The following is a 115343-nucleotide window of genomic DNA, read 5'->3' as shown; positions in this document are numbered from 1 at the left end:
GCCGTAGCCCCGGACGACGCGCCGTCCGGCCGCGTCGAAACCCGGCCGGTTCAGCGGATGGGCCATCTTGCCGATGAGCCGGCTCGCCGCGTCGCGCGGCAGGCGCGTGTCGGCGTCGAGCGTGATGACGTAGCGAACGTCCGCAGGAACCTTAGGCGTGGTTCCGTTAAGCGACGTGAAGCTCGTGTCGGTCGCGCCGCGCAGCAGCCGGTTCAGCTCGTGCAGCTTGCCGCGCTTGCGCTCCCAGCCCATCCACACGCCGTCGACGGCGTTGAAGACGCGGCGGCGATGCAGCAGCAGGAAGCGGTCGCCGCTCGGGCCGGGGCCGTGCGTCGTGTTCAGCCGCGCGATCGCGGAAGCGGCCAGCGTGAGAAGCGGGTCGTCGCCGTCGAGGATCTCGCGGTCGGCGTCGAGGCCGTCGACCACGAGCGCGAACGAGATGTCGCCGCCGGCGCCTGCCAGATGATGCACCTCGAGCCGCGCGATCTGCTCGGCGAGATCGGCTTCGCCGGTCAACAGCGTCGGCATCGCGACGAGCGTCCTGAGCTCCGACGGCACGCCTGTCGACAGGTCGAGACCCGGAAGCGCGTTGGCGCCGAAGCTCCAGCCGATCACGCGGTTGACGAGCGCTGTGGCGACGTCGGTGGCCGGGATGAAGCCGAGCAGCGCGATCACCCACGGCCAGACCGATCCGCCGCCCGCCGCGGCCAGCGCCCAGACGACGCCGCCGAGGAGCGCGGCCGTGAGCGCGAGGATCGCGCCGACATAGCCGCCGATGCCGAGCCTGATGCTCCATTGATTGAACCAGAGCTTCGGCGATGGACGGAAGCCGATGGCGCGTTCGAGGGCGGGCCGGCCTTCCGCGATCAGATGATATCCCGGATCGCGGACCCGCTCCGCACCGGCCGCAGTCTCCGCCGCGTCAGATCGCGCCGCCGCAAGAGCCGCGTCGGCGACCTGGAGCTCGCTTGCCGACGAACCGCGGGCAAGCTGCTCGATCGCGCTGCGGTAGAGATTGCGGGTCGGGAAATCCATCGCCGCGAAATCGCTTGCGGCCATCAGCCTTTCGTCCACGAGGCTGACACTCTCGAACAGCTCCGCCCAGTCGATGTCCGAGATCAGCCGCATGCTCGTGATGACGTTGCGGATCGTGAGGTTCGAAGCGCCCTGGCGCATCTGCGCGTGCCGCACAGCCTCCTCGATCGACGAGCCTTGCAGCGTCAGGCGCTGCTCGAGCCACTCCAGCGCCGGATTGGTGCGCGGGTCCTGATCGCGCAGGCGCTTGGCGAGCTGCGCGGCGAACAGCTCGGAGACCGGCCCGGCGGCGCGCGTGGCGATGTCGGCGTCGAGCGCGGACCGCGCTCCGCCCGATGCGAGAAGCCGGTTGGCGAGCGCTTCGGCGTCGGCGCGAGCCGCGCGCGCGACGCTGATCTGGTCGGCGAGCCTACGCAGGTTCTCGATCAGGACGATGCGGATCGTGATCGCCACCGCCCAAAGCTCGCCGATCGTAAGCGGCTCGACCCTCTGATAGGCGGCGACGAACCGCTTGAGGACTTCCGGATCGAAGTGGCTGTCGGTGTGGGCGACATAGGCCCATGCGATGCCGAACACACGCGGGTAGCCCTTGAACGGACCGTCCGAAAGTTTCGGCAGCTGGCGGTAGTAGCCTGGCGGCAGGTCTTCCCGGATCTCGCGGATCTGGTCTTCGACGAGGTGGTAGTTGTCGAGCAGCCATTCGGCCGCTGGCGTCACGCCGCGTCCGCTCTCGAGCTCGGCTGCGCTCGCCTTGTAGGCGGCGAGCAGCGTGACGGCGTTCTCGCCGAGCCGCACGCGAAGCGACCGCACGAAAGGCGGCCGTTCGGCGACGGGCTGGGCGGCCGCGAGCGATTCGGCGTGCTGCTCGAGCCGCTCGATCCCGAAAAGTTCCTCGCGGACCGGGGAAACGTCGTCCCAAGGCTCCGCCGAAGCCCGGCGAGCGAGGATATTGCGCGCGATCTCAAGCATGTCCGCCCTTTCAGCCACGACCTGTCGGCAGGGCGATCCGTTCTATGCGCCGGCGACACGGCGGCGCCTCATCGCTCAATGCCCGGCCGCGTTGATCCGTCCCGCCAAACGCAAAAGCGCTTCGACCGCGGCGGAGACCGAAAGCGGACTCATTCGTCATCCAATGCGACGCGCGGGCTCCCCAATTTGGGGGGAGCGGATCGGAAGGCGCGTCAGGGTTTGGCCGTGGCCGCGCGGTCTTTGTCGAGAGCCGCCGTCAGATCCGCGTGGTCAACGAGATGGGACTGGACCTTGCCGCTTCGCACGCCGACCGCTGGCGTCTCGAGCAGCGTGGCGACACGGTGATAGGCGAGGATGGAGACGCCCATGATCTCGTCTTCGTCGACGAGAAGTCTGTAGGTCCCTGCGGGCTGAGGACCATCGAGAGCCTTCAACGTGAAGGGCTGGTGAAACGTCACGGTCGATTCTTGCGTCCGGCGCGTCATGGCGGTCGCCGTCAGATTTTTTTTGACTTTGGCCCGCTGGGCGGCGCGGCGCCGATCTTCAAAGCCGTGGTCGGAGCGGGCTGTGCTTCCCTAATCTTCTTCGGCTTCTTGGCTTCCTTATTTCCGCGTTTCTGTGCCTTGGCCATGCGCCGTACTCCGGTTGGGCCCCTCAGGACCGGGAGACAAAGGAAGACCCGCCGCTTCGAAAGGCGGCGGGATCGAAGGCGCTCTCGAGCGCCTCTCTGGAGGCTTCGGCTCCGCTACAAGCGAGATTCGCCGGTCCATCCGTGATCGATGTCGCTCCCGGCTCGCTTCGCTGTTCCGTCTCGAGCGATCGGAACGAGAGTGATGTGGGTGACCTGTCAGCGCCGCCATTGTCCGGCGCAATGACGCCGAAGCCCTTCTGGGCGTTGAACCATTCACCGCTCCCGAAAATCAGTGGTCCTGCCCACCACGAAGCAGGCCTCCGAGACGCGCCTTCAACACGCTTTCGCGCAAATAAAATCCGGCGGAGTGGAGTCGAGCGTCAGAAAAGAAATATTAATTCTGTCGAACGGCAATCTTGAAATGATGTGCATGTCGCCGATTGCAATGACGTGTGCGTTTTTTTTATTTTTCTGGTACAAATCTCGCAGCCGTGGGCCACCGCGGTTAACCCAGTCGCTTTAGGAGCTCTTTTTGGACGTGGTTGTAAAAGCGGTCCCCGGCGAGAAAGAGTGGCTGCTGATCGACCTTCTGGGACGTTCAATGGGGGTGATCCGAACGACCGACAGCGGACAGGTCCATGTCGAGCCCGACGGAAAGGCGACCGCGACCATGACCGGGATGCGCTGCGGTCCGTTCGCCTCGCTCGACGAAGCGCTCGCGATGATCGAGACGCACACCAGAGGCGTCTGCCGCCGCGAGTCCGACGGAGCTCAGTCCGCCGCGGACGGCGGGCCCGCCGCGACAGTCGAGACCTCGACGGACATGCCTGAGAACGCGTCAGCGGAGCCGAGATAGCTGCCGGAAAGCGGCATGATTTGCCTGATGTCTCGTGCGACCGCGACCGGGATGAGGTTGGCGCTTCCGACGCTTCGGTTGGTCGGATCGAAGGTGATCCAGCCTGCGCCCGGCACATAGACCTCCGCCCAGGCGTGGGTCGAGCCAAGCCCGTTCGAGCCGATAAGCCCCACGCCTGGATCATGGAGATAGCCCGAGACGACCCGCGCTCCAAAGCCCAAGCTGCGCGCGGTCTCGGCGAACAAGGTCGCGAAGTCGCGGCACGAGCCGCGCCGGCGATCGAGCGTCTCGAGCGGCGACTGGACGCCTTCGTCTTCGCGGATCTCGTATGCGACCTCGGCCGCCACGCCGGCGTTGACGTCCTTCAGCAGCGACAGCGTGTCGGTCGGCTGGCCGTACACGAAGCCGCGCGCCCAGGCGCGCAGCCGGCCCGCGGGATCGAGATACTGGTTGAGCGTCAGCGAACCGAGGTCCGTCCGCTCGTCGTCCGAATAGGGAAACGGATACTGGATCGCGGACGCCGCGACGTCGAAGACCGGCCATGCCGACGCGTCGAGTTCGATCTTGGCGACGCTCTCGATCGTCAGGAGATCGGTCGCGTCCACGAAGGTCGCGATCGCCACGGCGTTGCCGAACACGTCGTAGCTCCAGGACAGCGACGCCGCTGGCGCGATCGAGACGTCGATCGAAAGGAGCCGGAGTTCGCGGCTTTCGCGGGGGCGGATAACCATCCTGTGGGGGTTGAGCCACACCGGGCTGCGGTAACGATAGATCGTGCTGTGGCGGATCGTGATCTCGTCCAATGCGGTCTCCTGCGCTTGCGCCGCGGAACGCACGCCTGCGATCGATCGGCATGCGATGTCCGGCTCAGGCGTTTCCAGCTCGCGGGTCGTCGGCGAGAAGTTCGTTCTGGACGCTCACGAGCTTTCGCAGCGTCTCGATCATTCTGGCGGCGTCCTGCAGCAATCGCGCGGTCTCGTCCGGCGTCAGGTCGTCCGTCATGACGGCCGCTGCGCGAAGCACGTCGACGAGATCGGGCGTCGGCTTCAATCGTCGAACTCCGCCGGCGTCCGTCCCGCGCGAAACAGCACCACCGGATTTTCGTCCGCCTGCTCCGTATCGACGTCATAGCCTTGGCTAAGCGCGACGACGCCGGCGAAGCGGCTTTCCGCTCGTTCGGCGCGGCTCTTGGCCTCCGCGGCGGTGTTGAATTTCATTGGGGTTTCGGCCCGCAACTTGCCGCGCTTGTCAGCGCTCCAAGTCAGCACGATGTGGATTGTCTCGATCGCCATGCGCCGGAATAGCAGCGATCCGGGACGCCTGTCTCGTGATCGCTCAGTCGTGAAACGAATTTCCGGAAAGTTCGAACAACGGAACTCGTTGCTTGAAAAGCGCGACGGCGATGTCAGTTTTCGGCTGAGCAGGCAACGTCCGCTTCTGGCGCTATGCCGAAGCTGGCGCCCCCGGTCGGGCTTGAACGACGTCGGCTTTGGGCAGCGAGAGCTACGTCGCGAGCGCGTTACGCACCTGGAGGTCGTCAGATTGAAAGTGATGGCGGTCGAAGGCCGTGCGCTTCGATCAGTGCGAGCGCGCTGGCAAGCTCGTTGCGAAACGCTGTCGTCTCACGCTCTAACTGCTTCAAGCGCCGGTTCGATTTCTCTCCGCTCAAAAGCGTTTCGTAGACGAGCTCGTCACGGCGGGCTTCTGCGATCTGATGTTCGCGATCGATTCTCGCGCGGTACGCGGCGACGTGAGCTTTGGCCACCTCCGAAAGCCGCGCCCGTTCCACAGTCATGGCGCGCTCGTGCTCGGCTCCGAGTTCGGCGCGGTAAATGGCGAACGCATTCTTCGCTTCGGCAGCGCGCCGCGCCTCGGTGGCCGCGGCCTCTTCAGCCTGCCGTCGCTTGAGCGCTTCGGTTTCGCGGTCGATCTGGAGCTTCACCGAGCGCGCCCAACGGGCGCGACCTGGACCGTGCCGCTCGTGTCCGAAATCGGCGCCGACCATCGCCTGATAGCGATCAAGAAGATCGCGCATCGCGTCGCAGTATGACGAGCGTTCGACGGCCTTCGTTCCGGCGCCGCTGTTCTTCGTGCTCTCGCTCTGAGCCCTCCGGCCGGCATGCGCTGTCTCGTGCGAGAGCCGTCCGTCGATCAACTGCGGGACGATAAAAAAATGAATGTGCGGGAAGCCGGCTACTCAGCCAGATCAAAAAACCTTGAAAACTCAGGCAACGGTCGGCGACTGGCTGGGGCGGGAGGATTCGAACCTCCGCATGGGGGAATCAAAATCCCCTGCCTTACCGCTTGGCTACGCCCCAACGATCGCTTAAGCGCTCGACGCGAGCGGGATGGATAGCCGGAGGGGCGGGGGGCCGCAACTCCGGTGAGGGGCTTATCCGAAAGGAACGCGATGGCGGAGGAGCTGGTCTTCGACCGGGCGCGCGACGCGGTCGCGGGCGAGGCGCAGCGCGTCGCGCCGCTGGTGCGCCGCGTGCTGGCGCCGAACCCGTCGCCCTTCACCTTCACCGGCACCAACTCCTACGTCGTCGGCGAGGGCCGGGTCGCGATCGTCGATCCGGGCCCGGCGTCGGAGGCGCATGTGGCCGCGCTGCTGGCGGCGACCGCCGGGGAGACGGTCGAGGCCATCGTCGTCACCCACAGCCACCTCGACCACGTCGGCGCGCTCGCGGCGCTGAAGGCCGCGACCGGCGCGCAGGTCGTGGGCGCCGGGCCACACCGGCCGTTCCGCGCGCCGCTCGACGGCGAGGCCGCCCGGCTCGACGCCTCCTCCGACGCCGACTACCGCCCGGACCGGGAGCTCGCCGACGGCAAGGCCGTGTCGGGGCCGGGCTGGACGCTGACGGCGGTCGCGACGCCAGGCCACACCGCGAACCACCTGGCCTTCGCGCTGCCGGAGGCCGACCTGCTGTTTTCCGGCGACCACGTGATGGCGTGGTCGACTTCGATCGTGGCGCCGCCCGACGGCGCGATGGGACCCTACGTCGCCTCGCTCCGCAGGCTGATCGACCGGCCGGAGGAGCTCTACCTTCCCGGCCACGGGCCGGCGCTGCGGCAGGCGCGCGCCTTCGCCCGCCATCTGCTCGGCCACCGCCTGATGCGCGAGACCGCGATCCGGGCCCGGCTGGAGGAGGGGCCGCGCCGCATTCCCGATCTCGTCGCCGATCTCTATCGCGGGCTCGATCCCGGCCTCGTCGGCGCCGCCGGCCTGTCGGTGTTCGCCCATCTCGAGGATCTGGTCGGGCGCGGGCTCGCCGCCACCGAGGGGCCGCCCCGGCTTTCGGGGCTTTACCGCGCGGTCTAGGCGCGTTGTGTATTGCCCAGGCGTCGTTCCCGATGATCGAGATATCGCGGGCGTGGAAATTACTCTAGAGGCGACAGGTAGCACTCGTGGCTGTCACGGTTTAGCAGAAACGCCCTCAGGTTCATTCCGTCTGTAGCCGCGTAGCCATGCTCGGCTATGATTACTGAGCGGCGCGACATTAGCGCCGGAGGCGCGGGGGTTGTATCCGTAAGGCCGTCGTTTAGAGCCCATTTCGGCGCTGGCCGAGAACGTCCAACCATTCTGAGCTGCTGGAGCAAGGTGGTTAGATAGAGTATTTGGGCATCTTTGCTTATAAGCCTGGCGTTTATTTCGCGAGCAGCGAAATCGCTATCTCCCCAGAACGAGCGGTTGCTGCCCGTTGCTATGCCGATGAACTCGTTACGCCAATCATACAAGCGCATGCGGTCCAAATTGATGGCCAACACGATAGACTGTTGCCACATCGGTCGAGCTAGCGAGTCTTCTTTTATCAAGATCTTGTAGAATCTGAACAACGCTGAAAGCAAATTTTCCCTTACCTCAGGAGCGGTTTGGCCGTTGAATAATACGATGTTTGCCAAAAAATCAATCGCATGTACATAAAGTGCACCTAGCTCCTGTAATTTTGTTGTGTTGATATGGAAGGAGAAGTGTGTCGGCGAAAATGTAGCGCCGAGGCTATCTCCGTGCTTATCGATAAAATACTGGGCTGATTCGAGGTCACACCAGCTCGGGTTCAAAACGCTTTGGTGGGTGGCCAACGAAAAAAATAAGTTTTGACGTGACACAAAGCGCTCATACTCCATCTGCTCGGTTAAACGAGCAGCTTCTAAAGCCGGCATATTACGGACGAAGTCACTGCCTTTGAACGCGACAGGAATATCATCTTGCGTCATGGCCGCAGCAAGATGAACATGCCCGCGCCGATTGAGCGCTTGGCTTGCCAAATTTCGGCAACGCAAACTGACAACCGGGTCGTCAAGCCAGCGATCCGCTAAAAGGAAGTCAACTTCATCATCTGATATGTATTGCTTCCTTGCAAATTTTATTAAAATATTTCCTAGTATAATCTCGTCATTTCGACCCTGTATTTCGATGCCGGCGACAATTTGCGATAATCGATCAGAATGACCAAGAGAATGAAACATTTGAATTACTGTTTCAGGCCGAAAATCGGCCTTAAGTCCGGCCTTCAAATTTATCAAATTAATCGATTCGCCAACGACGTCGTAACTTCCGGAGAAATAAGTTAGAGCGGCGAGAGCTGCGCCAGATACTGTCCAGCGCTTTGGAAGGTCTATGTAATTCGAGATGGCTTTCTTCTCACGCTCCCAGGAAAAGGGGGCGACCTGATTTCGCAGGCAGTCGATCACATCGCGATATACTTCAGGTGTAAGGAGCCGCTTCAGATGTTCCTGCATGGAATGAGCCACTCGTGGGTAGACGGGCTCAATGTACGTCGTCCGTCAGTCCCACGGTATCCGGACGACTACGCTCGCCCTGCTACCGCTTAAGGCGCGGCGGCGGCCGCGAGGTCGGCGAGGAAGCTGCGGACGCGTTCGGCGGCGGCTCCGAAATCGGCCGCGCCGATCCGCGCGGCGGAGCGCATGTCGACGCGCGAGCCGTTCTCGCCGTCCGGACGGATGCGGATCGCGACGTCGTCGGAGAGCCCGAGGACTGGCGTGCGCGCCGTCGCCTCGAACGACGTCCGCGGCGGCCCGCCTCGGGGGTAGGAGGTCGGCCCCAGCAGCCGCCAGCCGCGCTGCTCGATCAGGCCGATCACGAGGCCCGCGGCCTCCTCAGGAGAAACGGCGAGGCGCAGCGGCGCGATCTCGGGATAGGCGGCCTTCTGCGCCTCGGCCTGCGCGTGCGCGATCGCGCCGGGCGGCGCCGCGTCGCCGGGTTTGCGGTCGAGGCGCGCGCGCGTAAAGGCGGGGGGATCGGCGAGGTCGGTCGAGACGTCCGGAAGCCGGGGTTTCTGGAACGCGCGGCCGGCCACATAGGCGGGTCCGGCGAGCAGCGCGGCGGCGATCGCGATGGCGAACAGCGCGCGCACGCCGCCGCGCGCGCCGGTGCGCCAGACGATGACCGCGCCGATCACGCCGACGAGCGCCGCAAACGCCGCGAGGCCGAGCCCGGCGAGCGCCGCGACGAAGCCCGCGAACGGCTCGACCGCGCCGGCGCGCAGCGCGACCGCCGCGAAGGCGGTGGCCGTCAGGGCGAACAGCGCCAGCGTCAGCGCCGCGCGCGCGACGCGCGAGCGCGGACGGACCGGCGGCTTCAGGTCGAGCATCAGGTTCATTCGTCGTCCGCCGGGGCAGCCTTGCCGCAGATCGTCTTCAGCGCGGCGAACGCGGCGTCGTCCAGCAGCGGCGTCGCGGGCTTACGCCCCGCCGCGGCGTCGATCGCCGCGCGCCGCTCGGCGGTCGCGGGATGCGACGCCAGATAATCGAGCGCGGAGCGGCGGCCGCGCGCGTCCGGCTCGCCCTTCGTCTCGTCCTTTGCGTCTTCCTCCGTCTCCTCCTCGGTGAGCCGCGTCAGCAGGGTCCCGAGGCCGCGCGGGTCGCCGCCGATCCGGCGCATGAGGTCGACGGCGTAAGCGTCCGCCGCGGTCTCCGCGTCTCGGGAGTAGGAGGCGTCGATCAGGGTGCGCGCCACGAACACCGCCGCGCCGCCTCCGGTCACGTCGCCGAGCACGAAGCCGAGCAGGAACGAGGTGCCGCCGGCCTGCAGCGTGCGGCGGGCGCCGTCGCGGTGCGCCACATGAGCGATCTCATGAGCCAGCACGCCGGCGATCTCGTCGGCGTTCTCGGCCTCGCGGATCAGTCCGTCGAACAGGTAGATGCGGCCGCCGGGCAGGGCGATGGCGTTGGGGATGCCGCTGCGCACCGCCGTGACCTCGATCGGCACGGGAAGGGCCGCCGCGTCCGAGAGGCGGCGGACCAGCGTGTCGAGCGCGGCGCGGCCCGGGGCCTCCTCCGCCCCCTCGCCGCAGCCGAAGGAGCCGCCGCGGGTCGGAAGGATCAGGCGGATCTGAGCGTCCGCGGCCGCGCCCATGCGCTGGTCCACGCTCCAGGGCAGCAGCGGCGTCACCCGTTCGGCGAGCGCGGGCACGCCGAACACCGCGAACAGCGCGAGCGAGAGCACCGCCGCGAAGCTCCAGAGTACGACCCGGCGCGCGCCGCCGCGCTCTTCCGCCTGGGTTTCGGCGATCCGGACGGAGCGGCGGCGCACCGCGTCGATCAGGCCGGCGTCGCGCAGCTCGAGGCGGGCGAGCGGCGGCCCGCCCTCGCGGGTGAGCCGCAGCAGATCGGGCGGGCTCGCGAGCGCGCGGATGTCGGCGTAGGGCCAGATCGCGAGCCGGCGGCCGTCCGGTCCGACGAGCGCGAGCATGTCGCCCAGCACGAGGTCGACCTCATGCCGCCGGCTGGTGAGACCGTCGAAATAGACGCCCCTCGCTTCCATGCTCACGCTGCGCGTGTCTCCATCACCGCTTCGCCCGATCATAGCCGGACCCAGCGCGCGGCCGCCATCGCCCGCGCGCGGGGCGCCGTCAGAAGCCGCCGAAATCGAGCGCGTCGGCGACGCCTTCGCCGAAGGCGTTGGCGGGGGGCTCGCCGGACTGCGCCGCGGTCAGGGCGCCGAGACCGGCGATCGCGACGCTCTCGAACGATTTCCGCCAGATCGGCCGCACGCCGAACAGCTGCCACAGCGCCGCGAAGATCAGCGCCGCGATGAAATAGGCCATCACGGCGAGGATGATGGCGGCGAGCGGCGGCTCGGCTCCGTCGCCGAGCAAGCCAGCGGCGTAGAACGCGTAGCCGACGACGGCCGCCACGAGGCCCGCGACGATGAAGAACAGCAGCGCGATGCCGGCATAGGCCAGATAGACCTTCAGGAAGGCGAACAGGCCGAGGTCGCAGCGCGCCGTCGCGGGGCCGACGCTGCAGCCGTTCGCCCACCATCGGAACTCGATCGCGAGATAGAGCGGCACGAGGACGGCGACGCCGAAAATCGTCAGGTTGATGATCCAGTGCGCCGCGGAGAAGCCGGGGCCCGTCGGGTCGGGGTCCAGCGTGCCGTAGACGACGATGATGGCGATGGGGCCGAAGATCAGCGCCACGGCGACGAGCCAGAGCAGGATGCCGCGCTTGAACAGCTGGCCGCCGGTCGCGCTGAAGGCGCCCTGCTGATCGCCGTACCAGGTGTGCGACAGCTTGTAGCGCTCCAGGCTCGCGCGCATGAAGGGCAAGGCGAGGCCGAGCGTGAGCAGTGTGAGCAGCGCCCAGGCGATCGAGCGCCAGGCGTAGGTCCAGCCCGAGCCGGTCTGCTGGAAGCGCACCCCGCGCCAGATCGTGCGCGTCAGCCGGTAGCGGCGGGCGCGGTAGAGCGCGTATTGCGCCAGCACCACGATGCCGAGGGTGGCGACGAACTGAACTACGAGCCCCGCGATCGGGCCCGCGAGCGTCGCGATCAGGAAGATCGCGCCATAGGCCGGAATCAGCACCGCGAGCGCGATCAGGAAGCCGATGAACAGCTCGACGCCGCGCCCGGTGTATTCGAGCAGGTCGCCGTCGACCTCGGTGTTGTTCCAGAGGAACCGCCGCACCTCGGTCTGATACCAGAAGCGGTAGAGCCCGAGCGTCACCACGGTGAGGAACAGGCCCTTCAGCACCAGCGGAAACATGGCGCGGGCCGTGCCGTGAAACCGCGGCCGCACGGCGCCGTCCGTCGTCGTTTGATCCAATTCGTCTCCCCCGTATCTGCGGCTGAGGCGCCCCCAGCCTCCGGACCGGTTAGATCACGCGACCGTCAGAGATGCGAGACGATCGTTCGACAACCTGTTGGAGCGGTTCAAGACAGGCGCATGGCCTTTACGCCGCCCGCAGGTTCTGCGCGCCCGCCCAGTGGTCGGCGCGGTCGAGGGCCGTCTCCAGCCGGTCGAACAGCAGGTCGAGCTCCGCCGCGGTGATGACCAGCGGCGGGCAGATCGCGACGGCGTCGCCGATCGCGCGCACGATCAGGCCCTCCTCCTGCGCGAAGGCGACGATCTTCGCGGCGACGCCCGCCTTCGGGTCGAAGCCGCGCCTGGTCGCCTTGTCGGCGACCGCCTCCACCGCGCCGACCAGGCCGACGCCGCGGGCCTCGCCGACGAGCGGGTGGCCGCCGAGCGCCTTCAGCCGGCGCTGGAACTGCGGGATCAGGCCGTTGACGTGGCCGAGCACGTTCTCCCGCTCGTAGATTTCGAGCGTCCGCAGCGCGACCGCGGCCGCGACGGGGTGGCCGGAATAGGTGAAGCCGTGGCCGAAGACGCCGATCTTCTCGCTCTGGCAGGACAGCGCGTCGTCGATCCAGTCCGGAATGATGACGCCCGCGATCGGGACGTAGGACGACGACAGCGCCTTGGCGATCGAGACGGTGTCGGGCTTCATCTTCATGGCGGTGGAGCCGAACCACTCGCCGAGCCGCCCGAAGCCCGTGATGACCTCGTCGGCGATCAGAATGACGTCGTGCTTCTCCAGCACCGCCTGGATCTTCGGGTAATAGGTCTCCGGCGGCACGATCACGCCGCCCGCGCCCATGACCGGCTCCGCGATGAAGGCCGCGACCGTCTCAGGCCCCTCGGCCTCGATCTGGGCGTCGAGCTCGGCGGCGAGCCGGGTCGCGAACTCCTCCTCGCTCTCGTCCGGCCGCCCGAAGCGGTAGTGGTGGGGGCAGGCGGCGTGGCGCACGCCCGCGATCGGCAGGTCGAAGTCGATGTGGTTGTTCGGCAGGCCGGTGAGGCTCGCGCTTGCGACGGTCACCCCGTGGTAGCCCTTGATCCGCGAGATGATCTTCTTCTTGGCCGGCCGGCCAAGCGCGTTGTTGACGTACCAGACCAGCTTGACCTGGGTGTCGTTGGCCTCGGAGCCCGAATTGCAGAAGAACACCTTGGCCGCCGGCATGGGGGAGAGCTCCTTGAGCTTCTCCGCCAGCGCGATCGCCGGATCGTGGCTCTTGCCGGTGAAGAGATGCGCGAACGGCAGCTTGCGCATCTGCTCGGCGGCGACCTCCACCAGCTCCTCGCGGCCATGGCCGAGGGCGTTGCACCACAGCCCCGCCATGCCCTCGAGATAGGGCTTGCCGTCGACGTCGTAGACGAACACGCCCTCGCCGCGCTCAAGGATCAGCGAGCCCTGTCTCGGCAGCGTCGCGAGGTTGGAGTAGGGGTGAAGCACGGTCGCGACGTCGCGGGCCTGAAGGTTCGTCAGCATCTCGAACGCCTTGTTCCATCGGTGCGTCTGTCGCCCGAGGCATAGGCGATCGGGCGGGTGCGGGGAAGCCGTCAGGGCTTTGGCGGAGGCGCAAAAAAATTGCTCGCGCGCCGTGAAATTAAGTGGAACCTTAGTCGAAGTCGGTCGTTAAATCGCTCGACAGTCCTCCGTCTCCCCGGTCTCGCCATGCGGCTCGTTTTCGTCGTCGCTACCCTTGCGTTCGCGGCCTACGCGTCGCTCGAGGACGTCACCTATCTGCGCAGCGGCGGCTACGCCGCGGAGCTCCCCGAACATCGCCGGATCGAAGTCGTGTCGTCTCAGAGCTGCGGCGACGTGGTCGCGCGGGCCGAGCGCACCCTCGGCGCGGACCACGGCATCACCTGTGAGCGGGTGCCGCTCGTCCGGCACTGGGCGAACCTCGCCCGCGACACCATCGAGAGCCGCAGGGTGACCGAGGTGGTGCTGACGCCGCTGCGGACCGAGGCCATGGCGCGGCCCACCGCTGACACGCTGCGCTGAACGCCGCGCCTTAGTCCTCGCTCCACCGGCACACCTTCGACGCCGCGCTCCGCCGCTTGCGCAGGTCCAGGTGGAGATGATCCTCGTGATAGCCGTCTGACCCCGGCCCCAGCACGGTCATGAACCTGGCGCAGGCCGAAGGTTTTATCGTCTGTGCAAGGGTTTGCGGCATCTGCTTGTGGTAGATTCCGAGCTCGCGCCCGTCCTTGAATCCGACGCCTGAGACATCGACCGCATTGGCCAGTCCGTGCTCGCTCATTTTGGCGTTGGCGCGGTTGTTGCGGCCGCGGCAGATGTAGGACGCCGCGGTCCGCACCTCGGTCAGCGTCGCGCCGTCGCGGGCGGCGGCGGGCGCCCAGTCGTCGCGGACGAGCGCGACCAAGGCGGACGCCGCGCCGCAGCGCAGGATCGCCGGCGGCTCGATCGCGACGGTGGAGCCGTCGCGCAGCCGGACGCCCGACAATTCGACCGGCAGCGGCGCTCCGCAGGAGCCGGCGCCGATCAGCGCCGGCAGCGGCTTCGCGACCGCGGCGGCGTTGCGCGCCAGCGTGCGGCATTCCGGATCGCGCTCGCGCGCCTGCGGGTCGGGCGCGACCACGGGCGGCGGCGTGTCGGCGTCGGGGGGTCCCGGCAGCGGCGGCGACCCGAGCGGCGCGCGGGGCAGGGCGGCGGCCACGACGGGAGCCGCCTCGGCCGAACCGCTCCGCGACGGCGGCAGCGGAACGCCGGGCGCGGGAGGCCCCGCAGGTTCTGCCTCGAGCCCGACCTCGTCGCGCGCCGAAGGCAGCGGCCGGAGCGGTTCGGCCGGCGCCGACGGCCGCAGCATCGCGAAATCGAGCGCTAGCGGCGGAGACGCCTCCGGCTCGGCCGCGGGGGCGGCCGGCGCGACGGCGTCGGCGCGCGCGGTCTCATCGGGCGGGGCGGCCTCCTCTGGCGGGGCGGGGGTGGGCGGGGCTTCCGGCTGAGGCTCCGCCCGCGTTTCGACCGTCCCGCGATCGGGCGCGGACGGCGGAATCGGGATCGGCGCCTGCCGGACGGGCGCAGGTTTCGCCTTGCGCGGGCGGCGATTGGGGCGGGCCGGCTCGGACCAGGGAAGGCGGAAGGGAAACGCGGAGCGGCTTTCGCGGGCGTCCGCGGGGACCGGGAGCCATCCTCCGGCCGGCGCCGCCAGCAGCGCGCAGACGGCCAAGAGACAGCGGCGCTTCAGCCTTGTCATCGCTGGATGAACTAGCGCGTCGCGGCGTCGCGGCAACCGCGCGGGCCGCCGCGCGTGTTTCGGCCCGACGAACGTCGTCGTTTGCGGGCGTCCCGGCGGTGGTGTAACCCTCGGCCCTTCCGTTTCGAAGGATCGACGCCGTCACCGTGACTGAAGCTTCGCCCACGCCGCTGCTGGACGCCGTCGCCGTTCCCGCGGATCTGCGGCGTCTCTCCGAAGACCAGCTGCCCCAGTTCGCCGACGAGCTCCGGCGCGAGACCATCGACGCCGTCTCCGTGACCGGGGGGCATCTCGGCGCCGGCCTCGGCGTGGTGGAGCTGACGGTCGCGCTGCATCATGTGTTCGACACGCCGCGCGACCGGCTCGTCTGGGACGTCGGCCACCAGGTCTATCCGCACAAGATCATCACCGGCCGCCGCGACCGCATCCGCACCCTGCGCAAGGGCGGCGGCCTGTCGGGCTTCACCAAGCGCGCCGAGAGCGAATACGACCCGTTCGGCGCCGGCCATTCGTCGACGTCGATCTCCGCCGGCCTCGGCATGGCGGTGGCGCGCGAGCTGACGGGCGAGGGCGGCCACGTCGTCTGCGTGATCGGCGACGGCGCCATGTCGGCCGGCATGGCCTACGAGGCGATGAACAACGCCGGCGCGCTGGGCTCGCGGCTGATCGTCATCCTGAACGACAACGACATGTCGATCGCGCCGCCGACCGGCGCGATGTCGGCCTATCTCGCGCGCCTCGTCTCGGGCCGCACCTATCTGTCGCTGCGCGAGATCGGCCGGGGGCTGGCGAAGCGCCTGCCGAAATTCGTCGAGCGCGGCGCGGCGCGGGCCGAGGAATACGCCCGCGGCCTCGCCATGGGCGGCACGCTGTTCGAGGAGCTCGGCTTCTACTACGTCGGCCCGATCGACGGCCACAATCTGGAGCACCTGCTGCCCGTCCTGAAGAACGTGCGCGACGCCGACCAGGGGCCGGTGCTGATCCACGTGGTGACGCAGAAGGGCAAGGGCTACGCGCCGGCGGAGGCCTCCGCCGACAAGTATCACGGCGTCTCGGCCTTCGACGTGGTGTCCGGCGCGCAGTCGAAGCCGAAGGCCAACGCGCCGAGCTACACCAAGGTGTTCGCCCAGAGCCTGATCGCGGAGGCGCGCGAGGACGAACGCGTCGTCGCGATCACCGCCGCGATGCCGGGCGGCACCGGGCTCGACCTGTTCGGCGAGGCGTTTCCGACGCGGACTTTCGACGTCGGCATCGCCGAGCAGCACGCCGTCACCTTCGCGGCGGGGCTGGCGGCGGAAGGGCTGAAGCCGTTCTGCGCGATCTACTCCACCTTCCTGCAGCGCGCCTACGACCAGGTCGTGCACGACGTGGCGATCCAGAAGCTGCCCGTGCGCTTCGCGCTCGACCGCGCCGGCCTCGTGGGCGCGGACGGGGCGACGCACGCCGGCGCCTACGACATCGCCTATCTCGGCTGCCTGCCGGAGATGACCCTGATGGCGCCGGCCGACGAGGCCGAGCTCGTCCACATGGTCGCGACCGCCGCCGCCTTCGACGATGGCCCGATCGCGTTCCGCTATCCCCGCGGCGAGGGCGTCGGGGTCGAGCTGCCGGCAAGGGGCGCGATCCTGCCGATCGGCCGCGGCCGGATCGTCCGGGAAGGATCGACGGTCGCGCTGCTCTCGCTCGGCACGCGGCTGAAGGCCGCGACCGAGGCCGCGGAGGAGCTCGGCTTGCGCGGCGTCTCGACTACGGTCGCGGACGCCCGCTTCGCGAAGCCGCTCGACCGCGACCTGATCGCGCGGCTCGCCCGCGAGCACGAGGTGCTGCTGACCGTCGAGGAGGGCTCGTCCTGCGGCTTCGGCGCGCTGGTGCTGCAGCTTCTGGCGGGCGAAGGCCTGCTTGACCGCGGGCTGAAGATCCGCACGCTGACGCTGCCGGACCGCTTCCAGGACCACGATCGGCCGGAGCGGCAGATCGCGGAGGCCGGCCTCGACGCCTCGGCGATCGCCGGAGCCGCGCTCGCCGCTCTCGGTCGCGACGCCCGGACGGCCCTGAGAGCCTGAGGTCCGGCCGGCTGGCGCGCCGGTCCCCGGCGCCGCATCCTGACGCCATCGACGTCAGGAGCGAACGGCATGAACGACATCGCCCATTCCGCGGCGCGCTGGCTGGGACGTCCGGCCGAGGCGCTGGACGAGGCGGAGACGCGCGTTCTGAAGAGCGCGGCCGCCCGACGCACCGTCTCGCGCCCGCCGAACGAGGCCTTCGACCAGAGCATGAGCTTCGGCGAACGGCTCGCCGACCGCGTCGCGAGCTTCGGCGGCTCGTGGACCTTCATCATGGCCTTCGGCGCGTTCCTGGTGGTCTGGGTCGTCGCCAATGTCGGCCTGCTGGCGCGGCCGTTCGACGCCTACCCCTTCATCTTCCTCAACCTGATGCTGTCGATGATCGCGGCGGTGCAGGCGCCGATCATCATGATGAGCCAGAACCGGCAGGCCGCGAAGGACCGGCAGGACGCCGCGCTCGACTACGAGGTCAATCTCAAGGCCGAGATCGAGATCATGGCGCTGCACGAAAAGCTCGACCGCCTGCGCGACGACCATCTCGCGAACATGCTCGCCCAGCAGCAGGAGCAGATCCGGCTGCTGACCGAGCTCGTGGCGTCGCGGGGCTCGCCCAGTCGAGACCAATCGGCCTGAGCGCGCGCGAGCGTGACGGATGCGCCGAACGAGCCCACAACGATGTCCAGACAGAAGTCCGATGCGACGCGGTCGTCGGCGGTCCATGAGCGACGCGCGTTTCGCGCGTCGTCCTCCGGCTCGACCGGAGGACCCATCTGCGGCGTCGAGCGCGACGTGGGCATGGATGGTCCGGTCAAGCCGGACCATGACGACGCGTTTTGGTGCGGACGAATAGAACGCTCTAGGCGGCGCCCAGGGTGATCTTCTCCACGGTCCGCGTGGGTCCGAACACCTCCTCGAAGGTCTCGCGCAGCGCCATGTCGACCTCGGGCATGGTCACGATCCGCCCGAGATCGGCGAGGCTCGTCACGCCGTGGTCGCTGACGCCGCAGGGCACGATGCCGGCGTAGTGCGACAGCTCCGGCTCGACGTTGAGGCTGACGCCGTGGAACGTCGCCCAGCGCCGCACCCTGATGCCGATGGCGGCGATCTTGTCCTCGGCGTCGCGGGCCCGCTCCGGCCGGCGCACCCAGACGCCGACGCGGTCCTCGCGGCGTTCGCCGGCGACGCCGAAGCGGTCGAGCGTCGCGATCAGCCAGTCCTCGAGGCCGGCCACGAAGCGCCTCAGATCCGGCCCGCGCCGCTTCAGGTCCAGCATCACATAGGCCACCCGCTGGCCGGGCCCGTGATAGGTGTACTGCCCGCCGCGCCCGGTGGCGTAAACCGGGAACAGGTCCGGCCGCACCAGATCGGCGGGCTGGGCGCTGGTGCCGGCGGTGTAGAGCGGCGGATGCTCCACCAGCCAGACCAGTTCGTCCGCGGCGCCGTCGGCGATCGCGGCGGCGCGCGCCTCCATCACCCGCACGGCGGCGGCGTAGTCGGTCAGGCCTTCGCCGACGAGCCATTCGACCGGCGCGCCGGCGGGGGCGGGCAGCCGCGCGAGCGCGCCGCGGGCGCCGGCCGGAGACGAGGGGCGAACGGGCTCAACCATGCCTTAACCATAACCGTGCTGCACTGGGCTCGCGGCCCCCGGACGGGAGCCGCGCATTCCGGAGATGTCGTTTCGTGCCGCGTATCGACAAGGTCAATCTCGAGCTCTCGATCGTGCTCGGCGCCGCGCGGATGCCGATCCATCAGTTGCTGCGCATGGGCCGCGGCGCGGTGATCGAGCTGGCCGCCACCGAGGACGACGCCGTCACCATCCTCGCCAACGACCATCCGATCGCCCGCGGCGCGGTGTTCGTCAACGGCGACCGCATCGGCGTCGAGATCACCTCGATGATCCAGCGCGAGGAAAAAGGCCGCACCGAGCGCCTGGTCGGCGGCGCCGAGGCCGACGCGGCCTGAACGGAGCGCCGGCCACGTCCGGCCGCCCGCGGGAATTAGACGCCTGCGCCTCGTGCCCCGGTTTCCTGCCCTGACGATTCTTCGTCCGCCATCCCTTCCTGACCCGCGGCCGCCCCAGGCCGACACCTCTGGACGCACGCCTGGCCCGTGGTTTCCCCGGGGCTTTCCACCGCGCTGCGCGTGGCGCCGTTCCGCCCTTGTGGAGCCGTCGTCGATTTGTTATCAGCACCGCCGTCGCGGTCGTGGCGGAACTGGTAGACGCGCAGCGTTGAGGTCGCTGTGGGGCAACCCGTGGAAGTTCGAGTCTTCTCGACCGCACCATAGACTTGGCTGCATACCTCATGCGGCGGAAGAAGCCCCGGAGCCCAGGCTCCGGGGCTTCTTCGTTTTCAGGCCCGGCGCACCGTCAGCTTCACGCTGCCGCGGTTGTTGTCGTAGGTCTGCCAGGCGTCGTTCGCGAAGCAGTAGAGATAGCCCGAGGCCTTCGGCGTGATCGTCGCCTTCGAGCCGATCCGGAAGGTTTCGTTGTGCGTGAGCCGGGCATGGTCCTCGCTCGTCAGCGGCTTTTTGGCGAGTGAGCCGTCCTTCTCGAACCATTCGCCGCTTGCGATCATGCCGACGAGCGCGAACCAGTCGATTCCTTCCTCGCGCTTGGTCCACCAGAAGTCGGCCTGCGCGTTGCCGGTCAGCCGCTTGTAGAGGCTTTCCGCTCCGCCCCAGGCGGACGAGAGCACATGGACGATCTCTGCCGGCTTGAACGTGCCGTCCCGCGCCCCGTCCGGGCCGCAGGCGATCGACTTGTCGAGCCATTCGCCGGTCGCCGCGAAGGAGTAGGCCGCTCCCTTCTCGAGATAGATCCCTGACGCGTTCCAGTGGTCGCGCGCGAACACGTCGACCGTTTTCTCCTCGCCGGACGCGAGCGCGCGCGTCGGCCAGTAGGCGAACTGGCTGAGCGGCGGATCGTCGTAGCGGTCGTAGGCGGAGGCGTGGATCGAGCCGTCGAGCTTGCCCGCCCGTGCGGCTTCGGGCGCGAAGCAGGGGGCCTCGCGCGGTCGGGTCTTCAGTTTCTTGAACACGCCGGTCAGAGAATCGTGCAGCACGTCGCGCGCGTTCGGGACAACCTGCGCGGCCGCGCCCTTGCGGAACACGAGGCCCCCAAGCGTCGCGGGCTCGGGCGCGCCGTCTTTCGCTTTCACGGGAGACGAGGCGTCCGCCGCCTCGTCCATCATCCACTTCAGCGCGCCGTTCGCGAGACCCGCCTGCACATAGCCCCCGCCCACGTCGGAATGGACGCCGGGGAACCAGACCTGCGCCACGTTCTGCTCCGGCGGCGTGTCGACCCACAGCGTCGGCGTGAAGCTCTGCCGGCGCTCGTCGAGCGCGACGGCGTGCCGGGCGTAGCCGACATTGTCGCTGAGCGCGGTGTCGTGGAACTCGTAGGCCGTCGGATCGTCGATCAGGTTGAGAAGGGCCATGTCGTCGGGAATGCCGAGGGCGCCGACCGTGTCCCAGACGCCGATGAAGTGGATCGGCGTCTTGCCCGTGACCTTCTGGCCCTTGGAGAAGCCGAGGACGGGTCGCGCGTCGGTCGCCTCCACGTCCTTCGCCCTTGCGCGGTAGGCGTCATAGGTCGCGTCGACCGCCGCCCAGATCTCGGCGTCGGTCATCCCGGCCGTGTCGATGAGGCCGCAGCGGGAGATCATCCCGCTGAGCGAACGCGCGGTGAAGGCGCCGCGGCTGAAGCCGAACAGCCAGATGCGGTCTTTCGGCCGATAGGCTCCGGCCAGCCAGCGATAGGCGCTCTTGACGTTCTGGCCGAGCCCCGCGCCGACGCCGCCGCCGAGCGCGCGGTCCCACCAGCCGCCGTCCGTGCCGACGCCGGGATGGTAGTAGCGCCGGATCGGCGTCTTGTCGGCCCCGATCTCCGCGAGCGCATTGTAGATCTTGACCACATTGGTCGGCGCCGGGAGGCCGCCGTCGAGGTCGTCGGGCGTGTTCCACGTCCCGTCGCAGCACACCACCACGTCCGCCATGTTCCGCCCCCGCGCTTCGGCCCTTTTTGGCCTTCAGGGCGAAGACTGCACTCGTCATGCGTGTGTCGCAAGCGGCGTTTCGCGGGCGCGCGGGGCGCGAGTTATCCGCCTCAGGTTGCCGCGCCGCACAAGACGCCATACACCCCGCCCACGAGTTCACCCCATGGCCAGCGAGGGCGCATGACCGCTGACGCCGAGACGCGCGCCGGAACGCCGGGACCGGACGTCGTGGACGCGATCCGCGACGAGGACGGCCGGCTGCGGTCGAGCTTCGTCGAGGCCGTCGTCGCGGCGATCGCGGCGAACGACGGTCCGCGCGTCTGCGAGCTCGCCGGCGACCTGCACGAGTCCGACGTCGGCGACCTGATCGAGACGCTGGAGCCGGACGACCGCCCCAAGCTGATCGAACTGCTGGGCAAGGAGTTCGACTTCACGGCGCTGACGGAGGTCGACGAGACCGTCCGCGTCCGTCTGCTGGAGGAGCTGCCGCCGGAGACGGTGGCGGAAGGCGTCCGCGACATCGATTCCGACGACGCGGTCTACATCCTCGAGGACCTCGACGAGGTCGACCGCGCCCGCATTCTCGACCAGCTTCCGGGGCCGGAGCGGGTCGCGCTCACGCGCAGCCTCGACTTTCCGGAAGAGTCCGCCGGCCGGCGCATGCAGAACGAGTTCGTGGCCACGCCGCCGTTCTGGACGGTCGGCCACGTGATCGACCACATCGCCGACACGCCCGGCCTGCCGGAGACGTTCTACGAGGTCTTCGTCGTCGATCCCGCGCACAAGCTGCTGGGCTCGGTGCCGCTCGACCGGCTGCTGCGGACCCGGCGCTCCGTCCTGATGCAGGACATCCTCGAGGAGGACCCGCGCACCGTCCGCGCCACCGACGACCAGGAGGCGGCGGCGCGGCTGTTCGAGCGCTACAACCTCGTTTCGGCCGCCGTGGTCGACGACGCCGACCGGCTCGTCGGCGTGCTGATGGTCGACGACATCCTCGACGTCATCGAGCAGGAGGCCGACGAGGACCTGCGCGCGCTCGGCGGCGTGACCGGCGACGAGGAGATCTCGGACACGGTGCTCTACACCGCCAGGAGCCGCATTCCGTGGCTGCTGGTGAACCTCTGCACCGCCTTCTTCTCGGCGAGCGTGATCGGCCTGTTCGAAGCCCCGATCGAGCAGATGGTGGCGCTCGCGGTGCTGATGCCGATCGTGGCCTCCATGGGCGGCAACGCCGGCACCCAGACCATGACGGTCGCGGTGCGCGCGCTCGCGACCCGCGACCTCGGCGGCCACAACGCCCGGCGCCTGATCGGGCGCGAGACGCTGGTCGGACTCGCCAACGGCGTCGCGCTCGCGGCGCTGGTAGGCCTCGCCGCGGGGGCGTGGTTCGTGAATCCGCAGCTCGGCGTGATCATCGGCGCGGCGATGGTGGTGAACTTCGTCTGCGCCGGCCTGTTCGGGATTCTGATCCCGATCGGGCTAGACAAGCTGAAGGCTGACCCGGCCGTCGCCTCGGGCGTGTTCGTGACGACGATCACGGACGTCGTGGGCTTCTTCTCCTTCCTTGGCCTCGCAAGCTGGTGGTTTGGCCTCAGCCTGCGCTGACGTCTCGCCCGCCGCCGACATGGTGAGCGAGTGATTAACGATTTCGCCACGTTCCTCCGCTTTGCTGGCGCGCATGAGTTCGCGTGACAGGAGGCCGTCGATGAAAGATCCCGCAGTGGCGCGCGTCGCCGGAGCCGTGGTGTTCTCGACGCTTCTCGTGGCGCTGGCGTTCGAGGGCGAGCGGGCCGCGCAGCCGGTCAAGGCCGCCGAGGAGGTCGTCGCGATGATTCGCGACGCCGCCGACCGCTGAACGTTCACGCAGCCGTGAAAATCCGCCGCGTCGACGCGGCCTAGACTGTCGCAGAAGCATTCGGGGGACCGGCGCATGGCGAAGGCGAGGGGGAAGAAGGCGCTGCGCGCCTTTCTAGGCGTCGCTTTCGCCGCGGCGGCGCTCGCGGGCTGCTCCACCGTCGGGCCGGACGTCGAGCGCACCGCGCTGACCACGGAGATTGACCCGTCCACCGGCATCGGCGCCGCGCTCGCGGGCCGCGTCACCACGCCGGACGACCATCCGATCCACGGCATCGACGTCGCGAAGTACCAGGGCGAGATCGACTGGACCGGCGTGCGCGCGTCCGGCGTCTCCTTCGCCTTTATCAAGGCGACCGAGGGCGGCGACCGGGTCGACCAGCGCTTCGAGCAAAACTGGGCCAACGCCCGCGCCGCCGGCGTCCCCCGCGGCGCCTACCACTTCTATTATTTCTGCCGCACCGGCGCCGAGCAGGCCGCCTGGTTCATCCGCAACGTGCCGAACGACCCCGGCGCGCTGCCGCCCGTGCTCGACATGGAGTGGAACCACCTGTCGCCGTCCTGCAAGCGCCGCCCGCCGCGCGAGGAGGTGCTGCGCGAGATGGGCGTGTTCCTGTCGATGGTGGAACGGCATTTCGGCAAGCGGCCGACGATCTACACCAGCGTCGACTTCCACCGCGATATCCTGGTCGGCGCGTTCCCGGGCCATCATTTCTGGCTGCGCAGCGTCGCCGGCCATCCGAGCCTGAAGTATCACGTCTCGCGGCGCTTCTCGTTCTGGCAGCACACCGCCACCGGCCGCATCGGCGGCGTGACCGGCAACGTCGACCGCAACGTGTTCATGGGCGACGCCGAAAGCTTCCGCCGTTACGCCGCCACTGGGCGGTGAGCTTCGACCGCGTCAGCGGTCGGAGGAGCGGGCGGGCAGCGGGTCGGCGGCTCCGTCGCGCCAAGGCAGACGGCGGGCGATCGCCCCCGTGATCGGGTTGACCAGCCCGATCGACGGCGCCTCGACATAGCGCCACGACAGCCAGCCGGCGACGAGCGCCAGCGGGAAGGCCAGCAGGAACACGCCGACGGCGCTCAGCGACGGCGCCGCGTGGACCAGGCACTGCTCGATCAGGAAGCCGGACACATAGAAGCCGTAGGACCACGTGCCGAGCCGCGCCAGCGCGCCGGCGAGCGGCGGGCGGGCGAAGCCGATCACGACGATCGCGTAGGCGATCAGCGCCATGCCGGCGAGCGCCGCGAGCTGGGTGAAGGCGAGCGGGGCCGCGACGGCCGCGACCAGCGCGAACAGCCGCTTCGAGACCGGAATTCGGTCGGCGAAAGTTGCGAGCGCGATCCCGATGCCGAAGGCGGAGGCGAAGCGCACGAGGTGGTGCGGCGTCCCGAGGTCGAGATGGGCGGCCTCGCCGTTCCAAAACCAGACGACGTTGACGGCGAGGGTGGCGACAAGGGCGGCGAGCGTCAGCATACGGCGCCCGATCAGCCCGAGCGCGCCCGCGACCGCGAGGCAGATCGCGAACACCAGCTCGTAGCGGACCGTCCAGAGCGGGATGTAGAGGGTGTTCGGCTCCGCGCCCCGGTCGAGCGTGGCGGGAAGCGTCGCGTTGATGTCGACCAGCGAGGTGACGGCGGCGATGAAGCGGAACGGCGCGCCGTCGGCGAAGTAAGCCTCGAGCGGCAGCCGCGTCACGAGCGGCCCGATGACGAGGGCCGCGATCGCGGTCGAGACGAAGATGCCCGGCAGATAGCGCATCAGCCGCGCCACGACGAAGCGCAGCGCGTCCGGGCGGGTCATGTAGCTCCGCGCGAGCAGCATGCCCGACAGGATGAAAAACGCATGCACGCCATGGAAATCGAGCGAGAAGCCGAACACATGCATGAAGTCGGCGGTCTTCAGCCCGGGCGTCGTCACCACCCAGGCGTGGGCCCAGAGCACCGCGGCGGCCGCGATGATGCGCACGGCCGCGAGGTCGTTCGAGCGCCGGTCGAGACAGTCGGCGAGGGTCGGGGTCACGCTCTCCTCCGATGAGGCGCCGGCGGACTGGGACCCGCGCGGCGGTACGCTAAACCGTCGGATGTGAAGAAAGAGTCGTCGCTGCTTCCGACGACGGCGCGTCGGCGCGACGCGTGGTCCCGCGCGCTCCGCTTGAAAGGCCTTGCATGTTCTTCGTCGCCTCCAAAGTCCTCGGCTTCCTGACCGCGCCCTCTAACGCGCTCGCGATGGTCGGGCTCGCGGGCGTCGCGCTCGCGGCGGCCGGCTGGCCGGGAGCGGGCGCGGCGGCCATGGCCGCGGCGATTCTCGGCCTCGCCGTCGCCGGATTCTCCCCGCTCGGCGCCTGGTTGCTGCTGCCGCTGGAGCAGCGGTTTCCGCGCGCCTCCGCCGATCCCGCGCCGGCCGGCCTCGTGGTGCTGGGCGGCTCTTTCGACACTGCGATCGCCGGCGCGCGGCAAGAGGTCGCGCTAGCCGCCGCGGCGGAGCGGCTCACCGCGGTGGCGGAGCTCGCAAGGCGCTGGCCCGAGGCGCGCATCCTGTTCAGCGGCGGCTCGAACGCGCTGGCGGGGGACGACGGCGTGACCGAGGCGGAACTGGCGCGCCGTCTGTTCGTCAGCTTCGGCGTCGCGGAGAGCCGCCTGATCTTCGACGCCCGTTCGCGCAACACCGTGGAGAACGCGCGCTTCAGCCGCGAGGCGGCCGGCAGGGCCGCGGCCGGGCGCTGGCTGCTGGTGACCTCCGCCTATCACATGCCGCGTGCGGTCGGCTGCTTCCGCGCGGCGGGCTTTCCCGTGGAGGCGTGGCCGGTGGACTACCGCACCCGCGGGCCGCAGGACGCCTGGGCGCCGTCGGCCTCGTTCAGCGCCGGGCTCCGCCGAATCGACATGGCCGCCCGCGAATGGGTCGGCCTTGTCGCCTACTGGCTGCTGGGATATGTGACCGCCCCGTTGCCCCGGCCCTGACGGGGCACACATAGTGCGGGAGGATCGTCGCCGCGACCGATCGATCTCCGGAGCAACGCGGCTCAAGGCGAACATGACCGACAGCTCATCCGAGCGCCCTGCGCCGTCCTCCGAGGCGAGCCTCTCCGGCGCGACCGGCACCCATGGCGCCAGCGCCGCCGAAGCGGCGGCCACCCATGGCGAGCGACATAGCTTCTGGACGCTCACCATCGGCAGCGTCGGCGTCGTCTACGGCGACATCGGCACCAGTCCCCTCTACGCGATGCGCGAATCGCTGCTCCATCTCGGCCACCAGCCGAGCACGGAGGAGGTGATCGGCATCGTCTCGCTGCTGACCTGGGCGCTGGTGGTGGTGGTGACGTTCAAATACGTCTTCATCCTGCTCCGGGCCGACAACCACGGCGAGGGCGGCACCCTGTCGCTGATGGCGCTGGCGCAGACCGCGATCGGGCGCAACAGCACGGTGCTTCTGGCGCTCGGCGCCGTCGGCGCGGCGCTGTTCTACGGCGACGCCATCCTGACGCCGGCGATCTCGGTGCTGTCGGCGGTCGAGGGCCTCAAGGTCGCGACGCCGGTGTTCGAGCCCTACGTGCTGCCGATCACCATCGCGATCATCGTCGCGCTCTACGTCGTCCAGTCGTCCGGCACCGGCAAGGTCGCCGCGCTGTTCGGCCCCGTCACCGTGGTCTGGTTCGTGGTGATCGCGGCGCTCGGCGTGCTGCACATCTTCGACGCGCCGGTGGTGCTCCACGCGCTGAACCCCTACCACGCCGCCCTGTTTCTCGTGGACCATGGCTGGCTCGCCTTCATCGTGCTGGGCGCGACCTTCCTCGCGGTGACGGGCGCCGAGGCGCTCTACGCCGACATGGGCCATTTCGGCCGCGGGCCGATCCGCACCGCCTGGCTCGGCCTCGTGCTGCCGTCGCTCGTTCTGAACTATCTCGGCCAGGGCGGTCTCGCGATCTCCAACCCCGCGGCGATCAAGGACCTGTTCTTCCTGACCGCGCCGGAGTGGTTCCGGCTGCCGCTCGTGCTGCTCGCCTGCCTCGCGACCGTGGTGGCGAGCCAGGCCGTGATCTCCGGCGCCTATTCGCTGACCCGCCAGGCGATGCAGCTCGGCATGCTGCCGCATCTCGAGGTGCAGCACACGTCCCAGACCCAGGCCGGGCAGATCTACATGCCCAAGGTCAACTGGCTGATGCTCGCGGGCGTGCTGGCGCTCGTCATCGTGTTCCAGAGCTCGAGCTCGCTCGCCGCCGCCTACGGCATCGCGGTGACGGGCACGATGATCGTGACCACGCTGCTCGCGATCGTCGTCATCGCCAAGTTCTGGAAGTTCGGCTGGCTGGCCGCGATCGTCTGCATGACGCCGTTCCTGATCGTCGACGTCGCCTTCCTCAGCGCGAACCTGCTGAAGCTGCCGGACGGCGGCTACATCCCGCTGATCCTCGGCGCCGCGATCGTGGTGCTGATGTGGACCTGGATCCGCGGCGTGCGCTTCGTCGAGGGCCGCATCCGGCGCGAGAGCATCCCGATCGCGGAATTCGCGAAGTCCATGTCCACGAGCTCGGCGACGCGGGTGAAGGGCACGGCGATGTACCTGACTTCGTCGCCCGAGATCGCGCCGCCCGCGCTGCTGCATAACCTGAAGCACAACAAGGTGCTGCACGAGCGCAACGTCATCCTGTCGGTCCGCACCGAGCGGCAGCCGATCGTGCCCGAGGACGAGCGCATCGAGTTCGGGAAGGTCTCGGACGAGTTCTCGACCCTGATCGTGCGCTACGGCTTCATGGAGGACCCGAACCTCCCGCGCGCGCTGGCGCAGGCCAAGGCCTACGGCCTGCCGTTCGACATGATGAAGACGTCGTTCTTCGTCGGGCGCCGCTCGTTCCGGGCCTCCGCCAGCGTCGGCATGCCGCTGTGGCAGGACCACGTCTTCATCGGCCTGGTGCGCCAGTCCTTCGACGTGACCGAATACTTCCGCATTCCCGCCGGACGCGTGGTCGAGCTCGGCAACCAGATGGTGGTGTGAGGGGCGGAAGCGTCATCCCGGCCGAGCGAAGCGAGAGCCGGTATCGGGCGTAGGCTAGGGCGCCTCGTCCGGATCGCGATCCCGGCTCTCCGCCTGTGGCTCCGGCCGGGATGACGGATCGATCGTATCCTCCGCCGGCAGGCCGATCCGGTAGACGCCCTTGAAGTCGTCCGGGTCGACCGGCTTGCCCTTGCGGTAGATCGCGACCTCGCCGGCGCGGGCGAGGCCGACGGCCGCGGCCCGCACCGCCTTGATCCGGCCCTGCCAGGCGTCGCCCTCGAGCCCGTCGGCTTTCGCGGAGGCCTTCGCCGCCTCGGTCGGGCAGATGGTCTTGCCCGGCCCGCGTTCTGCGACGAGCCGCCGGATCGCCTCGAGGATGCTGTCGGTCGAGCGGGTCATGGCGCGTCCCTGTCCTTCCGCGGGCGGATCATGCGGCGGCCTGCGAGGCCGCGCTCGGATCGCCCATGAGCTTCAGCGTCACGACGATGCCGAGCGAGGTCGAGGCCAGGAACACCCAGCCGGAGACCGCGCCCACCGCGACGCCCGCGATCGCCTCGCCGGTGACCGCGCCTAGCGCCGTCATCGCGCCCCAGCCGAGCATGGTCCCGCCGAGGAGCATCTCCACGCATTCGCGGGCGGTGACGCCGGTCAGGCTGAAGCGGCCGGAGCCGACCGCGCAGGCGAAGGCGCCCAGTACGAAGCCGGCGATGATCACCACGTGGTGGGTGAGGGCGAAGCCCTCGATCCGAGGCACCACCAGCCCCGCGATCCCGGCGTCGAGGCCGGGCAGATGGTCCGGCGCGAGGCCGAGCGCGGTCGCGAGCCAGCGCGCGACCGTCGCGCATTCCGCGATCAGGCCGAGCGGCTCGCCGGCGGCGTAGCTCGCCGCGACGAGGACGCCCAGCAGCGCGCCGGCCGCGGTCGCCGGCCACGGCTCGATCAGCACCCGCCGCATGAGCCCCGCGTCGGACGCAGGCAGCTTCGGGCGCCAGCGCCAGAGCGCGGCGACGAGGACGGCGATCGCCGCGAGCTGGGCCGCGAGGGCGCCGGCGAGGCCGAGAGCGTCCGGCAGCCAGGGCGTCGGCGCGTGCTCGATCGCGGCCTCGAAGGTCCAGCGCCAGTGCGTTAGCGCCAGCACGAAGCCGGCGAACACCGCGAGCAGCGCGGGCGCCGCCACCAGCGAGCCCTCGCTGATGCGCCGGAGATGCACCATGACGCCGCCGCGCGAGATCACCGAGCCGACCCCGAACACGAAGCCCGCGATCGGCAGCAGCCAGTCCACCGGCCCGATGCGCGCGTTGGCGGGCGGCGCGAGGCCGAAGCCTGCGAGCGTGCCGAGCGTCAGCAGGGCGGCGACCGCGAGGGCGGCGAGGAAGCCCAGCAGCTGGCCGCTGTCCCGCAGCATCATCAGGTCGCGCCAGGCGCGCACCAGCGACAGCTCGCCCCGCTGCAGCGCGACCCCGAAGGCCACGCCCGCGACCAGCGCGAAGCTGCGCAGGCCGAACCCGCCGTCGAGCGCCGCGAAGGCGAACGAGCCGGCGAGGGCGAGGGCGATGATCGCGACCGCGAGCCCGGGCCGCGGGACCGCGAGATGCTTGAGGACGAGGGGCCGCCGCGTCACGCGGCGGCGGCCTCTTCCACGCTGGCGCTCGCCTCCAGCCAGGTCTCCTCGGCTTCGGCTTTGGCGCGCTCGACCTCGGCGCGCTTGACGCCCAGCGCGGCGGCCTTCTGGGGCTTGTCCGCGAAGCCGCCGCCGGCCGCGAGCTCCGCGTCGATGCGGGCGAGCTCGCGGTCGCAGGTCGCCATCAACTCCTCGAGCGAGGCGATCTTCTTCTTGAGCGCGCCGACGTCGATCCGCTTCGGCGCGGGCTCGGACGACATGCCCGTGCCCTTGCCGACCTTCTTCGACTTCCCCGAACCTTCGGCCGACAGGATGTATTTGCGGTAGTCGTCGAGATCGCCGTCGAACGGCTCGACCCCGCCGCCGCCGACCACCCACAGCCGGTCCGCCGTGGCGTCGAGCAGGTGCCGGTCATGGCTGATCAGGATGACCGCGCCGGCGTATTCGTTCAGCGCCTGCGCGAGGCTTTCGCGGCTGTCGATGTCGAGATGGTTGGTCGGCTCGTCGAGGATGAGCAGGTGCGGCGCGTGCCAGACCGCGAGGCCGAAGGCGAGGCGCGCCTTCTCGCCGCCGGACATCTTGCCGACCTTGGTGTTGGCCTTGTCGCCGGGGAAGCCGATCTGCGCGACCTTGCCGCGCACCTGCGCGTCGCCGGCGGTCGGCATCAGGCGGCGGATGTGGTCGTAGGGCGTGCCCTCGACGTCGAGGTCCTCGACATGGTGCTGGGCGAAGAAGCCGACCAGCATCTTGTCGGATTTGTTGACGCGGCCCACGCTCGCCTGGAGGCGGTTCGCCAGCAGCTTGGCGAAGGTGGACTTGCCGTTGCCGTTGGAGCCGAGCAGCGCGATGCGGTCGTCCGGATCGATGCGGATGTTGAGCTTGTGCAGGATGGTGCGGTCGCCGTAGCCCGCCGAGACGCCGTCGAGCGCGACCAGCGGCGGCGCCAGCTCCCGCTCCGGCTCCGGAATGCGGAACGGCACCACGCTGCTTTCGACCACTGCGTTGATCGGCTGCATCTTGGCGAGCCGCTTGACGCGGGACTGGGCCTGCGTCGCCTTGGAGGCCTTGGCCTTGAAGCGGGCGATGAAGGCCTCGAGCCGGGCGCGCTCCTCGGCCTGCGCCTTGGCCGCCTTCTGGTCGAGCGCCAGCTTCTCGCGGCGCATCCGGTCGAAGGCGTCGTAGTTGCCCTTCCAGACCGTCAGCTTGCCCTGGTCGAAGTGCAGGATGTGGTCGACGGAGGCGTTGAGCAGGTCGCGGTCGTGGCTGATGACCAGCGTCGTGCGCGGGTACTTCGCGAGGTAGTCCTGCAGCCAGAGCGTGCCTTCGAGGTCGAGGTGGTTGGTCGGCTCGTCGAGCAGCAGCAGGTCCGGCTCCGAGAACAGCACCGCCGCGAGCGCGACGCGCATGCGCCAGCCGCCGGAGAAGTCGGAGCACGGGCGCTGCTGCGCCTCGTCGTCGAAGCCGAGGCCCGACAGGATGCGGGCCGCCCGCGACGGCGCTTCGTAGGCGTCGATGTCGATCAGCCGCGTCACGATGTCGGAGATGCGGTCCGGATCGACGCAGGTCTCCGATTCCGCCATCAGCGCCGCGCGCTCCTTGTCGGCGGCGAGCACGACCTCGATCAGCGGCTCCGGCCCCGACGGCGCCTCCTGCGCCACGCGGCCGAGGCGCAGGCCCTTCGGCATGTTCACCGAGCCGTCGTCGGGACCGATGTCGCCCGCGAGCAGCTTGAACAGGGTGGTCTTGCCGGTGCCGTTGCGGCCGACGACGCCGACGCGCGCGCCCTCGGGAAGGAAGGCGCTCGCGCGGTCGAGCAGCACGCGTCCCGCGACGCGGCAGGTGAGGTCTTCGATCTGGATCATGACAGCCTGCTTGTGGCGCCTGCGAACGGCGTTGTCCACGGTCGCGACGGCTGGCGCGCCACATGTCGCGGCCGTCAAACGCCTGACATGGACGGCGCCGCAGATTGGACCCGTTCCAGTTCCGCGGCGGGCGAACCGGCCCGTCGTCTTCAAAGAACGTGACGGGGAAAACCGATGACCACTGACGACACGTCGGCCAAGGGCCGGGGCGCCGCCGACATTCGCGCGCATGAGGACGAAGAGGCGGCCGGCATCGATCGTCCGGGCCTGCACGCGACAGGCGACGCGCGGCCCCACAACGAGCCGTTCCGCTCCGTGCTCGCCCGCAACATCGAGCGCCGCTCGTTCCTGCTCGGCGCGGCGGCGACGGTGCCGGTGCTGATGGCGGGCTCCGCGGCGCTGCTGCCGACCGAGGCCGAGGCCGGCGCCCGCCGCCTGTCGTTCACGCCGATCGAGCCCTCGCAGCTCGACGACATCATCGTTCCGGAGAACTACGAGAGCCGCGTGCTGATCCGCTGGGGCGACCCGGTGCTGCCGACCGCTCCGACGTTCCAGCCCAACCGGCAGACGCCCGAGGCCCAGGAGCAGCAGTTCGGCTACAACTGCGACTTCGTCGGCTACTTCCCGCTCGACAGCGACCGCCGCGCCCTGCTGTGCGTGAATCACGAGTACACGTCCGGCGAGGACATGTTCAAGAACTACAGCCCCGGCGTGAACCGCAAGCAGGCCGAGGTCGAGATCGCGGCCCATGGCGGCTCGGTCGTGGAGATCCAGCGCGCCGGCTCGATCTGGAGCGTCGTGAAGAGCGACCGCTACAACCGCCGCATCACCGGCGACACGCCGATGGTCATCACCGGTCCCGCCGCCGGCGAGCCGCTGATGAAGACCTCCGCGGACCCGACGGGAACGCGCGTGCTCGGCATGCTGAACAACTGCGCCGGCGGCAAGACGCCGTGGGGCACGTGGCTGACCTGCGAAGAGAACTTCAATCAGTACTTCGCCAACAACGGTCTGGCCGCGGACCCCGCGATCAAGGCGGCGCATGCGCGCTACGGCGTGTCGAGCGGCCCCACCGGCCGCCGGTGGGAGGCGTTCTACGATCGCTTCGACGTGGTGAAGGAGCCGAACGAGCCGTTCCGCTTCGGTTGGGTGGTCGAGATCGACCCCTACGACCCGACCTTCGTCCCGCGCAAGCGCACCGCGCTCGGCCGCGCCAAGCACGAGGCCGCGACCACCGCGATCGCCAAGGACGGCCGCGTCGCGGTCTACACCGGCGACGACCAGCAGTTCGACTACGTCTACAAGTTCGTGTCGAAGAACAAGTACGACCCCGCCAACCGCGCCGCGAACTTCGACCTGCTCGACGAAGGCGTGCTCTACGTCGCCAAGCTCCATGACGACAACACCGGCGAGTGGATCCCGCTCACGATCGACAACCCGCTGCTGAAGGACAAGTTCTCCAGCCAGGGCGAGATCCTGATCAAGACCCGCCTCGCCGCCGACGCGGTCGGCGCGACCGCCATGGACCGGCCGGAGGACTGCCAGCCGAACCCCGTCAACGGCCGCGTCTACCTAACGATGACCAACAACAGCGCCCGTTCGAACATCGTCGCGGACTCCGGCTCGGCCCTCGCCAATCCGCGCGTGCCCAACCTCAACGGCCACATCATCGAGCTGACCGAGCAGAAGAACGACCACGCGGCGACGGCGTTCAAGTGGGAGATCTTCCTGCTCTGCGGCAATCCGGAGATCGACCTCAAGACCGATCCGGACTCGCTGACGCCCGGCCTCCCGTCCAGCGCGACCTTCTTCGCCGGCTACGCCGACGCGACCAAGCTCGGCAAGATCGCCTCGCCGGACAACATCGCCTTCTGCAGCAAGGGCCATCTCTGGATCGCCACCGACGGGCAGCCCAACAGCGCCGACATCGGCAACCCGAACGATGCGCTGCACGTGGTGCCGACGGTCGGCCGCGACCGCGGCTACCTCCGGCAGTTCCTCAGCGGCCCGAAGGGCTCGGAGGTCTGCGGGCCGGAGTTCTCGGACGACGAGCGCACGCTGTTCTGCGCGATCCAGCATCCGGGCGAGGGCGGCGGCATCCCGAACACGGTCAGCACCTGGCCGGACCGCCGGGAGCTACCGCGCCCGGCCGTGATCGCCGTGCGCCGCGAGGACGGCAAGGACATCGGTCTCTGATCGACGCGTCCCGCGCGGACCGACGAGACGGCGGCGGCCTTCGGGCCGCCGCCGACAGGCGAAACGCGCTTCCATGCCCCGGCTCGACCGGGGCATGGTCGTTTCGAGCGCCCGTTTGCGAGAGCCGACGTCCATCGCCTCGTCATGCCCGTGACGTCGCGGGCGTCCACGACTTGGGCGCGGAGCTCTACGGCCTCAGTAGGTGATGAATGTCCGCCTCCGGCGGGCGTGACGCGTTGTCTCGGGCGGACATCATCGCTCGTCAGCGCCCGCGACATCGCGCGCAGAAGCGGCGCGTTGGCTTGATCGGCTGACGATAAGCGGCGGATGGCCGGGATCGGGGATCGACCGGCGTCCAGGGTCCTGTCACGACCTCTGGAGAAGAATGGCGGGAGTGACGGGACTCGAACCCGCGGCCTCCGGCGTGACAGGCCGGCGCTCTAACCGACTGAGCTACACCCCCAAAAGCGAAGCATGCGCCCCGCTCAAGTGCGGCGGTTGGTACGGGACGGCGGGCGCCCTGTCAAGCGCTCCCGGCGCGTTGGTCGACCCGCCTGTGGGAAGCCGTCCGCTCACGCTTTCGGCGCCAGCTTCGCCTAAGTTTTAGGCACATGATGGCCTGCCATGCGCCAGCCGCGCGGGCCCCGCCGCATGGTCCTGCCCGGCCTGCGCGGCTGGCACGGGCGTTGCTGAGCGTTTTTCCGCGTTCGACGGGGAGACCGCATGGCCCAGGCAGCCGAGATCGACATCGCGTCCGTGACCAAGCGCTACGGACCGGAGGCCGTCGCGGTCGATTCCGTCAGCCTCAAGATCAAGGCCGGCTCCTACTGCTGCCTGCTCGGGCCCTCCGGCTGCGGCAAGACGTCCACGCTCCGGATGATCGCGGGCCACGAGAGCATCTCGTCCGGCGACATCCGCATCGGCGACGTGGTGGTGACCGACCTGCCGCCGGCGCGGCGGCCGACCTCGATGATGTTCCAGTCCTACGCGCTGTTCCCGCATCTCGACCTTGTCGACAACGTCGCCTTCTCGCTGAAGGTGAAGGGCGTCCCGAAGGCGGAGCGGCGCGCCAAGGCGCTCGAGATGCTGACGCTGATGGGACTCGAGCCCTACGCCGAGCGGCGCCCGGCGCAGCTCTCCGGCGGTCAGCAGCAGCGCGTCGCGCTCGCCCGCGCGCTGATCACCAACCCGCAGGCGCTGCTGCTCGACGAGCCGCTGTCCGCGCTCGACCCGTTCCTGAAGGTGCGCATGCGGCAGGAGCTGAAGCGGCTGCAGCGCGACCTCGGCATCACCTTCGTGCATGTGACGCACTCCCAGGAGGAGGCGATGGCGCTCGCCGACCTCGTGGTGGTGATGTCGGACGGCCGCATCGAGCAGGCCGCGCCGCCGCGCGAGATCTTCCGCCGACCCGCGACCGCCTTCGTCGCGCGCTTCATGGGCGACCACAACGTGCTCTCGGGCCGCGTGGCGGCGATCGACGACGACGGCGCGACGCTGGCCCTGCCCGACGGCGTGTCGTTCCGCACGCCGAAGGACCCGCGGCTGACGCTGGGCGAGCCGGCCGAGATCGCCATCCGCCGCGACCGCATCGCCATCGGCGAGGCCACCGCGCCGGGCTTCGGCGTGACCGGCCTCGTGAAGAACATCGAATACCGCGGCGGCTCGATGAAGGTGACGCTCGACGCCCCCGGCGTCGAGGAGTTCACGGTCTACGCCGACGAGGACGTGTTCGACGGCAAGCCGCACGCGGTCGGCGACGCCGTGCCGCTCGCATGGGCGCTCGCCGACGTCCACGTGCTGGCGCCGCCCACGCACTGATCCGCTTCCGACGACGCCTGAAAGCGCCAAAGACCCAAGCGCCAAGAACCTGAGACGCGAGAGAGACGCCATGACCGAGAAGACCCCCGACACGACGACCAACGCCGCCGCGGAAGGCGTCTCGCGCCGCACGCTGCTGAAGACCGGCGCGGCCGCCGCCGGCGTCGCGGCCGGCTCGGGCGCCGTCACCGGCTTCCCCACGATCTGGGCCCAGAACATCAAGAACGTCACGCTGCGCCAGTTCGGCACGGGCGTCTCGAACCTCAACGCCATCGCCGACAAGGTGAAGCAGGACCTCGGCTTCACGCTGCAGATGACCGCGCTCGACAGCGACAGCGTCACCCAGCGCACCGTGACCCAGCCCGACAGTTACGACATCGCCGACATCGAGTACTGGATCTGCAAGAAGGTCTATCCGACCGGCGCGCTGCAGCCGATGGACGTCAAGAAGATCAAGTATTACGACCAGATCGTCCCGATCTTCACAACCGGCAAGCTGACGCCCGAGAGCAAGATCGCGCAAGGCACGGCGCCCCACACCGTCAGCTTCGTCGAGGGCCCCGGCGCGAAGACCTTCGCGAAGGGGCAGACCGGCTGGATGACGCTGATCCCGACGATCTACAACGCCGACACGCTCGGCATCCGCCCCGATCTCGTCGGGCGCCCGATCGGCAACTGGAAGGACATCCTCGACCCCAAGTTCAAGGGCAAGACCTCGATCCTGAACATCCCGTCGATCGGCATCATGGACGCGGCGATGATCTGCGAGAGCGCCGGCCTCGTCAGCTATGGCGACAAGGGCAACATGACCGAGGACGAGATCGACAAGACGATCGCCGTCCTGATCGAGGCCAAGCGCAACGGCCAGTTCCGGGCCTTCTGGAAGACCTTCGACGAGAGCGTGAACCTGATGGCCTCGGGCGAGGTCATCATCCAGTCGATGTGGTCGCCGGCGGTGACCGCCGTGAAGTCGAAGGGCATTCCTTGCGTCTACCAGCCGCTCGCCGAAGGCTACCGCGCCTGGGGCGGCGGGCTCGGCATCGGCAAGAACGTCAAGGGCCTGCAGCTCGACGCGGCCTACGAGTACATCAACTGGTACCTGTCCGGCTGGTGCGGCGCCTACCTGAACCGCCAGGGCTACTACTCCGCCTGCCTCACCACCGCGAAGGAGCACATGTCGCCGGAGGAGTGGGCGTTCTGGATGGAGGGCAAGCCGGCCGCCATCGACATCAAGTCGCCCGACGGCAAGGAGATCGAGAAGGCCGGCGCGGTGCGCGACGGCGGCTCGTTCGAGGAGCGCATGGGCCGCGTCGCGTGCTGGAACGCGGTCATGGACAAGGACCGCTACATGGTCCGCAAGTGGAACGAGTTCATCGCCGCGTGACGGCTGCCCGGATCGCAGCGATGGCCATGCGTCGCCCCCTCCGCCGCTTCGCGGTCCGCCTCCCCCGCCGTGCGGGGGAGGATAGGAGTGCGCTGGGTCGAACCTCCTCCGCTCGCGGAGGAGGGGGACCATGCGGAGCATGGTGGAGGAGGCCCGCCGCAGCATGACCGCCATCGAAGCGCCGTCCGACATCCTGGAGACGCCCGCCCCGACCATGCGGAGGCGGGCGAGCCGCAGGCTCGCCTCCTACCTGCAGGCCGCGCCGCTCGCGCTGATCCTCGGCGCGTTCCTGCTGCTGCCGATCGCGGCGATCGTGATCGTCAGCTTCTGGGACTACGACAGCGTCCAGATCTACCCCGACTTCGTCACCCTCAACTACGCCGAAACGCTCGGCTCCTGGGTGACGTGGCGGACCTTCTTCAACACCGTGAAATTCGTCGTGCTGGTGTGGGCGATCTCGCTGTTCGTCGGCTTCTGGGTGGCCTACTTCCTCGCCTTCCACGTCCGCACCGTGAAGATGCAGACGGCGCTGTTCCTGCTCTGCACCATCCCGTTCCTCACCTCGAACATCATCCGCATGATCTCGTGGGTGCCTTTCCTCGGCCGCAACGGGTTGCTCAACTCCGCCCTGGTCGATCTCGGCATCGTGCCGGCGCCGCTGGAGTTCCTGCTGTTCTCGGAGTTCGCGGTGGTGCTCGCCATGGTGCACCTCTACGCGCTGTTCATGGTGACGCCGATCTTCAACACGCTGGTGCGCATCGACCGCTCGCTGGTGGAGGCGGCGCGCGACGCCGGCGCCTCGGCGACGCAGATCCTCACCAACATCATCATCCCGCTCGCCAAGCCCGGCATCGCGATCGGCTCGATCTTCGTGGTCACGCTGGTGATGGGCGACTTCATCACCGTGCGCTTCATGTCGGGCGGCCAGTCGGCCTCGGTCGGCCTGATGATCGCGAACCAGATCTCGCTGCTGCAGTACCCGGCGGCCGCCGCCAACGCGGTGGTGCTGCTGGCGGTGGTGCTGATGATGGTGGCCGCCATCCTCAGGATCGTCGACATCCGGAAGGAGCTGTGATGTCCGGCGAGAAGCGCCCGTTCTCCTTCTATGTGCTCGCGGCGTTCTTCGGCCTGTTCGTGCTGTTCCTGTACGGGCCGATGTCGACGATCCTTATCCTCGCCTTCCAGGGCCCGAACGGCGGCCTCACCTTCCCGATGAACGGGGTGTCGCTGCGCTGGTTCCAGAACCTGTTCGAGCAGCAGGCGGTGGGCGATTTCGGCGGCGCCTTCACGCGCTCGCTGATCCTCGGCCTGATGGTGATGGTCACCACCGTGCTGGTGTCGCTGCTCGCAGGCCTCGCCTTCCGGCGCCGCTTCCTCGGCTCCACCGTGCTGTTCTATCTGACGATCTCGAGCCTGGTGGTGCCGTCGATCCTCGTCAGCCTCGGCATCGGCCTCGCCTTCCAGATCGTGGGCTGGCAGCCGGCCTGGTGGAGCTCGGGCTTCGGCGCGCATCTCACCTGGACGCTGCCCTTCGGGGTGCTGATCATGTTCGCGGTGTTCAACCGCTTCTCCCCGGCCTATGAGGAGGCGGCGCGCGACCTCGGCGCCTCGGACTGGCAGACCTTCGCCCACGTGGTGCTGCCGATGATCCTGCCGAGCCTCGTGGGCGTCGGACTGTTCGGCTTCACGCTGTCCTACGACGAGTTCGCCCGCACGCTCATGACGTCCGGCTCGTTCAACACGCTGCCGCTCGAGATCTACGGCATGACCACCAACGTGACGACCCCGGTGCTCTACGCCCTCGGCGCGGTGACGACGCTGGTGTCGGCCGCGGCGATCCTCGCGGCGCTGGCCGCGATCACGCTGATCGGCAAGCAGCGCAAGAAGCTCGGGCCGTCATGAGACGGCGCGCGTGAAGCTGCTCGTCGTCAATCCGAACACGACCGCATCGATGACCGCGAAGATCGGCGAGGCCGCGCGCTCGGTCGCGGGCGCCGGCGTGGAGATCGTCGCCGTGACCTCGCCGATGGGGCCGGCCTCGATCGAGGGCTTCTACGACGAGGCCTTCGCGGTTCCCGGGCTGATCGCGGCGATCGCCGACGGCCAGCGCGCCGGCGCCGACGCGGCGATCGTCGCCTGTTTCGACGACACCGGGCTCGACGCGGCGCGCAGCTTCGGAAATATCCCCGTGGTCGGCATCTGCGAGGCGGCGCTCGTCACCGCCGGGCAGATCGCGAAGCGGATCGCGGTGGTGACCACGCTCGCCCGCTCGGTCGTCCCGGTGGAGGAGCTCGTCCGCCGCTACGGCTACGCCGAGCGCGTCCGGGTCAGCGCCTGCGATGTGGCCGTGCTCGCGCTGGAGGAGCCGGGATCGGGCGCGCGCTCCAAGCTCGAGGCCGAGATCGCCCGCGCGGTCGCCGGCGGCGCCGAGGCCGTCGTGCTCGGCTGCGCCGGGATGGCCGATCTCGCCAAGGCCCTGTCCGCGCGCTTCGGCCTGCCGGTGGTGGACGGGGTCGCGGCGGCGGTCAAGCAGGCCGAGGCGCTGGTCTCGCTCGGCCTCGCGACCGCCAAGACCGGGGCCTACGCGACGCCCTCTCCTAAGGCCTATGCCGGGATGCTCGCGCCCTTCGCGCCGGAATCGGACGGACGGACCTGAACGAACCGGGGCCCGAACGCGGCTGACCCGCGCGGGAGGAGGGCGTCTCCGCGGCGCCAAGGCCGTAAGGCTCCGCCCGATCAGACCCCCAGGAGGCCGATTTCGTCCCAGCTGGTCGTCCGGCGCCAGCCATCGCCAGTTCCCCGGCGCCACTGACGTAACGAAAAGGAAAGCCGCCCGGCGACGGATCGCGGGCGGCTTTCTCATCAGGCTAAGAGTCAGGACGGGCGAGCGGCCTTGCGCCGAGGGGGCTTTGCAGCGACGGCGGGCTCTGCGCTTGCGGCCTCCTCGCCGCCGCCGACCTCGGTCGGCGCTTGCGGCGCGCTTGTGGGGTCGACGCCCAGCTCCTGGCGTGCGCGCTCCCAGTGCTCGTGTTCGCGTCCCTCCGGACGGCCTTCCTCGATCCAGATCTGATACGCCCGTTCGCGGACGTCCTGCGTGCGGTCCATGCGCTCCTCCTGTTGGCGGAGAAACGGCGAGGGACGGCCCGGCGTTCCCTGCGCGCCGTCGGGCGGGGAGGGCGCCGGAGCCGGACTTCAGAAGTCGACCGAGGCGGAGAGCAGGAAGGTGCGCGGCGCGCCGACGGCGAGGAAGCCGCGGGCGGACGAGGACCAGTAGGCCTTGTCGAACACGTTCTGGACGTCGGCGCGGATGACCACCGGCTTGTCCAGCGGGCCGGTGAAGGCGTAGCGGGCGCCGAGGTCGAACCGCGTCCAGCTCGCCACCTTCTGGTCGTTCGCCTGATCGAATTTCGTGGCGCCGGTGTAGAGCACCCGTCCGGTGGCGGTCAGGCCGGCGACCCAGGGCAGGTCGTACTCGCCATAGAGATTGATCGCCGTTTTCGGCACGCCGGGAGCGTCGTTGCCGTCAAACGCCCCGCTGGCGGTCTTCTCCAGCTCGGCGTCGAGGAAGGTGACGCCGCCGAGCAGCCGAAGCCCCTCGATCGGCTCGCCGGCTACGCTCAGCTCCACGCCGCGATTGACCTGCCGGCCATCGACGCCGAACGATGGCAGCGTTCCTTGAGGCGATCCCGGAGGGACTGGCGCGAGGAAGCCGTTCGGCTGCCGAATCTCGAACAGGGCGGCGGTGAACAGGAACGAGCCGAAGTCGTACTTGACGCCCACTTCTCGCTGCTTGTTCACGACGGGAGCGAACGCCTCGCCGGCGTTGGCCACCGTCGCGGGCGTGCCCGGCGCCGTCGGGCCTTCGGTCAGCGCCTCGACGTAGTTTGCGTAGACCGACAGGCTCTCGGTGACCCGCACCGTCGCGGCGATGGCCGGGCTGAATCGCTCGTCGTCGTAGTAGTAGGTGTTCAGGCCGATCGGGCCGCGATCGGGCCGGGTGTTGAAGCCGCGCGACCGAATGTGCTGGTAGCGTCCGCCGAGCGTGAGCTGGAGCCGGCCTTCGGCGAAGGACAGCGTGTCGGACACGGCGATGCTGGAGGCCCGCAGGTCCGCGAACAGCGGCAGGTCGTCGGAGCGCGCGAAGCCGCCCGTGCTCGGCGAGCCGCCCGGCAGGCCGCCCGGATTGTAGATGTTGGTCGGGAAGCTCGGGAGGGCCGGGGGCACGAAGCCGCCGCGGTAGTTCTCGTTGAGCGCGCGCGAGGCGGCGACGTTGACCTGATGCCCGATGAAGCCGGTCTCGAACTTCGAGCGCACGCCGACTTCGCCCGTGAAGCCCTGGATCTGCTGCGGCTGGATGGCGAGCGTCGCCAGCGCGTCGCCGTCGGCGTTGAGGATGCGATAGGACGAGGTGAGAAAATCCTCGCGGTAGCGGCTGGCGCCGGCGGCGGCGTAGATCGTCGTTTCCGGCAGCAAATCGAACTCGACGCGGCTCGCGGCCATCTTGTAGTCGCTGTCGATGTATTCGAACGCGTTCGCCGTGTTCTTCCGGCCGTTGGGCGCGCGCGGTATGTCGAAACCCGGCGCCGCCGAGTTGAACAGCGACGTGGGCGCCTCGATGTTCTGCTTGGAGTGGTTGAGGTCGAGCGAGGCGCGGAAGCGGTCGCTGCGGTAGTCGAGGGCAAGCGCCGCGACGCTGACTTCGCTCTCGTTCCGGTCGAGCGCGGTGTCGCCGTTGCGGTAGGAGCCGTTGAAGCGGATGCCCCATGCGTTGTCGGGGCCGAAGCGGCGGCTCACGTCCACATGCGTTCCGAGCTGGAAGTCGCTGCGGAAGCTGGTGGTGACGCGCGTCAGCGGTTCGTCGCCGGCGCGCTTGGGCACGAGGTTGACCGTGCCGCCGACGCGGCCGACGCCGCCGTTCACCAGTTGGGTCGGGCCCTTGATGATCTCGACCCGCTCGATGCCGTCGAGGAAACTGCGACGGGCGTTGGCGATGTAGGGCAGGCCGTCGAAGAAGACGTCGAGATTGGTGACCGAGAAGCCGCGGATGAAGAAGGCGTCGCGCTCGCTGAAGGGCGGCGCGTCGGCCCGCACCGACGGGTCGTTCAGCGTGACGTCGGCGATCGACTGGGCCTGCTGGTCTCGGATCAGCTTCTCGGTGTAGCCGGAGATGCTGAACGGCGTTTCGAGGATCGAGCGGTTGCCCAGCATGCCGAGCCGGGCGCCGGTGGCGACCTGGCCGCCGGCGTAAGGGGCCGGCGGCTGGCCGACCGTGGCGGTGGCGGGCTTCACATCGCCCCAACGCGTTCCTTCGACCCTGAGTTCGTCAAGCACGGTCGCGCCGGCGGCCCCGGCGTCCGGCCGTGCGGCCTCGCTCTGCGCCAAAGCCGGCCCGATCGCGAGCAGCGACATCCCCATGGCGGCCGGTCCGGACAAGCCGCGACCGAACCACCGCAATCCCCGCCCCCTCATCGTCCCATCCCCATTGTCCGTGCCGGAAACCCGCGCATCGCGCCGATCTCGTCCCGCGACTGGGCGAAACGCCCGATCTCCGGCAGCAACTCCGCGCATTCGCCAAAGAATTGGCGGCGCTTACGTCAACGGGTGCTATGGGCAGAAAGGGTGATGGTCATCCAAATATATCGTGACGCAATCCGAATTGTATTATTTCTATTCTAGATAGTGTTCAATCTAGATTTATTCTAGTTTTGCACGCGGAAACGTCAGGCGTTGGAAGCCGGTGTTCTGGACGTACGGGCCTGCGCAGCCGCCGTCGGAGCGCGAAAAGGGAACCGGCCAGACTGCAAGGGCTCGGAGCCGCGCTGGATCGCCGTCGGCGTCGACGCGCGTGCAGGCGGCGGGCGTTCGCAAAAACGCCTAGCGACCGTTCCACCCGGCGCGCGCGTGATGCTGACGCCGCGACCCGGCGAGAGTCAGCATCGTTTCTGGGTCGCGTAGGTAAGTCCCGCGGCCGTCAGCCAGGATTGCCACACGTCCAGGAGCGCCTGCAGCGCGCCTTCCTTGGTAGCCTCCCGGCCGCCGAGCGCAGCCGGCCTCGGACCATCCTGGACGTCAGCCTGCTTCAGCGCGAACAGCGCCCAATAGGACGACTCGTCCGCCTCGACGGTCACGCCTCCGATCGCCACACGGTGCGAATAGACCGTAAGGACGTCGTCATTTGGGCTTGAAACGACATGGAGCACAACATATTCCCCCCTTTTACTGTAACGAGAATAATAATTGAACGCATTGTAAGGAAAAATGGTTCCATATAGGCGATTTATTTCTCGATATCGAAGTAATCGTATGCGAAATATGGTTTCTCACAGCGACGTGGGCGCGGGGCTGACGGTGGCTGCGGGGCCGCCAGCGCCGGTTGTGGCGCAGCGACAGCCGTCACATTTCGTTTGATGCGATAGCCTTGGTTGCCACAACGCACGAGAGGCGAGAAGGTTCCATTCGCGGTCGCGCGCCCAATGACGCGGCCCGGTTGGGAGAATTCGATGCTGCAGCATCTCATGTACGAAATCGTCGGCGTGGCGTTGTTCGCCGCGGCGATTCTTCTGATCGTGATCGCGCGGCGGGAGGGCGGGCGCACCGCGGGCGTTTTGCGGGACAAGAGCAATCTGGCGACGATCTACTCGCTCGGAGTGACCTTCCTGCTGGCGGGCGGCGTCGCGGGCATCATCCTCGGCTTCAGCACCTGACGGCGCGACGCCGGCGCATCACAGCCGCGGCGTACGCACCCGGTCGGCCGTCAGCGCCTCCGGCCACAGCCCCGCCCATTCGACCGCGACGCAGACGGCGACGACCGCCGCGACCACGGCGATCGCAATGAGCTGCGGTCGTGACGGCGGCCGCCGCACGATCATCGCCATGCGCATGAAGAGCCGGGAAAGGTCCATGGCTCGGATATAGCGCGCGGCCCCGGCTTCGACGATTGGACCGCCTTGGCGGATCGCCGCAGGCGGCGCGGCAGGTTGAGCCTCACGGAGCCGCGTGCGACCCTGAGCGAAACATAAGACGCTCGGAACGCGATCGCGGGGGAACATCAGGTGAGGCGTTTTCGATCGGCCGCCGCGGGCGCGGCCGGGCTCGTCCTGTTCGGCCTCTGCCCCGCGGCGCCGGCGCTCGCGGATGACGACGACGGCGGGTCCGTGCTCGACTCCGTGCCCACATTGTCGGAGCTGAAGGCCGGACGCGACGCTCTCGCCGAGCGCGGCTTCCGGTTCTCCGGCTTCTACTTCTCCGACATGCGCGCGGTCGCGCGCGGCGGGATCAGCCGCGGCGGGGCCTATATGGGGCTCGCGAGCCTGTCGCTCGACGTCGACGCGGAAAAGACGCTCGGGATCGAGGGCGGCTCGCTGCACGTCAACGCGCTGCAGATCCATGGCCGCGACCTGGCCGAGCGCCGCGTCGGCAATATTCTGGCCGGCAACGACATCGGCGCCATGCCGACGACGCGTCTGTTCGAGCTCTATTACGAGCAGCGTTTCGACGACCGCCTCGCCGTGCGCGTGGGCCAGCTCGCGGCCGATGAGGTTTTTCTCAAGAGCGGCTATGCGGAGCTGTTCATCGGCGCGACCTTCGGCTGGGCGGCGTCGCCGTCGGAAAACCTGCCGCAGGAGGGGCCGGCCTATCCGCTGGCGGCGCTCGGCGCGCAGGCGACCTTCGAGGCGACCGACGATCTCACCGTCCGGGCCGCGATCTATAACGGCGCCGCCGCCCCGCTCGACGCCGAGGAGCCGGAGGAGGCGAATCGGCGCGGGTCGAACTTCCGCCTGAAGGACCCGCCGCTGGTGATCGCCGAGGGCGAATATCGCTACGGCGGCGGGGAGGAGGGGCTCTCCGGCGCGGTGAAGCTCGGCGGCTACCTGCATTTCGGCGACTTCGCCCGCCTGCGCGACGGCGAAGACGCGGAGCGGACGCGGGACCGCAATTTCAATGTCTACGCCGTCTGGGACCAGCAGGTCTTCCGTCCCGAGGGCGAGGACGACGAGGCGGGCTTCGGCGTTTTCGCGCGCGTCATCCTCGGCCCGTCAGACCGCAACGCCGTCAGCGCCTATGTGGACGGCGGCGTGGTCGTGCGCGGCATGGTTCCGAGCCGCCCCGCCGACGTCTTCGGCGTGGCAGTGGCCTACGCCGATTTCTCGCCGGCGCTCGCGCACGCCGACCGGGCGGCGAACGTGGAGGCGGGCGTCCGCGGACCTGTGCGCGACTTCGAGATGACGTTCGAGGCGAACTACCGCGCCGAGATCGTCCCCGGCCTCACCGTGCAGCCGACCGCGCAATACGTCGTCCACCCCGGCGGCTCGGTCGCGCACCCCAAGGGCGACGGCCGCCGCCGCATTCCGGACGCGCTCGTCTTCGGGCTGACGACGATCGCCCGGTTCTGACGGTTCAGCCGACCGCAGTCGCGCCGGCGGCTTCGCGCAGCAGGTCGAGGGCCTCGAGCACCGCGAGGCGGCGGATTTCGGAGCGCGTAAGGTCGCCGAAGCGGCGCTCGCGGTGGAGCGTGGGGCGGCCCGCGCGGGCGGCCGCGAAATGGACCAGGCCGACCGGCTTCTCCGCCGAGCCGCCGCCGGGACCCGCGACGCCGGTGACGGCGACGGTCAGGCCGACGCCGGCGCGGGAGAGCCCGCCTTCCGCCATGGCGCGCGCCACCTCCTCGCTCACCGCGCCGCGGGCCGCGATCAGCTCGGCGGCCACGCCGACGAGCGCGGTCTTGGCCGCGTTCGAATAGGTGACGAAGCCGCGGTCGACCACGTCGGAGGAGCCCGGCACCTCGGTCAGGGCGCCGGCGACGAGGCCGCCGGTGCAGGATTCGACGGTGGCTAGGGTGAGGCCTGCGCCGCGCGCGAGGCGGAGAACCTCCTCCGCCAGATCGTAGGGCGTCGCGCTCATGCGAAATCGTCCGTGAAGGGCAGGCGGATGGTGGCGGAGGCGAGCGCCGCCAGGCCCTCGCGGCGGCCGGCGAAGCCGAGCCGCTCCGTTGTCGTGGCCTTCACGCCGACGCGGGAGACCGCGATCCCGGCGATCTCGGCGATCCGCGCGCGCATGGCCTCGCGGTGCGGGCCGACCTTCGGCGCCTCGCCGATCACGGTGACGTCGAGATGGGCGACGACGCCCCCCGCGGCCCGCACCCGCGCGACGGCGTCCGCGAGGAAGCGGGCCGAATCGGCGCCCTTCCATTCCGGGTCCGACGGCGGGAAATGCGCGCCGATGTCGCCGTCGCCGAGCGCGCCGAGCACGGCGTCGGTCAGGGCGTGCAGGACCACGTCGGCGTCGGAATGGCCGGAGAGGCCGAAGCCGTGCGGCACCTTCACGCCGCCGATGACCACATGGTCGCCCGGCCCGAAGGCGTGGACGTCGAAGCCTGTTCCCGTGCGCACGTCGCCGCGGGCGAGGAATTCGGCGCCGGCGCGCCGCAGCAGGGCGTCGTCGAACTGGTCGGGCGTGGTCAGCTTCACGTTGCGGCTTTCTCCCTCGAACACGGCGACGGCGTGGCCCGCCCAGGCGAACAGCGCGCCGTCGTCGGTGAAGTCGTCGCGGCCGGCGGCGGCGGCGCGGGCGTGGGCGTCGGCGAGTTCGGCGTAGCGGAACGCCTGCGGCGTCTGCAGCGCGCGATGGGCGGCGCGGTCGATGGTCGCGCCCCGGCCGCCGTCGTCGCCCACGGCGCAGATCGTGTCGACCACGGCGACGCCTGGAACCGCGCCGCCCCGCTCGGCGGCGGCGGCGATGGCGCGGTCGATCAGCGCGGGGCTCGCGAACGGCCGGGCGGCGTCGTGCACCAGCACGATGTCGGGCGCTCGGTCCGCGAGCGATTCGAGGCCGGCGCGCACGGAGGCCTGCCGGCTGGCGCCGCCGAGAACCGGCGCGCCGAGCTTGGGCGCAGGCTCTCCGAGCGTCGCGATCGCGGCGTCGTGGAGCGCGGCGTGCTCCGCGCCGATCACGATCCGCACGTCGGACACGGCGGGATGGTCAAGGAACAGCCGGGCGGAGGCGGCGAGCAGGCTGTCGCGGCCGATCGGGCGGAACTGCTTCGGCAGGCCCGCGCCGGCCCGGGTTCCGCCGCCCGCGGCGCAGATCACCGCGGCGACGCGCGGCGCGCCGTCATTCTGTGGGGCCATCGTTCAAAAACCCGGCGCGCGGCGGGGCGCCGCGGCTTCGCTGACGCGCCGTTCTAGCCGAGCCGGCGCCGCCTGTCGTGCGCCCTCGGGGACGAATGCGTTTGCGACGTTGTGTCGGATGGAAAACTGTCTAATATGTGTGCACACACCCTCCAGATTAAATTGTGAGCAGAAGCGTCTCGTGCGGCCCGCCCCAACCTTCGCCATCGGCGCCGTGCTGCCGGCCAACGCAGTCCTTTTGGCGCCCATGTCCGGCGTCACCGACGTCGTGTTCCGGCGCATCGCCGCGCGGCTCGGCGCCGGGCTCGTGGTGTCCGAGATGGTCGCCTCGCGCGAACTCGCCACCGCCGACGACGAGGCCCGCCTGCGCGCCGAGGGCGACGGCATCGCGACCCACGTGGTCCAGCTCGCCGGCCGCGACCCCGCCTGGATGGCGGAGGCCGCGAAGGTCGCGGTCGGGGCGGGGGCCTCGGTGATCGACATCAACATGGGCTGCCCCGCCAAGAAGGTGGTCGGCGGGCATGGCGGTTCGGCGCTGCTGAAGGACCTCGACCTCGCGGTCCGGCTGATTGCGGCGACGGTGGCCGCGGTCGAGGTTCCGGTCACGGTGAAGATGCGGCTGGGCTGGGACGCCGGATCGATCGTCGCCCCGGAGCTCGCCGCACGCGCGGAGGCCGAGGGCGCGGCCATGGTCACGGTGCACGGCCGCACCCGCGCCCAGCTTTACGACGGCCGCGCCGACTGGGCGGCGATCCGCGCCGTGCGCGAGCGGATCGCGATCCCGCTGGTCGCGAACGGCGACCTGACCCGCGAGGAGCACGCCCCCGCCATGCTCGAAGCCTCCGGCGCCGACGCGGTGATGATCGGCCGCGGCGCGCAGGGACGCCCGTGGTTCCCGGGCGCGGTCGCGGCGTTCCTGGCCGATGGCGTCGTCCGGCCGGCGCCCTCGCTCGACGTCCAGCGCGCGCTCGCCCGCGAGCATTACGAAGGCCTTCTGCATCTCTACGGCCGCGAGACCGGCGTGCGCCACGCCCGCAAGCATCTCGGCTGGAGCCTGGACGCGGCGGCCGAGACCGCCGGCGCGCCGGCGCCGGCCGCGGCCAAGGCCGCGACCCTGACGGCGCCGACGGCGGAGGCCGCGCTTGCGGCCCTCGACCGCGCCTATGACGAGCTCGCGTGGAGGGCCGCCGCGTGAGCGCGCCCGCCAACCGTCCGCGGACCGGGGCCGGCGCGGCCGAGGCCGTGCTCAACGCGCTGCCGCACCCGGTCGTCTGCGTCGACGAGGAGGGCCGCATCGTCGACGTCAACGTCTCGGCGGAGGCGTTCTTCGAGACGAGCGCCAACACGCTCCGGCGTCACCACATCCGCGAGTTCGTGCCGTTCGGCTCGCCGCTGATCCAGCTCATCGACCAGGCGCGCGAGCGCGGCGCGCCGGTCAACGAGTACCGGGTCGACCTCGGCACCCCGCGCAACGGCGGCGAGCGCATCGTCGACATCCACGTCGCGCCGCTGCACGACAAGCCGGAGATCCTGGTGCTGGTGCTGCAGGAGCGCACCATCGCCGACAAGATGGACCGCCAGCTCACCCACCGCAGCGCCGCCCGGTCGGTCACGGCGCTCGCCGCCATGCTGGCGCACGAGATCAAGAACCCGCTCTCCGGCATCCGCGGCGCGGCCCAGCTGCTGGAGCAGTCCGCGAGCGACGACGACCGCGCTCTCACCCGCCTGATCTGCGACGAGGCCGACCGGATCGTGAAGCTGGTCGACCGCATGGAGGTGTTCTCCGACGAGCGGCCGATCGAGCGCGAGGCGGTCAACATCCACGCCGTGCTGGAGCACGTGAAGCGCATCGCCCAGACCGGGTTCGCGCGCGGCCTCAGGATCGTCGAGGACTACGACCCGTCGCTGCCGCCGGTGTTCGCGAACCGCGACCAGCTCGTGCAGGTGTTCCTCAACCTCGTGAAGAACGCGGCCGAGGCGATCGGCGACGCCTCCGACGGCGAGATCATGCTGTCGACCGCCTTCCGGCCCGGCGTGCGCCTGTCAGTTCCCGGCTCCTCCACCCGCGTGAGCCTGCCGCTGCAGTTCACCGTGCGCGACAACGGCCCCGGCGTGCCGGAAGACCTGCTGCCGCACCTGTTCGACCCGTTCGTGACCACCAAGCCCACGGGATCGGGCCTGGGCCTCGCGCTCGTCGCCAAGATCGTGGGCGCCCACGGCGGCATCATCGAATGCGAATCCCAACCGCGCCGGACGTCGTTCCGCGTGCTGATGCCGATGTTCACCGGCGGCGAGAGCCGTCGCGCAAGGAGCTGACACGTCCATGCCGCAGGGCAGCATCCTCGTCGCCGACGACGACGCCGCGATCCGGACCGTTCTCAGCCAAGCGCTGAGCCGCGCCGGCTACGAGGTCCGCTCGACGGGCAACGCCGCGACCCTCTGGCGCTGGGTCAGCCAGGGCGACGGCGACCTCGTCATCACCGACGTCGTCATGCCCGACGAAAACGCCTTCGACATGCTGCCGCGCATCAAGAAGGCCCGGCCGGAGCTGCCGGTCGTCGTCATGAGCGCGCAGAACACCTTCATGACCGCGATCCGCGCGTCGGAGAAGGGCGCCTACGAGTACCTGCCGAAGCCGTTCGACCTGAAGGAGCTGATCGGCATCGTCGGGCGCGCGCTGACCGAGCCCAAGGGCCGGGGCCCGCGCCGCAACGACGAGCCGGAGAACGACGAGATCCCGCTCGTCGGCCGCTCGCCCGCGATGCAGGACATCTACCGGGTGCTCGCGCGCCTGATGCAGACCGACCTCACCGTGATGATCTCGGGCGAGAGCGGCACCGGCAAGGAGCTGGTCGCCCGCGCGCTGCACGACTACGGCAAGCGCCGCTCCGGCCCGTTCGTCGCGATCAACATGGCGGCGATCCCGCGCGACCTGATCGAGGCCGAGCTGTTCGGCCACGAGAAGGGCGCCTTCACCGGCGCGCAGGCGCGCTCCTCCGGCCGGTTCGAGCAGGCCGAGGGCGGCACGCTGTTCCTGGACGAGATCGGCGACATGCCGATGGAGGCGCAGACCCGGCTGCTGCGCGTGCTGCAGCAGGGCGAGTACACCACCGTCGGCGGCCGCACCGCGATCAAGACCGACGTGCGCATCGTCGCGGCCACCAACAAGGACCTCAGGCTGCTGATCCAGCAGGGCCTGTTCCGCGAGGACCTGTTCTTCCGCCTCAACGTGGTGCCGCTGCGGCTGCCCCCCTTGCGCGAGCGCGCCGAGGACGTGCCGGACCTCGTGCGCCACTTCTTCACGCTGGCGGCCCGCGAGGGCCTGCCGCCGAAGCAGATCGACAGCGCCGCGCTCGATCGCCTGAAGCGCTACCGCTGGCCGGGCAACATCCGCGAGCTCGAGAACCTGATCCGCCGGCTCGCCGCGCTCTACCCGCAGGAGACGATCGGCGCCTCGATCATCGACTCCGAGCTGTCGCAGCCGCCGGCCAGCAGCATCGGCGACGAGGCCGCCGGCGCCGAGACGCTGACCGGATCGGTCGAACGCCACCTCACGGCCTACTTCTCGGAGTTCGGCGAGGGCCTGCCGCCGCCGGGCCTCTACCACCGCGTCCTGCGCGAGGTGGAGTACCCGCTGATCTCGGCCGCGCTTGCCGCCACCCGCGGCAACCAGATCAAGGCGGCGGAGCTGCTCGGCGTGAACCGCAACACGCTGCGCAAGAAGATCCGCGACCTCGACGTCCAGGTGGTGCGCCTGACGCGCTGAGGGCCGCTGCGGTCAGGAGATCGCCGCGACCTCGAGGCCGCCGATCCGCCGGCCGTCGACGTCCCGCGCCGTGAAGCGGAAGCCGCCCCAGTCGAAGCTCTCGCCGTTCTCCGGCAGCCGCCCGAGCACGCTGAGCGCGAACCCCGCCACCGTCTCGTGGTCGCCGGCGTCGCGCATGCCGCGCAGTCCGAGCGCGCGCTCGGCGTCGTCGACCGGCATGCCGCCGTCGAGCCGCCACGAGCCGTCCGCACGCCGCACCGCGTCGGGCGTCTCGTCGCCGTCGCGCTCGGGAAGAGCGCCGGCGATCGCGGTCAGGATGTCAGTCGGCGTGACGAGGCCCTGCAGCACGCCATGCTCGTCGACCACGATCGCCATGTGGATCGTCGACTCCCGGAAGCGCTCGAGCAGGCTCAGGATCGGCATCGTCTCGATCACGAACAGCGGCTCCCGGGCCGCGGCGCCGAGGCCGCCGGCCTCCACGCCGATCAGGTCCTTGGCGTGCACCACGCCGACCACCTGCTCCACGTCCCCGCGGCAGGCGGGAAAGCGCGAGCGGCCGCTCCTGCGAATCGCATGCAGCGATGTCGCGAGGTCGGCCTCCACGTCGAGCCAGATCACGTCGCGCCGCGGCGTCATGATCGAGCGGACGGCGCGGTCGCCGAGCGTCATCACGCGCTCAATCATCGAGCTTTCGGCGGGCGAGAACGCCGCGCCGCCGGCTTCCGAGCGCGCCGCCTCGGCGTGGGAGTCGCCCGAGTCCTCCTGCCGTCCGCCGCGCAGCAGGCGCAGCACCGCGTCGGCGGTGCGGTCGCGCAGGTCCGAGGTGGTGATCCGCTTGCGGGCGTTGCGCCGGCCGATCTGGTTGAAGGCCTCGATCAGGATCGAGAAGCCGATCGCGGCGTAGAGGTAGCCCTTCGGGATGTGGAAGCCGAGGCCTTCGACCACGAGGCTGAAGCCGATCATCAGCAGCAGGCCGAGGCACAGGATGACCACCGTCGGATGGCGGCCGACGAAAGCCATCAGCGGCTTCGAGGCCACCATCATCACGCCCATCGCGATCACCACCGCGATCACCATGATGGAGAGGTGCTGCACCATGCCGACCGCGGTGATGACGCTGTCGAGCGAGAACACCGCGTCGAGCACGATGATCTGCAGGATCACCTGCCAGAACACCGCGTCGGCCGCGCCGCGCTGCTTGTCGTGGGTCGCGCCTTCGAGCCGCTCGTGCAGCTCCATCGTGCCCTTGAACAGCAGGAACAGGCCGCCGCCGATCAGGATGATGTCGCGCCACGAGATCTCCGAGCCGAGCACCGTGAACAGCGTCTCGGTCAGAGTCACGATCCATGAGATCGAGGCCAGCAGGATCAGGCGCATGATCAGCGCCAGCGACAGGCCGAGCAGCCGCGCCTTGTCGCGCTGATGCTCCGGCAGCTTGTCCGCGAGGATGGCGATGAAGACGAGGTTGTCGATGCCGAGCACCACCTCGAGCACGATGAGGGTGGCGAGGCCCGCCCAGGCGGCGGGGTCGGCGATCCATTCGAACAGCATGGCGCGTCGGCGCGGCCGCGCAGGGCCGCTCCGTCCTTCTCAATGAGAGGTCAGTTGAAGACGTTGGCGATGAAATAGAGCGCGGCGGTGATGATGGCGTAGAGCACGCCCCAGATCACGACGAGAGAGGCCGCCGCGGTCGCGAGCCCCGCCGCGATCCAGACGCCGTCGCGCTCCACCACGCCGAGTGAGAACAGGCAGATCGCGAGCGCCGGCAGCATGTTGCCGAGCGGAATCGGCAGGAACAGGATCACGGCGAGCAGGAAGCAGATCAGGCCGATCGCGTATTCGGCCGGCGGCTCGACCAGCCGGCCAAGCCGGGGCCGCAGCAGGCTCTCGGCCTTCGCGAGCCAGGGCGCCGCCTTGTTGACGACCGCCGCGAAGTCGGAGCGCGCCATGGAGCGTTCAGCGATCAGGCGGGGCAGCCAGGGCTTCATTCCGAGCGCGAGCTGCGCGGTCAGGAATATCAGCGGCGCGCCGAGCACGGTCGAGGTGCCGGGCGGGGTGGGCAGCACGTTCGGCAGCGCGAACACGAACATCAGCGCGCCGACGGCGCGGTCCTGCATGACGGCCAGAAGGTCGGCGACCGAGATGCGGTCCCGGCTGGTGTCGTTCGCGATGCTGAAAAGGATTTCGGAAAGCTTTGGCCCCCGCGGCCCGCCGTCACGGCTGAGCGCGGCGGCCGCGATACTCGAAGGATCAGACGAAGGCATCAGGTCCCGTTGGGCGCGACGACAAGGCCGAGACGGTAGCACGCCCGGCGGCGCATGCGGGCGAGCCGCGCCGCCGGGCGATAACGTTTTCGTCAGATGGCTTCGTCGTCGCCGCCGAAGAACGAGTCGAAGACGCCGCCGCCGCTGTCGTCCGCTGCGGGTTCGGCTGCGGGCTCGGCCGCCGGCGTCTCGGCGGGCGCCGCGGCCGGGGTCTCGGCGGCCTGCGCCTGTCCGCCGCCGCCGAACATGGAGCCGATGGCGCTGCCGATCAGCACGCCGCCCGCGACGCCCATCGCGGTCTGCGCCGCGCCGGCGAGGAAGCCGCCGCCGCGGCCGGGCTGCGCGGCCGCGGCCTGACCGGCCGCGCCCTGCCAGGGCGACCCGGCCGCGCCGCCGGTCGGAGCGCCCGTCGGAGCGCCCATGGGGGCGCCCATCGGCGAGCCCAGAGCCGAACGGCCCGGCGCGTTGTAGGGCGTGGGCTCCGGCCGCGACGCCTGGGAGCCGCCGCCGAACAGGCCGGACAGGAAGCCGCCGCCGCCGGCGGGGCGCTCCGAGGCCTGACGCTCCAGCTCCTCGATACGCTGCTGCGCCTGGTTGAGCGCGTGATCCTGCATCACGATGGTCTGCGCCATCAGGTAGGGCGCGTTGGGGTTGGCCGTGACGCGCTCGCGGATCAAGGCGTCCGCCTCCGCATCCTTCGGCGGGCTGCGCCGGTCGACGTCGTCGAGGCGGTTGAACAGCCCGTCGATCGCCTGGCGGTCCTGGGATTCCATCTCTTTCGTTCTCCGCGTCAGAGGACGACGACGCGCGCGTCGTCGTTGCGCCGGATGGCGCGTTTGAATTCGGGGCGATGTTCGTGAAAGCATGACGAACGCGCGCCCGCCGCAACGGGGGCTACAGTTTCGGTGGCGAGTCAGTCGTTCGTGACCATGCCCAAAGAATATAGTTCACAAGTCACGAACTGTCGATCGGTGGGTGATCACAGTTTTGTAGGTCCGGGCGTAGTAGACTTCTGATACTAGGTCTTAGTCTCGGCGATAGGGGCGATACCGCGGCGATAAGACTTGAATTTCAGTCTCGAACCGGCATCCGGAGGAGAGACCTCGGAGTTCCCCTCGCCAGCACGCCTTGAACCCGGAGGTCCTCGCGGTCGGGCGGGGGAGGGTCCCTTCGCGCCTCTGTCCACAGCCGGCCGCGCCGCGAAGTTGTCGCATTTAGACAACAGTGTGGTCCCGTTGCATCATGCGCAAGACGGCGACTCGCGATCGGGGGAGGGCGCCGCCCGGCCGATGGCCGCCATCACCTCCGCCTCCGCCTGAACGAGTGGCAATGCCGAGCGACACGCCCGCCGCAGCACATGACCTGCCGATCGTCGCGCCCGAACGGCGCGGGCCGGGCGTGCTCGGTCCGGTCTGCGTGGTGGCCGCGCTCATCTCCGCGCTCGTCACCTTCGTGGTGCTCACCGGCCGGTTCGACATCGAGCCGACCGAGGAGGCGACGCAGATCGCGGTCTACGTCAACGCCTCCTTCGTCGGCCTGCTGCTGCTGATCATCCTGTGGGAGGCGCGCGCCTTCTGGATCGCGCGGCGGCGAGGGCAGGCGGGGTCGCAGATCCACGGCCGGCTCGTCGGGCTGTTCTCGATCGTCGCGGTGACGCCCGCGGCGCTGCTCGCGATCTTCGCGGTGGTGACGCTCGACCGCGGCTTCGACAGCTGGTTCTCCACCCGCGTGCGCGAGATCGTCGACAACTCGCTGGTGGTCGCGCGGGCCTATCTCAACGAGCACGCCCGCTCGATCCGCGGCGAGATCCTCGCCATGGCGAACGACGTCAACCGCGCGCGCCCGCTGTTCGACAACGACCGCGCCCGCTTCGTGGAGTTCTTCACGGCGCAGGCCACGATCCGCGGCCTGCCGGAGGCGCAGCTCATGCGGCCCGACGGGACGGTGGTCGAGCGCGCCGCCATCAAGATCGGCCGAGAGTTCCCGCGTCCGCCGCTGGTCGACGTGCAGGGCGCCGCCGCCGACGAGCCGACCCTGCTCGCGCCCGGCCGCCAGAACGCCATCGGCGCGGTGCTGAAGCTCTCGGCCTATGACGATCTGATCCTGTTCGTGGCCCGGCCGGTGGACCCGCGGGCGAACAGCTACCTGCGGCTCGTAGAGCAGGGCGCGGAGGAATATTCCGCGCTGACGCTGCGCCGGCCGCGCATCCAGGCGACCTTCGCGCTGCTCTATCTCGTGGTGGCGCTGTCTCTGCTCCTGGCCGCGATCTGGTTCGGGCTCGCCTTCGCCAACCGGCTGGTGTCGCCGATCAGGCGGCTGATCACGGCGGCCGATCAGGTGAGCCAGGGCAACCTCTACGTCCAGGTGCCGGTCAAGCGGAAGCAGGGCGGCGATCTCGGCGGCCTCGCCGAGACCTTCAACAAGATGACCTCCGAGCTGCGCTCGCAGCGCAACGAGCTGGTCGACGCCGCCGAACAGATCGACAGCCGCCGCCGCTTCACCGAGGCGATGCTCGCGGGGGTGAGCGCGGGCGTGATCGGCATCGATCCGTCGGGCCGCGTCACGCTGATGAACCGCACCGCCGAGAAACTGCTCGGGGCGCGCGAGGCCGGGCTGCTCGGCCTGCCGCTCGGCGAGGCCGCGCCGGAGCTGAGCCCGCTGGTGGAGGCGGCCGTCGGCGGCGCGCAGCGGCTGGTCCAGGGCCAGGTCACGATCATGCGCGGGGGCCGCGAGCGCACCGTCAACGTGCGCTTCACGACCGAGACTTCCTCGGCGGAAGAGCACGGCTACGTCGTGACGCTCGACGACATCACCGAGCTGGTCGCGGCCCAGCGCACCTCGGCCTGGGCCGACGTCGCCCGCCGCATCGCCCACGAGATCAAGAACCCGCTGACGCCGATCCAGCTCTCGGCCGAACGCATCCGCCGCAAGTACGGCAAGGTCATCGTCGAGGAGCGCGAGGTCTTCGACCAGTGCACCGACACGATCATCCGCCAGGTCGACGACATCAAGCGCATGGTCGACGAGTTCTCCTCCTTCGCGCGCATGCCGAAGCCGACGATCGAGGAGGAGGACCTCGCCAAGGTCGTGAAGCAGGGCGTGTTCATGATGCGCGTCGGCTATCCCGACATCCGCATCGAGCTCTCCGGCGCCGACGAGCCGGCGATCGCGCGCTTCGACCGCCGGCTGATCAGCCAGGCCGTCACCAACATCGTGAAGAACGCCACCGAGTCCGTGCACGCCGTGCCGGAGGACGTGCGCGGCGAAGGCCGCATCGACGTCTCCGTGCGCCGCGACGGCGACATCGCGGTGATCGAGGTGGTCGACAACGGGACCGGACTGCCGGTCGAGAACAGACAGCGTCTGCTGGAGCCCTATATGACCACGCGTGAAAAAGGCACGGGGCTCGGCCTCGCCATCGTCGGCAAGATCATGGAGGAGCACGGCGGCGGCGTTGAGCTGCAGGACGCGCCGGGCGTCGCCTCCGGCGGCCGCGGCGCGATGGTGCGGCTGTGGTTCCCGGCCCGCGCCGGCGCCGAAGCGGCCGTGGTCGCGTCCCCTCGCGGCGCCGGCGGCGCCTGAACCCCCAATCGACCGGAGAGCTTGAGCCCAACCATGGCGACCGACATCCTCATCGTCGACGACGAAGCCGACATCCGCGAACTCGTCGCCGGCATCCTTCAGGACGAGGGGCACGGCACGCGCACCGCGCGCAACTCGGACGAGGCGTTGGCCGAGATCGAGAAGCGCCGGCCGCAGCTCATCTTCCTCGACATCTGGCTGCAGGGCTCCAAGCTCGACGGCCTCGAGATGCTCGACATCATCCACGCCCAGCACCCCGATCTGCCGATCGTGATGATCTCGGGCCACGGCAACATCGAGACCGCCGTCGCCGCCATCAAGAACGGCGCCTACGACTTCATCGAGAAGCCGTTCAAGGCCGACCGGCTGGTGCTGATCGCCCAGCGCGCGCTCGAGGCCTACCGGCTGAAGCGCGAGCTCAGGGACCTCAAGCGCGGCTCCGCGCACCCGACCCGCTTCGTCGGCCGGTCCACGGTGATGAATCAGCTCCGCGGCGCGATCGAGCGCGTGGCGCCCACCAACAGCCGCATCCTGATCGCCGGTCCTTCCGGCTCCGGCAAGGAGCTCGCGGCCCGCACCATCCACAACGCCTCCGCCCGCGCCGGCGGCCCGTTCGTGCTGATCAACGCCGCCGCCATCACGCCGGAGCGGATGGAGGAGGAGCTGTTCGGCGTCGAGGGCGTCAACGGCAGCCGCAAGATCGGCGCGCTTGAGGAGGCCCACGGCGGCACGCTGTTCATCGACGAAGTCGCGGACTTCCCGCGCGAGACCCAGAACCGCATCCTCCGGGTGCTGGTGGAGCAGACCTTCACCCGCGTCGGCGGCACGACCCGCGTCTCGGTCGACGTGCGCATCATCTCGTCGTCGTCCCGCAACCTCGAGAACGAGATCGCCGAGGGTAATTTCCGCGAGGACCTGTTCCACCGGCTCGCGGTGGTGCCGGTGCGCGTGCCCGGCCTCGCCGAGCGGCGCGACGACATCCCGGAGCTGATCGACTTCTTCCTGGAGCAGATCTCCTCCACCACCGGCCTGCCGAAGCGCGCCATCGGCGAGGACGCCATGGCGGTGCTGCAGAGCCACGACTGGCCGGGCAACGTCCGCCAGCTCCGCAACAACGTCGAGCGGCTGATGATCCTCGCCGGCGGCGCGCCCGACGCGGTCGTCACAGCCGACATGCTGCCGTCGGAGATCGGCGCCATGGTGCCGCCGATGCCGCGGGGCGAGGGCGGCGAGCAGCTCATGGGCCTCGCGCTGCGCGAGGCGCGCGAGATCTTCGAGCGGCAGTACCTGCTGGCCCAGATCAGCCGCTTCGGCGGCAACATCTCCCGCACGGCCGAGTTCATCGGCATGGAGCGCTCGGCGCTGCACCGCAAACTCAAGGCGCTCGGGATCGGGTGACCGCTCCCGTCCTCCCGTCCTCCCGGCCGAAGCGGCGCAGCCGCGCAGAGCCGGGACCGTTGTTCATCTCAAGCGCCGCGTCGGCGCACGATCCCGGCTCTGCGCTGCCGCTCCGGCCGGGATGACGTTCGAGGAAACCGATGTCCCGCATCGCCTATGTCAACGGCCGCTACCTCCCCCACGCCGGCGCCGCCGTCCACATCGAGGACCGCGGCTACCAGTTCGCCGACGGCGTCTACGAGGTCTGCGAGGTGCGCGACGGCGCGCTGATCGATGAAGAGCGCCATCTCGCGCGGCTGTGGCGTTCGCTCCGGGAGCTGGCGATCCGGGCGCCCATGGGCGAGGGCGCGCTGAAGCTCGTGCTGCGCGAGACCATCCGGCGCAACCGCGTCCGCGACGGCATCGTCTACCTGCAGGTCACCCGCGGCGTGGCGCGGCGCGACCATTACTTCCCGGCCCCGGACACCGCGCCGGCGCTGGTCGTCACCGCCCGCTCGGCCGACCGGGCCAAGGTCAACGCGGCGGCGGAGGCCGGCGTCAAGGTCATCACCGTGCCCGAGAACCGCTGGCCGCGGGTCGACATCAAGACCATCGGCCTGCTGCCGAACGTGCTGGTCAAGCAGCAGGCGAAGGAGGCCGGCGCGCGCGAGGCCTGGTACGTGGACGCCGACGGCCGCGTCACCGAGGGCGGCTCCACCAACGCCTGGATCGTGACGGGGGAGGGCGTCATCGTTACCCGCCCCGCCGAAAGCGGCATCCTGCGCGGCGTCACCCGCGCCACCGTGCTGGAGGCCGCGCAGAAGCTGCAGATGCGGGTCGAGGAGCGCGCCTTCACGGTCGAGGAGGCGAAGGCCGCGAAGGAGGCCTTCAACACCGCCGCGACCGCGATCGTCACGCCGGTGGTCGCGATCGACGGGTCGCCCGTGGGCGACGGCCGGCCCGGCCCGGTCGCGCTGGAGCTGCGCCGCCGGTTCCACGAGTTCGCCGCCCGCGCCGCGGGGTGAAGCTCTTCGCCCGGATCAAGGAGGCCCGGCGCCGCCGAGACCGTCATGCCCGCGTCTTCGCGGGCATCACGACTTGGGTCCGTACGGCTCCATGCCCAAGGACGTCGTGGACGCCAGGCTTCCCTGGGGATGACGGGCGTTCGGCGTTCGCCCGAACCGAACTTTTCAGGCGGGCTCCGAGGCGCAAAGCGAGAGGCGGGCTCTTGCGACGATCACGCTCTTGCGAAACGGCGGCGGGGCGGCCTTAATAAAGAGACGTGGGCGTGAAGCGCCCGCGGACGCAGCATCGGGGCGGTTCAAAAAAAGAGAACGCGGGTCGCTCCAGAATGGGACAGCCGGCGGAAGCCCTGGCCTTTGCTGTCGGTTGAGCCTTTACAAGGAAGAAAAACAACATGGCGGCCGAGCGCGCTCAGAATCTTCAGGACACGTTTCTCAACAACGTCCGCAAGAACAAGGTCCCGCTGACGATCTTCCTCGTCAATGGCGTCAAGCTTCAGGGCGTCGTGACGTGGTTCGACAACTTCTGCGTGCTGCTTCGGCGGGACGGCCACTCGCAACTCGTCTACAAGCACGCCATATCCACCGTGATGCCGGGCCACCCGATCCAGTTGTTCGAGCCCGAGGACGACGCCGAGCCGCCGGTTCGCGGCGGACGCTGACGCCGCCCCGGCCGGGCGGTCCGGCCGGAAAGCGAGACGCATGGCGACGGAAGACTTCGACGATTCGCATGACGGCGACGCGCAGGAGCGCGAACGGGGCTTCGTGACCCGGCGCGCGGACCTGACGCGGGCGATGGTGATCACGCCCGTGGTCGGCCGCCGCTCCGCGGACGAGGCCGTGCGCGCGCCCGAGGCGCGGCTGGAAGAGGCGGTCGGCCTCGCGCTCGCGATCGATCTCGACGTGCGCGAGCGGAAGCTGGTCCAGCTTCAGGCGGTGCGGCCCTCCACCTTCATCGGCAAAGGCAAGGTCGAGGAGTTCGCGGGCCTGGTGAAGGCCGAGGAGATCGAGCTCGTCGTCATGGACACGGCGCTGACGCCGGTGCAGCAGCGCAACCTCGAAAAGGCGCTCGGCGCCAAGGTGCTGGACCGGACCGGCCTGATCCTCGAGATCTTCGGCCGCCGCGCCCGCACGAAGGAGGGCACGCTCCAGGTCGAGCACGCCCATCTCACCTGGCAGAAGAGCCGGCTCGTCCGGTCCTGGACCCACCTTGAGCGCCAGCGCGGCGGCTTCGGCTTCCTCGGCGGCCCCGGCGAGACCCAGATCGAGGCCGACCGCCGGATGATCACCGAGCGGATCCTCAAGATCGAGCGCGAGCTCGAACAGGTGAAGCGCACGCGCGGGCTTCACCGGGCCGGGCGGAAACGCGTGCCCTATCCGGTGGTTGCGCTGGTCGGTTACACCAACGCCGGAAAGTCGACGCTGTTCAACCGGCTGACCCGCGCGGACGTCGTCGCGGCCGACATGCTGTTCGCGACGCTCGACCCGACGCTGCGCTCGATCACGCTGCCGCACGGCGCCCACGCCATCCTGTCCGACACGGTCGGCTTCATCTCCGAACTGCCGACCCAGCTCGTCGCCGCCTTCCGCGCCACGCTGGAGGAGGTGATCGAGGCCGACGTCATCCTGCATGTGCGCGACATCAGCCACGAGGACGCCGAGGCGCAGGGGGCGGACGTCGCCGCGGTGCTGAAGGAGCTCGAGATCGACCCGGCCGACAGCGCCCGCGTGATCGAGGTCTGGAACAAGATCGACCGGCTGGAGCCGGAGGCGCGCGAGACCCTGGCCGCGACCGCGGCCCGGCGCGACCCGGACGCGCGGCCCGTGCCGGTTTCCGCGCTCACGGGCGAGGGCGAGGACGTCCTGCTCGCCGCCGTCGAGCGGCGGCTGTCGGCGAAGCGCGAGACGGTCGAGGTGCGGGTCGCGCCGGAGGACGGCGCCGGCGTCAATTGGCTGTTCCGGCACTGCGACGTGCTGGAGCGCCGCCCGGCCGACGACGGCGCCACCGAGGTCGTGGTCCGGATCGAGCCCGGCCGCGTCGAGGGCCTGCGCCGCCGCTTCGCCAGCCTGCGCGCGCTCGACGCCTGAAGGCGGAGCGCAAAAGGAAGCAAGCCGTTACGCTGCTCTGCGGCGCCGGGCTGGGGACGCCCGCCACTCGGATGCGCTGTGTCGAGCGCGGCACGGGTGAACGTTTCATCGGAATGAACCCGGCGTTCACCCGGACGAGCCGGATTAACCCGCCGGCGCCCCGCTTCGCAGGCGCGATGGCGAGGGGGCGCTCAAGCCGCGTGGCGCCCAAAAAAAGAGCAAAAAAAAGCAGAGCCTAAGCTCTGCCTCTTTCGAGTTCCTCGTTCGTGTCCATTTTGCGAAAGCGCCGCGAGCGGTGCGGGACTTCGGCGCTTCGTCATGGCGTTCCGACCGTGCGGACCGCCAAACGGACTTCCTCCCAAGACTTGGACCGATGTTTATTCCGGTCTGGCAACGGAACCGGAAGGCCCTCTTTATGTGGTCACGTTACCCTGCCGTCGCGTGCTTGTCATCATCCTGAGCATCCGGCGCCGAAAAAAAGTGCGTGAGAAACGCAACTCGTCGCCGCCGGCTTGCCCAGCGCGCGAAGCCTCTGTCGGAAGCGCCCATCGGGGCTTGTGTTTTGGGGGGGCATCGGGTTTCGTTCCGGCCTCGCGCGGCCTCGGCTCGAAGCCCTGCGCCGCCGTTCTCCGGAGCCTCCCGACCGATGCGCCTCAGCCGCTACTTCATGCCGATCCTGCGCGACGCGCCGAAGGAGGCCGAGATCGTCTCGCACCGGCTGATGCTGCGGGCGGGCATGATCCGCCAGGAGGCGGCGGGCATCTACGCATGGCTGCCTCTCGGCCTCAAAGTCCTGAACAATATCACGAAAATCGTGCGGGAAGAGCAGGATCGCGCCGGCGCGATCGAGCTGCTGATGCCGACGATCCAGCTCGCCGACCTGTGGCGCGAGAGCGGCCGCTACGACGCCTACGGCAAGGAGATGCTGCGCATCAAGGACCGGCGCGACCGGGAGATGCTGTACGGACCGACCAACGAGGAAATGATCACCGAGATCTTCCGCGCGAACGTCCGATCCCACAAAGATCTGCCGAAGAATCTCTACCACATCCAGTGGAAGTTTCGGGACGAGGTGCGGCCGCGATTCGGCGTGATGCGCTCGCGCGAGTTCCTGATGAAGGACGCCTACTCCTTCGACATCGACCAGGCGTCGGCGAAGACCTCGTACAACCGGATGTTCGTGGCCTACCTGCGGACCTTCGCGCGGCTCGGCCTGAAGGCGATCCCGATGCAGGCCGACACCGGCCCGATCGGCGGCGACCTCAGCCACGAGTTCATCATTCTGGCGAAGACCGGCGAGAGCGAGGTGTTTGGCCACAACGACTATCTCGACTTCGAGACCCCCGACGCGGACGTCGATTTCGACGACGCCGCCGGCCTGCAGGCGATCGTCGACCGCTGGACCAGCCTCTACGCCGCGACCGAGGAGAAGCACGACGTCGCCGCCTTCGAGGCGCTGCCGGAGGATCGTCGCTTCGCCGCGCGCGGCATCGAGGTCGGCCACATCTTCTACTTCGGAACCAAGTATTCCGAGCCGATGAAGGCCTATGTGACCGGCCCGGACGGCAAGGACGTTCCGGTGCATATGGGATCCTACGGCATCGGCCCGTCGCGCCTCGCGGCGGCGATCATCGAAGCCGGCCACGACGACGCCGGAATCATCTGGCCGGATGCGGTCGCCCCGTTCAGGGTCGGGCTTGTTAATCTCAAGCCCGGCGATTCGGCCTGCGACGCGGCGTGCGAGGATCTCTACGCGAAACTCAAGGGTCTGGGGCTCGACGTGCTGTACGACGACACCGACGACCGCGCCGGCGCGAAGTTCGCGACCATGGACCTCATCGGCCTGCCGTGGCGGCTCGTCGTGGGGCCGAAGGGGCTCGCCTCCGGCGTGGTCGAGCTGAAGCGCCGCGGCTCCTCCGCGCCCGAGCAGTTGAGCGCTGAATCGGCGCTCGCCGCGCTGTCGCGCTGACCGCCGGAATGGCGACGTCCGTGGACCCAGTCGGCTCGACGCGTCCGTTCGCGCTGTTCGAATGGATGATCGCCGGCCGCTACCTTCGGGCGCGCCGCAAGGAAGGATTCATCTCGGTCATCGCCGGCTTCTCGTTTCTCGGCATCACCCTCGGCGTCGCGACCCTGATTATCGTCATGGCGGTGATGAACGGCTTCCGGACCGAGCTGCTGACCAAGATCCTGGGGATCAACGGCCATGTGGTGGTGCAGCCGATCGACGGGCCGCTGACGGACTTCGCCCAGGTCGCCGAACGCCTCGCCAAAGTGAACGACGTCAAGTTCGTCATCCCGCTGGTGGAAGGGCAGGCGCTGGCCTCCTCGCCGTCGGCGTCGGGCGGCGTGCTGGTCCGGGGCTTGCGGGCGCAGGATCTCGGCAAGCTCCAGCTCGTCTCGCGCACGATCCGCGACGGGACGCTCGAAGGCTTCGACGACGGCGAGGGCGTCCTGATCGGCCGCCGCCTCGCCGACCAGCTCGGCCTGCGCGCCGGCGACACGCTCCAGCTGGTCACGCCGAAAGGCGCGGTGACTCCCATGGGCGTCACGCCGCAGATCAAGAGCTACCGGGTGGCCGCGATCTTCGAGATCGGCATGTCGGAATACGACGCCGCCTTCGTGTTCCTGCCGTTCGCCGAAGCTCAGGCCTATTTCAACCGCGAGGACGACGCCTCCGCGATCGAGGTCTATCTCGAGCATCCCGATCAGGTCGCGGACGCGAAGCCGCTGCTGCAACAGGCGGCCGGCCGGTCCGTCTACCTGCTCGACTGGCGCGACCGCAACCGGACGTTCTTCTCCGCGCTCGAGGTCGAGCGCAACGTCATGTTCCTGATCCTCACCCTCATCGTGCTGGTGGCGGCGCTGAACATCGTCTCCGGCCTGATCATGCTGGTGAAGGACAAGGGCCGCGACATCGCGATCCTGCGCACCATGGGCGCGACGTCGGGCGCGGTGATGCGGGTGTTCCTGATCACCGGCGCCAGCATCGGCGTCGTCGGCACGCTTGCGGGCTTCGCGCTCGGCATGATCGTGTGCTGGAACATCGAGGCGATCCGGGCCTTCATGGCCTATGTCACCAACACCGAGCTGTTCTCTCCGGAGATCTATTTTCTGAGCAGGCTTCCGGCCGACCCGAACGTCGGCGAGACGGCGACGGTGGTGCTCATGGCGATGGCGCTGTCCGTCATCGCCACGCTCTATCCGTCCTGGCGGGCGGCCCGGCTCGATCCCGTCGAGGCGCTGCGTTACGAATGACCGAGCATGGCGGCGTCGAGAACGAGGATTACGCCGAGGCGGCGCCTGCGCCGCTCTTAGAGCTCGACCGCGTCGTCAGGCGTTACCGGCAGGGCGCCGAGGCGCTGGAGGTGCTCTCCGGAGCTTCCCTGACGCTCCACGCGGGCGAAGTGGTGGCGCTGGTCGCGCCGTCCGGGACCGGCAAGTCGACGCTGCTGCACGTCGCCGGGCTGCTGGAGCGCCCCGACGAGGGCGAAGTCTATCTCGACGGCCGCCCGACCGTGGCGCTCGACGATGCCGCCCGCACCACGCTCCGCCGCAACCACGTCGGCTTCGTCTACCAGTTCCACCACCTGCTGCCCGAGTTTTCCGCGCTCGAGAACGTGGTGCTGCCGCAGCTCATCCGTGGGCTCGCCGCCGGGGAGGCGAAGAGGCGCGCCTCCGAACTGCTCGGCTATCTCGGCCTCGGCGCGCGCCTGTCGCATCGCCCGGCGGAGCTGTCCGGCGGCGAGCAGCAGCGGGTGGCGATCGCGCGCGCGGTCGCGAACGCTCCGCGGTTGCTGTTCGCCGACGAGCCCACCGGGAACCTCGACCCGGGCACCTCCGCGCATGTGTTCGAGACCATGACCGCGCTCGCCCGCGCGTCCGGCCTCGCCGCCGTGGTGGCCACGCACAATCTCGAGCTTGCCGCGACGCTCGACCGGCGGATCACCCTCCGGGACGGCGTGCTCGTCGACGCCTGACATTCGTTAACCCTCCTGCCGACAAGAGCGCGGTTTCCATTTGACATCGGCGAAATAAGGAACAAAAAAAGAACATAACCAGTTTAAAAGGAGTTCGTCATGGTCTGGACCACCGCCCGCGCGATCGTCGGAGGGGCGCTCGAACTCGGCTCCGTGGCGTTGTTCATGGGAGCGCTGCTGGTGTGGGCGGACGTGCTCAGTGCGGTCTAACGGAGCGGAAGTCTGTGGACCGACGTGAACTCCGCGCCTCGGCCCGCGGCGGCCGGGAGTAGGATGGCCGCGGTCGGGAGGCGGTGATGAGCGCGAGCGGACTGAAGAACGAACCCGGTTTCGTCCATTTGCATGTGCGGTCGTCGTTCTCGCTGCTCGAAGGCGCGCTGACGATCGCGAAGCTCGCCGCCGTCGCCAAGGCCGACCGGATGCCGGCCGTCGCGCTCACGGACAACAACCTGTTCGGCGCGCTCGAATTTTCCGAGAAGCTGGCGGGGGCGGGCGTCCAGCCGATAGTCGGCATGGCGCTCGACGTCGAGTTCGCCGACCGCGAGGAGCGACCCGGCCGTCCCGGTCGTGACACGCGCCGACCGCTCATAATTCTGCTGGCGCGGTCCGAGACGGGCTATCGCAATCTGATGGCCCTCGGCAGCCGCGCCTTCCTGGAAAGCGACGTCAACGAAGGGCCGCACGCCACGCTTGCGATGCTCGAGGCGCATCGCGACGGGCTGATCGCGCTGACCGGAGGTCCAGAAGGCCCGGTCGACCGGGCCTTGTCGGACGGGGTCGAGGATATCGCGGCCGCGCGTCTTGACCGGCTCGCGGGGCTCTACGGCGACGCGCTCTATGTCGAGCTGCAGCGCCATGGGCTTGCGAGCGAACGGGCGGTCGAAAGCGCGCTCGTCAATCTCGCCTACGCCCGCGGCCTGCCGCTCGTGGCGACGAACGGCGCCCGTTTCGCGGAACGAAGTGATCACGAGGCGCACGACGCCCTGATCTGCCTCGCCGAAGGCCGCTTCCTGGCGGAGGAGCAGCGCCGGCACCTGACGCCTGAGCACGGCCTTAAGAGCCGCGCCGAGATGGTGGCCTTGTTCGCCGACCTGCCTGAGGCGACGGCGAACACGGTCGAGATCGCGCGGCGCTGCGCGCACCGACCGCGCACGATGAAGCCGATCCTGCCGCGCTTCACCGTCGGGGACGGGGAGGCGGCCGACGAGGCGGTTGAGCTTCGCCGGCAGGCGGAGGCGGGGCTCGCCGCGCGCCTCGCCGCCCACGGGCCGGCTCCCGGTCTGGCGGTCGACGACTACGAGAAGCGTCTCGCCTTCGAGCTCGGCGTCATCGAACGGATGAAGTTCCCCGGCTACTTCCTGATCGTGGCGGACTTCATCAAGTGGGCGAAGGATCAGGGCATTCCGGTCGGGCCCGGCCGCGGCTCGGGCGCGGGCTCGCTGGTGGCCTATTCGCTCACCATCACCGACCTCGACCCGCTGCGGTTCGGCTTGCTGTTCGAGCGCTTCCTGAACCCCGAGCGCGTCTCGATGCCGGACTTCGACATCGACTTCTGCCAGGACAGGCGCGAGGAAGTGATCCGCTACGTCCAGGATCGCTACGGCCACGACCGCGTCGCGCAGATCATCACTTTCGGCACGCTGCAGGCGCGCGGCGTGATGCGCGACGTCGGCCGCGTGCTGGAGATGCCCTACGGGCAGGTGGACAAGCTCTGCAAGCTCGTGCCCCAGAACCCGGCGAATCCGGTCACGCTGAAGCAGGCGGTCGTCGACGAGCCCAAGCTCGCCGAGGCGCGGACGGAGGACGAGAAGGTCGGGCGCATGCTCGACATCGCGCTGAAGCTCGAGGGGTTGTACCGGCACGCCTCGACCCACGCGGCCGGGATCGTGATCGGCGACAGGCCGCTGTCGGAACTGGTGCCGCTCTACCGCGACCCGCGCTCCGACATGCCGGTGACCCAGTTCAACATGAAATGGGTCGAGCCGGCCGGCCTCGTGAAGTTCGACTTCCTCGGGCTGAAGACGCTGACCACGCTGACGACCGCAGTGAGCCTGCTCAAGCGGCGCGGCGTGTCGGTCGATCTCGAGAAGATCCCGCTCGACGACGAGGCCACCTACGCCATGCTGTCGCGCGGTGAGACGGTCGGCGTGTTCCAGCTGGAAAGCGCCGGCATGCGGCGCGCGCTCGCCGACATGAAGCCGGACCGCTTCGAGGACATCATCGCCCTCGTCGCGCTGTACCGCCCGGGGCCGATGGCCAACATCCCGGTCTACTGCGCCCGCAAGCACGGGCTGGAGAAGCCCGAGTATCCGCATCCGAAGCTCGCCCCGATTCTGGGCGAGACCTTCGGCGTCATCATCTACCAGGAGCAGGTGATGCAGACGGCGCAGTCGCTCGCGGGCTATTCGCTCGGCGAGGCGGACCTGCTCCGGCGCGCCATGGGCAAGAAGATCCGCTCCGAGATGGACGCCCAGCGCGAACGTTTCGTATCCGGCGCGGTGGAGCACGGCATCGGCAAGGCGGACGCCTCGACCATCTTCGACCTGCTGGCGAAGTTCGCGGACTACGGCTTCAACAAGAGCCATGCGGCGGCCTACGCGCTGGTCGCCTACCAGACGGCCTATCTGAAGGCGAACTACCCCGTCGAGTTTCTGGCGGCGTCGATGACCCTCGACATGGGCTCGACCGACAAGCTGGCGGAGTTCCGGCAGGAGGCGCTGAGGCTCGGCATCGCGGTCAAGCCGCCTTGCGTGAACCGCTCGTCGGTCGCCTTCGACGTCGAGGACGGCGCGATTCTCTATGCGCTCGCGGCGCTGAAAGGCGTCGGCGGGCAGGCCGTCACGGGGCTTGTCGCGGAGCGTCGGGAGCGGCGTTTCGCCGATGTCGCCGATTTCGCGCGCCGTCTGGACCCGAGAGCCCTGCCCAAGCGCGCGCTGGAGCAGATGATCCAGGCGGGCGCGCTCGACGCGCTGGAGCCGGATCGCGCGCGCGCGCTCGCCTGCGTCGAGCCGATCATGGCGATCGCCGCGCGCACGCGCGATTCGGCCGAGGTCGGGCAGTCCGACATGTTCGGCGCGGCGGCCGATCCGATTCGGCCCGCCGACCACGAGAGCTGGTCGACCGGCGAACGGTTGAAGCGAGAGTACGAGGCGATCGGCTTTTTCCTGTCGGGCCACCCGCTCGACGACTATCGGCCCTTGCTCGAGAAGCTGAGGGTCCAGCGCTATGCGGACTTCGTCGCGGCGGCGAAGCGGGGCGCGACCGGAGGCCGGCTGGCGGCGACGGTGCTGACGCGCCAGGAGCGCAAGACCAAGACCGGAAACCGCATGGGAATCGTCACGCTCTCCGATCCGAGCGGGCATTACGAGGCGGTGATTTTCTCCGAGGGCCTCGCGCTGCACCGCGACCTGCTGGAGCCGAACACTCCGGTGATCGTTTCAGTCAGCGCGGCGGTCGAGGGCGACGACGTGCGCCTGCGTCTCGAGGGCGTCGAGCCTCTCGACCAAGCCGCCGAGAAACTGTCGCGATCGGTGCGAATTTTCCTGCGGGAGCCCGAGCCGCTTGAGGCGGTCGCGCGGCGGCTGCAGCCGGGCGGAGACGGCGAAGTCAACGTGGTTCTGGTGCTGGAGGAGGGCGCGACGGAGGTCGAAATTCGCCTGCCGGGACGGTACAGGGTGTCGCCCCAGATCGCGGGCGCCCTGCGCACGGTGCCGGGGGTGGTCGCGGTCGATGCGGCGTGATCCCCAGTCTGGATCATAGCCTTCGCGTTTAGCGGTTGACATGACCCCGCGCGGCCCCCTAAAGCACCCCCCGCGAAGGCAGGTCGCAAGGCTCATGCGTTCGCTGATCGTCTGGCGTCAGCCTGGACGGATCAGACCGTGGAGGGGTGCCCGAGTGGTTAAAGGGGACGGACTGTAAATCCGTTGGCTCAGCCTACGTTGGTTCGAATCCAACCCCCTCCACCACCGTCCGATCCGATCTGCGGGTGTAGCTCAATGGTAGAGCAACAGCCTTCCAAGCTGATGACGAGGGTTCGATTCCCTTCACCCGCTCCAGCCTCCATGCTCTGCGAAATCGACGGTTAGAGGCTTCACCGGCGCGTCAGCCGAGCCGCTCTCAGTGAGAGGGCAGGGCGACAAACGGCTCTAAAGCCCGAGGTCGGCGCAGAGCGTCCCTACAGACATTCCAGTCTTATTCGTCAGAGCGCTCCGGAAGCGCCTGAGGACTGGTGTGACTGGGCTGGGGCCTCGCGGCAGCGGGAAGGGATGAACCGCCGCCACGGGCCGCTTCAGGGCAATGGGCGTTGGTCTTGGGACAGGGGCACGAAACATCACCAATGAAATCGCCGGATTTGTCATTTGGAAGCTGTCGCTTGGGCGAGCGCACATCGTTTGGATGGCAGAACTGCGGATTCGCCATTTGGATGGTTCGTCCCGGGCCGAGCGCTCGCGATTCCGACACGCGCTGTGGAACTCCGGCGCCCGTCTGGCGTCATCGACGGTCCCGAGAGAGTTCACGGGGCGCGCGCGCTCACAGGACAAGCTACCGCCGTGCACTCCAATTTGCGCTGGATGCTGTAGAGTACAAACTCTGCTAATGGACGTCGCGTCTTGATCCGCTCCGTGATTACGGCAGGTGGATGAAAGTCAAGGTTCAGGTTATGAGGCGACTGCGGCCCTGCCATTGCGCCAAGGCGATGCATCGTAATGTCGGAATTATTCTCGAGCGGACGTGCAGCAGATATCGCGCTGGCGCTGATAGCGATCGAGGCCTTCGTCCTATGGCGCATGAAAGGGCCAAACGGCCGTTCGCGGATCGCTGACGTCTGGCCGTTCCTCGGCGCGGGCGTGGCGTTGATCCTCGCGCTTCGCGCCGCGCTTGTCGACGCTCCGTGGTGGTGCGCAGCGGCGGCGCTCGCGGCGTCAGGCGTTTTCCACGCGATCGATCTTGGTAGGCGCCTCGGACGCTGACCTTATCAGACGCGTGGGATCGTCTTGTCAGCGCGCGCGCCGAACGGACCATTGAGGCGGACGATCTCCAGGTTGAGGTAGGATGCGAAACCCACCCAGACCAGATAGGGAGCAAGCAGCCACGACGAGACGGGCGAGAACGTCCGGAACGTAACGACCGCCGCAAGGATCGACAGCCATAGGAAAACGACCTCGACAAGCGCGTGGTCAGGCCGTTTGCGTGTGAAGAACAACAGGTTCCAGAGGATGTTGAGCGCGCCGTTCACCCCGAACAGCGCAACCACCAGCATGCGCGCGGCATCGTCGGGCGCATTGCGCCATGCGAGCAGAGCCGATGTGGCGGCGAGCGCGAGGATTACGGTCCAGGCCGGTCCAAACGCCCAGTCGGGCGGCTGCAGCTTCGGGCGCTTCAGCCCATCATACCAGCTGTCGAGCCGGGTCAACGCGCCGCCGACGCCCGCCACCACGAGGCCCCACCCGACGGCCGAGGCTATTTCGAGAGCGAGCGTCACGGTTCTGTCTGCGGCCTCGCTGGCATGGTCACGCTCTTCGGCCCCATGGCGAAACGACGCCGAACAGCTGCGCAAGATCCTTGAAGAAGATTCGGACATGCGCCATCGGATCGCTTCGGACCAGTTCCTTCTCGAGGTAGGACTGCCAGGTGAGCCGCTGGATGTCGGGGTCCGCGCACAGGCTCACGAAGCGCTCCCGCCGCCGGTCGGTCGAGTACCAGAAGCGTTGCATGATCCGCAGGATGAAGAACACCCGGCCGTGCGCTTTCAGGAACCGCTTGCGGGCGAGTTTGAGCGCGCGCGCGTCGCCGGTCTCGAGAAAGCTGTCGACCGCCGCCGCGGTCATCCGCCCGCACGCCATCGCGTAATAGATGCCTTCGCCGGACGCTGGCGCGACGACGCCGGCTGCGTCACCCGTCACGATGACGTCGCGGCCGTTCTCCCATCGCCTCAGTGGTTTCAGGGGAAGCGGCGCGCCCTCGCTGCGGAGCGTGCGGCAGCCGGCGAGGCCGGTCTTCATGCGCAGGCCCGCGACCGCCTCGCGCAAGCCGAAGCCCTTTTGCGCGCTGCCGGTCCCAACGCTCGCGGTCGAGCCGTGCGGAAACACCCAGGCGTAGAAATCCGGCGAGAACGCGCCCTGATAGTAGATGTCGCAGCGCCGTCCATCGTAGGTTTCGCCCGCCATGCCGGCCGGCGCCTCGACGATCTCGTGATAGGCGAACACGTAAGGCGCGGGCGGGGCGGGGATCTCCTGCCGCGCCACCTGGCTGTTCGCGCCATCTGCGCCGATCACGCATCTGGCGCGCACCCGCTCCGTCTCGTCGGCGCCCTTCGGTCGGAACGCGACCACGGCCATGCCATCCGGATCACGCTCGATCCTCAGATACGTCCCATCGCGCCGGTCAGCGCCGACGCGGACCGCGCGCTCGCGCAGCCATTCGTCGAAGATTTCCCGGTCCACCATACCGACGAAGTTGTCTTCGATCGGCATGTCGACGCTGCGATCGGACGGCGCGACGATGCGCGCCGAGCGGGCGCGCGCCACCAGCAGGCTTTCGGGGACGTCGAAATCCTTCAGCGTGCGCGGCGGGATCGCGCCGCCGCACGGTTTGATGCGGCCCGCTTTGTCGAGCAGCAGGACCTTCTTGCCGCCCCGCGCGAGGTCGGCCGCCGCGGTCGCGCCCGACGGGCCGCCCCCGACCACCACGACGTCGTAGGCGCTCATTTCGTCGTTCATGACGAACGTCTCCTTCAGATGGAGGACAGGGCCGGGTCGGTGATGAGGGTCTCTGCAGGCGCATCTGCGCGCCGGCCGTCGAGCCGAAGCGCGACCAGCGCGCAGGCGAGAAACAGCGCGGCGTCGATCCCGAAGACGATCGCATAGGCGTCGCCCGGGGAGCCGAGGGCGGTTCGCAGGATGTCGGCGAGCAGGGCGCCCATCAGGCCGCCGAGCGCGAAGCCGATCGCCTGCGCCGCGCCCCAGAGCCCCATGCGGACGCCGCGGGTTCGCGGGTCGCCCTGTCCCGCTAGGCCCATCATCGACCCGATCGCGGCTGTCGCGAAGGCGCCGTTGGCGAACCCGAGCGCGAAACAGGCGGCGCGGATCGGAAACCCGTCGCCCGCCGCGCCGCCGAACGCGATGACCGCGAGTGCCGCCGACGAGGCGAGGCAGCCGGCCACGATCCACGACTTCAGCAGCCCGCCGGGCGTCTCGCCGAACAGGCCGGTGGCGAGCGCGACCGTGACCATGCCGGCCAGCACGCCTCCGTTCTGCAAACCTGACAGCGAGGTGGTCTCGCCCGGCGTCATGACGAATACGACGCCTGCGAACGGCTCGAGGATCAGGTCCTGCGTTGAATAAGCGAGCATCGAAGCGAACACGAACAACGTGAACCGGCGCACCGAGCGATCGGACCAGATGTCGGCGAGCGCTGCGGAGAAGCAGCCGGTCGCGTGCGCGGCCGGCTGGCGGGCGCCGGAGGGCGGCTCAAGCCGCCACATGGCTCCCACGCAGACCACAAAAGCGATCCCCGAGACGCCGGCGCAAACCATGACCAGGCGCTCGAGGGAGAACGGATCGAGGAGTTGGCCAGCGGCCGCAGTGGTCACGACGAAGCCCGCGATCATCATCACCCAGACGATTGTCGCGGCGGCCGCGCGCCGGCCTTCGCCCACATGGGTCGCGAGCATCGCGAGCAGGTTGGTGCCGCAGGCGCCGACTCCGACGCCGATCGCCGTGAACGCTGCGACGCCGAGCGCAGCGCCGAAGACGATATGTTCGGCCATCGCGGCGGTCGCGACAGCAGATCCGACGCCCCCGAGCGAAAGGATCGCCATGCCGCCGATGATCCATGGCGTGCGACGTCCGCCGCGGTCCGATCCGAAACCCCAGCGGGGACGCGCCAGTTGAACCGCATGATGGAGCGCAACCAGAAGGCCCGGCAACAAAGCGGGCAGGGCGAGCTCGATCGCCATGACGCGGTTGAGCGTCGAGGTCGTCAGAACGACGACGGTGCCGAGCGCCGCCTGGGCCAGCCCGACGCGCAGGATCTGCGCCCATGTGAAGGCGGGGCTCACCCCGCGCTCCCCGACACCGCGAAGGCGGTGACCAGCATGCCGAGCACGTAGAGCGTGGTGCCGGTCGCGTTGTACCAGGCGGCGCGTCCTCGCGGATCGGACAGGAAGCGCGCCATCAGGCCGAGCTGCGCGACCAGCAGCATCCCGACGGCGAGCGCGTGCCAGTGCCGGTCCCAGAGCACGAGAGCGATGACGACGCCGACCTGCGCCAGCGCCATCACCATGCAGGCGAGCCGGGCAGCGCGCTCCGGTCCGAGTTGCACGGGGAGCGAGCGCACGCCCATTTCCGTGTCGCCCTCGACGGCCTTGAAGTCGTTCAGCGTCATGATGCCGTGCGCGCCGAGGCTGTAGAGCAGCGCGACGAGCACGATGCGCGCGTCGGGCGCGACGGCGCTCACGACCGCAGCGCCTGTGAACCAGGGCAGGCCCTCGTAACAAAGCCCGACCGCGAGATTGCCCCACCAGCCGTCCGTCTTCAGGCGCAACGGCGGCGCGCTGTAAGCCCAGGCGAGCGCAAGGCCGGTAATGGCTGCGCAAAACACCCAAGGCCCGAGCGTGAGCGCCACCAGCGCCGACAGCATGGTCCAGGCGACCGCGATATAGAGGCCCCACCGACCAGGTATACGGCCTGAGGGGATCGGCCGGTTCGGTTCGTTGATGGCGTCGACATGGCGGTCGAACCAGTCGTTCACGGCCTGGCTAGTGGCGCAGACCAAGGGCCCCGCAAGCAACACGCCCGCGATCGCGAGCTGCCATTGCTCGGAGAGCGGCGCGCCGGACGAGATCAACCCACACCCGAACGCCCACATCGGCGCGAACCAGGTGATCGGTTTCAGCAGTTCGATGACGGCGCTCGGGTGCGGCGTGGACATGGGTGTAAGCTATGCTCGACACCGATGAATGTCCAATTTATTTGACACAGAAGCCGCAGGCCGAAGGTCGAACGTTGCTTTCGGCGCAAGCCGGGCGGGGTAGCCCTGTAGCGTTCGTTCAGTCGCCGCCGAACGGCTCGCTGTCGTCGTCCAGCAGCCCGTGCCGGCGAAGTTTCGAGTAGAGGCTCTGCCGGCTGAGGCCTAGGATTTGCGCGGCGGAGGCGCGGTTGTCCTCGGTGCGCTTGAGCGCTGCTTCGATACAGAGCTTTTCGACGAGATCGGTCGACTCGCGGACAAGGTCCTTCAGGCTGACACGGCCGACCAGTTGGGTGAGTTGCTCGACCGACCGGAAGCCGTCGCTGGGCTCTCGGTCGCGCAGGGCGCCGGCGTTGCGCACGGGACGTATGACGAGACCGAAGCAGGTTTCGCCGCCGCTGTTCACCGCGACGCCCGAGACCTCGACTTGCTCGAGCCCGCCGAACTCGCCGCGAAGGATCGTCGAGAAATTCCGCAGCGAGCCGTGCTCGCGCAGGTTCGATACCAGCAGAGTCGCCTCGACGCCCGGCCGCCCCAGCCACTTGTCGAGCGGCGCGCCTCGCAGGCCGTCGACCGTCACGACCTCGATCAAGGCGAGGAAGGCGGGATTCGCGTCGAGAACGCGCTGACGCTCGTCCACCACCACGAAGCCGTCGGGCATCGCCATCACGGCGTCGAGCGCCTTGGAGGGCTGGTGGCCGCCTTCGGCGAGCGCGCCGGTCGAAGGCACGAGCCGCACCAGGAAATGCGCGCGCGAGTCCTGCCGGAAGGCGGAGACAGACATCATGAGGTCGCTGTGGCCGCCGCCTGTGAGATGGACGCGCGCGAGCCCCGAATGTCCGAGCGTCCGCGCTGTCGCGATCACGCGGCGGACATTCTGGGCGGAGCGCTCGTCGAACAGATCGGCCAGTCCCCGTCCGATCGTCCGCTGCGCGGTCTCGCCGATCAGCTTGCTGGCTGCGGCGTTCGCCTCGACGACCCGCTCGGAGGCTTCGTCGACGATCAGAACCGCTTCCGTCGAGAGCTGGAACAGCAGGCGGTAGCGCGTTTCCGCATTGCGAATCTTGGAGTACTCGCGCTCCAGCAACAGTTGGGTCTCGACCAAGCGCTGCTGCAGCGTGGCGACGGAGCGCAAGTCGCGGCCAAGCGCCAGGATGCGGCCGTCGTCGTCCATCCGGATGGTGGAGTAACGGATCGGCATGTCGCGTCCGTTGGCGACGATATGATTGACCTCGCGCGGACGCGTGGGACCCTCGGCGACCGCATCGCGCAGCAGCGCCTCGACCTTTGAGCGGCTCTCGATGGTGACGAGGTCCAGCCAGAGGGCGCCGACCCAATCTTCGATGCCCTCAGGCGGGAGTTCCGGGGCCGAATAGGCGACGTCACGCACGACGCCCGAAGCGTCGAGAACCAGAGCCACGTCAGCCGCCGCGGCGATCAAGTTCGCGGTCGTTCGTGCGCCAAGGCTCGCGAACCACCTTTCGGCGCCTCCGAAACCCGAGATGACGTCCGCTGCGGCCAGAGGCTCCATCGAAGCCGAAATCCGTTGATCGTGCGATTCAAGGTCAATGCTTCCGAACTCTTGAGCACATAAGGTTTTGCGACGCAACAAGAGCTTCATCGGCGTCGCTGGCGGTCGTATCGGCGCCGACGGTCCTGACGAGTTCAGGCGATTCATTGAAGACGCGGCCGCCGACCAGCACGATCAATCCCCTATTAGCCGAGGCGGATCGGACGTCTGTTATCAGGTCGCGAAGCGCGCACAAAGCCTCTTCTCGCGCTAAAGAAAATCCGATGACATCGAACGACTTGCGGGCGACGCTCGCGATAATTTCGTCACGCGGCGAAAGCGGCATCCCGACAACGTCCCAACCGGCGCGGCGGAAGAACGTTTCGAGCACCAAGATCCCGAAAGTGTGCTGCTCCCCCGGCATGGCTGCGAGCGCCACCCGCGCGTCTATAAGCGCACGCGGCTCCACGATGTCCCCCGACGAAAGAGATCGCAGCAGGCTCTGAAGCGCGCACAGGCCAACCGTCACATCCATAAAACTGCATTCGTCATCGACCCACATCTGTCCGAGCCGCTTGGCCGTCGGCGAGAAGATTTCCAGCAGGATGGATTCGAGCGCGACCCCGCGCGCCATCGCACTCGAGACGACGACGCCTGCCCGTGTAAGGTCGATAGCGATCATCATCTTGGCGAAATCGTCAATGTCCTGCGGTTCGACTTGCAGATGCTTCGTCGGCAGCCCTTCGCCAGCTCGGCCGCTTGCGAGGAGCAGACGAGGAATGACGTCGGCCTCAATGATCCTAGCGAGGGTCGCGCTCCTGTCAGGCGGCGCCGCGCCAGCGACCCGGTTCGCCTCTTTGCCTGCAAGCACCATAGCGTCGTGTCGAAAACAGACGCTTGAATCGTCGAGGTTCACCACGGGTTCGCCCCCTATGCGCGGCGCTCTTGAGATCGCCTTCGCCGGCCGAACGTCGCTCCGTACGATTAAGTCTGTCAATCCCTGATTGACGGCATCTATCGGCCCATTGGAGTTTTTGAGCCTATCAGGGTACCGCTTCGATCCTGATCCTATTGAAGCGGCAATGGATTGCCGCCAGGCCTGATCGGGCGATCAAATGTGTAAATAATTTTGTACGTCTAACTTTCTTGACACTCGGCCGTCGTCGTTCCACGCTCCGTTTTCGAAGTGACGTGGCAGGAGACGGGCAAGATGCTGCAAAGGCGCGCCCAGGTGGAGGAACGGCCGCCTCTCTATACGCGGGAGGAGCGCGTCCGGCGCGACGAAACCGTCTGGACGTTGGTCCAGGGCGTGCTCGCTCCGCTGCAGTTCCTGGTCTTCGCGATCAGCCTTTTTCTCGTCGCGCGCTTCCTGATCACCGGCGAAGGCTACGCGGCGGCCACCGCCTCGGTGCTCGTCAAGACGTTCATGCTGTTCGCGATCATGGTGACAGGATCGATCTGGGAGAAGGCCGTGTTCGGCCGCTACCTGTTCGCCCCCGCCTTCTACTGGGAAGACGTGGTGAGCATGGGAGTGATCGCGCTTCATTGCGCCTACGTGGCCGCGCTGCTGATCGGCACCGAACCCAACGTCCAGATGGCGGTCGCGCTCGCCGCCTACGCGTCCTACGCGCTGAACGCGTCGCAATTCCTCCTGAAGCTGCGCGCCGCGCGGCTGCAGGCGGCGGACGAGATCGCCGCGGAGGTTTTTCGATGAGCGCCGCCGCTCCGATCGGCGGCTGCGAAACCGCCCGGCCGCAGGTGCGCTCGGAACGTGGCCAGCGGGCCGTGTTCTGCGGCCTCACCGGGATCGTCTGGCTCCATCGCAAGATCCAGGACGCGTTCTTCCTCGTCGTCGGCTCGCGCACCTGCGCGCATCTCATTCAGTCGGCGGCCGGCGTCATGATTTTCGCCGAGCCGCGCTTCGCGACCGCCATCATGGAGGAGCGCGACCTCGCCGGCATGGCCGACATGCACGACGAGCTCGACCGCGTCGTCGCCCAGGTGCTCGAGCGCCGGCCGGACGCGAAGACGCTGTTTCTGGTCGGCTCGTGCCCGTCCGAGGTCATCAAGCTCGACCTTGCGAAGGCGGCCTCGCGGCTGTCGGCGAAGCTGACGCCGGACGTGCGCGTGCTGTCCTATTCGGGCAGCGGCATCGAAACCACGTTCACGGAAGGCGAGGACGCCTGTCTCTCAGCGCTCGCCCGCGAGGCGCCCAGGGAGGCGCCGGGGGCCGAGCCGCAACTCGTCATCGTGGGGGCGCTCCCCGACATCGTCGAGGATCAGTTCGCGCGCCTGTTCGCGGAATTGGGGATATCGCCCGTCCGGTTCCTGCCCGGGCGACGTTCGACCGAGCTTCCGGCGCTCGGACCGAACACGCGGTATCTCCTCGCCCAGCCGTTCCTCGGCGGCACTGCGGCGACGCTGGACGCCCTCGGGTGCTCCGGCGTCGTCGGCCCTTTCCCGTTCGGCGCGGACGGCACCACGGCTTGGCTCACCGCCGCAGCGAAAGCGTTCGGCGTCCCGGCGACGAAGGTTCGCGAGGTTACGGCTCTCAAGGAGAACCGCGCCCGCGTCGCGATCAGCCGGCATCGCGCCCGGCTCGCGGGTAAGCGCGTGATGTTCTTCCCCGACAGCCAGCTCGAGCCCTCGCTCGCGCGGTTTCTGTCGACTGAGCTCGGCGCCGAGCTGATCGAAGTCGGCAGCCCCTATATCCACGGACGCTGGCTCGCGCCCGAGCTCGACCTGCTGCCGGCCGGGACCGAACTGGTCGAGGGCGCCGACGTCGACCGTCAGCTCGACCGCTGCCGCGCGGCCCGCCCCGACCTCACGGTCTGCGGCCTCGGAATCGCCAACCCGCTCGAGGCCGAGGGCCTCGCGACCAAATGGTCCATCGAGCTGCTGTTCACGCCGACCCACGGCTACGAGCAGGCCGGCGACCTCGCCGAGCTCTTCGCCCGGCCGCTGGCCCGGCGCGAAGCGCTGGAGGTCTGAAGACCATGCAGCTCGCCATGTGGACCTATGAAGGACCTCCCCACATCGGCGCGATACGGGTCGCGACCGCCATGACGGGCGTCCACTACGTGCTGCATGCGCCGCAGGGCGACACCTACGCCGACCTGCTGTTTACGATGATCGAGCGGCGCAAGGAGCGCCCGCCGGTAACCTACACGACGTTCCAGGCGCGCGACCTCGGGTCCGACACGGCGCAGAAGCTGCAAAGCGCGATCCGCGATGCCTATGAGCGCTTCCGCCCTCAGGCGATGTTGGTCGGCGCGAGCTGCACCGCGGAGCTGATCCAGGACGATCCGGGCGGCCTCGCGGCCGCCGTCGGCCTCCCCATCCCGGTCGTGCCGCTGGAGCTGCCCGCCTACCAGAAGAAAGAAAACTGGGGCGCGGCCGAAACGTTCTACCGGCTCGTGCGCACGCTGGCTGGACCAGCCGCGCAAGCGAGGCGCGCAAGCGGCGCCGTCTCCGGTGAGGGCGGAAGGAAAGGTCGCCCGAGCTGCAACATCCTCGGCCCGACGGCGCTCGGCTTCCGGCATCGCGACGATGTCCAGGAAATCCGCCGTCTGCTCGAAACACTCGGGATCGAGGTGCGCGTCGTCGCCCCGCTCGGGGCGTCGCCGGCCGATCTCGCCCGGCTTGGCGAGGCCGACTTCAACGTCGTCCTCTACCCTGAAATCGCCGCCACCGCCGCCGGCTGGTTGAAGCGGGAATTCGCACAGCCCTTCACCACCGTCACGCCGATCGGCGTCGGCGCCACCCGCGACTTCATCGAAGAGGTCGCCGGGCTCGCAGGGGTCGATCCGACTGAGGTGCTGGCGAAGGACAGCTCGCGGCTCCCCTGGTACAGCCGTTCGGTCGACTCGAATTATCTGACGGACAAGCGCGTCTTCATCTTCGGCGACTCCACCCACGCCATAGCGCTCGCCCGCGTCGCGTCGAAAGAGCTCGGCTTCAAGGTCGTCGGCCTCGGAACCTACACGCGCGAGTTCGCCCGGGAGGTGCGCGCGGCGGCCGGGGCGCTCGGGCTCGAGGCGCTGATCAGCGACGACCATCTCGAGGTCGAGAAGCGGATCGCGGACCTCAATCCGGAACTGGTTCTGGGCACCCAGATGGAGCGGCATATCGCCAAGCGGCTCGGGGTCCCGTGCGCGGTGATCTCAGCTCCGGTTCATGTCCAAGATTTCCCCGCGCGCACCTCGCCCGTCATGGGGTTCGAAGGCGCGAACGTGCTGTTCGACACCCTCGTGCATCCGCTGATGATGGGCCTCGAAGAGCATCTCGTCGCGATGTTCCGCGACGATTTCGAGTTCGCGGACAACGCGCAGCCTTCGCACCTCGCGACCGCGAGCGCCGCCGAGCCGGCTCCTGCCGAACCAGCCCATGACGCTTCGATCGTCTGGGAGGGGGACGCTGAAAAGGAGCTCAGGAAGATCCCGTTCTTCGTGCGCGGGAAGGCGCGCCGGAACACGGAGACATACGCCCGCCAGGCCGGACTTGCCGCTATCACGGTGGAGACGCTCTATGACGCCAAAGCCCATTTCGGCCGCTGAGGCGGGGGGCGCCCCCGCCGTCGCGATCCGCGTCGTGGTGGTCACGCTCGACCATCATCTCGGCAGCATGTCGGACCGCGCCGCTGCCCGGCTGCGGAAGGACTATCCGGGCCTCGTCTTCGACCTCCACGCCGCCTCCCGTTGGGAGGACGACCCGGCCTCGCTGGAGCGCGCCAAGGCCGACGTGCTCGCGGCCGACATCGTGATCGGCACGATGCTGTTCATGGACGACCACATCCGGGCGATCCTGCCGGCGCTTCGGGCGCGGCGCGACGCCTGCGACGCGATGGTCTGCGTCATGTCGGCCGCCGAAGTCACCAAGCTGACGCGGCTCGGCCGGCTGTCGATGGACAAGCCGACCTCCGGACCGATGGCGTTCCTGAAGCGGCTGCGCGGCAAAGGAGGCGCCGCGAGCGCCGGCTCCGAGCAGATGAAGATGCTGCGCCGGTTGCCCAAGATCCTGCGGTTCGTTCCCGGCACGGCGCAGGACCTGCGCGTGTTCCTCCTCACCCTGCAATACTGGCTCGCGGGCTCGGAGGAGAACATCGCGAACCTCGTGCGGCTCTTGATCGACCGCTACGCCGACGGACCGCGCAAATCCCTCCGCGGGACGGTGCGGCAGGGCGAGCCGGTCGAATATCCGGAGGTCGGCGTCTATCACCCGCGCCTCAAGGGCCGGATCGGCGAGGACGCGGGGCGCTTGCCGCGCAGGCCAGGCGCCCACGCCACGGTCGGCGTGCTGGTGATGCGCTCCTACCTGCTCGCCGGCAACGCCCGCCACTATGACGGCGTGATCGAGGCGCTCGAGGCGCGGGGTCTTCACGTCGTTCCCGCCTTTTCGAGCGGGCTCGACGCGCGGCCTGCGGTCGACCGCTTCTTCACCGGCCCGGACGGCAGGCCGGTCATCGACGCTATGGTCTCGCTCACCGGCTTCTCGCTCGTCGGCGGCCCCGCCTACAACGACGCCCGCGCGGCCGAGGAGCTGCTCGCCAAGCTCGACGTGCCCTACCTCGCGGCGCATCCGGTCGAGTTCCAAAGCCTTGCGGGCTGGCGCGCCTCCGAGCGCGGTCTGTCGGCGGTCGAGGCCACCATCATGGTCGCGATCCCCGAGCTCGACGGCGCCACCGGCCCGATGACGTTCGGCGGCCGCGAATGCGAGGCCGGCGACATGACCGCCGACCCCGAGCGCGCCGCGATGCTGGCCGCCCGCGTCGACCGCCTCGTCCGGCTGCGCGCCAAGCCGAAGGCCGACCGCCGGATCGCGACGGTCATCTTCAACTTCCCGCCCAACGCGGGCGCGGTCGGCTCCGCCGCCTATCTCGCGGTGTTCCCGTCGCTGTTCAACACGCTGAAGGCGTTGAAGGCGGACGGCTACACGGTCGATGTCCCCGAGAGCGTCGACTCGCTCCGCTGCCAGCTCCTGGACGGCAACGCCGCCCGCTACGGCGCGCAGGCCAACGTCGCGGCGCGGATCGCAACCGACGATCATGTCCGCCGCGATCCGCATCTTGGCGAGATCGAAAAGGTCTGGGGCCCGGCGCCCGGCCGGCAGCTCTCGGACGGCCAATCGTTGTTCGTGCTCGGCCATCACTTCGGCAACGTCTTCGTCGGCGTCCAGCCGGCGTTCGGGATCGAGGGCGATCCCATGCGGCTGCTGTTCGAGAAATCGTTCGCCCCGACCCACGCCTTCTCGGCGTTCTACCGCTACCTCCGTGAGGATTTTCGCGCCGACGCGGTGCTGCATTTCGGCACCCACGGCGCGCTCGAATTCATGCCGGGCAAGCAGGTCGGCCTCGGAGCGACCTGCTGGCCCGATCGGCTGATCGGCGATATGCCGAACCTCTATCTCTATGCCGCGAACAACCCCTCGGAAGGCGCGCTCGCCAAGCGCCGCGCCGCCGCGACGCTGATCTCCTACCTCACCCCCTCGCTCGCGCAGGCCGGGCTCTATCGCGGCCTGATCGACCTCAAGGCTTCGATCGACCGGTGGCGGGCGCTTGAGCCCGACGTCGGCGCTGCCGAGCGCGAGGTGCTCGCGACCGTGATCCGCGCGCAGGCGGTGGCGGTCGATCTCGAAGATGCGGACAGAGATTGGGCCGACGCCGCGGCGAAGGTTTCGCGCATTGGCGCTCAGGTGCTCGAAGTCGAATATGCGCTGATTCCGCATGGGCTCCACGTCGTCGGCGAGACGCCCCCCGAGGCCCAGATCGCCGAGACGCTGGCGGCCCTGACGGAGGCCGCCGGCGGCGCCGCGCCCGAGGGCGTCGCCGACCTGCTGCGCCTCGACCACGAAATTCCCGCCATCCTCCATGCGCTCGACGGCAGGTTCACCCGTCCGGCGCCGGCGGGCGACCTGCTGCGCAGCCCCGCGATCCTCCCAACCGGCCGCAACCTCCACGGCTTCGACCCGTTCCGCATTCCTTCCGCCTTCGCGATGCAGGACGGCGCCCGGCAGGCGGCGCGGCTTCTCGCCCGGTATGTCGCCGATGGCAATCCGTTTCCGGAGTCGATCGCGCTCGTGCTCTGGGGCACCGACACGCTCAAGACCGAGGGCGGGCCGATCGGCCAGGCGCTCGCGCTGCTCGGAGCCACGCCCCGTTTCGACGGCTACGGTCGCGTCGCGGGCGCGAGGCTGGTCCCGCTGGAGGAGCTTTCGGGCCCCCGCATCGACGTCGTCATGACGCTGTCGGGCATCTTCCGCGACCTGCTTCCGCTGCAGGTGCGGATGCTGGCGGAAGCTTGCCTGATGGCGGCGTCCGCCGACGAGCCGACCGAGCGCAACTTCGTCCGCAAGAACGCGCTGGCCTATCAGGCGAGCCACGGCTGTTCCCTCGAGACGGCGGCGCTCAGGGTGTTCTCGAACGCCGAAGGGGCTTACGGCGCCAACGTCAACCACATGATCGAAAACGGCCTGTGGTCGGACGAGGACGAACTCGCCGAGACCTACGGACGCCGCAAATGCTTCGCCTACGGGGTCGACGGCCGGCCGCAGTCCCAGCCCGACCTTCTGAAGAGCGCGCTCTCGGGCGTGGACCTCGCCTATCAGAACCTGGAAAGCGTCGAGACCGGCGTCACCACCCTCGACCAATACGTCGACACCCTCGGCGGCCTCACCCGCTTCGCTGGCCGGGCCAAGGGCAAGGCCACGCCGGTCTATATCGGCGACCAGACGCGCGGCGAGGGCGCAGTGCGGACGCTGACCGAACAGGTCGCGCTCGAGACCCGCACGCGGCTCCTCAACCCCAAGTGGTTCGAGGGCATGCTGGCTCATGGTTACGAGGGGGTGCGCCACATCGAGGCGCACGTCACCAACACGCTCGGCTGGTCGGCCACGACGGGCCAAGTCGACCCGTGGGTCTACAAGCAAATCACCGACACCTACCTGCTCGACCCCGTTATGCGGGACCGGCTGGCGAGCCTCAACAAGACCTCCGCGGCGCGCGTCGCCGACCGGCTAATCGAGGCGCACGACCGCAAATACTGGACGCCTGACGACGCGATGCTGAAGGCGCTGCGCGAGGCGGGCGAAGAGCTCGAAGACAGGCTCGAGGGCGTCGTCAGCGCCCCCGCGGCCGCCTGAGGAGAAGATCGGGATGAACGCTCACACCAAGATCACCACCTCGGCGGCCGGCCCCTGCAAGCTCGACGGCGAGGGCTCGGTCCAGGTCGCGCTCGATCCGACGCTGAGGATCGGCGGCGCGAAGGTGTTCGCGATCTACGGCAAGGGCGGCATCGGCAAGTCGACCACCTCGTCCAATCTCTCGGTCGCGTTCGCGAAGCTCGGCAAGCGGGTGCTGCAGATCGGCTGCGACCCGAAGCACGACTCCACGTTCACGCTCACCAAGCAGCTGATGCCGACCGTCATCGACGTGCTGGAGACGGTGAACTTCCATTCAGAGGAATTGCGCGTCGAGGACTTCGTCTACGAAGGCTACGCGGGAGTGATGTGCGTCGAGGCGGGCGGGCCGCCGGCCGGCACCGGATGCGGCGGTTACGTCGTCGGACAGACCGTCAAGCTTCTGAAGGAGTTTCACCTCCTCGAGGACACCGACGTGGTGATCTTCGACGTTCTGGGGGACGTGGTGTGCGGGGGCTTCGCGGCGCCGCTGCAGCACGCCGACCGGGCCGTGGTGGTGACCGCCAACGACTTCGACTCGATCTTCGCGATGAACCGCATCGTCCAGGCGATCGGCGCCAAGTCGAAGAACTACGACGTCCGGCTCGCGGGCTGCATCGCGAACCGTTCCGCAGACACCGACCAGATCGAGCGGTTCAACGCCGCGACCGGAATGAGGACGCTCGGGCGGCTGCCGGACCTCGACGTGATCCGCCGCTCCCGGCTCAAGAAGGCGACCCTGTTCGAGATGGAGGGGGAGGGCGTCGCCGCGGTGCAGGCCGAATATCTGCGGCTTGCAGCGCAGCTCTGGGCGGGGGTCGAGCCCTGCACGGCGAAGTCGCTGAAGGATCGCGACATCTTCGATCTCCTGGGATTCGATTGAGGGCGATGCGATGACCGACGCCGCGTATCGCGACCGGGTCTCCAGGATCGAGACCTATTTCGACCGCACCGCCGTGCGCGCCTGGGAGCAGATGACCTCGGACGCGCCGCTCGGGCGCATCCGCGCCACAGTGCGGGCCGGCCGCGACCAGATGCGGGCCGAGATCCTCGCGATGCTCCCCGTCGACATGACCGGGCTGCGGCTGCTCGACGCCGGCTGCGGTACCGGCGCGCTCAGCGTCGAGGCGGCCGCGCGGGGCGCCGATGTGGTCGCCGTCGACATCTCGCCGAAGCTCGTCGCGATCGCGTCGCAGCGGGCGCCGGAGTCGCTGGCCGGTCGGCTCGACTTCCGGGTCGGCGACCTCGCCGATCCCGCGATCGGCCGCTTCGACCATGTCGTCGCAATGGACGTGCTTATACACTATTCGTTGCCTCAGGCGACCGCGACCCTGGCGTCGCTCGCCCGCCGCGCCGATCGTTCGTTGCTGTTCACCTTCGCGCCCAAGACCCCGACGCTCGCCGCGATGCATGCGGTCGGTCGGCTGTTCCCGCGCGGCGACCGGTCTCCGGCGATCGAGCCGGTCTGGGAGTCCTCGGTCCGCAGCGCCATCGAGGCGGAACCGGCGCTTGGAGACATGCGGCAGGGCCGGACCGTTCGGGTGAAGAGCGGCTTCTACATCTCGCAGGTCCTGGAACTGACCCGGGCGCTCGGGGGATCGCGGCGATGATCTCCTTGGTGCGCAACGCCTCGCGCTTCTGGGTCGGCGTCGGCTCGCGCTACATGCCGTTCGCGGACGCTGCGACCGAGGACCTGCCGCTCGGCAAGCTGCTGCGGCTCTCGCTGTTTCAGGTTTCGGTCGGCTTCGCGACCGTGCTGCTGGTCGGCACGCTCAACCGCGTCATGATCGTCGAGCTCGGCGTTCCGGCGGCGCTCGTCGCCGTGATGGTGGCGCTGCCGCTGCTGGTGACGCCCGTGCGCGCCGTCATCGGGTTCAGGTCCGACCATCACCGCTCGGCCTTCGGCTGGAAGCGCGTGCCTTACATCTGGTTCGGTACGCTGCTGCAGTTCGGCGGCCTCGCGATCATGCCGTTCGCGCTGCTGGTGCTCGGCATGGACAAGCCGCCGTTCGAGCACGGGGTCGCGGTCGCGGCCGCGGGGCTCGCCTTTCTCCTGGTCGGCGCGGGCCTACAGACGACGCAGACCGCGGGGCTCGCGCTCGCGAGCGACCTCGCCTCCGAGCAGAACCGGCCGCGGGTCGTGGCGCTGATGTACGTCGTGCTGCTCGGCGCGATGGTCGCGAGCGGCCTCGTCTACAGCCTGCTGCTGGCGGACTTCCGCGAGGTCAAGCTGATCCAGGTGATCCAGGGATCGGCGGTCGTGACCGTGCTGCTCAACGTCGTCGCCATGTGGAAGATGGAGCCGCGCAACCGCGCCCACGCCGAAAGGATGGCGGAGATCTCAGGCCGGCCGAGCTTCTGGGAGGCCTGGGGCGCGTTCACGGCCTCCCGGCGTTCCCGGCGCTTCCTCGGCGCCGTCGCTCTCGGAACCGGCGCCTTCATGATGCAGGACATCGTGCTCGAGCCCTATGGCGGGCAGGTCCTCGGCCTGACCGTCGCAGGCACCTCGGCCTTGACGGCGTTGCTCGCGCTCGGAGCCCTGATCGCATTCACGGCGGCGGCGCGCGCGCTCGTCCATGGCTACGACCCGTTGGTCATCGCCTCGTTCGGCGCCGTCGTCGGCCTGCCGGCTTTCGTGATGGTGACGCTCGCCGGTCCGCTCGACAGTCCTGCCCTGTTCCGGATCGGCGTCGGGCTCGTCGGCTTCGGGGGCGGGTTGTTCTCGATCGGCACGCTGACGGCCGCGATGGGGATGGAGGATCCGAGTCACACGGGTCTCGCGCTCGGCGCCTGGGGCGCGGTGAGCGCGGCCGCGGGCGGCGCGGCGCTCGGTCTCGGAGGCGTCATTCGCGATCTGGTCGCGGATTTCGGACCCGCCGGCCAAAGCCCGTTCGCCAGTTACGGCGCTGTCTACGGCATCGAGCTGGTGTTGCTGTTCATGACGCTTATCGCCATCGGCCCCCTCGTCCGGCACGCCCGCGACGAGCGGGCGCACAAGAAGATCGGTCTCGCGGAAATGCCCGCCTGACCGAAGAGACGAAGACGAAACGACGCCGGTCTATCACAAGCCGGACCGCTCGGGAGAAACGCCATGTACTCCTATCTCGCGATCACGCCACATATCGATCTCGCACTGATCTCGCTCTACGTGTTCTGGGCGTTCTTCGCCGGGCTGATCTATTATCTGCATCGCGAGAGCAAGCGCGAGGGCTACCCGCTGGTCGAGGACCGCGGCAGCCGGGCGATCTCCATCGTCGGCTTCCCGGGCATTCCGGATCCGAAGACCTACATCCTCCATGGCGACCACACCTCTACGCTCCCAAGCGGGCGGCAGGACCGGTCCGATCTCGCGATAGCTCCGACCGCGAGCTTTTCGGGCGCGCCATACGCGCCGACCGGCGATCCGATGGGGGCCGGCGTCGGTCCGGGCGCTTGGGCCGAGCGTCAGGACGTTCCGGACCTCACCGTCGATGGCGCGCCGAAGATCGTGCCGCTCCGCGCGGCCCCGACCTTCTGGATCGCGGCCGAGGATCCTGATCCCCGCGGCTTCGCCGTCGTTGGCGGCGACAAAAGGGTCGCCGGCGTGGTCTCGGACATCTGGGTCGACCTCTCCGAATACATGATGCGGTACTTCGAGGTCGAGCTCCCGAGCGGCCGTAAGGTGCTGCTGCCGACGACCTTCGCGAAGGTCGACGGCAAGCGCGGGCGAGTGATCTGCGAGGCGCTCTATTCCGACAACTTCGCGGGAGTGCCCGTCACCAAAAGCCCTGACCAGGTGACGCTGCTCGAGGAGGATATGATCGTCGGCTATTACGGCGGCGGCCTGCTCTATGCCCATCCCGGCCGCGCGGAGCCGTTGCTGTGAGCGCCGGCGCCGCACCGGGCGGAGAGACGCGCCCCTATGGCCTGCCGGGGCCGCTGCCCAGAGGCGAGCGGGTCCTCTGGCAGGGCAAGCCGGACTGGCGGGCGCTCGCCTGGCGCGCCTTCCATGTCCGCGAGGTCGCGATCTATGTAGCGCTGTTCGCGATATGGCGGGCCGGGAGCGAACTCGCCGAAACGGGGTCGGCGACGGCCGCGGCGCTCAACGCGCTGAGCGTCGCGCCGTTCGCGCTCGCGGCGATCGGCATGCTCGCGCTGCTGGCCTGGCTCTCTGCGCGCTACGCGGTCTACACGTTGACCAACCGGCGGGTGGTGCTCAGCATCGGCGTCGCGCTCACCGCGACCCTCAACCTGCCGCTCGAGAGGATCGAGCGCGCCGACCTGAAGGTGTTCGGGGACGGCTCGGGCGACCTGTCGCTCGGGCTCGGGGCCGGCGACCGGATCGCCCTTTTCCATCTCTGGCCGCATGCGCGTCCATGGCGCGCGCGCAGTCCGGAACCGACCCTGCGCGCGATCTCCGATCCCGAGCGCGTCGCAAGGCTCGTCGCGGAGGCGCTGGCGCCCAACGGCGCCCAGCGGATGCTCCAGCCATCCGCCCAATCCCAGCCGGCCGGCGCCGCGCCGACCCACGCGCTCGCGTCCTGAACAGGAGGGCAAGATGTCCGTGACCGCCGACAATCTCGCGCCGCCCCGCATCGCGCTCATCGGCGCCGGCCTCCTGGCCGCCGCGGCGTTCGGCGCGGCGCTGCTCGGGCGGGCCGACATCGGCGCCATGCGGAACTCGCAGTCGCCGACCGTCGAGAGCCGATCGCTTGTGATACTGGCGACCGGCGTCGGGTCGTCATCCGTGTTCGACGCCGAGACCGGCGCGCTGATCCGCGCCACGTCGCCCGGCGTCGAGGACGGCTTCGTGTGGGGGGCGGTCAACGGACTGTCCTATGGACGCAAGCGCGTCGGCGGCGCGCTTGACGCGCCTTACATGCTGGTGCGCCGCGCCGACGGCAAGCTGACGCTGACCGACTCCGTCACCGGGCAGCGTGTGCTGCTGAACTCGTTCGGAACGAGCAACGTCGCCGCCTTCGATCGCCTGTTGGCCCACAAGGAGGCGGCGCGATGACGGCCGCGGCCATGTCCGGCGCGGACGCACGGCGATCCGCTTCCAAGCCGCTGTTCGCGCGGACCTTTGAGGTCGGCTGCACGGTCGACCTCGAGCAGACCAATGACAGCCTGCACGCTTATGTCGAGCTGGACGGCTACGAGGTCGGCCCCGGCGACGAAGTCGTCGTGCTGGAGCCGCCGACCCACGTGCCGTTCGGCGAGCGCCTCACCAAGCGCTGCCGCGCCCGCGTGACCCAGGCTGGCCTCTTCGGCCGGCTCTGGACCCCTGTCGCGGCCTATTTCGAACTCACGGAACTCTACGAGGTCGGCTTCGATCCCAGGCAAGACGACACACAAGACCCCAAACCGGCGGACGAAAGGAACGCGTCATGATCGCGATGGAGGGCGGCGTCCCGGGGGGCGGCCTGAAGGCCACGGGCACGACGGCGGAAGCGATGGAAGAGACGGTGCTGTCTCCGCGGTTCTACACCACCGACCACGCGGCGATGGACCGGATCGACGTCGGGGCCGTGCGCGCCGAATGGGACCAGATCATCGACGAGATGCGGCGGGACGAGAACCGGGATCACTTCGTCAAAACGCTCGAGTTCGACGACTTCCGCCTCGAAGCGCTGGAGCCCGAGCTGCAGCGCGAGTTCAAAGACTTCCTGGTGTCCTCGCTGACCTCGGAGTTTTCAGGCTGCGTGCTCTACGCCGAGATCAAGAAGCGCATCAAGAACCCGGACGTCCGCGACCTGTTCGGCTTCATGAGTCGCGACGAAAGCCGCCATGCCGGCTTCATCAACGAAACGCTGAAGGACATGAACATCGGCGTAAACCTCGGCTTCCTGGCCCGCGCAAAGAAGTACACGTTCTTCCGGCCAAAGTTCATCTTCTACGCGACTTATCTCAGCGAGAAAATCGGCTACGCCCGCTACATAACGATCTTCCGGCATCTGGAGCGGAAACCGGAAAAGCGGTTCCACCCGATCTTCAAGCACTTCGAGAAGTGGTGCAACGACGAGTTCCGGCATGGCGAAGCCTTCGCCATCATCATGCGCACCGACCCCAAGCTGACCTCGGGCTTCGTCAACAAGCTGTGGATCCGGTTCTTCCTGCTTGCGGTCTACGCGACCATGTATGTCCGCGACCATCAGCGGCCGGCCTTCCACGAGGCGCTCGGGGTCGATCCGACCTGGTACGACTACAAGGTCCTCAACCTAACCTCTGAGATATCCAAGCAGGTCTTCCCGTTCACGCTCGACATCGAGCAGCCGGTCTTCAAGGACGGGTTCGAGAGGATGCGACGGATTTCGGAGGGCATGCGAGGCGCCGGCCGGCTGAAGCGGCTCGGCCTCGGGATCGCGGCGGCCGCGGTGTTCGTACGGCTCTATGCGGTGAAGACTGTCCCGAACGAGGTGCCGGTTTCGCCGCGCCTCGCGCCGGTGTGGTGAGCGCCATGCGCGTCCCGCTCCAGAACGGCGTTTGGAGCCGATCCCTCACCGCCGCCGCGGCGCAGAGATCAGGGGGAGCGCGGCGATGACGCTCGCGTTCGGCGCCATCGGCTTCGTGATCGTGCTCTGGTGGTCCGCCACCGGCGCGATCTTCTATCTCGACCGACTTCCGCGCCGCGCCCTCGCATGGAGCATCACCGCCGCGACGGTCGTGCTGATCGCTTCGCTCGTCGGCCTTGGCGCGTCCGCGCAGGTCGCGACGCCTGTCGGCGCCTTTGCGGCCTTCGCCTGCGCGATAGGAATCTGGGGCTGGAACGAACTGCTGTTTTTGACCGGCGCGATCACGGGTCCGAACCGCGAACCCGCAGCGCGGGGACTGTCGGGCTGGCCGAGGTTCAGGGCGGCCGCCGCGAGCGTCATCCACCACGAGGTCGTCATCGCGGCGTCCGGCGTCGCGGTCGCGGCGCTCTCGGCCGCAGGGCCGAACCGGGTCGGACTCTGGACCTTCCTGGTGCTCTGGGCGATGCGGCTGTCGGCGAAGCTCAACATCTTCGTCGGCGTGCCGAACCCCGGCGAGCGCTTCCTGCCGGACCATCTCGCTTATCTCGCGGGTCATTTCCGCACCGCGCCCGTCGGCGCGTTCTTCGCCGTTTCGATCACGCTCGCGACCGGCGCGCTCGCGCTGATCGCGGCCTTCGGCGCCGGCCAGGAGCCGAGCGCCTTCGAGGTCGCGGGCGTAACGTTGGTCGCGACGCTGCTCGCGCTCGCCGTCGTCGAGCACGTCTTCCTTGCGCTGCCCTGGGACTCCGCAGCGCTCTGGGGCGGAAAACGTCTCAGCCGTCCGTCCGGCGACGTCAACAGCCGCTGCGACGAGTCCGATCCGAAACGCCTGCTCCACCCGGCGGAAGCCTGAAGAGGGAAGCGAATGTCTCACGACCGGTATTTTCGCGATCGTCTCGACGGATTGAAGCGCGAGGGGCGGTACCGCATCTTCGCCGATCTCGAACGTAAGGCGGGTCGGTTCCCGCGCGCGATCCACCACACGGAGCGAAGCCGGCGGGAGGTGACCGTCTGGTGCTCGAACGACTATCTCGGCATGGGCCAGCATCCGGACGTGCTCGCCGCGATGCACGAAGCGCTTGACCGCGCGGGCGCGGGCGCCGGCGGCACGCGCAACATCTCGGGGACGAACCACGACCACGTCGTGCTCGAGTCGGAACTCGCGGACCTCCATGGCAAGGAGGCGGCGCTGCTGTTCACCTCCGGCTTCGTGTCCAATCTCGCGACGCTCGCGACGCTCGGCCAGCAGATCCCCGGCCTCGTCATCCTGTCGGACCAGCTCAACCACGCCTCGATGATCGACGGCATCCGGTCGAGCGGCGCGGAGAAGCGCATCTTCGCTCACAACGACCCGGAGGACCTCGATCGCATCCTGCGCAGCCTCGATCCTGAGCGGCCGAAGCTGGTGGCGTTCGAGAGCGTCTATTCGATGGACGGCGACATCGCCCCGATCGCGGAGATCTGCGACGTCGCGGACCGCTACGGCGCCATGACCTATCTCGACGAGGTCCACGCGGTCGGCATGTACGGCCCCCGTGGCGGCGGCGTCGCGGAGGAGCGCGGCCTGATGGACCGCCTCACCATCATCGAAGGGACGCTCGGCAAGGCGTTTGGCGTGGTGGGCGGCTATATCGCGGCCTCGGCCGCTACCGTCGATTTCGTGCGCTCTTTCGCAAGCGGCTTCATCTTCACGACCTCGCTGCCGCCTGCGGTCGCGGCCGGGGCCGCGGCGTCGATCCGATACCTCAAGGAAAGCTCGGCCGAACGCCTGCGCCAGCGCGACCGCGTGGCGCGCGTCCGGCGACGGCTCGACCGGCTCGGCATCCCCCATCTCGCCAATCCGAGCCACATCGTTCCCGTCATGGTCAGCGACCCGGTGCTGTGCAAGCAGATCTCCGACCGGCTGCTGAACGAACACGGCGTCTATGTCCAGCCGATCAACTACCCGACGGTGCCGAGGGGAACCGAGCGGCTGCGCATCACGCCGTCGCCGCTCCACACCGACGCGGATATCGAGCACCTGATCGCGGCGCTCGCCACGGTTTGGGCTGATGTCGGGCTGGAGATCGTCGCGTGACCCCGCCGCGCCCGCTCAGGATCGTCCTCGCCAAGCCCCGCGGCTTCTGCGCCGGCGTCGTGCGGGCCATCGACATCGTCGAGCGGGCGCTCAGCCTCCACGGCGCGCCGGTCTATGTCCGGCGCGAGATCGTCCATAACGCCCATGTGGTCGCGGAGCTCAAAAATAAGGGCGCGATCTTCGTCGACGAGATCGACGACCTGCCCGAAGGCGCGGTGACGGTGTTCTCCGCCCACGGCGTCGCCCGCAGCGTCGAGAGGGCGGCCGCCGCGCGGCGGCTCGACGTGATCGACGCGATCTGCCCTCTGGTCGGACGCGTGCACAAGGAGGGCGCGCGCTATGCGGCGCTCGGCTTCGACGTGGTCCTGATCGGCCATGAGGGACACCCCGAAGTCGAAGGCACCAAAGGCCGCATCGACGGACGCCTGCACGTTGTGGCGACCGCCGCCGAAGTGATGGCGATCGAGCTCGACGACCCGACCCGCGTCGCCTTCGTGACGCAAACGACGCTGTCGGTCTCCGACACCCGCGAGGTGATCGAGGCGCTGAAGGCGCGTTTCCCTGCGATCGTCGGACCCGATACGCGCGACATCTGCTACGCGACCCAAAATCGGCAGGCGGCCGTGCTCGACCTCGCGCCGCATGTCGACGCGATCTTGGTGGTGGGCGCCAAGAACAGCTCGAACTCCAACCGACTGCGCGAGATCGGGGAGGGCGCCGGGCGGCCGAGCTACCTGATCGACACCGCCGCCGAGATCGAACTCGCCTGGCTGGCCAGCGCCGACGCGGTCGGGCTCACAGCCGGGGCTTCCGCCCCCGAGCGGCTCGTCAATGAGGCGATCGCGCGGCTCTCGGCCTGGCGGCCCGTTACGGTGGAGCCTCGCGAGGGAATCGATGAACGCGTGGCGTTTCGTCTGCCGGCCCGCCTCGCCGGCGCAAGCGCCTCTCCTCGGGAGGCGGCCCATGTGTGAGCTCGCGGCGTATCAGGCGAGACGGGGTCTGAATCCTTCCCTTGGGGAAGGGGAGGGCGTGGCGAGGCGCGCCTTAAGCTCACGCTCTACGCCCCGGGGCCCCTCCCGACCTTCGCGTCGCTGCGGCCACCCTACCTACCGCCGTGGAGCAGCGATGAAAGGGCGCCGTCATGCTTGACCGTCCGTTTCGCGCTCAGCCCGCCAAGGCCGTCGTCGCGCCTGCCGCCCGGCCGCAGTTCCCGTTCTCGGCCATCGTCGGCCAGGATGAAATGAAGACCGCGCTGCTGATCGCGGCTGTCGATCCTTCGGTCGGCGGAGTTCTGGCGATCGGCGACCGCGGCACCGGCAAATCGACCGCCGTCCGCGCTCTCGCTGGCCTGCTGCCTGCACAGAAAGCCGTAGCAGGCTGCGCCTATGGCTGCGATGCGGGACGGCCGGATCCGTGCTGCCCGTCTTGCGCGCAACTGGGCGTCCGGCCGGGCCCTTCCGTCTCGCGGTCCGTTCCGGTCGTCGACCTGCCGCTTGGCGCGACGGAAGACCGGGTCGTCGGCGCGCTTGATCTCGAAAAGGCGCTGACGCTCGGCGAAAAGGCGTTCGAGCCCGGCCTGCTCGCGCGCGCCAATCGCGGCTTCCTCTACATCGACGAAGTGAACCTTCTCGAGGACCATCTGGTCGACCTGCTGCTCGACGTGGCCGCCTCCGGCGAAAACGTCGTCGAGCGCGAAGGTCTGTCCATCCGGCACCCGGCGCGCTTCGTGCTGATAGGCTCCGGCAATCCGGAAGAGGGCGAGTTGCGGCCGCAACTGCTCGACCGGTTCGGGCTCTGCGTCGAGGTGCGAACGCCCGCGGATGTGAAGACCCGCGTCGAGGTTGTGAAGCGTCGCGACGCCTTCGAGCGGGACAGAGACGGGTTCTGCGCCTACTGGGCGACGGAGGACGCGAAGGTCCGGCGTCGCATCGAGCGCGCCCGTAAACGGATCGACGCGATCGCGACGCCGGAATCCTTGCTGGAAACGATCGCACGGCTTTGCCTCGCGGTTGGCTCCGACGGCCTGCGAGGCGAACTGACGGTGATGCGGGCGACGCGGGCGCTTGCGGCGCTGTCGGGGGCGATGGTCGTGACCGAAGCGCATATCCGCCAAATTGCGGCGCCGGCGCTAAGGCATCGGCTGCGCCGCAATCCGCTCGACGATTCCGGCTCGACCAGCCGCGTCGAGCGCGCCGTCGCCGAGGCGTTCGGATGAGCAGGCGGTCGGCCTCGGTGTTGGCTCCTCACCTTCAAATGGGCTGTGAGAGCGAAACTGCGGGTCCAACCTTCGCCAGACAGTCGTCGGCGAACCCTCCGACGACTGTCTGGACGGGCGCCGTCGCCGCCGTGGCGCTGCTGGCGATCGATCCGCCGGGGCTCGGCGGCTTGCGGGTACGTGGCGCGGCCGGACCCGCGCGCGATCGCCTGCTCTCGATCTTCCGGACACTGCTGCCCGATGGCGCGCCGTTCCGAAAATTGCCGCTCGGCGTTTCGGACGGCCGCCTGCTCGGCGGACTTGATCTCGCGGCGACGCTGGCGTCCGGACGTTCGGTGCTGGAGCGTGGGCTGCTGGCGGAGACCGATGGCGGCGCACTGGTGATCCCCTCGGCTGAGCGGATCGACGCAGGGCTGGCGGGCCGGCTCGCCGGGGCGATCGATAACGGCGTGCTTGCGCTCCAACGCGACGGTTTTGCATCGCACCTGCCGGCTCGGTTCTCGATCTTCGCATGTGATGAGGCCCTCCAAGACGAACAGCCGCCGCCAGCCGTGCTGACCGAACGGCTCGGCCTTGTGATCTCGCTCTCAGGTGTCGGGCGTCACGACCTCGAAGTCGCTGCGCCCCGTCCGGACGAGATCGCCGCCGCCCGCGCGCAGCTGTCGTCGGTCGCGCTCGACGACGAGGCGCTCGCCGCGCTTGGCCAGGCCGCGATCGAACTGGGCGTCGTTGGCGTGCGACCGTTGATGTTCGCCGCCGCCGCGGCCCGCGCATCGGCGGCGCTCGCGGGCCGGAAAAAGGTCTCCGCCGAAGACCTCGCGCTTGCAGGCCGGCTCGTGCTCGGCCCGCGCGCGACCCAGGCGCCCGCACGGGCTCAGGATCGCGAGCCTGAGCACGACGCCGACCAGGAGGAAGGGCCGCCGCCCGCGGACGGCCAAAGCCACGACGAAGCCGCCGAACAGGACGGCAATCGGCGCGAGATGGCCGAGACCGTTCTCCAAGCGGCCGCGGCCGTGCTGCCGCGGGGGCTCCTCGACGCCGCCGGGGCGCCGCCCCCTATGAGCAAAGCCAGGAGCGCCCCCGGCCGCGCGGGCGCGGCGCATGGCTCCAAACAACGGGGCCGTCCGATCGGGTCCCGCCCGGGCGCGCCTGATAACGGAGCCCGGCTCGACCTCATTGACACCCTGCGGGCCGCGGCTCCTTGGCAGGGAATCCGCCGCCGCGCGGCGCCGACCGTGGCGACGTCGCCTCGGGTGCTTGTCCGCCGCGAGGACTTCCGGATCAAACGCTTGAAGGAGAAGCGCCGCACGGTCACCATCTTCGCGGTCGACGCGTCCGGGTCGGCCGCGCTCCACCGGTTGGCGGAGGCCAAGGGGGCGGTCGAGCTTCTGCTGGCGCAATCCTACATCCGGCGTGACGAGGTGGCGCTCGTCGCGTTCCGCGGCTCGGGCGCCGAGATCGTGCTGCCGCCGACACGCTCGCTCGCCCGCGCGCGACGTGCGTTGACCGGGTTGCCGGGGGGCGGCGGCACGCCGCTCGCAAGCGGGCTCGACGCCGCGGCGGCGCTCGTCGGGCATGCCTGCCGACGCGGCGACCAGCCGACGCTCGTCGTGCTGACCGACGGGGCCGCGAATGTCGCGCGCGACGGTGCAGGTGGCCGGAAGCGGGCGCAGGACGACGCGACCGCGGCGGCCAGGGCGCTTGGCGCTCTTGGTGCGCGCGCCGTGCTGATCGACGTGTCGCCCCGTCCGCAAGAACGCGCCCGTGATCTGGCCGAGGCGATGTCGGCCCGCTATGTCGCGCTGCCCTCAGCGGACGCGGCGCAAATGGCGCGCGCGATCGGAGCCGGACGATGAGCCGGCGTCGCAATGTGTAACGAAAGCCTGACACAAAAAATGTAAACTTCTGTTGTCATTTGTGGCGGTCCAGCTAATCTCGACGGCGAGCGCTAAGCGACAGGAGAGACCGGCCCATGACGCCGTCGCCGGACGCAGGGTTTTCCAGAACCCCACTGCTCGACCGGGTCTTGGTCCCGGCGGATCTGCGTAAGCTTCCCGAAGCCGATCTCCGGCAGCTCGCGGACGAGCTCCGGCGCGAGACCATCGACGCGGTGTCCGTCACCGGCGGCCATCTCGGCGCCGGGCTGGGCGTCGTGGAGCTGACGGTCGCGCTCCATCACGTGTTCGACACGCCGGACGACATCCTGATCTGGGACGTCGGTCATCAGGCCTATCCGCACAAAATCCTGACCGGGCGGCGCGACCGCATCCGCACGCTCCGCAAGCCCGGCGGGCTGTCGGGCTTTACGAAACGCGCCGAAAGCCCCTACGACCCGTTCGGCGCGGCCCATTCGTCGACGTCGATCTCGGCGGCGCTGGGCTTCGCGGTCGGGCGCGACCGGCAAGGAAAGACCAACAACGTGGTGGCGGTGATCGGCGACGGCGCGATGTCGGCCGGCATGGCCTACGAGGCGATGAACAACGCCGGCGCGATGGACGCGCGCCTCATCGTCATCCTCAATGATAACGACATGTCGATCGCCCCGCCCACCGGCGCGCTGTCGGCGCACCTCGCCCGGCTCGTCTCGGGCAAGACCTATCGCGGCGCGCGCGAGGCCTTGAAAAAGCTCGGCAAGAAATTGCCGCGCGGCTGGTTCGACAAGGCGCGCAAGACGGAAGAGTACGGACGCGCGTTCTGGTCGGGCGGCTCGCTGTTCGAGGAGCTCGGCTTCTATTATGTCGGGCCGATCGACGGCCACAATCTCGACCACCTGCTGCCCGTCTTGAAGAACGTGCGCGACGCCGAGACCGGCCCGATCTTGGTCCATGTCGTGACGCAGAAGGGCAAGGGCTACGCGCCCGCGGAAGCTTCCGTGGACAAGTATCACGGCGTGTCCGCCTTCGACGTCGCGACCGGCGCGCAGTCGAAGGGCAAGGCGGGCGCGCCCGCCTATACGTCCGTGTTCGCCGACGCGCTGGTCGCCGAGGCGCGCGCGGACGAGCGCATCGTGGCGATCACCGCCGCGATGCCGAGCGGCACCGGCCTCGACGCCTTTTCGAAAGAGTTTCCCGACCGGGTCTACGACGTCGGCATTGCCGAACAGCACGCGGTGACGTTCGCAGCGGGGCTCGCGGCGCAGGGCCTGAAGCCGTTCTGCGCGATCTACTCGACGTTTCTGCAGCGGGCCTACGATCAGGTCGTGCACGATGTCGCGATCCAGCGCCTGCCGGTGCGCTTCGCGATGGACCGCGCTGGCCTCGTTGGGCCGGACGGGCCGACCCATGCGGGGGCGTTCGACCTTGCCTTCCTGACCTGCCTGCCCGGCTTTGTCGTGATGGCGCCCGCCGACGAGGCGGAACTCGTTCATATGGTCGCGACCGCCGCGGCCTATGACGACGGCCCGATCGCGTTCCGCTATCCGCGCGGCGAGGGGACCGACGTCGCGCGGCCGGAACGCGGCGAGGTGCTGCCGATCGGCAAAGGCCGCGTGCTGCGCGAGGGCTCGACGGTCGCGATCGTCTCGCTCGGCACAAGGCTTGGCGACGCGCTGAAGGCCGCCGACGCGCTCGCTGCTCGCGGATTCTCGACCACCGTGGCGGACGCGCGTTTCGCAAAGCCCATCGATACGCAGCTGATCCTGCGGCTCGCGCTCCGCCACGAGGTGCTGGTTACGGTGGAGGAGGGCTCGTCGGGCGGGTTCGGCGCTGCGGCGTTGTCGGCGCTGAGCGCCGCGGGCGCGCTCGATCACGGCCTGAAGGTCCGGGTGCTGACGCTTCCCGACCGCTACATCGAGCACGGAACGCCGGACGGCATGATCGCGGATGCCGGCCTCGACGCGGCAAGCATCGCGGCGGCGGTTCTCGCCGCGCTTGGGCAAGGCGAGACGCCGCTCGCGGCGCCGCCGTTGAGAGCGTAACGCGCGGGCCGTGAGATGAGCCGTAACCGCCTCGATTGGGCCCGCGACGGAAGCGACTGGCCGAACCGCGAGGCGAGCCGCTTCGTGCGGGCGGCGGGGTTGAGCTGGCACGTCCAGCGGATGGGGGCCGGCCCGCAGATTCTTCTGCTTCACGGCACCGGCGCTTCGACGCATTCCTATCGCCGGCTCGCGAGACTGCTCGAGGAGCGCTGCGACGTGTTCGCGCCCGACCTGCCGGGCCACGGTTTTTCCGATCCGTTGCCGTATCGCCGGCTTTCGTTGCCCGGCATGTCCGACGCGGTCGGCTCGCTTTGCGCGAAGCTTGGCGTCGCGCCCGAAATAGTCGTCGGCCATTCCGCCGGCGCGGCGGTCGCGATCCGCATGACGCTGGACGGGCTGATCTCGCCGCGCGCGATCGTCAGCGTGAACGGCGCGCTGCTGCCGATCTGGACCGGCTTCAGCGCGCCGTTCTTCGCGTCCGCCGCCAAGCTGCTCGCGGCCAATCCGATCGCGCCCTGGCTGTTCGCGCGCCGCGCCCGCGATCCGGCGACCGTCGATCGCCTGCTCCGTGGCACGGGCTCCAAGATCGCGGACGAGGACGCGCGCTTCTACCGCCGGCTCGCAGGCACGACCTCCCACGTCGCCGGCGCGCTCGGCATGATGGCGGGGTGGGACCTGAAGGCGTTCGGGTGCGATCTCGGGCGGCTGGAGACGCCCTTGATCCTCGTGGCCGGAACCCGCGACGGCATGGTTCCGGCGTCGAGCGCCGAGGCCGTTCGCCGCCTCGCGCCGCGCACCCGCATCGTCCGGCTGGAGGGGCTCGGCCACCTTGCGCATGAGGAGGCGCCTGAGCTTGTCCGCGACGTGATCGAGGGCGCGCTGAGCGATCAGGCGCCCGCCGGCCCAAAAGACCCTTTTGAGGTCGCCGTCGGCGAGCGAATGGGCGAGCCCGCCCATGTCTGATGGCTCTGCCTCCGGCTTCGATCCGCGCCCGAGCGCGGTCGTGATCGGCGCCGGCTTCGGCGGGCTCGCGGCGGCTGTGCGGCTCGGCGCGCGCGGCTACCGCGTCACCGTGCTTGAGCGGCTCGACCAGCCGGGCGGCCGGGCCCGCACGCATCGGCAGGATGGGTTCACGTTCGACGCAGGGCCGACCATCGTCACGGCCCCGTTTCTGTTCGAGGATCTGTGGAGCCTCGCAGGCCGGCGGATGGCGGACGACCTGACGCTGGCGCCGCTCGACCCATTCTACCGCATCCGCTTCCATGACGGTTCGACGTTCGACTGTTCCGGCGACGCGCAAGCTATGCGGGGCGAGGTGAACCGGCTGTCGCCCCGCGACCTCGCCGGCTACGAGCGCTTTCTCGCCTTCAGCGAGGAACTTTGCCGCGTCGGCTTCGAGCAGCTCGGCGACAGGCCGTTTTCCTCGTTCTCCGACATGATCCGCGTCGCGCCAAAGCTTGTCCGGCTCCAGGCCTATCGGTCGGTCTACGGACTGGTGGCGGGCTTCGTGAAGGACGAACGGCTGCGGCAGGCGCTGTCGTTCCACCCGCTGTTCGTCGGCGGCGACCCGTTCCACGCGCCGAGCCTTTACGCGCTGATCGCGTTCCTCGAACGCCGCTGGGGCGTGCATTACGCGATGGGCGGCGTCGGCAAGCTGGTCGACGGACTGGTGCGGCTGATAAATGGCCAGGGCGGACGCGTCGCGCTGCGCGCGGACGTGGAACGGATCGTCGTGGAAGGCGGCCGCGCCACCGGCGTCAGGCTGAAGGGCGGCGAGACGGTTTCAGCCGACGTCGTCGTTTCGAACGCCGACAGCGCCTTCGCCTATGGTTCGTTGCTCGGGAGCGAAACCCGCCGCCGATGGACCGACCGCAAGCTTGCCGCCGCGCGCTATTCGATGAGCCTGTTCGTCTGGTATTTTGGGACGCGCAAGACCTACCCCGACCTGCCGCACCATCTCATCCTGATGGGACCGCGCTATCGCGGGCTGCTGGACGACATCTTCCGCTCAAAGCGCCTGTCGGATGACTTCAGCCTCTATCTGCATCGCCCGACCGCGACCGATCCGTCCATGGCGCCGAAGGGCTGTGATTGCTTCTACGTGCTGGCGCCGGTCCCGAACCTCCAGGGCGCGACCGACTGGACCACCGAGGCCGAGTGTTTTCGGAAGAAGATTGAGCAGTCGCTCAGCGAGAGCGTGCTGCCTGGCCTCGCCGACGCCATCGTGACGTCGCGCGTCGCGACCCCGCTCACCTTCCGGGACGATTTTTCAAGCCCGCATGGCGCGGCTTTCGGCCTCGAACCGGTCCTGACGCAGAGCGCCTGGTTCCGGCCGCACAACGTCTCGGAAGAGTTCGAAAATCTCTACCTCGTAGGTGCGGGCGTCCATCCGGGCGCCGGACTCCCCGGCGTTCTGTCCTCGGCCAAGATCCTCGATAAGGTGGTTCCGCATGGCTCGACCCTCATCCACTGAACACGTTTCGGATCTTCAAGCCTGCGCCGCGATCCTTCGCGCTGGCTCGAAGTCCTTTGACGCCGCGGCGCGGCTGCTGCCGGCGCGGGTGAGGGGGCCCGCCACAGCGCTCTACGCCTTCTGCCGGGTCGCCGACGACGCGATCGACTGCGACGCCAGCCCTCTGCGCCTGGCGCGGCTGCACGAGCGCCTTGATCGCGCCTATGCGGGACGCCCTGAACCGACGCCGGTCGACCGGGCGTTTTCAGCCGTCGTCATCGCGCGCCGCATCCCGCGCGCCATCCCCGACGCCCTCTTGGAAGGCTTCGCGTGGGACGCCGAGAACCGGCGCTATCAGACGTTCGAGCAGCTCGAGGCCTATGCGGTTCGGGTCGCTGGGACGGTCGGGCTGATGATGGCGCTGGTCATGGGCGTGCGTTCGGAGGAGGCGAGGGCGCGCGCGGTCGATCTCGGCGTCGCGATGCAGCTCACCAACATCGCGCGCGACGTCGGCGAGGATGCGCGGAACGGCCGACTCTACCTGCCGCTTGACTGGCTCGCGGAGGCGGGCGTCGACGCGGACGCATTCCTCGCGCGGCCAGCCTTCGGGCCGGGCGTGGAACGCATCGTGCGCCGGCTACTGAGCGTCGCGGACGTCCACTATGCGCGTGCCGACCACGGCATCGTGGCGCTTCCCTTCGATTGTCGGCCCGCGATCGCGGCCGCACGCAGCATCTATTCCGGGATCGGAACCGCAATCGCGCGCGTCGGCTTCGACAGCGTGACACGGCGCGCAGTGGTGTCGCGCCCGGCAAAGGTCTGGCGGCTGCTCGCTGCGACCGCGTCGTCGGTCGCGCCGATGCGGTCCGCAGGCGTCTGGCCGCCGGTCGCATCAGCCCGTCCTCTGCTCGGCGCCGTCGCCGCGGTCGCCGAGCGCGAGGTCGTCCCGCCCGATTTCGGCGAGCGGGTCGGGGCGGTCGCCGAGGCCTTCGCGCGTCTCGAGCGCCAGACGCTCGGCGGCGTGATCGAGGCGCGGTGAGGCGCCTCGCGCCATGAGTGACCATCTGTTCGGCCTGATCGAGGTGCTCGGCGTTTTCGGGGTGCTGCTCGGCTTCCTCGGCTACCAGTGGGTCTCCATCAGGCGGACGCTACGGCAGGATCGCGAGAAGGCCGAGCGCGAGCCGGACGGCAAGTGATGCGGCGTCGATCGGATCAGGCGCGTCGCGGCATGCGAAACGGCAGCATGGCCTGCACGACGGGGCTCGCGAAACGATCGAGCGACAGGCTTTCATGCATCAGGGTGACGTCCTCGCCGCAGAGCCGCGTCGCGACGCGGCTGCGGGCGTAGAACGGCGAATCTTCCAGCGTGGCGACGCGCTCTATCGCCGATCCGTCGTCGCACCGCACAGGCCGCTCCATCCGCCAGAACGGCTTTTTCAGCGACTTGCGCGCCGGCGGAGAGAACGGCTCGATCGCGCCCTCGCGAGAGACGGCGAGAGCAAGCGACAGCGGGCCGCCTCGACGCAGCTCCATATCATAGAGAATCTTGGCGCCGCTTTCGGTCCTGGCGCTCGCCCAGCTCCAGCGGGCGAAGGCGGCCTCGAGGGGCTCGTCGCCGTCGTTGCAGTCGAAATAGCCGTCGCCGGTCCACCGCAGCGCCGGGCTTTCGCACTCGACCTCGATGCGGGCGAAAGGCGAAATCGGGCGCCAGCAGTGGCGACCTTCGCCGTCGATCGCGAACGCTTCCGCCATCAGCAGTCCGGGCGTCACGCGCACGACGCCCCGAAGTCGCTTCGGCAATGGGGCGCAGACCTCGTCGAACCGGATCGTGAGGCGCCGACCGTCCCACGCGATGTCGCTCGGGCCGACCACGAGCCTGTCGGGCCCCCGCGACATTGACCGCCGCCCGCGCTCCGTCATCGCCCATCGTCCGCCCGGCCCGTAGAGCGCGATATTGATCGCGCAGTGGTTTTCCGGATCCGCAAGCGCGCCGCCGCGCCGCCGCGCGAAGGCGTAGTAGGGCGAGAACACCGAGCCGACGAAGGCGATGATGGTCAGGCCGTGGGCTCCGTCGTCGCTCCAGCCGTCGACATACCACCAGGCGTAGCCTCCGGGCGGAACCTCGCGATCGAACCGAGGTCCTGGATCAGGGACCGTGCGGCTTGCCGTCCCGAAATCGCCGCCATCGGCACGCCCGGCCCCGGATGGACGCTGCCCCCGGCGAGATAAAGACCCGGCAGGGAACTCCGCGCCGTCGCCCGCCGGAACGAGGCGTTCGCTCCGTGGCTCGCCGGGCCGTAGAGAGCCCCCGCCGTGCCCGGAAACATCTCCGCGAAATCGTTCGGCGTCGTCACCACCGCGTCCGACGGCTCGATCGTCAGTCCGCACCGGTTCATCAGCTGAGTGGCGTTCGCTTCGCATCGGGCGATTTCCTCCCGGCCAAACTGATAGACGTCGCCGACCGGCGGCGCGTTGACGAGCAGCATCAGGCGTTCGGCGCCGCTTTCCGACTGCGCGTCAAGGTTTCCTGCGTCGTCGCGATCCTGGGCGCAAACATAGACGGTCGGCCGCTCCGGCAGCCGCGCGCGATCGAAAATGTCGGAGAACTCGGCCTCATAGGCGTCGGAAAAGAAAACGGAATGGCGCGCAAGCGGAAAGCCGACCGTCTTCGCCACCCAGCAGAAGGTGACGGCGGAAAGCGACCGTTCCGAAGGTTTGACATGGGGGCTCTTGCGAGCCGAAGCGCCTGCGAGCAAGCCCTTCGCAAGCGCCGCGACGTCGCCGTTGAACACCACCGCGCGCGCCGCGATCGTCTCGCCGTCGCGAAGCCGCGCCCCCGATACGCGGCCATGCTCGACCTCGATCCGCGCGACATCGGCGCCGTAGCGGAACGTCGCGCCGTTCGCTTTCGCGGCCGCCTCGAACGCTTCGGCGACGCGCGTCATGCCGCCTTCGACAAGCCAGACGCCATCCATCTCGACATGCGCGACGAGCATCAGCGTCGCCGGCGCAAGAAATGGCGAGGATCCGCAATAGGTGGCGTAACGCCCGAACAGCTGGCGCAGCCTTGGGTCGGCGAACATCCCGCCGAGCGCGGACCAGAGGCTCGAGAACGGTCGGATGCGGGCGAGATCGGAGAGACCGCGCAGCCCCGCGCCGAGCACCAGGCTCGCGCGGCTCGGCTCCGCGGCGCGTATGAACGATTGGTCCAGCGTCTTGAAGACATGGGCCGCCTCGGCATGGAACGCCAAGAACCGTCGCGCCTCCTGAGCTCCGGAAAAATCGCCGATGGCGTCCGCGGTCCTCAAAGGATCCGCGAACAGGTCGAGTCGCTGGTCCGGTCCCCACGCATGCCGCGCCAGCGTCTCGACGGATCTCAAGGTCAGCGCGTCGTCGAGGACAAAGCCGGCTTCCGTTGCGATCTCCTGGATCAGGCTGCGCATGGTGAACACCGTCGGGCCGGCGTCGATCGGCTGCCCCCCGATCGTGACGGTGCGCATCTTGCCGCCCGGCCCGGTCGCCTTCTCGAGAACCGTCACGTCGAGGCCGCGCCTCGCGAGGATCGCAGCCGCGACCAGCCCGCCAATGCCGGCGCCGATCACCACGACCCGGTCTGCGGTCATGTCGCGCACGCCGGCGTCGCAGTTGGCCGTCGGCTATGTCCGGTTGTGCGATCCATCGCCGCTCGCTTTCCCGCCGCCCGCAAAAAACATCCGACATCCCCCTTTATATGTCCAATGTTTTGGACAATGATCGACGTCAATAAAAACGTACGAACGGCGGGAGGCGGTAGTGGATCTTGCAGCGCGCATCGAATCGTCGATCGAAGCGGCTCTTCTGGCGGCCGCGCAGACCGACTGCCCGCCGCGCCTTGCGGATGCGCTGCACTACGCGGTGTTTCCAGGCGGAGCGCGCATCAGGCCCCGTTTGACCCTAGCGGTCGCGCTCGCCTGCGGCGATGACGATCCCGCCGCGAGCGACGCGGCGGCCACGGCGATCGAGATCCTGCACTGCGCGAGCCTGATCCACGACGACCTGCCCTGTTTCGACGACGCCGACATGCGGCGCGGCAAGCCGTCCGTGCATCGCGCGTTCGGAGAGAGCCTCGCGGTCCTTGCAGGCGACGCGCTGATCGTTCTCGGCTTCGATCTGATCGCCGCCAGTCCCATGCGTCATCCGGAGCGGATGGCGCCGCTCATCCGGGTCGTCGGCCGGGCGGTCGGGGCGCAGGGCGGCATAACCGCGGGCCAAGCCTGGGAATGCGAAAGCGCCGTCGATCTTGCGGCCTACCACCTGGCCAAAACCGGCTCGCTGTTCGCGGCGGCGACGGTCGCGGGAGCCGCGGCCGCAGGCGCCGAACACGAACTTTGGCGACCGCTTGGCGAGACCATCGGCGAGGCCTTTCAGGTCGCTGACGACATCGCCGATCACGTCGGCTCCACGGCCGTGATCGGCAAGCCTACCGGCCGCGACAAGGCGCTCGGGCGCCCGAGCGCGGTGCTCGAACTTGGTCTCGACGCCGCGGTTTCGCGATTGAAGTCCTTGGTCGGTCGCGCCACCGCCTTGGTCCCGCCCTGTCGCGGCGAAGCCCATCTCAGGGCGCTGATCCTCACCGAGACGCAGCGCTTCGTGCCGGCCGGGCTAGTCGCGGCCGCAGCCTGAACCGAAAGGGTCGGACCATGGCATGGCGAGACCTCCTGTTGTCGGGCGATCCCTGGAGCGAGCGGCTCGGCGACGCCTGGCGCGGGTTCCGCGCACGCAAACTCGCCGACCGAAACTTCAGGCGGCGCGCCGCCGCGTTCCCGCTGACCCGGCCGATCGCGCGCCGCAACGCCAACGCGCTGTTCGACCTCACGGCGGGATTCGTCTACTCGCAGATCCTGAAGGCCGTGGTCGACCTCGACCTGCTGGGCAAGCTCATCGACGGCCCGAAAACCGCCGGCGACCTCAGCGGCGCTCTCGGTCTCAAGCCCAAGGCCGCCGAACAGTTACTCAATGCGGCGGCGGCGCTCGACCTCGTTGAGGCTCGGCGCGACGGCGCCTTCGAGATCGGCTCGCTCGGTTCTGCGCTCCAAAGCGAGCCGGGCGTGCGCGCCATGATCGCCCATCACGACATGCTCTACGCGGACCTTGCGGACCCTGTGGCCCTGCTGCAGGGAGAAGTCGGCGGGACCCGGTTGTCGCGATTCTGGCCCTACGCCGCCGGCGACGGCGGCGCCGTGGGAGACGAAGAGGTCGCGCCCTATTCGGCCCTGATGCACGAATCGCAGAGCTTCGTCGCCGACGACGTGCTGGACGTCGTCTCGTTCGGCGACCGCAATTCGCTTCTCGATCTCGGTGGCGGCGAGGGGGCGTTCGCAGAGGCCGCCGCGACCCGATGGCCGCATCTGAGGATCGGTCTGATCGATCTTGCGCCTGTCGCGGCCCGCGCCCGCGCCCGCCTTGCGGCGGCCGGATTTCCGGACAGCCGCATCGACCCGCGCGGCGGCGATTTCCTGGCGGGCGTCGATGGCGCGAAAGCCGATGTCGTCTCGCTGATCCGTGTCCTGCACGATCACGACGACGAGACGGCGGTGAAGATTCTGCGCGTCGCTCGCGATGCGCTCACGCCCTCGGGCGAGGTCCTGATCGCCGAACCGCTCGCCGGGATGCGCGGCGCCCGCCGCGTCGGGCACGCCTATTTCGCGTTCTATCTCATGGCTATGGGCTCAGGCCAGCCTCGCACCTCCGACGAAATCAGCGAGTTGCTCGCGGCCGCCGGCTTCGGCCGCGTCAACACTCGGCTGACCCGCGGCGCGCTGCCGATCGGCGTGATCACCGCACGACGCGCCGGCGAAGGGCCGATCTGGCGCGACTAACTGTAAAGTATATTTGACAACCAAGGATGTAAGATTAAGCTGACACATGGATCGGACAGGCCGACCACCGGAGCCATCACATGGCGATGACAGCCCCAGCCGTCGTTCTCCGCTCGCCAGGCCAGCTCGGCGTCGAGCTGCTCGCGCTGGACGAGCCGAAGCCTGAGGACGTGATCGTCGACGTCGAGTTCAGCGGCGTTTCGACCGGCACCGAGCGGCTGTTCTGGGAAGGGCGCATGCCGCAGTTCCCGGGCATGGGCTATCCGCTGGTGCCCGGCTACGAGTCGGTCGGCGAGATCGTCGCGGCCGGCTCAGCCTCCGGGCGCCGGGTCGGCGAAACCGTGTTCGTGCCTGGCGCGAAATGTTTCGGCGAGGTCCGCGGTCTGTTCGGCGCCGCCTCTAGCGTCCTCGTCGCCCCGGGCGCGCGCGTCGCGCCGGTCGCGGCCCCGCTTGGCGAGCAGGCGGCCCTGTTCGCGCTCGCGGCCACTGCCTATCACGCCTTCGCAAACAGTCCCCAGCCCGAGCTCATCGTCGGCCACGGCGTGCTCGGCCGCCTCATCGCCCGCATCGCGGTCGCCCGCGGGGCCGAGGCGCCTACGGTGTGGGAGAAGAACCCGGCCCGCCGCGCCGGCGCGCATGGCTATCCGGTCGTCGATCCCGACGCCGACGCCCGCCGCGACTATCGCGTCGTCTGCGACGCCTCCGGCGACGGCGCGCTGGTCGATCCCCTCATCCAGCGCCTCGCGCCGGGCGGCGAGCTCGTGCTCGCGGGCTTCTACGAGGCGCCGATCTCCTTCGCGTTCCCGCCCGCCTTCATGCGCGAGGCGCGGCTGCGGATCGCGGCCGAATGGAAGCCGCAGGACCTCGTCGCGACCAACGCGCTGGTGGCGTCCGGGCGGCTGTCGCTCGAGGGCCTGATCACCCATCGCCGGCCGGCGGCCGAGGCGTCGTCCGCCTACGCCGTCGCGTTCGACGATCCGTCCTGCCTGAAGATGATCATCGACTGGAAGGGAACGGCATGAGCACCGCCGACGCACGTCTCGCTGCCCTGATCGCGCAGGCGACGGAAGACAAGCCGTCGTCCAAGGCCACCCAGATCATCGCGATCTACGGAAAGGGCGGCATCGGCAAGTCGTTCACGCTCGCAAACCTCTCCTACTGCATGGCCCAGCAGGGTAAGAAGGTCCTGCTTATCGGCTGCGATCCCAAGAGCGACACAACCTCGCTGCTGTTCGGCGGCAAGGCCTGTCCCACCATCATCGAGACGTCGACCAGGAAGAAGCTTGCGGGTGATGAGGTCGCGATCGGCGACGTCTGCTTCAAGCGCGACGGCGTCTACGCGATGGAGCTCGGCGGGCCGGAGGTCGGACGCGGCTGCGGCGGTCGCGGCATCATCCATGGCTTCGAGCTGCTCGAAAAGCTCGGCTTCCACGAATGGGGCTTCGACTTCGTCCTGCTCGATTTCCTCGGCGACGTGGTGTGCGGCGGCTTCGGCCTGCCGATCGCCCGCGACATGTGCCAGAAGGTGATCGTCGTCGGCTCGAACGACCTGCAGTCGCTTTACGTCGCCAACAATGTCTGCTCGGCCGTCGACTATTTCCGCCGGCTCGGCGGCAATGTCGGGGTCGCCGGCATCGTCGTGAACAAGGACGACGGCACCGGCGAGGCCGCCGCCTTCGCCGAGAAGGCCGGCATTCCGGTGCTGGCCTCGATCCCGGCCGACGACGACATCCGCCGCAAGAGCGCGTCCTACGAGATCATCGGCATGCCCGGCACGCGCTGGGGCCCGCTGTTCGAGGACCTCGCGATGAATGTCGCCGACGCGCCTCCGATGCGCCCGACGCCGCTCACCCAGGACGGTTTGCTCAACCTGTTCTCGAGCGACATCACGGGCCGCAACGTGGTGCTGGAGCCCGCAACCTTCGAGGACATGTGCGGTCGCGTCGACTTCCGAAAGCCGTCCCTCGAAGTCGTGTACGACGAGGTCTGACGGGCATGAGCGCGGACCCCGCCCCCGACGTCATCGAAGCCGACGCCCCGCGCAGGGAGGACGGCTCGAAGCCTGCGCTCGGCTGCCACGCGGGCAAGGACGAGATGCGCGCCGCGGCCGCCAAGGCGGGCAAGTCTGAGATCCTGGATCGCTACGCGGCCGATTATCTGGTGGGGCCGCACGACCAGCCGCAATCCATGTGCCCGGCGTTCGGGTCGCTTCGGGTGGGCCTCAGGATGCGGCGCACCGCGACGATCCTCTCCGGCTCGGCCTGCTGCGTCTACGGCCTGACCTTCACCTCGCATTTCTACGGCGCGAAGCGGACCGTCGGCTACGTCCCCTTCAATTCCGAGACGCTCGTCACCGGCAAACTCTATGAGGACATCCGCGAGGCGGTCTTCAAGATGGCCGATCCCGCGCTCTACGACGCGATCGTGGTGACGAACCTCTGCGTGCCCACCGCCTCCGGCGTGCCGCTTCGGCTTTTGCCGAAAGAGATCGACGGCGTCCGCATCATTGGCATCGACGTTCCGGGTTTCGGCGTCCCGACCCATGCGGAAGCCAAGGACGTGCTGGCCGGCGCGATGCTGGCCTATGCCCGCAAGGAAGTGATGGACGGCCCCGTCCAGGCTCCGAAGGGCGGGCGCTCAGAAATGCCGAGCGTGACTCTGCTCGGCGAGATGTTCCCGGCCGACCCGATGGGCATCGCGCGTATGCTGGAGCCGATGGGCCTCGCCGCCGGCCCCGTCGTTCCGACCCGCGAGTGGCGCGAACTTTACGCCGCGCTCGACGGCGCCGTCGTCGCCGCCATCCACCCGTTCTATAAGGCCTCGATGCGCGAGTTTGAGGCGGCGGGCCGCCCGATCGTCGGCTCCGGCCCCGTCGGCTACGAGGGAACCGCCGCCTGGCTCGAAGCCATCGGCAAGGCCGCCAACGTTTCCGCCGAAAAGATCGACGACGCCAAGCAGCGGGTGCTGCCGGCGATCAAGGCCGCGCTCGGCGCCAAACGCATCAATGGGCGCATCTCGCTTTCGGGCTATGAGGGCTCGGAGTTGCTGGTCGGGCGCCTTCTGGTCGAGAGCGGCGCGGACCTACGCTATGTCGGAACCGCCTGCCCGAAGACGCCGCAGGCGGAAGCCGACCGCGAATGGCTCGAGGCGCGTGGCGTCGAGGTCCGGTTCCGCGCATCTCTCGAGCAGGACCTCGCGGCGATGGCTGAGTACCAGCCAGACCTCGCCATCGGCACCACGCCCGTGGTGCAGAAGGCGAAGGCCGCCGGCACGCCGGCGCTTTACTTCACGAACCTCATCTCGGCGCGGCCGCTGTTCGGCTCGGCGGGAGCCGGTTCGCTCGCGGACGTGGTCAACGCGGCGATTGGCAACAAGGGCCGAATGGGCGCGATGAAGGCGTTCTTCGCCGGCGTCGGCGAAGGCCAAGCGGCGGGCGTATGGGAAGACACGCCGACGGCGCGCGACGACTACAGGGAGACCTACCGTAAGCATCTGATCAAGCAAAACGCGGCCGCCAAAGCCGAGGAGATGATCTGATGCTGGTGCTCGATCACGACCGCGCAGGCGGATACTGGGGCGCGGTTTACGTCTTTACGGCCATCAAGGGCCTGCAGGTGATCATCGACGGTCCCGTCGGCTGCGAGAACCTGCCGGTCACCTCGGTGCTGCACTACACCGACGCGCTGCCGCCGCACGAGCTTCCGATCGTCGTCACCGGACTTGGCGAGGAAGAGCTAGGTCGCCATGGCACCGAGGGCGCGATGAAGCGCGCCTGGACGACGCTCGATCCCGGACTTCCAGCGGTCGTCGTCACCGGTTCGATCTCTGAGATGATCGGCGGCGGCGTGACGCCCGAAGGCACCAACGTCAAGCGCTTCCTGCCGCGCACCATCGACGAGGATCAGTGGCAGTGCGCCAACCGCGCCATGGCCTGGCTGTGGACCGAGTTCGGCCCGAAGCGCGTGCCGGCGCTGCGCCCCCGCAAGCAGGGCGACAAGCCGAAGGTCAACATCATCGGCCCGGCCTACGGAACCTTCAACATGCCCTCCGACCTCGCTGAGATACGGCGGCTCGTGGAGGGGATCGGCGCCGAGGTGAACTTCGCGTTCCCGCTCGGCGCCCACCTCGCGGACCTGCCCAAGCTCGCGCAGGCCGAGGTCAACGTCTGCATGTATCGCGAATTCGGCCGTCAGCTTTGCGAGACGCTGGAGCGGCCGTTCCTGCAGGCGCCGATCGGGCTCGACTCGACCACCAAATTCCTGCGTCAGCTCGGCGAAGTTCTGGGGCTGGATCCCGAACCCTTCATCGCGCGCGAGAAGCACACCACGATCAAGCCGCTCTGGGACCTCTGGCGGTCGGTGACGCAGGACTTCTTCGCGACCGCCTCCTTCGCCATCGTCGCGAACGAAACCTACACACGGGGCGTCCGCAAATTCCTCGAGGACGACATGGGACTGCCCTGCGCGTTCGCGATCCCGCGCGTGCCGGGGAAGAAAACCGACAACGACGTTGTCCGGACCATGATCCGCGACAAAGCCCCGCTCGTTCTGTTCGGCTCGTTCAACGAGCGGATGTACGCGGCGGAGGCCGGCGGCCGATCGCAATACATCGCCGCGTCATTCCCGGGCGCGATCATCCGCCGACACCCGGGGACGCCCTTCATGGGATATTCCGGCGCGACCTACCTCGTGCAGGAGGTCTGCAATGCGCTGTTCGACGCGCTGTTCCAGATCCTTCCGCTCGCGCAGGACATGGACCGCATTGACGCCACTCCCTCGCGCAGCGCCGCCGAGATGGCCTGGGAGCCGGGCGCCCACGCCGCGCTCGACGAAGCGCTGGAGCGGCAGCCGATCCTGATCCGCATCTCGGCCGCGCGCCGGATGCGCGACCACGCAGAACGCATCGCACGCGGGCGGGGCGCGACCAGCGTCGGCCCGGATGACGTCGGCCGCGCCCGCGCGGCGACGCTGGAGGCCGCGCGATGAACCGTCGACCCGAAATCAAACTGGGAAGGACAGGCCAATGACTGATGTCAGCCACGCCGAGGCGGGCGCGCGGGAGCGAGGCCGCAGGATCGAGCGCTGGGAGTTCCGCGCGCTGGTCGCCGCGACCTACCCCCTGTTTCTGACTGCGGCGGCCTTCGACCGAGCCGCGGGCGCAGCGCCCGTGACCGGGCGGCGATCGGTCTTCGCGGAGGCTCATGCGACCGCGTCGGCCACGCTCGCCTGCGCCTTCATGGGCTGACCTCACGGTCCCTTCGACCCGGACGTCCGGGCGAGGGATCGAAGCGAGATTCGTTCCCCTCCTGAAAAGGGGTGGGACGGGTGGCCGTTCGGGGCGAACACGCTTCGGACGGATACGTCCCCGCCGCGCGGGAGGCCGCGGTAACCTTTGGAGACAGACGATGGTAGACATCGACAGACGTGGCTCGCTTTCGGGATTGACCGAAAACGAGGCCAAGGAATTCCACGGCGTCTTCATCTCGAGCTTCATCGGCTTCACCGTCGTGGCCGTGATCGCCCACATCCTCGTCTGGATGTGGCGGCCATGGATACCCGGGCCGAACGGCTACGCGATGAACGACGTCATAAATGGCGTGCACACGGCGCTTGCGCCGCTGACGCAGCTGATCGGTTGAGGAGGCGGCTATGTGGAAGATCTGGCTGCTGTTCGACCCCCGGAGAGCTTTGGTGGCGCTGTTCACTTTCCTCTTCGTTCTGGCGCTCGTGATTCACTTCATCCTGCTCTCGACCAGCCGGTTTAACTGGTTGGAGCCGGGCGGGCCGGCGCCGGCTCCGGCGGCGTCGATCGACCAGCCCCTCGACGTGGGCTAGCCGAACGAGACCGCCGACGGCGGAAGCGGCGATCCCGCTCCCGCCGTCGGCCTTTCTCCGGAAAACCTTCGAACATTCGGCGAAGCGCTGACGAGGGAGGAGCGTCCGATGGCGATGCTCAGTTTCGAACGTAAATATCGCGTACGGGGCGGCACGCTGATCGGCGGCGACCTGTTCGACTTCTGGGTCGGGCCGTTCTTCGTCGGCTTCTTCGGCGTCACGACGATCCTGTTCACGGGTGTCGGGGTCTTGATGCTCGTTTACGGCGCCGCGCTCGGCCCGACTTGGAACATATTCCTGATTTCGATCAATCCGCCGGATGCGAGCGTCGGCCTCGGCTTCGCGCCCATGAAGGCCGGAGGCATCTGGCAGATCGTCACGGTCTGCGCCATCGGGGCCTTCGGGTCTTGGCTGCTGCGCGAGGTCGAGATCTGCCGCAAGCTCGGCATCGGCTATCATGTGCCGTTCGCCTTCTCGGTCGCGATCCTCGCCTATGTGACGCTCGTGGTCTTTCGTCCGATCCTGATGGGATCGTGGAGCCACGGCTTCCCGTACGGCATCTTCAGCCACCTCGATTGGGTCTCGAACACGGGATACGCGTACCTCGCGTTCCACTACAATCCAGCGCACATGATCGCGGTCAGCTTCTTCTTCACGACGGCGCTTGCGCTCTCGATGCATGGCGGCGCGATCCTTTCGAGCGCCAATCCGCCGGCCGGCGAGCCGGTGAAGACCGCCGAACACGAGAACACCTACTTCCGCGACACGATCGGCTACTCGATCGGACCGCTCGGCATCCACCGGCTCGGCCTGTTCCTGGCGCTGTCGTCGGTGTTCTGGAGCGCGGTCTGCATCATCATCTCCGGTCCCTATTGGCCCGAGGGCCAGAACTGGGCCGACTGGTGGCTGTGGTGGAAGGACATCTACATCTGGCGGGTTCCGGGGTGAGGGGTGAGCGCTATGCCTAGCTATCAAAACATCTTCACGCGCGTGCAGGTTCGAGGGCCGCTTTACGCCGGCGTCCCGATGGACAGCCGCGGCCCGTATGTCCGCCAGGCGCCGAACCTCTACAGCTACTGGCTCGGCAAGTTCGGCGACGCGCAGATCGGCCCGATCTACCTCGGCTGGCTCGGCGTCGCGTCGCTGATGTTCGGCTTCGTGGCCATTGAGATCATCGGGCTCAACATGCTGGCCTCGGTGAACTGGAGCCCGCAGGCCTTCGTGCGCGAGTTCTTCTGGCTGCAGCTCGCGCCCCCGCTGGAAAAGCACGGGCTCGACTTCTTCCCGCCGCTCAAGGAAGGCGGCTGGTATCGGCTCGCAGGCATGTGCCTGACGATCTCTGTCCTGCTGTGGTGGGTCCGGATGTATCGGCGGGCGCGGGCGCTCGGTCTCGGTACCCATGTCGCGTGGGCGTTTATGAGCGCGATTTGGCTGTTCCTTGTGCTCGGCTTCTTCCGGCCGCTCGCCATGGGCAACTGGGCCGAGGGCGTGCCGTTCGGGATCTTCCCGCATCTCGACTGGACCCAGAACTTCTCGCTGCGATACGGCAACCTTTTCTACAATCCGTTTCACGCGCTCTCGATCGCGTTCCTCTACGGCTCCGCGCTGCTGTTCGCCATGCACGCGGGCACGATCCTCGCCGTCTCCCGATATGGCGGCGACCGCGAGATCGAGCAGATCGTCGACCGCGGCACCGCGACCGAACGCGCGGCGCTGTTCTGGCGCTGGACCATGGGCTTCAACGCCACGATGGAGTCGATCCATCGCTGGGCGTGGTGGTTCGCGGTTCTGGTCACGCTGACCGGCGGCATCGGGATCCTTCTGACCGGCACCGTCGTCGACAACTGGCAAGAATGGGCAGGTCGCCACGGTTTCGCCGCGCCATGATCTGACGTGTTCGTGATATTTGAGTTGTAATAACTCAAATATACGTTCAATATAGCCAACGTGTCGGGATACGGCGCGTGGGCCTTTTGCTCGGAATTGGCCTCCAAAAACAGGCGTTAATCGCCTGGGATGCATCGCGCGGCCTCGCCGCCAGTGCGTTTTGCTCGAAAATAAAAGTAACAAATGAACAATTGAGGAGGAGCGCTAATGTTGCGAGCACTCGCAATGGCGACAGTCGTGCTTGCGGCCTCGACGGGCTGGGCCATGGCCCAGGACGCAGCCGCGGGCGAAAAAGTCTTCGTTAAATGCAAGACGTGCCATGAGGTCGGGGCTGGCGCGAAAGCCAAGATCGGGCCTCCGTTGACTGGCATCGTCGGCCGTCAGGCCGCGAGCTTTGAGGGCTTCGCCTATAGCGAATCTTTCAAGAAGAAGGCGGCCGAGATCGGGACGTGGGACGAGGCCAAGCTGAGCGAGTGGCTGGCCGATCCGGCGAAATATGCCGGCGGAACGGTCAAGATGGTGTTCAAGCTGCCGAACGAAGCTGAACGCAAGAACGTCATCGCCTATCTGGCGACGAAGAAGTAACGCGGCGGCTGGACTGGCCCCGCGCAAGCGGAAAGAGCCCGGCCGAGCCCGGGCTCTTTTTTGGCGTCGTCGCCGGCGCAGTTCGGCGACGTCCTGGATCACCCACAGCGCGCAGGCCTCGTCGCTGGTGTCCTCGTTCTCGGCGGAGCCAAGCAGTCGAAAGCATCGTGCTCACATATGCTCCGGATAGAACGCGGAAGCGCGGACGAGCGGCCGTGAGTTCGTCCGCCGGCGGGCGCAGCGAGGTCCCCACGCGATCCCCTGGAATAGCGGCAGATGCGGGCTAAGAGTCGGAAACGACGGCGGAATCTGGACCCGGAGTGACGCTCTGCGACATTGATGGCGAGGGTTCGATTCCCTCGTCCGCTCCATGACGCCGCCTGAGGCGTCTCGCCGGGACATGCGACGGGTCCTGCGGACGCCGCTTGCAAAACGCCCTCCGCCGGTTCTAAACAGACGCCGCGCCGTCGACCCGTCGATCGCCTTTCGTCTCATTCAGCCACCGCAGGACCTAGTTAAGAGCCATGGCCAAGGAAAAGTTCGCGCGGACGAAGCCGCATTGCAACATTGGCACGATTGGTC

General features: G+C 68.9%; 100 protein-coding genes and 5 tRNA genes (1 of these 105 running past the window's edge). 67 read left to right on the top strand and 38 right to left on the bottom strand.

Annotated elements, in window-relative coordinates; genetic code table 11:
* The 8 genes from PKE78_RS00525 to PKE78_RS00490 form a co-directional block, all read right to left on the bottom strand.
* Nucleotides 1-2004, bottom strand: the beginning of a protein-coding gene (locus PKE78_RS00525) for a glycoside hydrolase family 94 protein (RefSeq protein WP_271198886.1). The gene continues 6588 nt to the left of window position 1, outside the view; the window shows 2004 of its 8592 coding nt (coding positions 1-2004); its start codon is at nt 2002-2004; its stop codon lies off the left edge, out of view.
* A 212-nt stretch (nt 2005-2216) separates the two neighbouring features.
* Nucleotides 2217-2462: a hypothetical protein gene (locus PKE78_RS00520; RefSeq protein WP_271198885.1), complete on the bottom strand. Its 246-nt coding sequence runs from the start codon at nt 2460-2462 to the stop codon at nt 2217-2219.
* A 38-nt stretch (nt 2463-2500) separates the two neighbouring features.
* Nucleotides 2501-2635: a hypothetical protein gene (locus tag PKE78_RS00515; RefSeq protein WP_271198884.1), complete on the bottom strand. Its 135-nt coding sequence runs from the start codon at nt 2633-2635 to the stop codon at nt 2501-2503.
* Nucleotides 2636-3406: 771 nt separating this feature from the next.
* On the bottom strand, nt 3407-4294 hold the full coding sequence (locus tag PKE78_RS00510; RefSeq protein ID WP_271198883.1) for a transglutaminase family protein: 888 nt from the start codon (nt 4292-4294) through the stop codon (nt 3407-3409).
* Between the two features lie 64 nt (nt 4295-4358).
* Nucleotides 4359-4541 (bottom strand): hypothetical protein, encoded by a 183-nt coding sequence (locus PKE78_RS00505; RefSeq protein WP_271198882.1) that lies wholly within the window; start codon nt 4539-4541, stop codon nt 4359-4361.
* On the bottom strand, nt 4538-4783 hold the full coding sequence (locus PKE78_RS00500; protein WP_271198881.1) for a hypothetical protein: 246 nt from the start codon (nt 4781-4783) through the stop codon (nt 4538-4540). Before PKE78_RS00500 ends, PKE78_RS00505 begins: the two co-directional genes overlap by 4 nt.
* A gap of 245 nt (nt 4784-5028) precedes the next feature.
* Nucleotides 5029-5526 (bottom strand): hypothetical protein, encoded by a 498-nt coding sequence (locus PKE78_RS00495; protein WP_271198880.1) that lies wholly within the window; start codon nt 5524-5526, stop codon nt 5029-5031.
* 208 nt (nt 5527-5734) lie between these two features.
* Nucleotides 5735-5809 (bottom strand) — tRNA-Gln (locus tag PKE78_RS00490).
* Nucleotides 5810-5901: 92 nt separating this feature from the next.
* Here PKE78_RS00490 and PKE78_RS00485 point away from each other — a divergent pair.
* The gene (locus tag PKE78_RS00485) at nt 5902-6813 is read left to right on the top strand and encodes an MBL fold metallo-hydrolase (RefSeq protein WP_271198879.1); all 912 of its coding nucleotides are present in this window, start codon (nt 5902-5904) and stop codon (nt 6811-6813) included.
* A gap of 59 nt (nt 6814-6872) precedes the next feature.
* On the opposite strand, the gene PKE78_RS00480 is transcribed toward PKE78_RS00485, so the two are convergent.
* The 5 genes from PKE78_RS00480 to PKE78_RS00460 all read right to left on the bottom strand — a co-directional run bounded on the left by PKE78_RS00480 (nt 6873) and on the right by PKE78_RS00460 (nt 13067).
* A complete protein-coding gene (locus tag PKE78_RS00480) occupies nt 6873-8234 on the bottom strand; it encodes a hypothetical protein (RefSeq protein ID WP_271198878.1) in 1362 nt (453 codons plus the stop codon).
* Nucleotides 8235-8323: 89 nt separating this feature from the next.
* Nucleotides 8324-9115, bottom strand: a complete 792-nt coding sequence (locus PKE78_RS00475; RefSeq protein WP_271198877.1) for a DUF1499 domain-containing protein — start codon at nt 9113-9115, stop codon at nt 8324-8326.
* Nucleotides 9112-10278 carry a M48 family metallopeptidase gene (locus PKE78_RS00470; protein WP_271200036.1) on the bottom strand — a complete coding sequence of 389 codons (1167 nt, stop codon included), beginning with the start codon at nt 10276-10278 and terminating at the stop codon, nt 9112-9114. Before PKE78_RS00470 ends, PKE78_RS00475 begins: the two co-directional genes overlap by 4 nt.
* An 88-nt stretch (nt 10279-10366) precedes the next feature.
* Nucleotides 10367-11533, bottom strand: coding sequence for a YjgN family protein (locus PKE78_RS00465; protein ID WP_271198876.1), 1167 nt, complete (start codon nt 11531-11533; stop codon nt 10367-10369).
* Between the two features lie 154 nt (nt 11534-11687).
* Nucleotides 11688-13067 carry an aminotransferase gene (locus tag PKE78_RS00460; protein ID WP_271198875.1) on the bottom strand — a complete coding sequence of 460 codons (1380 nt, stop codon included), beginning with the start codon at nt 13065-13067 and terminating at the stop codon, nt 11688-11690.
* A gap of 186 nt (nt 13068-13253) precedes the next feature.
* Here PKE78_RS00460 and PKE78_RS00455 point away from each other — a divergent pair, with 186 nt between their 5' ends.
* On the top strand, nt 13254-13586 hold the full coding sequence (locus PKE78_RS00455) for a hypothetical protein (RefSeq protein ID WP_271198874.1): 333 nt from the start codon (nt 13254-13256) through the stop codon (nt 13584-13586).
* Between the two features lie 10 nt (nt 13587-13596).
* Here PKE78_RS00455 and PKE78_RS00450 read toward each other — a convergent pair whose 3' ends face one another.
* On the bottom strand, nt 13597-14412 hold the full coding sequence (locus tag PKE78_RS00450; protein WP_271198873.1) for an extensin-like domain-containing protein: 816 nt from the start codon (nt 14410-14412) through the stop codon (nt 13597-13599).
* Between the two features lie 536 nt (nt 14413-14948).
* Between PKE78_RS00450 and dxs (PKE78_RS00445) the strand changes: the two genes are divergently transcribed.
* Together dxs (PKE78_RS00445) and PKE78_RS00440 are read left to right on the top strand one after the other, a co-directional pair.
* Nucleotides 14949-16865, top strand: a complete 1917-nt coding sequence (dxs, locus tag PKE78_RS00445) for a 1-deoxy-D-xylulose-5-phosphate synthase (RefSeq protein ID WP_271198872.1) — start codon at nt 14949-14951, stop codon at nt 16863-16865.
* 69 nt (nt 16866-16934) lie between these two features.
* Nucleotides 16935-17498 carry a DUF1003 domain-containing protein gene (locus PKE78_RS00440; protein ID WP_271198871.1) on the top strand — a complete coding sequence of 188 codons (564 nt, stop codon included), beginning with the start codon at nt 16935-16937 and terminating at the stop codon, nt 17496-17498.
* A 223-nt stretch (nt 17499-17721) separates the two neighbouring features.
* Here PKE78_RS00440 and lipB read toward each other — a convergent pair whose 3' ends face one another.
* Nucleotides 17722-18471 carry a lipoyl(octanoyl) transferase LipB gene (gene lipB / locus PKE78_RS00435; protein WP_271198870.1) on the bottom strand — a complete coding sequence of 250 codons (750 nt, stop codon included), beginning with the start codon at nt 18469-18471 and terminating at the stop codon, nt 17722-17724.
* 74 nt (nt 18472-18545) lie between these two features.
* On the opposite strand from lipB, the gene PKE78_RS00430 reads away from it, so the two are divergent.
* The gene (locus PKE78_RS00430) at nt 18546-18827 is read left to right on the top strand and encodes a FliM/FliN family flagellar motor switch protein (protein ID WP_271198869.1); all 282 of its coding nucleotides are present in this window, start codon (nt 18546-18548) and stop codon (nt 18825-18827) included.
* 236 nt (nt 18828-19063) lie between these two features.
* Nucleotides 19064-19148: transfer RNA gene (locus tag PKE78_RS00425), tRNA-Leu, on the top strand.
* A gap of 68 nt (nt 19149-19216) precedes the next feature.
* Here PKE78_RS00425 and PKE78_RS00420 read toward each other — a convergent pair.
* Nucleotides 19217-20860: a T6SS phospholipase effector Tle1-like catalytic domain-containing protein gene (locus tag PKE78_RS00420; protein ID WP_271198868.1), complete on the bottom strand. Its 1644-nt coding sequence runs from the start codon at nt 20858-20860 to the stop codon at nt 19217-19219.
* 180 nt (nt 20861-21040) lie between these two features.
* On the opposite strand from PKE78_RS00420, the gene mgtE reads away from it, so the two are divergent.
* The 3 genes from mgtE (at nt 21041) to PKE78_RS00405 (ending at nt 23603) form a co-directional block, all read left to right on the top strand.
* Nucleotides 21041-22465, top strand: coding sequence for a magnesium transporter (gene mgtE, locus PKE78_RS00415; RefSeq protein WP_271198867.1), 1425 nt, complete (start codon nt 21041-21043; stop codon nt 22463-22465).
* Between the two features lie 100 nt (nt 22466-22565).
* On the top strand, nt 22566-22715 hold the full coding sequence (locus PKE78_RS00410) for a hypothetical protein (RefSeq protein WP_271198866.1): 150 nt from the start codon (nt 22566-22568) through the stop codon (nt 22713-22715).
* 75 nt (nt 22716-22790) lie between these two features.
* A complete protein-coding gene (locus tag PKE78_RS00405) occupies nt 22791-23603 on the top strand; it encodes a glycoside hydrolase family 25 protein (protein WP_271198865.1) in 813 nt (270 codons plus the stop codon).
* A gap of 12 nt (nt 23604-23615) precedes the next feature.
* Here the strand turns inward: PKE78_RS00405 and PKE78_RS00400 are convergent, their stop codons facing one another.
* Entirely contained in the window at nt 23616-24737 is a 1122-nt protein-coding gene (locus PKE78_RS00400; protein WP_271198864.1) for an acyltransferase family protein, read from the bottom strand.
* Nucleotides 24738-24883: 146 nt separating this feature from the next.
* Here PKE78_RS00400 and PKE78_RS00395 point away from each other — a divergent pair, with 146 nt between their 5' ends.
* Complete coding sequence (locus PKE78_RS00395) at nt 24884-25678, top strand: YdcF family protein (protein WP_271198863.1); 795 nt, start codon at nt 24884-24886, stop codon at nt 25676-25678.
* A 73-nt stretch (nt 25679-25751) separates the two neighbouring features.
* Nucleotides 25752-27710, top strand: a complete 1959-nt coding sequence (locus PKE78_RS00390) for a potassium transporter Kup (RefSeq protein ID WP_271198862.1) — start codon at nt 25752-25754, stop codon at nt 27708-27710.
* A 54-nt stretch (nt 27711-27764) separates the two neighbouring features.
* Here PKE78_RS00390 and PKE78_RS00385 read toward each other — a convergent pair whose 3' ends face one another.
* From PKE78_RS00385 to PKE78_RS00375, 3 genes are read right to left on the bottom strand one after another with little or no spacing between them, the layout of a single operon-like run.
* Nucleotides 27765-28109 (bottom strand): DUF3253 domain-containing protein, encoded by a 345-nt coding sequence (locus PKE78_RS00385; protein ID WP_271198861.1) that lies wholly within the window; start codon nt 28107-28109, stop codon nt 27765-27767.
* Nucleotides 28110-28137: 28 nt separating this feature from the next.
* Nucleotides 28138-29331, bottom strand: coding sequence for a YeeE/YedE thiosulfate transporter family protein (locus PKE78_RS00380; protein WP_271198860.1), 1194 nt, complete (start codon nt 29329-29331; stop codon nt 28138-28140).
* On the bottom strand, nt 29328-31193 hold the full coding sequence (locus PKE78_RS00375) for an ABC-F family ATP-binding cassette domain-containing protein (protein ID WP_271198859.1): 1866 nt from the start codon (nt 31191-31193) through the stop codon (nt 29328-29330). Before PKE78_RS00375 ends, PKE78_RS00380 begins: the two co-directional genes overlap by 4 nt.
* 174 nt (nt 31194-31367) lie before the next feature.
* On the opposite strand from PKE78_RS00375, the gene PKE78_RS00370 reads away from it, so the two are divergent.
* Nucleotides 31368-33389: a PhoX family protein gene (locus tag PKE78_RS00370; RefSeq protein WP_271198858.1), complete on the top strand. Its 2022-nt coding sequence runs from the start codon at nt 31368-31370 to the stop codon at nt 33387-33389.
* Between the two features lie 386 nt (nt 33390-33775).
* On the opposite strand, the gene PKE78_RS00365 is transcribed toward PKE78_RS00370, so the two are convergent.
* Nucleotides 33776-33852, bottom strand: a tRNA-Asp gene (locus tag PKE78_RS00365).
* 260 nt (nt 33853-34112) lie between these two features.
* On the opposite strand from PKE78_RS00365, the gene PKE78_RS00360 reads away from it, so the two are divergent.
* From PKE78_RS00360 to PKE78_RS00340, 5 genes are all read left to right on the top strand, one after another.
* Nucleotides 34113-35207, top strand: a complete 1095-nt coding sequence (locus PKE78_RS00360) for an ABC transporter ATP-binding protein (RefSeq protein ID WP_271198857.1) — start codon at nt 34113-34115, stop codon at nt 35205-35207.
* A gap of 70 nt (nt 35208-35277) precedes the next feature.
* Nucleotides 35278-36591, top strand: coding sequence for an ABC transporter substrate-binding protein (locus PKE78_RS00355; RefSeq protein ID WP_271198856.1), 1314 nt, complete (start codon nt 35278-35280; stop codon nt 36589-36591).
* 214 nt (nt 36592-36805) lie between these two features.
* Entirely contained in the window at nt 36806-37666 is an 861-nt protein-coding gene (locus PKE78_RS00350) for an ABC transporter permease (RefSeq protein ID WP_271200035.1), read from the top strand.
* Entirely contained in the window at nt 37666-38493 is an 828-nt protein-coding gene (locus PKE78_RS00345; RefSeq protein ID WP_271198855.1) for an ABC transporter permease, read from the top strand. The genes PKE78_RS00350 and PKE78_RS00345 overlap by 1 nt, the downstream gene beginning before the upstream one ends.
* 10 nt (nt 38494-38503) lie before the next feature.
* Nucleotides 38504-39247, top strand: a complete 744-nt coding sequence (locus tag PKE78_RS00340; RefSeq protein ID WP_271198854.1) for an aspartate/glutamate racemase family protein — start codon at nt 38504-38506, stop codon at nt 39245-39247.
* Nucleotides 39248-39465: 218 nt separating this feature from the next.
* On the opposite strand, the gene PKE78_RS00335 is transcribed toward PKE78_RS00340, so the two are convergent.
* From PKE78_RS00335 to PKE78_RS00325, 3 genes are all read right to left on the bottom strand, one after another.
* Nucleotides 39466-39696: a DUF2934 domain-containing protein gene (locus PKE78_RS00335; protein WP_271198853.1), complete on the bottom strand. Its 231-nt coding sequence runs from the start codon at nt 39694-39696 to the stop codon at nt 39466-39468.
* 87 nt (nt 39697-39783) lie between these two features.
* The gene (locus PKE78_RS00330) at nt 39784-42006 is read right to left on the bottom strand and encodes a TonB-dependent receptor (protein ID WP_271198852.1); all 2223 of its coding nucleotides are present in this window, start codon (nt 42004-42006) and stop codon (nt 39784-39786) included.
* Nucleotides 42007-42521: 515 nt separating this feature from the next.
* A complete protein-coding gene (locus PKE78_RS00325) occupies nt 42522-42719 on the bottom strand; it encodes a hypothetical protein (RefSeq protein WP_271198851.1) in 198 nt (65 codons plus the stop codon).
* 372 nt (nt 42720-43091) lie between these two features.
* Between PKE78_RS00325 and PKE78_RS00320 the strand changes: the two genes are divergently transcribed.
* On the top strand, nt 43092-43295 hold the full coding sequence (locus tag PKE78_RS00320; RefSeq protein ID WP_271198850.1) for a hypothetical protein: 204 nt from the start codon (nt 43092-43094) through the stop codon (nt 43293-43295).
* A gap of 18 nt (nt 43296-43313) precedes the next feature.
* Here the strand turns inward: PKE78_RS00320 and PKE78_RS00315 are convergent, their stop codons facing one another.
* Nucleotides 43314-43493 carry a hypothetical protein gene (locus tag PKE78_RS00315; RefSeq protein ID WP_271198849.1) on the bottom strand — a complete coding sequence of 60 codons (180 nt, stop codon included), beginning with the start codon at nt 43491-43493 and terminating at the stop codon, nt 43314-43316.
* A gap of 150 nt (nt 43494-43643) precedes the next feature.
* Between PKE78_RS00315 and PKE78_RS00310 the strand changes: the two genes are divergently transcribed.
* Entirely contained in the window at nt 43644-44984 is a 1341-nt protein-coding gene (locus PKE78_RS00310; protein WP_271198848.1) for a carbohydrate porin, read from the top strand.
* Nucleotides 44985-44988: 4 nt separating this feature from the next.
* Here PKE78_RS00310 and PKE78_RS00305 read toward each other — a convergent pair whose 3' ends face one another.
* Together PKE78_RS00305 and PKE78_RS00300 are read right to left on the bottom strand one after the other, a co-directional pair.
* Nucleotides 44989-45492 (bottom strand): CinA family protein, encoded by a 504-nt coding sequence (locus PKE78_RS00305; protein WP_271198847.1) that lies wholly within the window; start codon nt 45490-45492, stop codon nt 44989-44991.
* A complete protein-coding gene (locus PKE78_RS00300) occupies nt 45489-46718 on the bottom strand; it encodes a bifunctional 2-C-methyl-D-erythritol 4-phosphate cytidylyltransferase/2-C-methyl-D-erythritol 2,4-cyclodiphosphate synthase (RefSeq protein WP_271198846.1) in 1230 nt (409 codons plus the stop codon). The genes PKE78_RS00305 and PKE78_RS00300 overlap by 4 nt, the downstream gene beginning before the upstream one ends.
* A 181-nt stretch (nt 46719-46899) precedes the next feature.
* Here PKE78_RS00300 and dusB point away from each other — a divergent pair, with 181 nt between their 5' ends.
* From dusB to ntrC, 3 genes are read left to right on the top strand one after another with little or no spacing between them, the layout of a single operon-like run.
* Nucleotides 46900-47913 (top strand): tRNA dihydrouridine synthase DusB, encoded by a 1014-nt coding sequence (gene dusB, locus PKE78_RS00295; RefSeq protein ID WP_271198845.1) that lies wholly within the window; start codon nt 46900-46902, stop codon nt 47911-47913.
* Nucleotides 47910-49034, top strand: a complete 1125-nt coding sequence (locus PKE78_RS00290; RefSeq protein ID WP_271198844.1) for a two-component system sensor histidine kinase NtrB — start codon at nt 47910-47912, stop codon at nt 49032-49034. The genes dusB and PKE78_RS00290 overlap by 4 nt, the downstream gene beginning before the upstream one ends.
* Before the next feature lie 7 nt (nt 49035-49041).
* The gene (ntrC, locus tag PKE78_RS00285) at nt 49042-50484 is read left to right on the top strand and encodes a nitrogen regulation protein NR(I) (protein ID WP_271198843.1); all 1443 of its coding nucleotides are present in this window, start codon (nt 49042-49044) and stop codon (nt 50482-50484) included.
* 12 nt (nt 50485-50496) lie between these two features.
* On the opposite strand, the gene PKE78_RS00280 is transcribed toward ntrC, so the two are convergent.
* The 3 genes from PKE78_RS00280 to PKE78_RS00270 all read right to left on the bottom strand — a co-directional run bounded on the left by PKE78_RS00280 (nt 50497) and on the right by PKE78_RS00270 (nt 53521).
* Nucleotides 50497-52035: a TerC family protein gene (locus PKE78_RS00280; RefSeq protein WP_271198842.1), complete on the bottom strand. Its 1539-nt coding sequence runs from the start codon at nt 52033-52035 to the stop codon at nt 50497-50499.
* A 50-nt stretch (nt 52036-52085) separates the two neighbouring features.
* Nucleotides 52086-52748 carry an exopolysaccharide biosynthesis protein gene (locus PKE78_RS00275; RefSeq protein WP_271198841.1) on the bottom strand — a complete coding sequence of 221 codons (663 nt, stop codon included), beginning with the start codon at nt 52746-52748 and terminating at the stop codon, nt 52086-52088.
* 92 nt (nt 52749-52840) lie between these two features.
* Entirely contained in the window at nt 52841-53521 is a 681-nt protein-coding gene (locus PKE78_RS00270) for a DUF2076 domain-containing protein (RefSeq protein ID WP_271198840.1), read from the bottom strand.
* 556 nt (nt 53522-54077) lie between these two features.
* On the opposite strand from PKE78_RS00270, the gene PKE78_RS00265 reads away from it, so the two are divergent.
* The 11 genes from PKE78_RS00265 (at nt 54078) to PKE78_RS00215 (ending at nt 68852) form a co-directional block, all read left to right on the top strand.
* Complete coding sequence (locus PKE78_RS00265) at nt 54078-56330, top strand: sensor histidine kinase NtrY-like (RefSeq protein WP_271198839.1); 2253 nt, start codon at nt 54078-54080, stop codon at nt 56328-56330.
* A gap of 33 nt (nt 56331-56363) precedes the next feature.
* Complete coding sequence (gene ntrX, locus PKE78_RS00260; protein WP_271198838.1) at nt 56364-57728, top strand: nitrogen assimilation response regulator NtrX; 1365 nt, start codon at nt 56364-56366, stop codon at nt 57726-57728.
* Between the two features lie 140 nt (nt 57729-57868).
* Nucleotides 57869-58732 (top strand): D-amino-acid transaminase, encoded by an 864-nt coding sequence (locus PKE78_RS00255; RefSeq protein WP_271198837.1) that lies wholly within the window; start codon nt 57869-57871, stop codon nt 58730-58732.
* 392 nt (nt 58733-59124) lie between these two features.
* Nucleotides 59125-59391 carry an RNA chaperone Hfq gene (gene hfq, locus PKE78_RS00250; protein WP_271198836.1) on the top strand — a complete coding sequence of 89 codons (267 nt, stop codon included), beginning with the start codon at nt 59125-59127 and terminating at the stop codon, nt 59389-59391.
* A 40-nt stretch (nt 59392-59431) separates the two neighbouring features.
* Nucleotides 59432-60817 (top strand): GTPase HflX, encoded by a 1386-nt coding sequence (hflX, locus tag PKE78_RS00245; RefSeq protein WP_428981210.1) that lies wholly within the window; start codon nt 59432-59434, stop codon nt 60815-60817.
* Nucleotides 60818-61463: 646 nt separating this feature from the next.
* Entirely contained in the window at nt 61464-62786 is a 1323-nt protein-coding gene (gene proS, locus PKE78_RS00240; RefSeq protein WP_271198835.1) for a proline--tRNA ligase, read from the top strand.
* Between the two features lie 8 nt (nt 62787-62794).
* Nucleotides 62795-64075: a lipoprotein-releasing ABC transporter permease subunit gene (locus tag PKE78_RS00235; protein WP_271198834.1), complete on the top strand. Its 1281-nt coding sequence runs from the start codon at nt 62795-62797 to the stop codon at nt 64073-64075.
* Nucleotides 64072-64797 (top strand): ABC transporter ATP-binding protein, encoded by a 726-nt coding sequence (locus PKE78_RS00230; protein ID WP_271198833.1) that lies wholly within the window; start codon nt 64072-64074, stop codon nt 64795-64797. Before PKE78_RS00235 ends, PKE78_RS00230 begins: the two co-directional genes overlap by 4 nt.
* A gap of 296 nt (nt 64798-65093) precedes the next feature.
* Nucleotides 65094-68537: a DNA polymerase III subunit alpha gene (dnaE, locus tag PKE78_RS00225; protein ID WP_271198832.1), complete on the top strand. Its 3444-nt coding sequence runs from the start codon at nt 65094-65096 to the stop codon at nt 68535-68537.
* A 140-nt stretch (nt 68538-68677) separates the two neighbouring features.
* Nucleotides 68678-68762 (top strand) — tRNA-Tyr (locus PKE78_RS00220).
* 16 nt (nt 68763-68778) lie between these two features.
* Nucleotides 68779-68852 (top strand) — tRNA-Gly (locus tag PKE78_RS00215).
* Nucleotides 68853-69772: 920 nt separating this feature from the next.
* On the opposite strand, the gene PKE78_RS00210 is transcribed toward PKE78_RS00215, so the two are convergent.
* From PKE78_RS00210 to PKE78_RS00185, 6 genes are all read right to left on the bottom strand, one after another.
* Nucleotides 69773-70378 carry a TspO/MBR family protein gene (locus PKE78_RS00210; protein WP_271198831.1) on the bottom strand — a complete coding sequence of 202 codons (606 nt, stop codon included), beginning with the start codon at nt 70376-70378 and terminating at the stop codon, nt 69773-69775.
* A complete protein-coding gene (locus tag PKE78_RS00205) occupies nt 70308-71516 on the bottom strand; it encodes a geranylgeranyl diphosphate reductase (RefSeq protein ID WP_271198830.1) in 1209 nt (402 codons plus the stop codon). Before PKE78_RS00205 ends, PKE78_RS00210 begins: the two co-directional genes overlap by 71 nt.
* A gap of 14 nt (nt 71517-71530) precedes the next feature.
* Nucleotides 71531-72856 (bottom strand): BCD family MFS transporter, encoded by a 1326-nt coding sequence (locus PKE78_RS00200; protein WP_271198829.1) that lies wholly within the window; start codon nt 72854-72856, stop codon nt 71531-71533.
* Nucleotides 72853-73728 carry a chlorophyll synthase ChlG gene (gene chlG, locus PKE78_RS00195; protein WP_271198828.1) on the bottom strand — a complete coding sequence of 292 codons (876 nt, stop codon included), beginning with the start codon at nt 73726-73728 and terminating at the stop codon, nt 72853-72855. The genes PKE78_RS00200 and chlG overlap by 4 nt, the downstream gene beginning before the upstream one ends.
* A gap of 118 nt (nt 73729-73846) precedes the next feature.
* Entirely contained in the window at nt 73847-75205 is a 1359-nt protein-coding gene (gene ppsR / locus PKE78_RS00190; RefSeq protein WP_428981209.1) for a transcriptional regulator PpsR, read from the bottom strand.
* Nucleotides 75206-75329: 124 nt separating this feature from the next.
* Nucleotides 75330-76190: a cobalamin B12-binding domain-containing protein gene (locus tag PKE78_RS00185; protein WP_271198826.1), complete on the bottom strand. Its 861-nt coding sequence runs from the start codon at nt 76188-76190 to the stop codon at nt 75330-75332.
* A gap of 294 nt (nt 76191-76484) precedes the next feature.
* Between PKE78_RS00185 and bchF the strand changes: the two genes are divergently transcribed.
* The 22 genes from bchF (at nt 76485) to PKE78_RS00075 (ending at nt 101793) form a co-directional block, all read left to right on the top strand.
* Nucleotides 76485-76988 carry a 2-vinyl bacteriochlorophyllide hydratase gene (gene bchF / locus PKE78_RS00180; RefSeq protein WP_271198825.1) on the top strand — a complete coding sequence of 168 codons (504 nt, stop codon included), beginning with the start codon at nt 76485-76487 and terminating at the stop codon, nt 76986-76988.
* Nucleotides 76985-78265 carry a ferredoxin:protochlorophyllide reductase (ATP-dependent) subunit N gene (locus tag PKE78_RS00175; protein WP_271198824.1) on the top strand — a complete coding sequence of 427 codons (1281 nt, stop codon included), beginning with the start codon at nt 76985-76987 and terminating at the stop codon, nt 78263-78265. Before bchF ends, PKE78_RS00175 begins: the two co-directional genes overlap by 4 nt.
* Before the next feature lie 5 nt (nt 78266-78270).
* Nucleotides 78271-79830: a ferredoxin:protochlorophyllide reductase (ATP-dependent) subunit B gene (bchB, locus tag PKE78_RS00170; RefSeq protein WP_271198823.1), complete on the top strand. Its 1560-nt coding sequence runs from the start codon at nt 78271-78273 to the stop codon at nt 79828-79830.
* Nucleotides 79802-83410, top strand: coding sequence for a magnesium chelatase subunit H (locus tag PKE78_RS00165; RefSeq protein WP_271198822.1), 3609 nt, complete (start codon nt 79802-79804; stop codon nt 83408-83410). Before bchB ends, PKE78_RS00165 begins: the two co-directional genes overlap by 29 nt.
* Nucleotides 83411-83423: 13 nt before the next feature.
* Nucleotides 83424-84329 carry a ferredoxin:protochlorophyllide reductase (ATP-dependent) iron-sulfur ATP-binding protein gene (gene bchL / locus PKE78_RS00160; protein ID WP_271198821.1) on the top strand — a complete coding sequence of 302 codons (906 nt, stop codon included), beginning with the start codon at nt 83424-83426 and terminating at the stop codon, nt 84327-84329.
* 10 nt (nt 84330-84339) lie between these two features.
* On the top strand, nt 84340-85056 hold the full coding sequence (bchM, locus tag PKE78_RS00155) for a magnesium protoporphyrin IX methyltransferase (RefSeq protein ID WP_271198820.1): 717 nt from the start codon (nt 84340-84342) through the stop codon (nt 85054-85056).
* Complete coding sequence (locus PKE78_RS00150) at nt 85053-86474, top strand: BCD family MFS transporter (RefSeq protein WP_271198819.1); 1422 nt, start codon at nt 85053-85055, stop codon at nt 86472-86474. The genes bchM and PKE78_RS00150 overlap by 4 nt, the downstream gene beginning before the upstream one ends.
* A 63-nt stretch (nt 86475-86537) precedes the next feature.
* Nucleotides 86538-87311 carry a photosynthetic reaction center subunit H gene (gene puhA, locus PKE78_RS00145; protein WP_271198818.1) on the top strand — a complete coding sequence of 258 codons (774 nt, stop codon included), beginning with the start codon at nt 86538-86540 and terminating at the stop codon, nt 87309-87311.
* Nucleotides 87308-87970, top strand: a complete 663-nt coding sequence (puhB, locus tag PKE78_RS00140) for a photosynthetic complex putative assembly protein PuhB (RefSeq protein ID WP_271198817.1) — start codon at nt 87308-87310, stop codon at nt 87968-87970. Before puhA ends, puhB begins: the two co-directional genes overlap by 4 nt.
* A 13-nt stretch (nt 87971-87983) precedes the next feature.
* Nucleotides 87984-88442, top strand: coding sequence for a photosynthetic complex assembly protein PuhC (gene puhC / locus PKE78_RS00135; RefSeq protein WP_271198816.1), 459 nt, complete (start codon nt 87984-87986; stop codon nt 88440-88442).
* Nucleotides 88439-88816 carry a hypothetical protein gene (locus tag PKE78_RS00130; RefSeq protein ID WP_428981208.1) on the top strand — a complete coding sequence of 126 codons (378 nt, stop codon included), beginning with the start codon at nt 88439-88441 and terminating at the stop codon, nt 88814-88816. Before puhC ends, PKE78_RS00130 begins: the two co-directional genes overlap by 4 nt.
* Nucleotides 88813-89877, top strand: coding sequence for a magnesium-protoporphyrin IX monomethyl ester (oxidative) cyclase (gene acsF, locus PKE78_RS00125; protein WP_271198815.1), 1065 nt, complete (start codon nt 88813-88815; stop codon nt 89875-89877). Before PKE78_RS00130 ends, acsF begins: the two co-directional genes overlap by 4 nt.
* Before the next feature lie 85 nt (nt 89878-89962).
* A complete protein-coding gene (puhE, locus tag PKE78_RS00120) occupies nt 89963-90790 on the top strand; it encodes a putative photosynthetic complex assembly protein PuhE (RefSeq protein ID WP_271198814.1) in 828 nt (275 codons plus the stop codon).
* Nucleotides 90791-90802: 12 nt separating this feature from the next.
* Nucleotides 90803-92014, top strand: coding sequence for a 5-aminolevulinate synthase (gene hemA / locus PKE78_RS00115; protein WP_271198813.1), 1212 nt, complete (start codon nt 90803-90805; stop codon nt 92012-92014).
* Nucleotides 92011-92985 (top strand): 4-hydroxy-3-methylbut-2-enyl diphosphate reductase, encoded by a 975-nt coding sequence (ispH, locus tag PKE78_RS00110; protein ID WP_271198812.1) that lies wholly within the window; start codon nt 92011-92013, stop codon nt 92983-92985. Before hemA ends, ispH begins: the two co-directional genes overlap by 4 nt.
* Nucleotides 92986-93155: 170 nt before the next feature.
* The gene (gene bchI / locus PKE78_RS00105; RefSeq protein WP_271198811.1) at nt 93156-94229 is read left to right on the top strand and encodes a magnesium chelatase ATPase subunit I; all 1074 of its coding nucleotides are present in this window, start codon (nt 93156-93158) and stop codon (nt 94227-94229) included.
* 38 nt (nt 94230-94267) lie between these two features.
* Nucleotides 94268-96085, top strand: coding sequence for a magnesium chelatase subunit D (locus PKE78_RS00100; RefSeq protein ID WP_428981233.1), 1818 nt, complete (start codon nt 94268-94270; stop codon nt 96083-96085).
* A 116-nt stretch (nt 96086-96201) separates the two neighbouring features.
* On the top strand, nt 96202-98145 hold the full coding sequence (gene dxs, locus PKE78_RS00095) for a 1-deoxy-D-xylulose-5-phosphate synthase (RefSeq protein WP_271198810.1): 1944 nt from the start codon (nt 96202-96204) through the stop codon (nt 98143-98145).
* 15 nt (nt 98146-98160) lie between these two features.
* Complete coding sequence (gene bchO, locus PKE78_RS00090) at nt 98161-99108, top strand: alpha/beta fold hydrolase BchO (protein ID WP_271198809.1); 948 nt, start codon at nt 98161-98163, stop codon at nt 99106-99108.
* The gene (locus PKE78_RS00085; protein ID WP_271198808.1) at nt 99101-100618 is read left to right on the top strand and encodes a phytoene desaturase; all 1518 of its coding nucleotides are present in this window, start codon (nt 99101-99103) and stop codon (nt 100616-100618) included. Before bchO ends, PKE78_RS00085 begins: the two co-directional genes overlap by 8 nt.
* Complete coding sequence (locus PKE78_RS00080; protein ID WP_271198807.1) at nt 100596-101636, top strand: phytoene/squalene synthase family protein; 1041 nt, start codon at nt 100596-100598, stop codon at nt 101634-101636. The genes PKE78_RS00085 and PKE78_RS00080 overlap by 23 nt, the downstream gene beginning before the upstream one ends.
* Before the next feature lie 13 nt (nt 101637-101649).
* Complete coding sequence (locus PKE78_RS00075; protein WP_271198806.1) at nt 101650-101793, top strand: type IV pilus modification PilV family protein; 144 nt, start codon at nt 101650-101652, stop codon at nt 101791-101793.
* A 16-nt stretch (nt 101794-101809) separates the two neighbouring features.
* Here the strand turns inward: PKE78_RS00075 and PKE78_RS00070 are convergent, their stop codons facing one another.
* On the bottom strand, nt 101810-102646 hold the full coding sequence (locus PKE78_RS00070; protein ID WP_487349012.1) for a hydratase: 837 nt from the start codon (nt 102644-102646) through the stop codon (nt 101810-101812).
* A gap of 5 nt (nt 102647-102651) precedes the next feature.
* On the bottom strand, nt 102652-104220 hold the full coding sequence (crtD, locus tag PKE78_RS00065) for a 1-hydroxycarotenoid 3,4-desaturase CrtD (protein WP_271198804.1): 1569 nt from the start codon (nt 104218-104220) through the stop codon (nt 102652-102654).
* Between the two features lie 169 nt (nt 104221-104389).
* On the opposite strand from crtD, the gene PKE78_RS00060 reads away from it, so the two are divergent.
* The 12 genes from PKE78_RS00060 (at nt 104390) to PKE78_RS00005 (ending at nt 114761) form a co-directional block, all read left to right on the top strand.
* A complete protein-coding gene (locus tag PKE78_RS00060; protein WP_271198803.1) occupies nt 104390-105259 on the top strand; it encodes a polyprenyl synthetase family protein in 870 nt (289 codons plus the stop codon).
* A 17-nt stretch (nt 105260-105276) separates the two neighbouring features.
* Nucleotides 105277-106455 (top strand): methyltransferase, encoded by a 1179-nt coding sequence (locus PKE78_RS00055; protein WP_271198802.1) that lies wholly within the window; start codon nt 105277-105279, stop codon nt 106453-106455.
* Between the two features lie 86 nt (nt 106456-106541).
* Nucleotides 106542-107477 carry a chlorophyll synthesis pathway protein BchC gene (bchC, locus tag PKE78_RS00050; protein ID WP_271200032.1) on the top strand — a complete coding sequence of 312 codons (936 nt, stop codon included), beginning with the start codon at nt 106542-106544 and terminating at the stop codon, nt 107475-107477.
* Nucleotides 107474-108445: a chlorophyllide a reductase iron protein subunit X gene (locus PKE78_RS00045; RefSeq protein WP_271198801.1), complete on the top strand. Its 972-nt coding sequence runs from the start codon at nt 107474-107476 to the stop codon at nt 108443-108445. Before bchC ends, PKE78_RS00045 begins: the two co-directional genes overlap by 4 nt.
* Before the next feature lie 5 nt (nt 108446-108450).
* On the top strand, nt 108451-109992 hold the full coding sequence (bchY, locus tag PKE78_RS00040) for a chlorophyllide a reductase subunit Y (protein ID WP_271198800.1): 1542 nt from the start codon (nt 108451-108453) through the stop codon (nt 109990-109992).
* Nucleotides 109992-111440 (top strand): chlorophyllide a reductase subunit Z, encoded by a 1449-nt coding sequence (gene bchZ, locus PKE78_RS00035; RefSeq protein WP_271198799.1) that lies wholly within the window; start codon nt 109992-109994, stop codon nt 111438-111440. Before bchY ends, bchZ begins: the two co-directional genes overlap by 1 nt.
* 37 nt (nt 111441-111477) lie before the next feature.
* Nucleotides 111478-111699, top strand: coding sequence for a hypothetical protein (locus PKE78_RS00030; RefSeq protein ID WP_271198798.1), 222 nt, complete (start codon nt 111478-111480; stop codon nt 111697-111699).
* Nucleotides 111700-111859: 160 nt separating this feature from the next.
* Entirely contained in the window at nt 111860-112093 is a 234-nt protein-coding gene (pufB, locus tag PKE78_RS00025; protein ID WP_271198797.1) for a light-harvesting antenna LH1, beta subunit, read from the top strand.
* A gap of 10 nt (nt 112094-112103) precedes the next feature.
* Nucleotides 112104-112289: a light-harvesting antenna LH1, alpha subunit gene (gene pufA / locus PKE78_RS00020; protein ID WP_271198796.1), complete on the top strand. Its 186-nt coding sequence runs from the start codon at nt 112104-112106 to the stop codon at nt 112287-112289.
* Between the two features lie 108 nt (nt 112290-112397).
* On the top strand, nt 112398-113237 hold the full coding sequence (gene pufL / locus PKE78_RS00015; RefSeq protein ID WP_271198795.1) for a photosynthetic reaction center subunit L: 840 nt from the start codon (nt 112398-112400) through the stop codon (nt 113235-113237).
* Nucleotides 113238-113249: 12 nt separating this feature from the next.
* Nucleotides 113250-114176 carry a photosynthetic reaction center subunit M gene (pufM, locus tag PKE78_RS00010; protein WP_271198794.1) on the top strand — a complete coding sequence of 309 codons (927 nt, stop codon included), beginning with the start codon at nt 113250-113252 and terminating at the stop codon, nt 114174-114176.
* 225 nt (nt 114177-114401) lie between these two features.
* On the top strand, nt 114402-114761 hold the full coding sequence (locus PKE78_RS00005) for a c-type cytochrome (protein ID WP_271198793.1): 360 nt from the start codon (nt 114402-114404) through the stop codon (nt 114759-114761).
* Nucleotides 114762-115343: the final 582 nt, after the last annotated feature.

Source organism: Methylopila turkensis (assembly GCF_027922325.1).
In the GTDB taxonomy this organism is placed as follows: Bacteria; Pseudomonadota; Alphaproteobacteria; order Rhizobiales; family Methylopilaceae; genus Methylopila; species Methylopila turkensis.
Note: the sequence above shows the minus strand (reverse complement) of the source record. Positions and strands in the feature narration are given on the sequence as shown.

Bases quoted from the DNA above. Each gene is read 5' to 3' on its own strand.
- PKE78_RS00075 (WP_271198806.1), top strand. From the start codon at position 101,650: ATGAGTGACCATCTGTTCGGCCTGATCGAGGTGCTCGGCGTTTTCGGG.
- PKE78_RS00230 (WP_271198833.1), top strand. From the start codon at position 64,072: ATGACCGAGCATGGCGGCGTCGAGAACGAGGATTACGCCGAGGCGGCG.
- PKE78_RS00300 (WP_271198846.1), bottom strand. From the start codon at position 46,718: ATGGCCCCACAGAATGACGGCGCGCCGCGCGTCGCCGCGGTGATCTGC.
- PKE78_RS00320 (WP_271198850.1), top strand. From the start codon at position 43,092: ATGCTGCAGCATCTCATGTACGAAATCGTCGGCGTGGCGTTGTTCGCC.
- PKE78_RS00150 (WP_271198819.1), top strand. From the start codon at position 85,053: ATGATCTCCTTGGTGCGCAACGCCTCGCGCTTCTGGGTCGGCGTCGGC.
- PKE78_RS00055 (WP_271198802.1), top strand. From the start codon at position 105,277: ATGGCATGGCGAGACCTCCTGTTGTCGGGCGATCCCTGGAGCGAGCGG.
- mgtE (WP_271198867.1), top strand. From the start codon at position 21,041: ATGACCGCTGACGCCGAGACGCGCGCCGGAACGCCGGGACCGGACGTC.
- bchO (WP_271198809.1), top strand. From the start codon at position 98,161: ATGAGCCGTAACCGCCTCGATTGGGCCCGCGACGGAAGCGACTGGCCG.
- ntrC (WP_271198843.1), top strand. From the start codon at position 49,042: ATGCCGCAGGGCAGCATCCTCGTCGCCGACGACGACGCCGCGATCCGG.
- bchM (WP_271198820.1), top strand. From the start codon at position 84,340: ATGACCGACGCCGCGTATCGCGACCGGGTCTCCAGGATCGAGACCTAT.
- PKE78_RS00455 (WP_271198874.1), top strand. From the start codon at position 13,254: ATGCGGCTCGTTTTCGTCGTCGCTACCCTTGCGTTCGCGGCCTACGCG.
- PKE78_RS00375 (WP_271198859.1), bottom strand. From the start codon at position 31,193: ATGATCCAGATCGAAGACCTCACCTGCCGCGTCGCGGGACGCGTGCTG.
- PKE78_RS00485 (WP_271198879.1), top strand. From the start codon at position 5,902: ATGGCGGAGGAGCTGGTCTTCGACCGGGCGCGCGACGCGGTCGCGGGC.
- dnaE (WP_271198832.1), top strand. From the start codon at position 65,094: ATGAGCGCGAGCGGACTGAAGAACGAACCCGGTTTCGTCCATTTGCAT.
- PKE78_RS00440 (WP_271198871.1), top strand. From the start codon at position 16,935: ATGAACGACATCGCCCATTCCGCGGCGCGCTGGCTGGGACGTCCGGCC.
- PKE78_RS00395 (WP_271198863.1), top strand. From the start codon at position 24,884: ATGTTCTTCGTCGCCTCCAAAGTCCTCGGCTTCCTGACCGCGCCCTCT.
- PKE78_RS00305 (WP_271198847.1), bottom strand. From the start codon at position 45,492: ATGAGCGCGACGCCCTACGATCTGGCGGAGGAGGTTCTCCGCCTCGCG.
- PKE78_RS00370 (WP_271198858.1), top strand. From the start codon at position 31,368: ATGACCACTGACGACACGTCGGCCAAGGGCCGGGGCGCCGCCGACATT.
- lipB (WP_271198870.1), bottom strand. From the start codon at position 18,471: ATGGTTGAGCCCGTTCGCCCCTCGTCTCCGGCCGGCGCCCGCGGCGCG.
- hfq (WP_271198836.1), top strand. From the start codon at position 59,125: ATGGCGGCCGAGCGCGCTCAGAATCTTCAGGACACGTTTCTCAACAAC.
- bchF (WP_271198825.1), top strand. From the start codon at position 76,485: ATGCTGCAAAGGCGCGCCCAGGTGGAGGAACGGCCGCCTCTCTATACG.
- dxs (WP_271198810.1), top strand. From the start codon at position 96,202: ATGACGCCGTCGCCGGACGCAGGGTTTTCCAGAACCCCACTGCTCGAC.
- PKE78_RS00280 (WP_271198842.1), bottom strand. From the start codon at position 52,035: ATGCTGTTCGAATGGATCGCCGACCCCGCCGCCTGGGCGGGCCTCGCC.
- PKE78_RS00005 (WP_271198793.1), top strand. From the start codon at position 114,402: ATGGCGACAGTCGTGCTTGCGGCCTCGACGGGCTGGGCCATGGCCCAG.
- PKE78_RS00405 (WP_271198865.1), top strand. From the start codon at position 22,791: ATGGCGAAGGCGAGGGGGAAGAAGGCGCTGCGCGCCTTTCTAGGCGTC.
- bchI (WP_271198811.1), top strand. From the start codon at position 93,156: ATGCTTGACCGTCCGTTTCGCGCTCAGCCCGCCAAGGCCGTCGTCGCG.
- bchY (WP_271198800.1), top strand. From the start codon at position 108,451: ATGAGCGCGGACCCCGCCCCCGACGTCATCGAAGCCGACGCCCCGCGC.
- crtD (WP_271198804.1), bottom strand. From the start codon at position 104,220: ATGACCGCAGACCGGGTCGTGGTGATCGGCGCCGGCATTGGCGGGCTG.
- PKE78_RS00210 (WP_271198831.1), bottom strand. From the start codon at position 70,378: ATGTCCGAATCTTCTTCAAGGATCTTGCGCAGCTGTTCGGCGTCGTTT.
- PKE78_RS00085 (WP_271198808.1), top strand. From the start codon at position 99,101: ATGTCTGATGGCTCTGCCTCCGGCTTCGATCCGCGCCCGAGCGCGGTC.
- PKE78_RS00335 (WP_271198853.1), bottom strand. From the start codon at position 39,696: ATGGACCGCACGCAGGACGTCCGCGAACGGGCGTATCAGATCTGGATC.
- PKE78_RS00330 (WP_271198852.1), bottom strand. From the start codon at position 42,006: ATGGGGATGTCGCTGCTCGCGATCGGGCCGGCTTTGGCGCAGAGCGAG.
- puhC (WP_271198816.1), top strand. From the start codon at position 87,984: ATGTCCGTGACCGCCGACAATCTCGCGCCGCCCCGCATCGCGCTCATC.
- PKE78_RS00420 (WP_271198868.1), bottom strand. From the start codon at position 20,860: ATGGCGGACGTGGTGGTGTGCTGCGACGGGACGTGGAACACGCCCGAC.
- PKE78_RS00475 (WP_271198877.1), bottom strand. From the start codon at position 9,115: ATGAACCTGATGCTCGACCTGAAGCCGCCGGTCCGTCCGCGCTCGCGC.
- PKE78_RS00080 (WP_271198807.1), top strand. From the start codon at position 100,596: ATGGCTCGACCCTCATCCACTGAACACGTTTCGGATCTTCAAGCCTGC.
- PKE78_RS00495 (WP_271198880.1), bottom strand. From the start codon at position 5,526: ATGCGCGATCTTCTTGATCGCTATCAGGCGATGGTCGGCGCCGATTTC.
- PKE78_RS00385 (WP_271198861.1), bottom strand. From the start codon at position 28,109: ATGACCCGCTCGACCGACAGCATCCTCGAGGCGATCCGGCGGCTCGTC.
- PKE78_RS00410 (WP_271198866.1), top strand. From the start codon at position 22,566: ATGAAAGATCCCGCAGTGGCGCGCGTCGCCGGAGCCGTGGTGTTCTCG.
- PKE78_RS00355 (WP_271198856.1), top strand. From the start codon at position 35,278: ATGACCGAGAAGACCCCCGACACGACGACCAACGCCGCCGCGGAAGGC.
- bchZ (WP_271198799.1), top strand. From the start codon at position 109,992: ATGCTGGTGCTCGATCACGACCGCGCAGGCGGATACTGGGGCGCGGTT.
- PKE78_RS00030 (WP_271198798.1), top strand. From the start codon at position 111,478: ATGACTGATGTCAGCCACGCCGAGGCGGGCGCGCGGGAGCGAGGCCGC.
- PKE78_RS00350 (WP_271200035.1), top strand. From the start codon at position 36,806: ATGCGGAGGCGGGCGAGCCGCAGGCTCGCCTCCTACCTGCAGGCCGCG.
- PKE78_RS00390 (WP_271198862.1), top strand. From the start codon at position 25,752: ATGACCGACAGCTCATCCGAGCGCCCTGCGCCGTCCTCCGAGGCGAGC.
- bchB (WP_271198823.1), top strand. From the start codon at position 78,271: ATGCAGCTCGCCATGTGGACCTATGAAGGACCTCCCCACATCGGCGCG.
- hflX (WP_428981210.1), top strand. From the start codon at position 59,432: ATGGCGACGGAAGACTTCGACGATTCGCATGACGGCGACGCGCAGGAG.
- PKE78_RS00360 (WP_271198857.1), top strand. From the start codon at position 34,113: ATGGCCCAGGCAGCCGAGATCGACATCGCGTCCGTGACCAAGCGCTAC.
- PKE78_RS00100 (WP_428981233.1), top strand. From the start codon at position 94,268: ATGGGCTGTGAGAGCGAAACTGCGGGTCCAACCTTCGCCAGACAGTCG.
- PKE78_RS00165 (WP_271198822.1), top strand. From the start codon at position 79,802: ATGACGCCAAAGCCCATTTCGGCCGCTGAGGCGGGGGGCGCCCCCGCC.
- PKE78_RS00275 (WP_271198841.1), bottom strand. From the start codon at position 52,748: ATGCCTTCGTCTGATCCTTCGAGTATCGCGGCCGCCGCGCTCAGCCGT.
- acsF (WP_271198815.1), top strand. From the start codon at position 88,813: ATGATCGCGATGGAGGGCGGCGTCCCGGGGGGCGGCCTGAAGGCCACG.
- hemA (WP_271198813.1), top strand. From the start codon at position 90,803: ATGTCTCACGACCGGTATTTTCGCGATCGTCTCGACGGATTGAAGCGC.
- PKE78_RS00345 (WP_271198855.1), top strand. From the start codon at position 37,666: ATGTCCGGCGAGAAGCGCCCGTTCTCCTTCTATGTGCTCGCGGCGTTC.
- bchC (WP_271200032.1), top strand. From the start codon at position 106,542: ATGACAGCCCCAGCCGTCGTTCTCCGCTCGCCAGGCCAGCTCGGCGTC.
- pufA (WP_271198796.1), top strand. From the start codon at position 112,104: ATGTGGAAGATCTGGCTGCTGTTCGACCCCCGGAGAGCTTTGGTGGCG.
- PKE78_RS00470 (WP_271200036.1), bottom strand. From the start codon at position 10,278: ATGGAAGCGAGGGGCGTCTATTTCGACGGTCTCACCAGCCGGCGGCAT.
- ntrX (WP_271198838.1), top strand. From the start codon at position 56,364: ATGGCGACCGACATCCTCATCGTCGACGACGAAGCCGACATCCGCGAA.
- PKE78_RS00460 (WP_271198875.1), bottom strand. From the start codon at position 13,067: ATGCTGACGAACCTTCAGGCCCGCGACGTCGCGACCGTGCTTCACCCC.
- puhA (WP_271198818.1), top strand. From the start codon at position 86,538: ATGTACTCCTATCTCGCGATCACGCCACATATCGATCTCGCACTGATC.
- puhE (WP_271198814.1), top strand. From the start codon at position 89,963: ATGACGCTCGCGTTCGGCGCCATCGGCTTCGTGATCGTGCTCTGGTGG.
- bchL (WP_271198821.1), top strand. From the start codon at position 83,424: ATGAACGCTCACACCAAGATCACCACCTCGGCGGCCGGCCCCTGCAAG.
- proS (WP_271198835.1), top strand. From the start codon at position 61,464: ATGCGCCTCAGCCGCTACTTCATGCCGATCCTGCGCGACGCGCCGAAG.
- pufL (WP_271198795.1), top strand. From the start codon at position 112,398: ATGGCGATGCTCAGTTTCGAACGTAAATATCGCGTACGGGGCGGCACG.
- pufB (WP_271198797.1), top strand. From the start codon at position 111,860: ATGGTAGACATCGACAGACGTGGCTCGCTTTCGGGATTGACCGAAAAC.
- pufM (WP_271198794.1), top strand. From the start codon at position 113,250: ATGCCTAGCTATCAAAACATCTTCACGCGCGTGCAGGTTCGAGGGCCG.
- PKE78_RS00130 (WP_428981208.1), top strand. From the start codon at position 88,439: ATGACGGCCGCGGCCATGTCCGGCGCGGACGCACGGCGATCCGCTTCC.
- PKE78_RS00450 (WP_271198873.1), bottom strand. From the start codon at position 14,412: ATGCTGCGGCCGTCGGCGCCGGCCGAACCGCTCCGGCCGCTGCCTTCG.
- PKE78_RS00045 (WP_271198801.1), top strand. From the start codon at position 107,474: ATGAGCACCGCCGACGCACGTCTCGCTGCCCTGATCGCGCAGGCGACG.
- chlG (WP_271198828.1), bottom strand. From the start codon at position 73,728: ATGTCCACGCCGCACCCGAGCGCCGTCATCGAACTGCTGAAACCGATC.
- PKE78_RS00270 (WP_271198840.1), bottom strand. From the start codon at position 53,521: ATGGAATCCCAGGACCGCCAGGCGATCGACGGGCTGTTCAACCGCCTC.
- PKE78_RS00480 (WP_271198878.1), bottom strand. From the start codon at position 8,234: ATGCAGGAACATCTGAAGCGGCTCCTTACACCTGAAGTATATCGCGAT.
- PKE78_RS00255 (WP_271198837.1), top strand. From the start codon at position 57,869: ATGTCCCGCATCGCCTATGTCAACGGCCGCTACCTCCCCCACGCCGGC.
- PKE78_RS00500 (WP_271198881.1), bottom strand. From the start codon at position 4,783: ATGGCGATCGAGACAATCCACATCGTGCTGACTTGGAGCGCTGACAAG.
- PKE78_RS00515 (WP_271198884.1), bottom strand. From the start codon at position 2,635: ATGGCCAAGGCACAGAAACGCGGAAATAAGGAAGCCAAGAAGCCGAAG.
- PKE78_RS00315 (WP_271198849.1), bottom strand. From the start codon at position 43,493: ATGGACCTTTCCCGGCTCTTCATGCGCATGGCGATGATCGTGCGGCGG.
- PKE78_RS00175 (WP_271198824.1), top strand. From the start codon at position 76,985: ATGAGCGCCGCCGCTCCGATCGGCGGCTGCGAAACCGCCCGGCCGCAG.
- PKE78_RS00205 (WP_271198830.1), bottom strand. From the start codon at position 71,516: ATGAACGACGAAATGAGCGCCTACGACGTCGTGGTGGTCGGGGGCGGC.
- PKE78_RS00235 (WP_271198834.1), top strand. From the start codon at position 62,795: ATGGCGACGTCCGTGGACCCAGTCGGCTCGACGCGTCCGTTCGCGCTG.
- PKE78_RS00265 (WP_271198839.1), top strand. From the start codon at position 54,078: ATGCCGAGCGACACGCCCGCCGCAGCACATGACCTGCCGATCGTCGCG.